This window comes from Nisaea sp. (assembly GCF_039990255.1).
GTDB lineage: Bacteria > Pseudomonadota > Alphaproteobacteria > Thalassobaculales > Thalassobaculaceae > Nisaea.
In genome coordinates this window covers 1-114,511 of the sequence record NZ_JBDXGG010000023.1, presented here as the reverse complement: position 1 = coordinate 114,511, position 114,511 = coordinate 1, and the positions used below count along the sequence as shown (strand labels likewise).

Below are 114,511 nucleotides of genomic sequence, written 5' to 3'. Positions count from 1 at the left end.
GGCGATTCAAGGCGCGGGAGACGGATCCACTCAAGCAGTGGAAGCTCTCACCGATTGATATGGCATCGCTCGACAAATGGTCCGACTACACCGAGGCCAAAGAGGCCATGTTCTTCTATACGGACACCGCTGATGCGCCATGGACCGTTATCAAGTCGGATGACAAGAAACGGGCGCGGCTGGCCTGTATGCAGCATTTCCTGTCCAGCCTGCCCTACGACAACAAGGACCGGCGGATCGTGCGCGGGCCGGACCCGTTGATTGTCGGCTCCGGCGCGCATGTTGTCGGCGACGGCCACCACATCCTCGGAAAATCGCTGCACCCGGACCTGAAGCGCAGCCGGGACAATATTGTATCAGACGAAACGAAATAGCGGCAGCAAGCCGTATCGGGGCAACAGGGACGAGACATGGCATCTACGTTGAAGCCGGAAGACGCGAAGCAGGTTGAGGAGGCGGTCGCCTGGGCGCTCTCCAATGGCGAGCCGCTGGAGATTGTCGGGCGTGCCAGCAAGCGTGCCCTCGGTCGGCCGTTTCAGGCCGAGACCATGCTGGACCTGTCCGGCCTTTCCGGTGTGATCGATTACGAGCCTGCTGAACTTGTGCTCACTGCCTATCCTTCGACGCCGATGGCTGAGGTGGAAAAGCTGCTGGCCGAGAATAACCAGATGCTTGCTTTCGAGCCGATGGACCTGACCGCACTTCTCGGTGGCGCGTCCGCCGGAGGCAGTCTCGCCGGCGCGCTGATGATCAATAGCGGTGGGCCGCGCCGCATCAAGGCGGGCTCGGCCCGGGATCATCTGCTCGGGTTCGAGGCGGTCAGCGGGCGGGCCGAGCAGTTCAAGTCCGGCGCACGGGTGGTGAAGAACGTCACCGGTTACGATCTGCCGAAGGTGATTTGCGGCTCTTACGGCACGCTGGCGGCGTTAACGAAGATCGACGTGAAGGTCCTGCCCTCGCCGGAGAAAATCTATACCGTGCTTGTGATCGGCCTCGATGCCGAGGCGGCGGTAAAAGCCATGAGCGTTGCTATGAACAGCGCTTACGAAGTCTCCGCTGCGGCTCATTTGCCTGTGGGCCTCACGGCCAAGTCTTCTGTCTCTTACATCGAGAGTGCCGGAGCATCTGTGACAGCGTTGCGCATCGAAGGTTTCGGCCCGTCCGTGGAGAAGAGGTGTTCTGATCTCAAATCAGAATTGTCTCTCTTCGGTACTGTCGATGAGCTGCACACGATGAACAGTCATGCTTTCTGGCGTGAGGTGCGCGATGTGCAGTACCTGGCCGCCTCTACGCCAGATCCGGTCTGGCGCATTTCGGTGCCTCCGTCCGCCGGAGCCGGGGTCGCGGCAACGCTCTCCGCGATGGATGGCGCCGCCTGGTTCTCCGACTGGGCCGGAGGCCTGATCTGGCTTCGGCTTCCGGTTTCGAATGACGCAGGTGCCGAGGTTGTGCGCGCCGCCGTTTCTGCTGACGGTGGGCATGCGACGCTGGTGCGCGCCGGGCAGGAGATCCGGGCGGCCGTTCCGGTTTTCCATCCGCAGCCCGAGGCTGTTGCCCGGTTGAGTCAGCGCCTCAAGGAGAGTTTCGATCCGAAACATATTCTCAACCCCGGCCGCATGTATGCGGGCGTCTGAGAGGGCGAGATACAATGCAGACGAATTTTACCCTCGCCCAGCTCGCCGACCCGGCGGTCAAGGAATCTGAGAGCATCCTGCGCAAGTGCGTGCATTGCGGTTTCTGTACCGCGACCTGCCCGACCTTTGTGCTGCTCGGCGACGAACTGGACAGCCCACGCGGCCGGATCTACCTGATCAAGGATATGCTGGAGAATGACAAACCCGCCAATGACGAGGTGGTTCGGCATGTTGATCGGTGCCTTTCCTGCCTCTCCTGCATGACGACCTGCCCGTCCGGTGTGAACTATATGCATCTGGTCGATCATGCCCGCGCCCATATCGAGGAGACCTATACCCGGCCTCTGCTTGATCGGGCTTTGCGTTCCCTGCTGGCCTGGCTTCTGCCGTACCCGAACCGGTTTCGCTTCGCCCTGCTCGGGGCGGCGATGGCGCGACCGTTCGCCGGGCTGTTTGGCGATGCGTTAGGTGGCCGTGTTAAGGCCATGCTGTCCCTTGCGCCGAAACAGCTTCCCGCACGCAGCCCGCTCGAAAAAATCGGCACACATGATGCGGCGGGTCCGCGCAAACTCCGGGTGGCGATGCTCGCCGGGTGCGCCCAGAAAGCACTGGCGCCGTCGATCAACGATGCGACCATTCGCCTGCTGACCCGCCACAATGTCGAGGTAGTGGTGCCGAAAGATGCCGGCTGTTGCGGTGCGCTGACCCATCACATGGGTAAGGAAGAGGCGGCCATGGCCTCGGCCCGCGCGAATATCGATGCCTGGGCGGCGCTGGAAGAGCAGGAAGGCGGTCTTGATGCGGTTGTCATCAATGCGTCCGGCTGCGGCACCACGGTGAAGGATTACGGTTTCCTGCTGCGCGAGGACAAGGCCTATGCAGAGAAGGCGGGGCGGATCGCGGGCAAGGCGAAGGACATCACCGAGCTGCTGACGGATCTCGACCTGCCGGAGAGCAGCGCCGGGGACGGGTTGCGGGTGACCTATCATTCCGCCTGTTCCATGCAGCACGGCCAGAAGATCAAGAGCCTGCCGCAAGCTCTGCTGCGCAAGGCGGGCTTTGCCGTAAAGGATGTGCCAGAAGGGCATCTCTGCTGCGGCTCGGCAGGCACCTACAACATGCTGCAACCGAAAATCGCCACCCGCCTACGGGACCGCAAGCTGGCCAATATTGCCAAGACTGCGCCAGAAGTGATCGCAGCGGGTAATCTCGGCTGCATCACGCAGATTGCGTCGGGCAGCGGCGTAGCGGTCGTGCATACGGTTGAACTGCTCGACTGGGCGACTGGCGGGCCGAAGCCGGAGGCGCTCGATAACGCGTTATCGTAAAACCCTTGGCAGAGTCGGATCGGGATCTATGTCGGTTTTATGCTGAGACTGATCCTCGCGGCCCTGTTCGCCATCTTCCTTTCCCCTCCGGTTTTGGCGGATCAGACAGATACGCGGCTCGATCCGTTATTCGCGGACCTCAAGTCGGCTGCGTCGGCCGCCGAAGCCCGCCCTATCGAACGAGAGATCTGGGCGATCTGGTCCCAGCACGGTTCGGACGCGGAAATCGATCTCCGCTTCCAGCGTGGCGTATTTCTGATGAATGCGGGACGGCTTGAACAAGCTATCGGGATATTCAGGACGATCCTGGAGGTCGATCCCGACTTCGCCGAAGCCTGGAACAAGCGGGCGACATTGCTCTATCTCACGGGCGATCTGGCGGGCTCCGTTCGCGATATCGAGCGAACACTGGCGCTTGAGCCAAGGCATTTCGGCGCGCTCTCGGGGCTTGGCCTGATCTACGAGCAGATAGAGAGCGCCGATGGCGCCATCAAGGCCTTCACCGCCGCACTTGAAATCAACCCGCACATGCCCTGGATCGTGGAACGTCTCGACGCGCTGGAAGAGCTGAAAGCAGGCAAACCTCTCTAGCCCGTCTCGACACAGATCTGTTTCAGGATCAGCCAGTCTCTCGTATCAGAACGAAAAAGATTCGCTTTTCTCCGGCTTGTCTGTGGCCGCATGCAGTTGTATCGCTAGGCGCCCGCTTCCCGTCTCTCCCGAAAGGCCCGCTCCCATGTCCTCCTACGATCTGATTATCAAGAACGGTACTGTCGCCACGCTCGGCGCGATCGAGGCGATGGATATTGCGGTGAAGGACGGCAAGATTGCCGGGCTGGGGAGCTTCGATGCCGGATCGGCGGCGGAAGTGTTCGACGCTTCTGGTCTGCATGTGTTGCCCGGTGTGATCGATACCCAGGTGCATTTCCGCGAGCCGGGCGCGGAGCATAAAGAGGACATCGCGCACGGCACCATGGCGGCGGCCATGGGCGGGGTGACGGCGATCTTCGAGATGCCGAACACCAACCCGCTGACCCTGACGCCGGAAACACACGCGGACAAGATCGCCCGGGGGGAGGCCGGAGGCTGGGTCGATTTCGCCTTCTTCGTTGGTGGTTCGGCAGAGAATGTCGGCAAGCTGCATGAATATGAGAACCTGCCGGGCTGTCCCGGTATCAAGATTTTCATGGGCTCCTCGACCGGCTCCCTGCTGGCCAAGGACGACGAGACCCTGGCGAAGATCCTGGCCGACGGGCGCCGCCGCTTTGCCGTTCACGCCGAGGACGAATACCGGCTGGAAGAGCGGAAGCATATCGCCGATGAAGAGGGGCACCCCCGCGTTCACAATATCTGGCGCGACGAGGAAACCGCCGTGCTCGCGACCAATCGCATTCTGAAACTCGCCCGCGATGCTGGGCGGCCCGTTCATGTCCTGCATGTGACGACGGCGGAGGAGATGGACATTCTTGCCGCCAATAAGGACGTTGCGACGGTCGAAGTGACGCCGAACCATCTGACCCTGGTGGCGCCCGATTGTTATGAGGAGCTGGGTTCTCTCGCCCAGATGAACCCGCCAGTGCGCGAGAAGCATCATCAGGATGCGCTCTGGCGCGCCATCGAGCAGGGCGTGGTCGACGTGATCGGCTCCGACCATGCGCCGCACACGCTGGAGGAAAAGGCGAAGCCCTATCCGCAGACGCCGAGCGGGATGACCGGGGTCCAGACCCTGCTGGTCAACATGCTGAACCATGTGCACGAAGGCCGGCTGTCGCTGCGCCGCCTGGTCGAGCTGACATCGGCCGGCCCGCAGCGGGTCTATAACATTGCCTGCAAAGGCCGGATCGCGCGCGGCTATGACGCCGATTTCGCCATCGTCGATCTGAAGGCGAAACGCACCATCACGAATGACTGGATCGCCAGCAAATGCGGCTGGACGCCCTATGACGGCAAGCAGGTGACTGGCTGGGTGATGGCGACGCTGGTGCGGGGTAACATCGTCATGCGAGAGGACGAATTAATCGGCAAGGCGTCGGGTGCGCCGGTCAGGTTCGTCGAAACCCTGTGAGCTTCCGGATCCGTCCGGCTCGAACTTAATCGTTCACTGAACCCTGTCTATTGCGTCTCTTCGCCAAAGGATGATGCGGAGAGGGACAGAACATGCCGGTTCTAAATCCTGTAAATGATGCAGACAAGGTATGCGAAGCGGTTTCAAATTGCGCGCTCTGCACGATCTGCGGTGTTCTGGACAAGGGAAATTACACCTCTTGTACCAAAGCTCTCCGGTCCAATTTTCCCAAGAATTGGGCGCCTCCTTCAACCGTCGATGAGATGTTAGGTGCTTATTGGGAAGGGGAACAGCAACGGCCACCGGCGTCGAACGGCCGGGAAACTCTTGACCATCAGGTGAACGGATTGCTTCTCGTCCTTAGCCGGATCAAGACCGGTGGCGCTGAAGTGATCGTAGACCTAATGGGATCGTCCGATCAGCCTTTGGCTCTGGATGACGCCAGGACGTTAATGGAGGCCTGCCCGTCGGGGACACGGTTCGCTTATATGATTGGCCGATGGGAAGTATTGCTTGGGCCGGGCCAGATCACCGCCGCGCACTGGCTCACAGCCGAGTTGAATGACGATGGTCTTAAATTCATCGATTACCAGATGGATGTTATGGAGAAAAATCGTTGTAAAGTTTCTCGTCTTCAGCATGTGAGGCCTTCGCGTCTGAACGCGCCACAAATCACTGACGGGCCAATGCGTGCTTTCGGTGAGCCACCGGACCCTGAGACCGACGTAGCGGTGGTTATCTCCTACACCCGCGTTGATGGTTAAGAGCTTTGCAGCACGTGAAGAGCTGCAACGCGTTTATTCACCGGATTTCGTGATCACAGCGACAGCGCCTACCGGCAGAAATAAAACTCTTGTGGCGCCAAAACGGGCGCCTATCTGATCAGCTTGGCCCCGCTTACATTCCGCAGTGCAGCATTGAAGTGTGGGACTCCTCCCGGATTTCTGCTAGGGAGAATCCAAGCCGTATACGGACGGCGCAGAAAATCAGGGAGTAGGTCTTATGACCGGATGTATCGTCGGTTGGTCCCATATGCCGTTTGGCAGGCATGAGGACGAAGATGTTGAGAGCATGATCGTCAAGGTCGCGGCGGAAGCCGTGGCTGATGCCGGCTTCGAGCCGAAAGACGTCGATGCCGTCTATCTCGGCCATTTCAATGGCGGTTTCTCGCCCCAGGACTTTACTGCGAGCCTGGTGTTTCAGAGCTCCGACGCGTTCCGGTTCAAACCGGCGACCCGTGTCGAAAACGCCTGCGCCACGGGCAGTGCGGCGGTGCATCAGGGGCTTAACCTGATTGCCGCAAAGAAAGCGCGCGTCGTGCTCTGCGTTGGTGTCGAGCAGATGACCAAGCTGCCGGGCAAGCAGATCGGCGAGACGCTGCTGAAGGCGAGCTATCTGAAGGAAGAGGCCGGCATCGAGGGCGGTTTCGCCGGTGTCTTCGGTCAGATTGCCCAGGCCTATTACCAGCGCCACGGCGATCAGTCCGATGCGCTCGCCATGATCGCGGCGAAGAACCATGCCAACGGCGTGCATAATCCCTATGCCCAGATGCGCAAGGATCTCGGCTACGAGTTCTGCCGTAACGAGTCCGAGAAAAACCCGTTTGTCGCCGGCCCGCTGAAGCGGACCGATTGCTCGCTGGTCTCCGACGGCGCCGCCGCACTGGTGCTGACCGATGTCGAGACCGCGCTTGGCCGCGACAAGGCCATCGCCTTCCGGGCCGCAGCACAGGTGAACGACTTCCTGCCTCTGTCCAAGCGCGACATCATCCAGTTCGAGGGGTGTGGTGAAGCCTGGAAGCAGGCACTCGGTGTTGCCGGTGTCGGTCTGGACGATCTCAGCTTTGTCGAGACCCATGACTGTTTCACCATTGCCGAGCTGATCGAGTACGAAGCGATGGGCCTGACTGAACCGGGGCAGGGTGCGCGCGCCGTGAAGGAAGGCTGGACCCATAAGGACGGTAAGCTGCCGGTCAACCCGTCCGGCGGCCTGAAGGCCAAGGGACATCCGATCGGCGCCACCGGCGTTTCCATGCATGTCCTGACCTCCATGCAGCTGCGCGGCGATGCCGGAGATATGCAGATCAAGGACGCCAAGATGGGCGGTATCTTTAATATGGGCGGGGCTGCCGTGGCGAACTATGTCTCAATCCTCGAGCCGCTGCGCTAAAAGGCTTGCAATGACGGACAATACCGGCGGCCCGTGCCGGCTGGCGCGCCCGGACGAGATCGAAATCGTCCGGGACATCCAGCGGGCGGCGGGCCGCATGTTTCTTGAAACACCCTATCCAGAAGCAGCCGGTGATCCGGTTGACGACGCGGAGACTTTGGCTGCGGCGCAGGATAACTGGTGGCTCTGGGTTGCGGTCGATGCCGACGACCGGCCGGTTGGGGTGGCACACCTCAAAATATTGGGCGATGGGCTGCATCTGCGTGAACTTGACGTGCATCCGGATCATGCCGGGGCACGCCGAGGGGCTGCAATTTTGGATGCGGTGGAGCGCTTCTTCGCGGGCAGAGGCATTCCAAACATTAGCCTGACAACCTTCATCGATGTGCCGTGGAATGCGCCCTATTATGAGCGCATCGGTTTCAGCATCGTGGCACCGAACGAAATGGACGAGCCACTTCGGCTCGCCTGGCAATCGGAAGTAGCGAATTTTCCGAGTGAAAAACGGGTGGCGATGCGAAAGCCATTCGGAGCAGGGGAGTGAAAAATGAGCGATACATTCAAAGCTGTGCTGTTGCGCGAGGCGGATAAAAAGGTCACAGCGGCGATCGAACAGGTGCCGGTGACGGACCTGCCGGACGGCGATGTCACTGTGCGTGTCGCCTATACCACGCTGAACTACAAGGACGGCATGGTGCTGAACGGGATCGGCCGTCTGGTGCGGAATTATCCGCATGTTCCGGGCGTCGACTTCTCTGGCACCGTCGAGACTTCCGAGAATCCCGATTTCAAGCCGGGCGACAAGGTTGTGCTGACCGGTTGGCGCGTTGGTGAGATGCACTGGGGCGGATATGCCGAACTGGCCCGGGTGAAGGGCGACTGGCTGGTCAAGCTGCCGGAGGGGATAGGGCTCGACGATGCCATGGCTATAGGTACTGCCGGGTTCACCGCGATGCTGGCAGTGGACACGCTGGAACGGCATGGCATGTCGAAGGATCAGGGCGAGGTGCTGGTTACCGGTGCGGCCGGTGGCGTCGGCAGTGTCGCCACCGCGATACTCGCCAACCTTGGCTACAGCGTCGCCGGATCGACCGGACGTCCGGAGCAGGCGGATTATCTCCGCGATCTCGGCGCCTCCGAGGTGATCGACCGGGCGGAGCTGGCAGAGGCGCCATCACGCCCGCTGGCGGCCGAACGGTTTGCCGGATGTATCGATAATGTCGCCGGGGTGACGCTTTCGAACCTGCTGACCCAGATGAAATATGGCAGTGCTGTCGCGGCGGTCGGCCTTGCCGGCGGGAACGATCTGAATACCACCGTGCTGCCTTTTCTGCTGCGCGGTGTCGGCATCCTCGGTATCGACAGCGTGATGTGCCCGAAAGAGCGCAGGCTGCAGGTCTGGCAGCGGATCGCGAAGGAGCTTCCGATGCGGAAGCTGCATCACATGATCGAGCGCCACACGATGGAAGACCTGCCGGAACTTGGAAAGGCAATCCTCAAGGGTGCGGTGCGCGGCCGGACCGTTGTCGAGATTGCGGGCGGTTGAAGATCGGGGCGCTATTTCATCCAATTGTCGGCTTGGCCTGCAAATACTCTTTTCACTAATTTCGCCAGGAGGCGTCTTCCGAAAATAGCATCTGTTTGTTGTCGTAATCTGGCGATACGCAGCACAGATGCTCGGAAACCTATCGGGAAAGGACGAAACTCCATGGCTAAATGGTGCAATGTGACTGTCAGCTATGATCCCACCGGATATCAACAGAAATACAAACGAGATATACGGGTCCATGATGAAGATCTGGCAAAAGCTTTTGTAACTGATGCGAAGCTGGATTCACTCACGAGGATCAATGAAAATCTCCCGAATGGGAACGCACCGGCCACCTTGGACGACCTCGGTACGACCAGTCTGCAAGTCTACCAAGGTAACAATCCGGGGGACAGCTATCGGGAGATTTGATTCTCAGAAGGTCAATTACGCTGTGTCTGGGCACAAAACATTCAGGTGCCTATCAATCTGAGGCAGCTCCCCCCCTTGCGTCTCTCATCCTGTCCGGCGCGAACTTTATCCCTCAAGGGTGCCCAGACAACGAAATGTGGACTCTTCACGGGGTAAAGCTCTCGAATGCATCCTTCCACTCTGGATGCCAGCGGGAGAGCGCCGGGCGATCTTCCGTCATGTCGCCCGCGCCCCAGAGCATACGGCGGCGATCATCTTCCTCTGTGACGTCGTCATCGGGGCAGATGATGTAGAAGGAGTCTTTGTCGATGCCCTGCACCATGCGCTCGATCACCTGATCAGGCAGCCAGGCGCCTGGCCGATGTTCGCTCTTGCCTGTTGTTGTCCAGCCCGGCACCAGCAGGTGCGCCGTCACATGGTCGGCGCCGCTGCTGCGTAACTCGTGGGCCAAGCTTTCCGTGTAGGACTTCACCGCCGCCTTGCTGAGATTGTAGACCGTATGGCCCGGCGGGTTGGTAATGCCTTGCTTGGAGCCGGTATTGACGATGACGGCAGGCGTGCCGCGCTCCCTCATACCGGGCAGGAAGGCGCGCGTGCCGTAGATCACCCCCCAGAGATTGACTTCGATGAGCTGTCGCCAGTCTTCGATATCGGCGTCGAAACCTCGTCCGGCGCGAGAGGCGGCATTGTTCAGCAGGATGTCTGCGCCGCCGAACTTATTCTGCACATTGGCCGCGAGTTCCTGCATTGCGCCGGGATCGGAAACGTCTGTGGCCATGGCGATAACCGAGCCGGGGTTGTCCGAATTTGCCGTCACCGCCGCCGTTGCTTCCTCAAGATCTTTCGAAGGCAAATCCACCAGACAGACCTTCAGGCCCATTTCTGCAAACTTCAGCGCGGCTGCTCGCCCGATTCCCAAGGCCGCTCCTGTGATGACCGCGACGTTTCCTTTGGTGAATGCTGGATGTGTCATGACGTTCTCCCCTTATAGGCATGCCCGTTTTCGGGCCTTTGTTCAATATTGACGTGGATTATGCCCCTGACCCTCCTGTCCGGCAACGCGGGACACTGTTCAATCACGGTCCGGCTTTGCTAGAGTCTTAACAGATCGCAGCACAGTCGGCCGGAGAGCGGGCATGCGCGAGGGAGGAAATACATGCTGCCAGGCAATATGATGGACCGTCCCCTGACGGTTCCGAGCATTCTTGATTTTGCTGCTGAGATTCACGGTGATGCGCGCGTGATATCGGCGCGCGTCGAGGGCGACGTGCATCGATACAGTTATGCAGACGCGCATAAACGGGTATCTCGTCTTGCCCATGCACTCCGGCAACTCGGTATCAAGGATGGCGACCGGGTCGCGACACTGGCCTGGAACGGGTACCGGCACTTCGAGCTTTATTATGCCATTTCAGGCATCGGCGCGGTTTGCCATACGATCAACCCGCGGCTGTTCGAGGATCAGATTCTCTATATCGTCAGCCATGCAGAAGACCGGATTCTGTTTCTGGAGACCAGTTTCCTGCCGCAGGTTGAAAAGCTGGCGGACAGGCTTCCCACCGACCTGCGTTATGTCGTGATGTGCGCGGCGGAAGACCTGCCTGAAACCGCACTGGACGTTCTGGCATTCGAGGATCTGCTTAAAGGACAGCTGGACACCATCATCTGGCCTGACCTTGATGAACGGCAGGCGTCCGCACTCTGCTATACGTCGGGCACGACCGGCAATCCGAAGGGCGTGCTCTATTCCCATCGCTCTACGTTGATCCATACCATGGGGCTTCTCGCTGTCGGACAAAGCATAGGCCTCAGCCCGGAGCGTTCGCTTCTGCCGGTTGTGCCCTTGTTTCATGTTAATGCCTGGGGTTTGCCTTTCGCCGCGCCTCTGGTCGGCACCGATTTCATTCTTCCCGGCGCGCGTCTCGATGGGGCGGGGCTTTTCGCTTTTATGGATGAGGAGAAGGTCAATACGAGCTGGGGCGTGCCGACGGTATGGTTCGGCCTGCTCGCGGAAATGCGGAAACATGGACGAAAACCTGAAGGCTTCGAGTGCGTGCTTGTCGGTGGTTCGGCTGCGCCGAAACCGATGATCGAGGAGTTTGAAAAGGATTTCGGAGTCACGGTGGTTCAGGCTTGGGGGATGAGCGAAATGAGCCCGGTCGGCTCGGTCAATTCGTTCTATGCCCGGCAGCGCGCCCTGCCTGAAGACGACAGGATGGAGCTCAAGACTTCACAGGGGCGTCGTGCTTTTGGGGTCGATTTCAAGATCGTCGACGGAGATGGGGGCAGGCTGCCCCATGATGGCGTCGCTTTTGGAGAGCTGCTTGTGCGGGGCGGCGCTGTTATGAGCGCCTATTACAATGACGAGACTGCTACGGCCAGTGCGTTCGATGAAGAGGGCTGGCTGAAGACCGGCGATGTGGCCCGGATAGACCCTGAGGGCTTCCTGTTCCTTGTCGACCGGACCAAGGATGTCATCAAGTCCGGCGGGGAATGGATAAGTTCGATTGACCTGGAAAGTGCGGCGCTGGCGCATCCGGACGTTGCCGAATGTGCAGTGATTGCAGTGCCGCATCCAAAATGGGTGGAGCGGCCGCTTTTGATCGCGGTACTGGAGGGTGGCGCGAACGTTACCACTGAAGAGCTGAAAGCGTTCCTTGGCGACAGGGTCGCGAAATGGTGGTTGCCGGACGATGTCGTCTTTGTAGACGCGCTTCCGCATACAGCGACGGGAAAACTGTCCAAGATGGCATTGCGCGAGCAGTTCAGCGACTACACGCTACCCGGCATATGACGGTGTGAAGTCATTCGGCTGAATGACAGACAGCTGTTTGTTAAGGCCGTTGGTTTTCCAACAGTCCGTACATGCGCGTCGCGGCGCCGCTTCCAGCCTCTTCGTAGATGTTGAAAACCTCGTCGATGCCGTTTTCCAGGAGTTCCTGTTCCTGGTCCGGAAAAAGCGATGTGGAGACGATGGGGCCTTTATACCCGCGCTCACGCATCTGCTTTGCGGCATCGATATTGGATTGGTGTTTCGACATCGAGAGCAGGATCATTTCGATGTCCGCATGAGGGGTCACGAGACGAGACCAGAATTCGGAATTTGTGGCGTCGCCGAGGACAACGTTGCGCCCCTCATCGCAGTTTCGCTCAACCTGTGTTTCATCCAGATCGATCCCGACGATTTTGTCTTCCGCATGGGTGCGCATTTCATCATATGCGGCTCGTCCGACACGCCCCATTCCAAAGATCAGAATGCGGTGCCCGCCGAGATCGATATCTTCGTCACCGATTAAGCGTTTTCGAGTTTCCCATCGTGCCACGGTCTCGCTGAGACGTCTGTAAATCTCCAGCGCGTAAACATTCATGGTCGAGGAGATAATCAAGGAAATGGACAGTGCCAGAGCGATGACTGTCAACCAGTCGCCTGCTAGCCAGTCCGCGCCAATGGCGATGACGATAACGATCAGGCCGAATTCGGAATAGTTGCCCAGGACCAGCCCGCCAAACGTCGAACCCCGGCCGCGCATCCGAAACTTCGTCAAAAGCCAAGTGAACAGGAGTGTTTTAATCGGAATGAGAATCAGCAAAACCATAGCAGTCGCTGCGGTTTCCCATGTTGGCAGACCGGTGAGCCCGATGGTCAGGAAGAAACAGACCAAAAACACATCTTTGAAGTTCATCAGTATATTGGCGAGGTGTTTGGTCTTGGTGTGACCCGCCAGAAGCACCCCCATTGCCAGTGCGCCAAGATCGCCCTTCATGCCCACAGATTCGAATAGTGCAGCGCCGCCGAGTGCCACGCTGAATCCAAAAACGGTCAGCAGTTCTCCATAACCGCTCCGCTCCATCAGGTAACCCAACATATGACGCGCGGGAATAAGGGCGAGGAGAGATAACGCCCAGATAGAAGGCAGTTTTCCTGCGGAGAAGGCGAGGAAAACTACGGCGGCGATATCTTGCATGATCAGGATGCCGATCGCGGCTTGACCATAGCGCGACATCAGTGAGCCCCGCTCTTCCAGGGTTTTGACGGCGAAGACGGTGCTCGAAAAAGACAGGGCGAACGCGATGATCAGCGCTGTCTGATAATCCATACCCTCGAATAGAAGAAAACCGGCCCAGCCCAGCGTCGCGATAAATGCGGCGGCTATGATAATCGTCGCGCCCATATGCAGGCTTGTGGTCGCCCAGATCTCCGGGCGCAGCAAGGTGTTCAATCTCAGCTTCAAGCCAATGGTGAAAAGCAGCAGGGTGATACCCATATCCGCTATGGAAATAAGGAACGGACCGCTTTCAGCGCCGAAAAGGTGCAATACGAAGCCGGCGATTAAGAACCCGACCATTGGCGGCAGGCTGATCTGGCGGAATAGCAATCCGGATAAAAATGCTATCCCGATCCATGCCGGATCTCGGTAATCGATTGCAATGATGGAAGAGTCCAACCGTCTATGCTCACCTACAAGACATCGGATATGCGCTGAACAATCAGCCGAATTACCGAGGAATTTTCAAGCCGCTCCAGATGATTGTAAGAGATTGCGAGCCTGACACCTCGATAAATCTCACTTGGACATTCTGAATGCTGTTACTGGACCGCGCGGGCTATGAAGAGCAGCCCCGCTCTGCTGGCTTCAAACCTAATGTGCCAGATCTATCGCGGAGCCTTGTCAGACTCCGCGATAATGGCGAGCGGACGTGTGTTAGCCAATATGCGCGTTGAAAAGCGCGATTGTGCGCTCGCGGGCGACCTTCGCGCTGGTGGCATCGAAGCTTCCCCGGTGGTCGCAATTGAAGCCGTGGCCGGCCGGGTACATGTTGACGGTCAGTTCCGGATGGGCCGCTTTCACTTTGTCGACATCCTCGATGGGGATGGCGTGATCCTGCTCACCGAAATGGAAGATTACCGGGCATTTCGGCTTCTCTTCTGCAACTGAGCCGATGCCGCCTCCGTAATAACTCGCGCCAGCGGCAAAGCCGTCGATCCGGGTCGTGGCCAGCCAGGCGAGGAACCCGCCCCAGCAATAGCCGACCACGCCGACCTTGCCCGCTGCGGCGACCGTGTCCCGTGCCGCGGCGATATCCAGCAATGCAGGGTCGGTTTCGCTACGGCCTTTCAAGTCGATGCCTCTTTCGATGTCATCGGCTTCATAACCGAGTTCGAGCTTCGGCTCGATCCGGTCGAACAGGGCCGGCGCGATCGCCAGGTATCCCTCGGCCGCATAATCGTCCACCACGCTCTGAATATGTGCGTTGATGCCGAAAATCTCCTGCACCACAACGACGCCGCCGCGAGGCTTGCCGCTCGGCTGCGCCAGATATGCGTCGAATTTGTGCCCATCCGACGCCGTCAATTGCATGAATTCGCCCATCAGTCCCTCCCGTGGCTTGGCTCCGTGCGGCGGACTCTAGAGACAGCGTCCGCAGATAGCAAAGTGGTTTCTGCGTGACGGAGCGCGCGTGATGCGCTAGTCAAAAGGCATGAACGCGCTTGTGAACAAGGTGGCGACCCTCGTGGTGCGCCGAGTTATTACCGACCCGGTCTGACCAACAGGCCGGGTCATCGTAAACCCTTGTTCCAAAACCCGCGGGTACGCCCGCAGCCGGGATTCCCGACCCGGAAACGGTAAAGCGCCATGTCCACCATATTGCATCTGTTCTGCGGCAAGATCGCCGCTGGTAAATCGACTTTCGCCAAACGCCTGTCTGGTCAATCCGACGCGTTGCTGATCAGCGAGGATGACTGGATGAGCACCCTCTATGGGCCAGAGCTGCACTGCTTCGACGATTACGTCCGCTTTTCGGCCCGGCTGCGGGCAGTCATGGAGCCGCACCTAGTCTCCCTGCTGCGTGACGGTACGTCAGTGGTGTTGGATTTTCCGGCCAATACTCGGGGATTGCGAGCCTGGATGCGGGGCGTAGCCGAAGAGGCGGAGGTCCTGCCGATCCTGCATTATCTCGACCTGCCCGATGCGCGATGCAGGGAGCGTCTCCGTAAGCGTAATGCGAGCGGGACACATGCTTTCGCGCCGAGCGATGACGATTTCGACCTGGTCTCCCGATACTTCGAGACGCCGGAGCCGGATGAGGGGATTGCCGTCATTGTGCATGGCGGACTCTGAGCGGATACCGGATCTGGCCCGTCGTCACCGCGACCCCAAGCAGGATGAGGACGAAGCCGAGCATCTGTGCACCGGAGAGCGCTTCTCCGAGGAGGAATGCCCCGAGCAGCATGCTGAAGCCAGCCCTGAGATAGCTGCCGGTCGTGACGCCGAGCGGACCAAGCGTGCGGACCAGCCGGAAATAGATTGCCATGGCGATGGCGGTTGAGAAACACCCGAGGCCAAGGATTGCCGCGAGGCCCTCGGTGCTGGGGGAGAGGGTATGGGGCTGGTCGGTCAGGAACGCCGCCGGGACCATAATTGCCGCTGCCATGCTCATGGAACAGGCTGCGGTCAGGATAGGAGGCTGGCCGGAGAAGCGTCGGGCGAAGAGAGCGGCCAGGGCATAGCTGAGACTGGCGCCGGTGATTGCAAGCTGCCCGAGGACGGAGCCCTGATCGTCGGCGAAGGCGGCGGGGCCAAGCGTTGCCGCAACACCGGCAAAGCCGATTACTGTGCCGGTGAAGCGTCTGCCGAGATTGGCACGGTCGCCGAGCAGGATCAGACTGATCAGAAAGACGAAGAGCGGCGGCGTAATGTTCAGCAAACCTGCCAGACCGCTGTCGATTCGGGTCTGTCCCCAGCTGATCAATGTGAAAGGCAAGGCACTTTGCAGGATGCCCTGCATCAGCAAGGCGGACCAGGAGGCTATCGTGTTCGGGAATTTCAACCGTATCCAAAGTGCGTTCAGGACGAGAAGACCCGCGCCGATGGTGAGACGCGCGGCGACGATGCTGGCGGGTGGCACGGTATCGAGCGCCACTTCGGTCAGGGTGAAAGAGCCACCCCAGAGAAAGGACAGCAGTACGAGCAGGCTGGTTTCGGCAGCGATATTCGGGGTTTTGTGCAACATGGGAGACCTCCGGTTAACCTTTTGTCGCACCCGCGTTGTGGTCTTGCTGGCTGTATTCGGCTGTCATCCCGGGATCGAGTCCGATTCCGGCTAGCGTTGCGAGGATCTCCGGAGGATCATGTCGCTATGCAATCCGACGAGACAGACTTCCCCGATCCCGAGACATGCGACAGGGCGCGTCTGGCGCGGGACCGGGCATTTGACGGCCTGTTCTTTTCCGGTGTGCGATCCACGAAGATCTATTGCAGGCCGGTCTGCCCGGTTCGTCCAGCAAAGTCCGCCAATGTCAGCTTCTACCCGACCGCAGCGGCTGCGGAGAATGCCGGGTTCAGGCCATGCCTGCGATGCCGACCCGAGGCCGCGCCGGGAAGCCCGGCATGGCGCGGCACCGCTGCCACTGTCGGCAGGGCGATGCGGATGATCGAAGCGGGTTATCTCGATGACAAACAGGTCACGGCATTGGCGGACAGCCTCGGGATTGGTGCGCGGCACCTGTGCCGGCTTTTTGCCCGGCATGCCGGGGCAAGCCCGGCCCAGGTCGCGGCCACGGTCAGAGTGCAGCGGGCGAAACGGCTGATCGATTTCGGAGAAATGCCGATGTCGGAGATTGCCTTCGCCGCCGGCTTTCAGAGCATCCGGCGGTTCAACGATGTGTTCCGGGCGTTGTACGGCAGGGCGCCATCTTCGCTACGGAAAACGATCAAGCGTTGATGCTGTCTATCCTTTTGAAGCCTTCATGAAGCCTTTGTGATATTGGGGAAATTCCCGGCACGCCGAGCGGCGGTCAAAATCGAAAATGAGGTTCGAAATGGGGATCGTCACTGACATCGTCCTGCCTTTGGTCCTGGCCTTCATGATGTTCACCTTGGGGTTGGGGCTCCGGATTTCCGATTTCGGCCGATTACTGACGCAGCCGCGTGACATGCTGGTTGGGCTGGGCTTCCAGATGCTGCTGTTGCCGCTTGTTGGTTGTCTTCTGGTCTCCATTTGGCCTTTGGCGCCGGAAATCGCGATGGGCGTGATGTTGATCGCCGTGGCGCCGGGCGGCGTGACATCGAATTTTCTGACCTCGCTTGCAAGAGGAGACGTTGCGCTTTCGGTGTCGCTGACTGCCGTCGCGAGTTTGCTCAGCGTGGTGACCATCCCGCTGATTCTTGGCATGGCCTATCAACAGATTGTCGGTGAGGCACTGGACGGGGAAGTCTCGATCGGTAAAACCGCCGTCAGCATTTTCCTGATCGTGACAGTACCGGTCTTGCTTGGCATGGCAGTGCGTCGCTTTGTGCCCGGTTTGACGGACCGAGGCGCGCCTTATGCCACCAAGCTCTCGACCTTGTTCTTCGTGCTCGTCCTTGCGGGCGCAATTCTTCAGGAGCGGGAAAACGTGGTGGCGTATTTCGCCGAAGCGGGACTGGTCACGCTTGCGCTGAACGTTGTCATGATGCTGCTCGCCTTCCTTGGTGCCCGGGCCCTTGGCAGCGGGCCGGAGCAGCGTATTTCGATCTGTATCGAATGCGGGCTTCAGAACGGCACCCTCGCCATCGCGGTGGGTGTTCTGATCTTTGGCGGCGGCGTTTACGTCATTCCAGCGGCAACATACAGCCTGATCATGTTCGCGACCGGGCTGCTGTTTCTTACGCTGGCCCGGCGGAAGCTGACACCCACCGTTGATGCTGAGTGAAGGCCGCCGAAGTCAGACGTTAAAGCGGAAGTGGAAGACGTCGCCGTCCTTCACCAGGTATTCCGAACCTTCAACCCGCATTTTGCCGGCTTCCTTGGCGCCGCTCTCGCCGCTGCAGGCAACGAAATCGTCATACGCGATGGTTTCCGCCCGGATGAAGCCGCGCTCGAAGTCGGTATGGATGACGCCTGCCGCGTTCGGCGCCTTAGCGCCCCGGCCAACGGTCCAGGCGCGGGCTTCTTTTGGGCCGACCGTGAAGAAGGTCAGCAGGTCGAGCAGGCTGTAACCGGCGCGGATCACGCGGGCAAGCCCGGTCTCTTCGAGGCCAAGGGTTTCCAGGAATTCGGCTTTCTCTTCCGCGGTGCCGAGTTGTGCAATCTCCGACTCGATTGCGGCCGAGATCACAACGGCGACGGCGCCTTCGGCTTTCGCCATCTCGAACACCTTGGCGGAGTATTCGTTGCCTTCGGCCGAGCTTTCCTCGTCGACATTGCAGACATAAAGCACCGGCTTGGTGGTCAGAAGCTGCAGGGTAGCGACGATTTTCTGCTCTTCCGGGCTCCAGTCATCGATAGAGCGGCCGGGTTTCCCGTCGCGCAGGGCTTCCAGAAGTTTGGTCATGATGGCGACCTGGATCTTCGCGTCCTTGTCTCCGGACTTTGCCTTCTTCTCCAGCGGAGAGACCCGGCGTTCGAGGCTGTCGAGATCGCAAAGCATCAACTCCGTCTCGATGGTTTCGGCATCGCGGAGCGGGTCGACGGATCCTTCGACATGGGTGATGTCGTCCGAAGCGAAGCAGCGCAGTACGTGCACGATGGCGTCGACTTCGCGGATGTTGGCGAGGAACTGGTTGCCGAGGCCTTCACCCTTGCTAGCGCCGCGCACGAGACCGGCAATGTCGACGAATTCAAGCTGTGTCGGCAGGATGGTCTTTGAGCTGGCGAGCGCGGCCAGTTTTTCGAGACGTGGGTCCGGCACCGCAACGCGGCCCGTGTTTGGCTCGATCGTGCAGAACGGATAATTCGCCGCTTCCGCCGCTGCCGTTTCGGTGAGCGCGTTGAAGAGTGTGGATTTGCCGACATTCGGCAGGCCAACGATGCCGCACTTGAAGCCCATGATCTAGTTTTCCTGACTGTTATCGCTGGCGCCGTCAGCTTTGGCTGCGTCCGGCTTGTTGTTCGGTTTCGGCGGCTTCGGACGCTGCGGGAACACGGCCTGGCTGACACGGCTCATGAAACCACTATCATCACCGCGGACCAGAAGGTCCGCCTCGTCGGCAACTGCGGGAACGAGTTTCGAAAGCCAGCCGGTGCGCTCCGCTTTGGCGAAATCTTGCAGTACGTAGTCCTTCACCCGATCCTTGTCGCCCGGATGGCCGACACCGAGCCGGACGCGCCAGTATTCCTTGCCTATATGGGCGTCGAGACTGCGGATACCGTTGTGCCCGCCAGACCCGCCGCCGCGCTTCACGCGCAGTTTTCCGGGAGCAAGGTCGATCTCGTCATAGAAGACGATGATGTTCTCGAGAGGGATCTTGAAAAACCGGACCGCTTCGCCGACCGCGCGGCCGGAATCGTTCATGAAGGTGGTCGGCTTCATCAGCAAGACCTTCTCACCGCCGACATGACCGTCGGCGGTGAGGGCCTGAAAACGTGAACGAAAGGGACCGAAGCCATAGCTCGCGGCAATTTCGTCAGCGACGAGAAAGCCGATATTATGGCGCGTCAGCTCGTATTTCGCCCCGGGATTGCCAAGGCCGACGAACAGAAACATCGCTCGGTCCCCTCCCGCCGGACCGCCTCACGAGGAGGCGGGCACGGCGCGGCCGATTAGTCTTCGGACTCGGTGTTGGCTTCGTCAGCCGTATCTTCGGCATCACCCTCGGCGTCGCTGGCTTCGCTCTTCATCGAGGACGGCGCAGCAATAGTGGCCACAGTGAAATCTCGATCGGTGATCGTCGGGGTGACACCTTCCGGCAGGTTGATGGCGCTGATGTGGATGCTGTCGCCGACATTCCAACCGGACAGATCAAGCGTCAGTGAGGACGGCATCTGGTCCGGACGGCAGCTGACTTCGACTTCGTGCCGCACAATGTTAAGAACGCCACCGACCTTGAGGCCCGGGCATTCTGCTTCGTTGATGAACTCAACCGGCACTTCGACGGTGATGGTCGAAGTGGCGCTGACCCGAAGGAAATCAACATGCTCCGGACGATCAGTGACCGGGTGCAGCTGCACGTCACGGGCGAGCACGCTGTGCTTCTTGCCGTCGACGTCGAGGTCGATCAGGGTCGAAAAGAAGCCGGACTGATGAAGCAGCTTCGTCAGTGCGCGTTCTTCCACGGTCACGGAAACCGGCTCTTTCTTGTCACCGTAGATTACGGCCGGGATGAGCCCCGCGCGACGGGCGGCACGGGCGGACCCCTTACCGACCCGGTCACGCGTCTGGGCGCTCAGTGCGATCACATCAGACATTTTATTCTCCAATAAAAATGTTCCGCGTACGGCTGACCTCCAGGGGTGCCAGCCCGCAAGGCGGAACGGATGAGCGGGGCGTTTTAGTGGCTTTCGCCGGAAAAAGCTAGCCCAAAGCAACCCGGACCGGGATACCGGTCCGGCGCGGAAGGTCTAGAAATTGAAGAGACTGGAAACCGAGCGCTCTTCGCTGATTCGCCGGATCGACTCGCCGAGCAGCGGAGCAACTGAAATCTGGCGTATATTGCGCGCGACGCGAACAGCTTCAGTGGTCGCGATGCTATCGGTTGTGACCAGCGATTGCAGCGGCGAGGATGTGACACGGGCTACCGCGCCACCGGACAAGACGCCATGTGTGATATACGCATCAACAGAAACCGCGCCTGATGCCATCAGAGCTTCGGCTGCATTGCAGAGTGTGCCACCACTGTCGACGATATCGTCGACCAGAATGCAACGCCGGTCCTTCACGTCGCCGATGATGTTCATTACCTCGGAGACACCGGCACGCTCGCGGCGCTTATCGATAATAGCAAGGTCGGCGTTCAATGGCTTTGCCAGGGCGCGGGCACGCACCACGCCGCCGACATCGGGCGAGACAATGGTGATTGCCTCATCGCCATAGCGTTCGGTGATATCCTTGTGGAATACCGGGGCGGCGAAAAGGTTGTCGGTCGGGATATCGAAGAAACCCTGGATCTGACCCGCATGGAGATCCATTGTCACTACCCGGTCGGCCCCTGCTGAGGTGATCAGATTGGCGACGAGCTTCGCGGAGATAGGCGTCCGGGAGCCTGATTTGCGATCCTGACGGGCATAGCCGTAATAGGGAATAACTGCCGTGATCCGCCGGGCCGAACTGCGCTTCAGCGCGTCGAGCGTCACCAGCAGTTCCATAAGGTTGTCGTTCGCCGGATAGGAGGTTGGCTGGATGACAAATACGTCTTCCCCCCGCACATTCTCCTGTATTTCGACGAACACTTCCATGTCCGAGAATCGCCGAACGTCGGCTTTCGTCAACGGCATGTTGAGGTAGGCGGCTATTGCTTCCGCCAGTGGCCTGTTACTGTTACAGGCTAGGATCTTCATACGAACGTCTGACATTCGTGCCCTATTATTTCGGTTGGGAAAGAAGTGGCGAAATCCATATCTTGCTGCGCCGAGTCTCGAAGAAACCAGCATCAGTAGAAGCGGGCGGAACATATCAGCGCGTGTTGAAATCGCGCAAGAGTTATTGCCGCTTTGTGACAGGTTTCTCGCCTATTCTTTGGCGCTGGTAGGCGCGCAACAGCGGAAGCAAGCCCTGCAAGGCGCCGTCAGCAATAATCGGCGAAGCAGCCACCCAATTGTCTTCCATGCTGCCGGACGCTACCGCGTTCTGTTGGTCGATCACGCCTATCTCGCGGGAGTCGGGGTCGATCAGGCGCCACGATATGGCGACGATATCCGTGTCCGCATTGATCGGCTTGATGTCGATCTGTCCTTCCAGAGAAAGAGTTCCTTCCGGGGGCTTGCTTCTCCCCTCGATCGTCACGCCTCGGGCGCGGAGCTTGCGCAACAGGGCCTGACGCAGAATGGCGTTCCCGCTGCCGGCGTCGCCCTCTACCAAATCGACATAGAGGCCAGGAAGATCGGCGGCTGTGACGGTTTCAAGTTGCGGGATCAACCACGCTGCGATGCCCGGAGCATTCTGGTTGGAGATATCTTTGAAATGGGCGGCGACGGGCGTCTCCCAAAACGCGGAGGGCGGAATTGAGGAGACACGTTTCTCCCCGATGACTTTGCCCGATGGATCGCTTAGCTCCCAATCGAGAATGAGTTCGGCAGGCCCGTCGACATGAAGCTGCTGATAGCCCTGACCTTTCAGTACATAGCTGCGCTTGTTCCGGGCATTGGCGCTCGCAATAACATTATGCTCGACCAGTGATTTCGAGAGCGCCGCCGCCATGGCTTCTCCGACCCACCCCACAGGTCCCTCGACCGATTCGACAAATATGCCGGCAGCTTCGGGGGCGAGAAGAAACGCTATGTTGGGTTTGTTGAAAGGCTCCTGGCCGAACGGGCGCGGTATTTCTCCGCAGCCTGTCAGGAGGAGCATCAGGAGCGCCGGCAGGATGAGATGGCGCGCGGAAATACTCCGGCGCGGGAGGCTGTCTTTCATTGTCGGGGACTTAAATCACCAGGACGCAGCTGACAAGCAGCCCGATGACTGCCGCGGCGAAAAGGATCTGGAGGTGAGGCATCCTTCGACTTCTTTCCCGTCTGCTAACGGCGGAACAGATCGAGCGGCAGCTTCGAAAGGCGTTCGTTTCCGCTTTCCGTGACAATGAATGTTTCGCCGAGGGTCATGGCGAGGTCCTTGTCGCTGTCCATCAGGATCATGTGCGCGAAGAACACCATACCCGGACGGATTTCAACAGGGTTGCCATGATAGAACATTGGATAGTCCATCCAGATCGGGGCGAAAACAGCTCCGAGCGAGTAGCCGCAGGCATTCATACGGGCATGGTTGTAACCGCGCCGGTCCATGACACCGGCATGGGCATCGAACACCGAGCCGACGATATTGCCGGGACGTAGTGCCTCGCGGCAGGCTTCCAGCGCTTCGACGCAGGCGCTGTGCATGTCGTCATGCTCCGGCTTCGGCGTTCCGATCGGGAGCGTGCGCATCATGCAGGCATGGTAGTGCCGATATGCCCCGGCAAACTCCAATGTCAGTTGATCCTCGGTGTCCAGCGTCCTGCGGCCGGTAAAATAGCGGCAGAGCAGAGCGTCGGACCCGGAGCCGATGATGAATTCGTTGCCGGCATAATCTCCGCCGCCCTTGAAGACAGCCCCCTGCATGGCGGCGAGTATGTCTCCCTCGAAGGCGCCGGGCGCGGTCAGGTTCTGTCCGGCGACGAGAGCATCGTCCGCCAGTGTGGCTGCGCGGCGGACATAGGCGAGTTCGGCTGGCGATTTAACCACGCGCAACTCGGAGACTAACGCGGAGCTGTCGATCAATTCGCAGAAGCTGTCCAACTCCGCGTTGATCGCCATGCCGTTCCGTGCGGTTAGCCCGTAAGCGTCGTATTCGATGCCGAGCGTCTTTCCGGTGCAGCCAAAGTCGCTCAGCATGGCTTTCAGCTCGCTCGCCGGTGTCGCGCCGTCTCGGTCCACCCAGATCCGGATATCCTGGATCATGCTGGTGTTCTGTGCCTGCCGGAGATCCGGCGCCCGGGTCATCAGGGCAAGCCGCCCATCGGCGCCGAGATAGAGGCACTGGAAGAAGCAGAAGCCGAACGTGTCATATCCGGTCAGATAGAACATGCTCTCCTGACGGAACATGAGCAGGCCGTCGAGGCCACGCTGCTGCATGAGGTCGATGGTACGCGCGCGGCGGTCCGCGAGCTCCTGTTCGGCAAAATGCAGCATAATGCTACTCCGATATGACGATGGTTGAGAGCTGCCGTCCGTAATCCGGCTCGTTGCGCAGGCGGGAACGGCGGTAACTGAAGAAATTCGGCTCGTCCTTGCAGGTATCGCAATCGAGCCGGTAGACCTCGCCCAGTCCGAGACGCGATAGGCGCGAGGTGCAGTAGTTTGAGAGGTCGAACTGAAAATGGCCGTCGCGATCACTGGCACTGAAGAAGGCGGCGTTGTTCTTGTCCTGCTCAAGGAAAGGCTGCGGGAACTCCGGGCCTACTTCGTAGGATTCCCGGCCGATGCAAGGGCCGACGGCAGCCTGGATATTGTCCGCACGCGCTCCAAGTTCGATCATCGCATCGACCGTCGCTTCCATGACGCCGTTCAGCGCCCCGCGCCAGCCTGCATGGCAGGCGCCGATAATGCCGTCTCCCGGGTCTGAAAACAGGACCGGCGTGCAATCCGCCGTCAGAACGCCGAGGGCGAGATTCTTGAGTGTCGTTACCATACCGTCGGCACGGGGCGGCTCGTCGGGCCGCTCGTAACTGTCGATGACATGGACCGTCGCGGAATGGATCTGGTTGCAGGTGAAGAGGCTCTCAGCATCGCAATCAAGCGCTGCCATCGTGCGGGCTCTGTTAGCTGCAACGGACTTGCGTGTGTCGCCTGATCCGAAACCGCAATTCAGCGAGCGATAAATGCCCTGGCTGACCCCGCCGCGCCTTGTATAGAAGGCGTGTCGGATCTTATCCGTGTTCATCTCGTCAAGTTGGATCACCCTGAGAAGACTCCCGTTTCACGCAACGACCTATCCCGTGGCGGACCAAAACCGGGAAGTGCATCCACTCCGGGTGCGGCGATTGCCACTGCCTTGAACAGCGTGCCCATTTCGGCGGGTTCGATCAAGCGCCGCGCGCCGCTTCGGATCGTTGCCTTCTGGGCGGGGGAGGCTTTTCCGACAAGGGTTTCGACCCGGGCCTCTATGCCAAGCGCGGAGAGGAATTGTCCCTGTGTCACGGTGCCGAAGCAGATGCACCCGCCGGATGCGGCGCTATCGAGCAGTGCATTGAAGTCGACATGGGCGGTCAGATCCGCAGTTCCCGGATTGTCCAGCAGGTCCGCATACTGGTGACTGCGCAATGCCTGGAAGGTATCGCCGAAAGCACTTTTGCCATGACCGTAATCGAGGAATAGTCCGGCGCCGCCACAATGAGCAATATGTCGGGCGATCTGCTCAGCGACCGTGCGGCCGTCCTCGCAGATCTCGAATGTGTCGCCCTCGACCGGAGCCAGGGCGGAAGGTATCAGCCGAATCAGTTCTGCTGGTGCAGGTATTTCCGACCAGCTAAGGGCGCCGCTTTCATTGTCCCAGGCGATGCATCTCTCCCGCCACACGCCATCACGGTGGATCAGTTGCCGGATCGGCAGGGCATCGAAGAATTCATTGCCGAGGATCAGCGACGGATGGTTCGGGAGAGTTTCCGCTGTGTCATGCCAACTGACTTCGATATCGGGCAGCGTCTCGCGCTGAAGCGCGCGGAGCCTCGGGCTGGCTTCGACGAGATGAACCTCAATGGCATCGCGGAAGCCCGGCACGATGCGGGCGGCGCGAAGGGCGTCGGCCATCAATGTGCCGCGGCCAGGGCCGAATTCGACCAGCGCGATTTTGGACGGGCTGCCGGTCTGCTGCCAGACGGCGGCGCACCAGAGGCCAATCAACTCACCAAAAACCTGGCTGATTTCCGGCGCGGTAATGAAGTCGCCCGCGACTCCGAATGGCTCGCGCGTTGCATAATAGCCATGTTCGGGGTGCAATAGGGCTTCCTGCATGTAGCGTGCGACGGTGAGCGGGCCGTCTGCCTCGATCAAGGCCTTCAAACGTGTGGAAAGCGGGCTTGCCGTCATGTGCTATCAGGCCGTCATGCGCTATCAGAGAGTGGTGGGCGGCGGAGGGCCCAGATCATGACCGCGCTTCCGACCAGGATCATCGGTATTGAAAGAAGTTGCCCCATTGTCGCGCCGGCGAACAGGAAGCCGAGTTGCGCATCCGGCTCCCGGAAAAACTCAACGGTGAAGCGGGCGATGCCATATCCGGCAAAGAACAGGCCGCCGATGGCACCCGGATAGCGCCTGATATCGGTGCGGGCGATCAGCAGCACGATAACAGTGAACAGAAGCAGGCCTTCGAGCGCGGCTTCATAAAGCTGGCTCGGATGTCTCGGCATCGGGCCGCCATTCGGAAACACCATCGACCAGGGCACATCGGTGGCGCGGCCAAAGAGCTCGCCGTTGATGAAGTTCGCGATGCGGCCGAAGAACAGGCCGATCGGTGCAGCCGCCGCCACGATGTCGCCAACCAGGAGCGGATTAATGCCGCGCCTCCGGGCGAACAGAAACAACCCGACGAGCGTGCCGAGCATACCGCCATGGAACGCCATCCCGCCTTGCCAGACCATCAGGATCTGGGCCGGATTTTCGAGGTAGTAGGGGAGATTGTAGAACAGCACGTAGCCGAGACGGCCGCCGAGCACCACGCCAAGCGTGGCATAGACCAGCAGGTCATCCAGCGAGGACGGATCCATGAAACGCGGAGCGCGGCGGCAGAGATGGACGCAATAACGCCAACCGAGCATCAGGCCAGCAATATAGGCCAGCGCATACCAGCGGACGGCAAACGGACCGATGGAGAAGATCACCGGATCGATATTCGGGAAAGGCAGGCCAGCCTGCTCCATCAGTGTCGCTCCCGCGCTTAGCGATAAGGATCTTCGGTGTCGAGATAGTCCTGGACGTAACGCCGTACACCTTCTTCAAGCGGGGTGAACTGGCCCGGATATCCGGCGTCTCGAAGCTTTTCCATACGCGCTTCGGTGAAGTACTGGTAGCGGCCCCGGATTTCCACCGGCGTATCGACGAAATCGATTCGCGGGTCCTTCTCAAGCGCGACATAAACTGCGCGGGCGAGATCGGCGAAAGAACGGGCCTGGCCGGTGCCAAGATTGAACAGGCCTGAGACATCCCGGTTGTCGTGCAGCCAGATCATCACGTCCACACAATCGCCGACCCAGACAAAATCGCGAAGCTGGCCGCCATCCTCGTAATCCGGGTTGTGAGAGCGGAACAGGGTCGCCGGCAGGTTGGCTGCGGCACGAGGGTAGATCTGCGCCACCACACTCTGCTGGCCGCCCTTATGGGTTTCGTTGGGTCCATAGACATTGAAGAATTTGAGTCCGGCCCACTGTTTCGGTGTCTTGCGACCCTCGGCAACCAGCCGTGCGATCCGGCGATCGAACAGATGCTTGCTCCAGCCATAAGGGTTGAGCGGCTGCAGACCGGCGAGGCCATCGATGCTTGCATCGTCCTCGAAGCCTTCACCGCCGTCGCCGTAGGTGGCGGCGGAGGAGGCATAGATCAGCCGTGCGTCATTGTCCGCGCACCATTTCCAGAGATCGACGGAAGTCCGGAAGTTCTGCTTCACGATGAAATCGGCATCGCGTTCGGTGGTTGAGGAGCTGGCGCCAAGATGAAACACGGTCTCGACCATGTCCTTGTGCCTGTCGAGAAAGCTGAACAGGTCCTCAGGCGGGATGATGTCGGCAAGCTCGCGCTTGGCGATGTTGCGCCACTTCTCGTCGGAGCCGAGGGTGTCGCAAACAACGATGTCCCGCGCGAGGTCTTCGCGTTCGCTGAGAGCGGCGACCAGATTCGATCCGATAAAACCGGCGCCGCCTGTAACGACAATCATGCTCGTCCCTCCACTGCTGCGACAAACAGATCGTCGATCTGTTGTTCGCGCTTCCTGGCTCTATATGGGTGTTTCTCGCCCGACGTGGATTGCTTTCGCAAGCTCGAAAGTAGTAGGTCTGGGGACGGACGCTGCTTGTGCCCCGTGCTTCTGCCGATTATCCGGCAGTCGTGGCCAGATAGGAGGAGCCGACGATGCAGACGAATAACAGGTTTTTCGATGACGTCGCCAAGATGGCGAATGGCGCAATGTCCGCCGCCGCCGGCGTTCGCGAAGAGATGGAACAGCTGATTCGGCAGCAGTTCGAGCGCTATCTCGGCGAGCATGACCTTGTGACCTACGAAGAGTTCGCGGCCGTGCGTGAGCAGGCGACCAAGGCACTTTCCGAGCAGGAAGCGCTTGCACAACGGGTTGAGATGCTCGAAAAGCAGCTCGCAAGCCTTACGGAGGCCAAGGCGAAGACAACGCGCCGGGCGCCAAAGCAGGCAAAAACAACGGCTTCCGCCAAATCTGCATCGACGGATACGGCAAAGGACAAATAAGCCTCTGTTTTCTAAAGAAAACTAAATGTACCAATATTTCGGACGCGACCCACGAAATATAGGTTGATCGCGGGTTTCGCATTTGAGAGGCTATTCCTCGTGGTACTTGGCGATTGGTACCACGCTAGATCTAGCCGGGCTGTTAATCGCGGTTCGGCGGACCGAGCTTCCCTGTCTACGATCGTCCCGGAGCGCCGGACAGCGCACCTCTCAGAGGGGGTTTGATAGTATGTCTCTGACTTACGTCGAAACGGTTGAAGTTCCCCGTAATCCGTTAGACCTGATGGAGGAAATTGTCGGAGCCAATGATTGGGCTCACGAGCGTGCAAGCACAGACGAGCTTGCCGTCGAAATCCAAGGCCGCTGGGCTGACTACCGGCTCTTTTTCCTCTGGCAGGAGGATATGGGAGCACTTCACTTCTCGTGCATTTTTGAAAGCCGGGTTCCGGTCGAGAAACGGCGCGAGGTCCATTCCCTGCTTGCAATGATCAACGAGAAACTCTGGCTCGGACATTTCGACCTCTCTACCGAGGACGGAACGCCGATGTTCCGCCAGACGTGTCTGCTGCGTGGCGCACAATCCGCGAGCGTCGAGCAGCTTGAGGATCTGGTGGATGTTGCCCTGACCGAATGCGAACGCTTCTTCCCAGCGTTCCAGTTCGTGATTTGGGGCGGCAAATCGGCCGAAGAAGCCATGCAGGCCTCGTTGCTGGATGTTGTCGGAGAAGCTTGATCTTCCAATGAATAAATCTCTCCTGCTGCTCGGATGCGGCAAAATGGGCGGCGCCCTTCTTCAAGGCTGGCTTGAAAAAGGCTACGCCGCTCATGGCATCTGCGTGATCGAACATTCCGAGGCCGCGACCGCCCAATTCGAAGGCATCGACGGTGTGACGCTCGTCCGCGATATCCCGGACGTCCCGGCGGATTTTCGTCCGGGCATGATCATGCTGGCGCTCAAGCCACAGATGATGGACGCGGCGGCACCGCTTGCCCGCTATGCAGGCCCGGAAACGGCTTTTCTCTCCATCGCCGCGGGCAAGACCATCCGCTATTTCGAAAACCTGCTCGGCTCTGAGGCCGCGATCATCCGCTCCATGCCGAATACACCGGCTGCAGTCGGACGCGGGATTACCGCCTATGTCGGCAACGAGGCGGCAAGCCAGACGCAGATGGATCTGGCTGGTGACTTGCTGTCTGCTGTCGGCGAGGCGCTCGAGGTGCCCGAAGAAGGAATGCTTGATGCGGTCACGGCCGTTTCCGGCAGTGGCCCCGCCTATGTTTTCCTCGTGATTGAGGCTATGGCGGCGGCGGGCGAGAAACTTGGCCTTTCCGCCGACCTCGCCATGCGATTGGCTTCGGCCACTGTTTCCGGAGCCGGAGAGCTCGCCCGGCAATCCTCCGAACCAGCGGCACAGCTTCGGCAGAACGTGACCAGTCCGGGCGGGACAACTGCGGAAGCCCTCAAGGTCCTGATGGCCGATGACGGTATCGGCCCGGTTTTCGAGAAAGCGCTGAAAGCGGCGGCGGACCGCTCGCGGGAGCTCGCCGTTTAGCTAAACGCTGCCGTGCTGCTCAATAACCAGAATTCTGGCTTCGCCTATCGGCTCGGCAACATGTTCATCTCCGACCTCGGCATGGAAGATGTCCCCCGGCATCAGGCGGATGGACCGTATTTCAGTTCCATCCAGGTATTTCATGTCAACTTGGCCGTCGAGTACGACGAATACCTCCGGGCCATCGTTCACGTGCCATTTGTAGGCCCGGTCAGTCCAATGCAGCCGCACACTGGCATTCTCGATAATCTCGATATCCAGCGCTTGCCAGGCCTTTGACGGTCGGAAGTCTCGCGCGTTGTAGTGCTTCATTATGCGGGCCATCATCAGGGTTTCAGAACGCTCTATTCGTCGCAGGAAGTCGCAAGGCTGGCAATTTGCGGACTGACGTATCTGCCTTGCGAAAGGGCGTGAATTGGGGAGGAAGGTATGCGAAATGATGGAAAGTTGGATCCAACTAATCGGCGTTTGCTGACTCTGTTGAAGGAGCATGGCCGTACTGGCGCGTCCGAATTGGGCCGCCAGCTCGGCCTCTCGAGAACAGCGGTGCAGGATCGTATGCGGCGCCTGGAAGAGGCGGGTGTCATCCTCGGCTATACAGCGGTTGTTTCGGTTACCGAAGACCGGCCGCCTTTCGCAGCATTGGTCTCCATAAACATTGCGGAGCGGCCTTGCGCACCTGTCCTTGCGCACCTTCAGGCACTGCCGGAAGTCGAGCGATTGTTTTCCGTGGCCGGGCCGACGGACGCGGTGATCCTCGTTCGGGTTGCCGACACACAAGCGCTGTCTGCGCTGGTCGACCGCATCTCGGCAATTGAGCATGTCTCGAAAGCGACGGCAGCTGTGGTGCTGGAGGAGTATCAGGGATGACAGGTGCCAGTGGTTGTTTTGGCTCGGGACCGGGACATATGTGAAAGGGATGGCAACAGGAGCGGATCATGGCAGTGGACGATAGCGATAAGATCCTCGATGCGGTTCTGCTGGTCGCGGGCGAACAGGGTTGGAACGATCTGACTATTGAGGCGGCGGCTGAGCGTGCTGGTGTCTCTGCGCCCGAAGCGATCAGTGTTTTTCCTGACAAACGCAGAATACTGAATGCCCTGGCGGACAGGTTTGAACGGCTGGCCGCCACGACGGTTGATGCAGAAGCTGGGGATCCTTCGCTTCCGGTGCCGGAGCGGCTTTTTGACGCAATCATGACCCGGTTCGAGCTGCTGCAGGAGCATCGGGACGGCTACGCGGCTGTCCTTGCTGCGGCGCGGACGGATCCGGGAATGGCGCTTGCCGGCCTCGCTCGCCTTACCCCTGCAATGGGGTTGGTCCTGCGGCAGACCGGTCTCGGCGATCGTGGGCCGATTGGATGCTTGAGCCGTAAAGTGCTTGCCGGACTCTATCTTTCGGTTCTTCAGGTTTGGCTCAGCGATACCAGTGAGGATCTGGGACCGACCATGGCCGCGCTCGACAAGCGGTTGAGGCAGCTTGACGAGATCGTTGCGTCCACGCCTATCGGGCGAAAAAGGCGCAGCAGGAAAAAGGGTTTTGGAGGAAGATGAGGGTTTTGTTGCGGTGCAACATAAAACTTGACATTTTCACGAAATACGCCCAATTTAGCGGTGATGATGCAATGCAGCATGAAGCTGTGGTGTGAAAAATAGCTACCGTATCCCGAGTCATGGAGACACGCGTAATACGGGGTGAGAAGATATGGAGACGTTCAGTGGCACAGCAGGAAAACCCTTTTCTCAATCTTGATTTCCAGAAGATGATGATGGACTTCAAGATGCCCGGCATCGATGCAGACGCGCTGATGAACGCGCAGCAGAAGAATATTGAAGCCATTACCAACGCCAATCAGCTGGCTGTGGAAGGTCTTCAGGCTATTGGCAAGCGTCAGGCCGAACTCTTCCAGCAGGCTGTCGAGGAATCCCAGAAAACTCTTGGCGACCTGATGACGCAGGGCGCCCCGGAAGAGCGGATCGCGAAGCAGACCGAGACTGTAAAAACCACGATCGAGCGCACTGTTACGAATCTGCGTGAAATCTCTGAGATGCTCGCGAAATCGAATCAGGAAGCTTTCGACGTGATCAACAAGCGGATCAACGAAAGTCTCGAAGAAGTCCAGTCCCTCGCCGGCAAAAAATAAGCTTTCCCCGAGAGAGTGCGAAGAGCCGTCGGAACCTCTGGTTCCGGCGGCTTTTTGTTTTCAGGGAGGGTAAGTCGCTCTTCCAGACCGATGGGTGAGCGCATACAGTCCAGTTCCAAACATGGAGCTGCTTATGACCATCGAATTCTCAGACTTCGAGAGAGTTGAGATCCGCGTCGGTACCGTAACCGATGCCCAGCCATATCCTGAGGCCCGCAAGCCGGCGATCAAACTCTGGATCGATTTCGGGCCCGAGATTGGCGAGCGAAAGACATCGGCGCAAATAACCAAGCACTACACGCCGGAAAGCATGAAGGGAAAACAGGTGGTTGCCGTCGTGAATTTCCCGCCCAAACAGATCGGCAAGTTCATGAGTGAGTGCCTGGTTGTCGGCTTCCCCGACGAAGATGGCGAAGTGGTGCTGATAAGCCCGACACTCAATGTTCCGAATGGTGGACGGCTTTACTAGACCGGCATTCTGATCCGGACACGGAGGCCACCGAGAGGCGATTCTTCCAGGCCGATCTCGCCGCCATGGCTGTGCACGATATCGCGGGCGATGGTCAAGCCAAGGCCGGTTCCGCCGGTTTCCGGATTACGGGACGGATCGCCGCGATAGAACGGCTTGAAAACGCGGCCTCGTTCGGCCTCCGGGATGCCCGGGCCGTCGTCATCGACGAAAATCTCATAAGCATCTTCGATCGCGTCGAGCGTGATCCGAACCGTTTTCGCGTGTCGCCGGGCATTGGACACCAGATTGGTCAGTGCCCGTTTCATCGATTGCGGTTTCATTTCGATCGGCTGTATGGCCCGGTCGGTCGTCTCGAGTTCGAGCGGGATGCCACCTCTTCGCTCACCGATGGCGAAATCCTTAACGAGAGCCTTCACGTCTGTTGTGATGCTGGCCTCTGTTCCCTCACCACGGGCAAAGGCGAGATAGCCTTCGACCATTCGCTCCATGTCCTGCACGTCTGCCTGAAGTTCCTGCACAGCCTTGTCCTCACCAAGCATGGCGAGTTGCAGTTTCATTCGAGTGAGGGGAGTGCGCAGATCGTGCGAGACGCCGCTCAGCATGTCTGTGCGTTGTTTGATCTGACGGCGGATACGGGCCCGCATTTGTTGAAAGGCTTCTGCGGCTTGACGAACTTCGTGCGCTCCCTCTGGTTTGAAGTTGGCAACCTCGCGGCCTAATCCGAAGGCGCGTGCGGCGATAGCAAGCCTTCTTATCGGCCTGATCTGATTGCGCATGAAAATCAGCGCGATGGCAAACAGGATCAGAGCGCTGCCCACCATCCACATGACGAAAATATAGGTGGTCGAGGTGTAGAGGCGTTTTTCATGTGCGAGTACTTCAAGCACGCCATCGGAAAGCTGCACCGTAATGGCGATCTGCCGATCGGCCGCTTCGGTATCGATCATGTAGGGGCGGCGCACCTGCTCGGTCATTGAGCGTCGCATCTGGCGCAGGGTCGGATCAAACAAAGTTGCCGTGCTGCGATTTTCCAGGATAGCGCCGGATCGGTACGTCAAAACCAGTCCGAGATGGTTCCGCGCAAGCCGGTCAATCCGGGCCAGTGCGGCCGGGCTCGAATCTGTTTCGACTTCCGTGACGATCAGGGCGATATCCCCTGCAAGCGACGTCGATAGCCGGCGCACCATCGTGTCCCAGTGCCGGTCATAGAAAACATAGGTCGAGATCGCTTGCATCAGGATCAGTGGCGTCAGGAAGATTACTAGCGCCCGCCCGAACAGAGTCTTCGGCATCCGGCGCTTCAGCCATGACCGGCGCTTGGTCTGGCGGGCATTTTCGGCAAGTGTGGCCATCGTCTGGATGCCGCTCTCTCTGTTGGCGCTCGGGCCCGCTGGATTCGTGCGCCGGAAAAATCTGGAAGATGTTAAAATAAATCAGCTTGGACCGATAGCGGGGCGCGCCAGGGAATTCTCAGGCGTCGCTCGTGCTTGCCTTTAGAACATAGCCTTTGCCGCGCACGGTCTGCAGGAAGCGGGGAAATTTGGGATCTTTCTCGATCTTCCGGCGCAATCGGTTGATCTGTACGTCGACAGTGCGCTCGTGGCCGTTCACGGCATTGCGGGCGACCAGGTCTTCGCGGCTGAGCGTCCGGCCCGGTGTCTGGGCAAAGCACCCGAGTAGCAGTGCTTCAGACTCGGTCAGGTGAACCGCGCTGCCTTCTTTGGTCAACTCGGCATCTGTCCGGTTGTAGACATAGGGGCCAAAGGTGACGCGCGATGGCGCTTCCGGCATGCCCGGGGCGATACGGGTGCGGCGCATGATGGTGCGGATGCGCAATAACAGTTCACGTGGCTCGAACGGCTTTGTCAGATAGTCGTCCGCTCCGGTCTCCAATCCCTCAATGCGGTTTTCCATCTCGCCCATCGCGGTGAGCAGCAGGATTGGCAAATCGCGTGTCTGGCGCATGGACCGGGTCAGCTCGAAGCCGGTCTCCCCTGGCATCATGACGTCCAGAACCATAAGGTCGTAATCGATCGCTGCCAGCTTGCGCCGTGCATCGGCGGCATCGCCTGCGGCGGTAATGCGGAAACCGTTCTCGCTGAGGAACCGGGTCAGCAGGTCACGCAGCCGACTGTCATCGTCGACGACAAGAATATGGGGCTGGTCTTCGCCATCCATCAGAGCATTCATCCTTTGCCGCGACGCGGAACGGGCATGGTCGGGGTGACGATTTCAAAACGTTCCTGATCGCTCGGGTCGATAATGCCGCGAAGTACCTCGCGGAACCCCTGCACTGCTTCCGCACCGGCAGCACGGTAGGCGCGAGCGATCCGCTTGCGTTGGTTTTCCGTCAAGCGATGCTCCAGATCGACGCCCTTTTCGGTCAGGGTCAGCAGCTTTTTGCGCCTGTCTCCCTGGTCGGTGGTCTGCTCGATATAGCCTTCATTGACAAGCTGACTGAGGACCCGGGAAAGGCTCTGCTTGGTGATCTTGAGGATCTTCAGCAGGTCCGTCACGGTGATCCTGGGATTGCGCCCGACGAAATAAATGACCCGGTGATGAGCCCGGCCCAGATCGATCTCCGAAAGGATGGCATCCGGCTCACCTGTGAAGTCGCGATAGGCAAAAAACAGCATCTCGATGCCTTGCCTCAATTCCTCCTCTCGCAGGAACAGCGGATTGGCCATGCTTTTTACGTCAACCATGTTGACTTAATTCCTTTTGAATGTTAGCTGTTGGCTCGAGTTTGGGTAACAATCTAACCAAGGCGCCCGTCAAGTTGAATAATTCGAACGGGTTAGGCTTTGGAGCTTGCTGGGATGAAACTTCATGAGCCTGCTTCCTTTCGATGATCGCGACGGTGCCATCTGGATGGACGGTACCTTGTTGAACTGGCGTGATGCCAAATTGCATGTACTTAGCCATGGACTGCACTATGCCAGTTCAGTGTTCGAGGGCGAACGGGTTTATAGCGGACAGATCTTCAAGTCCCGTGAGCATACCGAGCGCCTGCACCGTTCCGCCGCAATTCTCGGTTTCGAGATACCTTACGATGTCGACGCCATCGAGTCCGCAAAGCAGGCGGTGATCGACTCCATGGGGATCGTCGACGGCTATGTCCGACCGGTTGCCTGGCGCGGTAGCGAAATGATGGGCGTGTCCGCACAGCAGAACACCATCCATCTGGCTGTGGCCGCCTGGGAATGGCCGTCCTATTTCGATCCGGAAGCGAAGATGAAGGGCATCGACCTTGATCTCGCCAAGTGGCGCCGTCCTGCTCCTGACACTGCGCCGACGAACAGTAAGGCCGCCGGTCTCTATATGATCGCGACCATGTCCAAGCACGATGCGGAGGCACGCGGTTTCCACGATGCGCTGATGCTGGACTATCGCGGCTATGTCGCGGAGGCGACCGGCGCCAACATTTTCTTCCTGATGGATGACGGCCGTTTGCATACACCGACGCCTGACTGCTTCCTCGATGGCATCACCCGCCGCACGGTGAAGCAGCTTGCGATCGATCTCGGCTACGAGATCGTCGAGCGGCATATCCGGCCGGAAGAGATGACGCGGGCAACCGAATGCTTCCTGACCGGCACGGCAGCGGAAGTCACTCCCGTTGGTACCATCGGCACCTACAAGTTCACGCCGGGCGAGGTTACCCGCAAGCTGGTCGACGCCTATGACGTGGCGGTGCGTGCTCACGCGACCGGTGTGGCAGTCGCGGCCGAGTAATATGCAGGTCACCGGATAAGGGAACGATCCCGTTCCCTCCGGGCACTGGACATATCTTTCGTATACGGGGGAAGCTGACATATGACAGCTTCCCCCGTTTGCACATTCGACGGTACTCACTGGGTGCCGGGACCGCTCGCCAATGGACCTTTCCCGGGCCTGCATGGCGGCATTGTTGGCGGGCTGCTTGCCGCCGAGATGGAGAAGACCTCCCGCGAAAGCGGGGGAGGGATAGGGCTTCAGATGTCCCTGTCACTGCTGCGCCCGACACCTATGGCGCCCGTCGCGGTGTCCGTCCGGACATTGCGTCAGGGCCGCCGTTCCCTTCAACTCTCATCGGAACTCGTCGCCGGCGGCAAGGTTTGCGCGGTGGCGAGCGCCCTGTTTCTGACCCCCGAGGCTTTACCGTTTCTGGAGGAAGTGCCGGTGGAACGGATTCCGGTTGCGGGTAAGGACTTCCATATCGGCCGGTCTATGGACCAGCCCTGGTTTGCGGATGCCTGTGAGATGCGCCGGGAAGAGGGGGGCCGGGTCTGGATGCGGCATCTCGCTCCGGTCGTGGAAGACATGGGGCCGCTGACCCGCGTCTTGTCTCTGGCGGATTGGGCGACAGGCCTTTCGCGCCCCAGCTGGGTTGACAGTGAAAAGGTGGTCTTTCCGAATCCGGAGATCAGCATCCACCTGCACCGCCCGCCTACCGGGGCCTGGCTCGGGGTGGATTCGCATCCGTTCTGGAATGCCAGCGGCCTCGGGATCACAGCGAGCGATCTCTATGACCAGGACGGCTATCTTGGCCGAGCAACGCAGCCGGTTGTGCTTGCTGTGATGGGGTAGTGTGATTGCCGATTCCTGGCTCTGTCCGATCTCTCTGAAACACAGTTATCCTGTTCAAAGACGAGGCTCAGAGATGACGTATAAGGCGACGGAAAAGCCTGCGTGTTTAGATACAGACGCTGGCGAGCGGCGGCAGGCCGTTGAAGGCGACCGAGGAATAGGTCGTCGTATAGGCGCCGGTGCCGAGGATCCAGACCTTGTCGCCGACCTTGAGGTCGATTGGCAGCGGATACGGGTTGTTCTCGTACAGGACATCGACGCTGTCGCAGGTCGGCCCGGCCAGAACGGCGGGAATAGCGGTTCCGGTGCGGATGGTCTCGATTTGATAGCGAATGGCTTCGTCCATGGTCTCGGCAAGGCCATTGAACTTGCCGATATCGAGATAGACCCAGCGCGGCGCATCGCTGTCGTCCTTCTTGGACACCAGCACGACTTCGGCCTGGATGATGCCGGCATCGGCAACCAGACCACGGCCCGGCTCGATGATCAGATCGAGCGTGCGGTCGCCGAACTGTTCGCGCACTGCTGCCATTACCACCGCGCCGTATTCCAGCAAATCGGTTTCACCGTTGTCGTAGGTCGCCGGCATACCGCCACCTAGATTGATCATGCGCAGGCCTACGCCGGAGCTGTCCAGCCGCTTCATCAGCTTGGCGACATCGGCGAGAGCCTCCCGCCAGGCCCGGGGGTTCTTCTGCTGCGAGCCGACATGGAAGGAAACGCCGTAGGCGTCCAGGCCGAGGCGATCGGCCTCTTCAAGCAAATCGCCGGCCATTTTGACGGAGCAGCCGAACTTGCGGGACAATGGCCAGTCGGCGCCATCGTTCTCCGCCAGGATGCGGCAGAACACGGACGCGCCCGGTGCTGACCGGGCCAACTTCTCAAGCTCGCCTTCGCTGTCGAAGGAAAACAGGCGGACACCGCAATCGAAGGCTTTGCGAATCGCGCTTTCTTTTTTGATGGTATTGCCGAAGCTGATCCGGCTCGGGCTGACGCCGCGGCTCAGAACAAGATCAATCTCGCCCATGCTGGCGCAATCGAAATAACCGCCGAGCGCGGCGACCCGGTCGAGGATCTCTACCGAGGGGTTGGCCTTGATGGCATAGAAAATATCGGCGCCACGGAAACCGTTTGCCAGTGTGTTGTAGCGGGCTTCAACCAGCTCAAGATCGACCGCGAGCTGGGGGCCGTCGATCACCTCGGTGGCAAAGTAATGCGCCAACCGATCGGATACAGATGCAACTGCACGCGCTACTGGTTCCTGATCCAGCTCGACGAGCTGGATGGAGGCGTTTTGATTATCGGAATTCGGAATAGCGGCAATCATGCCACGTTTTGGCTCAAGCATCGGTGCTTCCCTCTCGGAACCGGTCCGTACGGACCTGAGTTTCAAAAAGGACGCCTCGTCGTTGCTTAACCTGCTTGGCTCTCTCGCCTGGGCCAGTGGCACGTGCGCGCGTCGTGCGGACCATATGAACGTGTTGCTGAGTTTATGCAAGTAGAAAAGGGGCGCAATAAGTGCGCTTAGGAATGAATTACTTCTGTATGCACGTCGCGAATCCGCGCTTTGGTCTCGGGTGTCAGTGCACCGGTCAGGGCGCTTGGAAGCCAGCGGCGTTGAAAGGCAAGCAGAACGCTGCGTGCGGAGTTGTTCATTACAGGATCTTCAGAAGCAGCGTATCCGATTTCGGAAAGCAGCTTCATCGCCTCCGAAAGACCCATCTCTCTGGCGGGGGCAGACGTATGGGAAGGCCAGAGGCCGGTGCCGCTGAGAGCAAGCCTCTCCCAATCGAACAATTCTCCAGGATCTTCCTTCCGGTCCGGAGCGACATCGGAATGTGCGAGGACACGGGATGCCGCGATTGCGTGGCGCGCAAGGATGGCTTTGGAGAGATGTGCAAGGCGCTCCATCTGCTGGTCCGGAAAGGGTCTGTATCCAAACTGGTGGCCCGGATTTACCAACTCAATGCCGATCGAGCGGGCGTTGATGTCTGTTGCTCCCTGCCATGAGGCTACACCGGCATGCCAGGCCCGCCGGTCTTCATCGACCATCCGGTAGCAGCGGCCATCCTCATCAATCAGGTAATGGGCGCTGACGGTGGCATCCGGGTCGGCCAGCCGGTTGAGTGCGGCTTCTGCCGACTGCATCCCGGTATAGTGCAGCAGCAGAATGTCGACTGTTGTTCCGTCCGGTCGTGCGTCGTGGTTCGGGGATGGGCGGTCGATGATGCTGTCCATTCCCATCCAGCGCTTACCCCTCGGCTTTTGCTGCGGCTTGCATGTCCGCTTCTATTTTTGGTGTGGTCTTCGCCCGGCCGGTGGCTACAGCACCTACTCCGACGATGGTCAGGGCCGCACCCGCTATCTGGATGGCGTCCATATGCTCGCCGAGAAAGACGATGCCGGAGGCCGCGCCTACCAGCGGGGCCAGAATTGTCAGCGGCATGGTCTGGGAGACATCGTATTTCTGCAAGATCTTGTACCAGATCCCGTACCCGAAGATGGTTACGCCGAGAGCCATGTAGATGACGCCGCCCCACCCGGCGGCTCCGGCCGTCTGCAGCGATTCCCATTGCCCGTCCTCGAAGATCAACGATGTGCCGATGATCATGGGGGCGGCCAGTACGGACATCCAGGCATTCAGTACGAAGGGGTTTATTGCCCCCATCCATTTCACCTGGATATGGGCAAGGCCCCAGAGCAGCGCGGCGATGATGACAAGGCCGAGATCGAACAGGCTGCTGGAGGTCTTCGGCGCCCCGGCCAGCATTGCTACACCGGCGAAGGCGATGGCGATGCCCAGAATTTGCCGCCGGTTCGGGCGCTCGCGAAAGAACATGACCGCGAGGATCACCGCAAACGGAACCTGGATCTGCGCCGCGATGGCCGCGAGTGAGGCGTCGGTGCCCTTGAGACCGGTAAACATAAAGGCGAAGTGCAGGACACCAAGGGTGACCGAGAGGCCGAATATGTGCAGGAACTTTATGCCGCTCAATCTCAGGAAAGGTACCAGCAAGACGGCTGTCAGCAGATAGCGCAGGGCGACAAGCATCATCGGCGAGAATTCCGTCATGGCAATCTTGACGAAGGCGAAATTCATGCCCCAGACCACCATGACAACGACGCCGAGCAGGATATCCTGTGGCTTCATGAAGCGCGGGCTTTCTCTATGGTCTCGCGCAGTTCTTCTAGTTCAAGCCAGCGATTTTCCGCCTCGTCCAGTTCCGTCTGAGCCGCTTCAAGTCTTGCACTTGCGGTCTTGAAACGTTTCGGGTCGCTGGTGAACAGCGCGGGATTGGCAAGTTCGTTCCCGAGGGTTTCGATTTCCGTGCCGAGTTTGTCGATCGTGTCCGGGAGATTGTCGAGTGCGCGTTGATCCTTGTAGCTGAGTTTGGCCCGCGGCTGCGCCGGTTTCTCAGATGTCGGTGCCGATGGCTTGCTCTCGCGCTTCTTCGGCGCCGCAGCTTCTTCGGCTTCCGATCTCCGGAAGGCCGCGTAGTCACTGAAACCGCCGACGAACTCCTCAATTTTACCGTCGCCCTCGACGGCGATGATGGAAGTCACCACCCGGTCGAGAAAGTCACGATCGTGGCTGACCAGGATGATCGTGCCCTCGTACTCGCCGAGAACTTCCTGCAGCAGGTCGAGGGTTTCGATATCGAGATCGTTGGTCGGCTCGTCGAGCACCAGCAGGTTGTGCGGCCCGGCGAACAGCTTCGCCAGTAGCAAACGGTTTCGCTCACCGCCGGAGAGGTTCTTCACATGTGCCCGTGCCTGGCGCTCCTCGAACAGGAAGTCGCGCAGATAGGAGACGACGTGCTTCGGCTTGCCGTGGACGAACACGGTATCGCCACCGCCGGGACAAAGCGTCGACCAGAGAGTTGCATCGCCGTCCAGCGTCTCGCGGTATTGGTCAAAATAGACGGTCTCGACGCCGAAACCGACACGGACGCGGCCCTTGTCGGGCTTCTCTTGGTCGATCAGCATTTTTAGTAGGGTGGTTTTACCGGCGCCGTTAGCGCCAACGAGGCCAATCCGGTCGCCGCGCTTGATAATGGTGGAGAAGTCCGTCGCCAGAACTTTCTCGCTGCCATCAGGCTGCGGGTAGGCCTTGGAAATGTGGTTGGCTTCGATGACGAGCTGGCCGCCGGACTCGGCGTCGCCGACACTGAGATTGACGAGGCCGGTCCGCTTGATCCTTTCGGCACGCTCCCGGCGCATGCCGAGCAGCGTTCGGACACGGCCCATATTGCGTTTGCGCCGGGCAGTCAGCCCCTCGCGCAACCAGCGGGTTTCTTCGGCGATCTGTTTATCGACACGCCGCCTTGTCGCTTCCTCGTCCGCCAGCACTTTGTCCGCCCAATCGGCGAATGCGGAGAAGCCGTCAGAATTGCGACGCACCTCGCCACGGTCGATCCAGTATGTCCGGTTCGACAGCCGGCTGAGGAATGCCCGGTCATGGCTTATAAGCAGGATGCCGCCCTTGAAGGCTTCCAGTTCCTCTTCCAGCCACTCAATGGTCGGTAGATCGAGATGGTTCGTTGGCTCGTCCAGCAGCAGCACGTCGGGCTCGGACACCATAGCCCGCGCCAGCGCCACTCGGCGGGATTCGCCTCCCGAAAGGGCATCGGTCAGACGGTCCCCGTCGAGAGAAAGATGGAGCAGCATGGAATCGACCAGATATTCAGCCGGGTGTTCGCCCGGATGCACTGAAAGGCCACCCCGTACATGCTCACGGATGGTAATGCCTTTCGGCAATGGCGGGTCCTGCGGCAAGTAGGCGATTTTCGCGCCAGGCTGCACGAACCGCTCGCCCTGGTCGAGATCGACTTGCCCGGCAAGGCATTTCAGCAGCGTCGATTTGCCGGAGCCGTTGCGGCCGACGAGGCAGATGCGTTCGCCTTTGGCCACGGTGACATCTACATCATCGAACAGAATGCGTTCACTGAGGGTGAGCCGGGCGTTGCGAAGGGCGACGATCGGCGGCGCAGAAGAGGCTCGGGCCATGCTCAGTTCATACCGCGCTGTTTGGCAATACGGTCATAGGCGGCGTTGATGGCAGCCATCTTTGCCGTCGCGGCAGCGACGAACTCCTCCGGCAGACCTTCGGCGATCAGCCGGTCCGGATGGTGTTCTCGGATCAGGGTGCGATAGATTTTTTTGACCTCAGCGTCGTCGGCGCCATGTGCGATTCCAAGCACGCTATAGGGATCTTCCGCGTCCTTGTCGCCGGCGACGGCGCGCATGCGCTGGAAGGCAAGGGCATCGAAGCCGAAGATCTCGGAGAGGCGTTCAAGATAAGCGATCTCATTCTGGTGGATGACGCCATCCGCCTTGGCGATATGGAAGAGGCTGAGCAGCAGCTCTTCGAGAACGGGTGAGCCCGGATTGAATAGCCGGGCGATCTGCTGGGCATAGACCTCGAAGCCTTCGACATCGTGTCGCGCCAGATCCCAGACCCGGCCGACATTGCGGACTTCTTCGGGGGGGATATGGAAAACTTCCCGAAAGGCGGCGATCTCGTCGCGGGTGACCACACCATCTGCCTTCGCCATCTTGGCGCTGAGTACGACCACGCCGATGGTGAAGGCGATTTTCTTGGTCGCGGCCTCCTCGTCTTTAGGCGTATCGGAACTGGCGAGGCGGTCTACGGCGTGGCCGGCGGTCGCGCCAAGCAACGCACCGATTGGTCCGCCGAGCGCAAGGCCAGCCGCGCCGCCAATGATTTTACCCCAGATACTCACGTTTCAAGTACTGCCGCGATGGTGGAACATTTGTAGAATATCATCGGAACATGTCGGCTGCCGAGATTTCCGTCAACAGGGCGTGTCGCTGCAAGTGTAACAGGGTTGCCCTCTTGCTGGAGTTAAGGGGCGGGAGTAGTTTGCCAGCCATACATTTTCGAACGGAGATCCCAAAAATGGACGTAGAGGCGAAGCCCGTCGATTCCGCCACCCGTGACGAAGCGCTGGACGCTCTGAAGCAGATATTCGGGGACCGATTCACCACTGCGGAAGCAGTACGTCACCAGCATGGCAAGGACGAGAGCTATCACACACCGATGGCGCCAGACGCTGTCGTCTTCGCGGAAAGCGAAGAGGAGATCGCCCGCGCCATCACGGTTTGCAACCGGCTGAAATATCCGGTCATCCCGTTCGGTACCGGAACTTCGCTCGAAGGCCATATCGCGGCGCTCAGAGGCGGTGTCTCCATTGATACCTCGTTGATGAACCGGGTGCTTGCGGTTCATGCCGAGGATCTGGATGTCACCGTTCAACCAGGTGTGACCCGCAAGCAGCTGAACGAGCATCTGCGTGATACCGGCCTGTTCTTTCCGATTGATCCAGGGGCCGATGCCTCCATCGGTGGCATGACGGCAACCCGCGCCTCCGGCACTAACGCGGTGCGCTACGGCACCATGCGTGAGAATGTTCTGTCACTGAGGATTGTCACGCCGAGCGGGGAAATTATTCGGACGTCGCGGCGTGCCAGGAAGTCTTCCGCCGGGTATGACTTGACGCGACTCCTCGTCGGCTCCGAGGGTACGCTCGGTGTGATCACCGAGATTACGCTGAAGGTTTATGGCATCCCTGAGGCCATCTCGTCGGCGGTATGCCAGTTCGACACTCTCGAGGGGGCGGTCGATTCGGTCATCACGACGATCCATGCCGGCGTTCCCGTCGCCCGGATGGAGTTGCTGGATGATGTCCAGATGGGCGCCTGTATCAATTACTCAAAGCTTGAAGGATACGAATCCAAGCCAACTATTTTCTTCGAGTTTCACGGCAGCGAAGCAGGGGTGAAGGAACAAGCCGAGACGGTTGAGATGATCACCGCCGATTTCGGCGGCAGCTCCTTCGAATGGGCGACCAGGACAGAGGACCGGAACGTTCTCTGGCAGGCGCGGCACGATGCATACTATGCGGGACTTGCGCTGCGCCTTGGCTCACTGGGCTGGCCGACGGATGTTTGCGTGCCGGTTTCCCGTCTGGCGGAGTGCATTCGGGAGACGAAAAAGGATATCGTCGAATCGGGGCTTTGCGCACCGTTGGTCGGCCATGTTGGCGACGGTAATTTCCATCTCGTCTATGTGATCGATCCCGACGATGCGGACGAAATGGCTCGTGCGAAGGCGCATAGTCAGCGGATGGTCTATAGGGCGCTCGAAATGGATGGCACCTGCACGGGCGAACACGGGGTAGGGTACGGCAAGATGCCTTACTTGGAGGAAGAGCACGGTCCAGCGTTGGGCATGATGCGCGCTATCAAACAGGCGCTCGACCCGAACAACATAATGAACCCCGGAAAGATCGTTGAGATCTGACTGGGCCACTAGCGCGAAGCCGGATTGAGGGACGTGATCTGGCCCGGTGACGTTTAATCGCCTTAGGTTGGATAGGTGCGCACGCGGTCAGCCGGTAGATACACACGCGCTAAAGCTCCGATGCCCGGCTCGCTTTCCAGATTGATTGTGCCATCGTGAAGTTCAGTCAGGTTTCTGGCGAGGGACAGTCCGAGACCCACGCCACCATAGCGCCTGGAAAGATCCTGCTCGGCCTGCTGGAAGGGCTCCATAACACGTTCAAGATCCTGTGCGGCTATCCCGACACCGGTATCCTTGACCGTGATTTCGAAGCCTCCGTCGTCGGCAATATTGGCGCTGACCCAGATCGTTCCGCTTTCGGGAGTGAATTTCACAGCGTTTGTCAGCAAGTTGATCACAACCTGGCGAAGGCGTGTTTCGTCTCCGAGAAGGGCCGGCAGATCCGGTGGAATATCCAGGTTCAAGGTGAGGTTAGCAGCCGAGATTTTTTCATTCAGCATGCGTGCGCAGGACCGCAACATCCTCCGCGGATCGATCACGTTCTCGTCCAGTGTCAAAAAGCCCGCCTCGATACGGGAAATATCGAGCAGGTCGTTCAGAACGGTTAGCAGATGCTGGCCGGTATCGTTGATGTCTTTCGCATATTCAAGATAGCGGTCGTTCTGCATTTTCCCGAAGAGCTGACCGGTCAGGATTTCAGAAAAACCGATGATCGCATTCAGGGGCGTCCGCAGCTCGTGGCTCATATTCGCGAGGAAAGCGCTCTTCGCCCGGTTCGCATGATCCGCTTCGTATATTGTTCTCAGTAATTGAGCCTGACGCGCCCGTTCTTCGGTAATGTCCGAGCCGGTCCCGCGATAGCCTCTGAACACATCATCCACAAAGATCGGCGTGCCGCTTATACGCCGGTAGCAGAGCTCTCCGTCCGCCCCAGAAGCTGCATATTCGAAATTGCGGAACGGTTTTCGGGCCTTGAGCGTATCGCGATGATCCTTCCACGCGTCAGCCCTGTCACTGTCCCAGTTTAGTGACTCAAACTGTAAATAAGAAGTGCCGCGCTGAGACGCGACCGTTTGTCCGGTGACTTTCTCATACCGGTCCGACAAATGAGTTAATTTATGTTCTGCGTCGAGTTCCCAGAACCAGTCGGATGAGATGGAAGCGATATCCTGATAACGCTTCTCGCTGGCTCTTAGAGCTTCTTTCAGCCGGCGGTGGCGTAAATGGCTGAAAACCAGGAGGACGATCAGGGCGCTTTGCAGCAGGATAAAGGTTACCCCGCACCAGATCAGTGTCTCACTCAGCAATGGAAGTGCGGAATTTTCAGCCGGCGCCGGTTCAGTGATCGCACCTGTCGATGATATCTGCACTGCTGCATTCGTGGCATTGGACAATCCTGCGCTGACTGAGGTGCCATACAGCGTCAGGATTGAGATAAAAACTGCGATCAGAACCGCAACATGCAGGAGATTAATGCGCATTCCGTCAGACTCAGCATCCGCTGTTATGGAATTCTGCCAGTTAAGGTGGGCACCTAACCGAATACTCCACAATCTCCAGTTCAGATTAACAAATTCTTACATCTTTTGAATTGCATCCATCACGGCGGCGCAGAATCCGTCAAACGCATCGCGCTCGATCCAGCGGACTACGGCGACCATGTCGAGTTCCGGGTCAATCCAGATGACGTTCGAGCCTTTGCCCTTGGCGAAGTAGCTGGTGCGTGGCGCCGAAGGTGCTGAGCCGCCTGCGCCGTTGAGCCACCAGAGATAGCCGTAATCCGTATTGATCGGGCAGGGAGAGGTCGCCTGACCGATATAGTTCCCCGAGATCAACTGCTTGCCGTTCCAGGTGCCGCCGCGGGACATGAGCAGGCCAGTGCGGGCCTGGTCGCGGGAGCTGATGAACATGCCGCCGCCCCAATGCGAGCCGCCAGAGACAGACTGGATCTTCTTGTCATCGATATCGACCCAGGAATTTTCGTAGCCATGCCATTCCCAATCGGTGGATGCGCCGATCGGGTCCATGATCCGCTCTTTGATGACTTCCGGTAGCGGCCGCTTCCAGACCCGGAGCAGGGCAAGTGCCAGCCGGTTCACGCGGACATCGTTATATTCCCAGAATGTGCCGGGGGGCTGCATGTCGCGGGTCTTGCCCTTGAGCGAGCCTTCGCCGGTCTGGGCGTCGAGATCGCGGTTATGATCGATCCAGTCCGGCTTGCTCCATAGCGTGCCCTGCCACTCGCTGGTCTGCTGCAAAAGCTGCGCCCAGGTGACCGGTTTGTTCTGCGGGTCGTCGAAGCCGCCATCGTCGACCAGCTCGGCGACCGGACGGTCGAAGCTGGGGATAAGACCGTCATCCAGCGCCAGGCCTGCGCAGATCGACAAGTAGCTTTTCGCGATGCTGAAGGTGATGTCCGGGCGCGTGGTGTCGCCCCATTCATGAACAATACGGCCGCCCTTCAGGATCATACCGTGCGGGTCGGCGCGCGGCCGGGTGATGCCGATGACGTCGCGCAGACCCTCCGGCTCGCCGAACAGATCGTTGTCGAGGGCGCGGCGGATATCCCGGTCCATCGTGGATTCGTTAGCGATGGCGAAGTCGCTGGCAGCGTTCAGACCGGCTGCGTCGAATCCGGCGTCGCGCGGGTCGATGCGCTCCCAAGTTTCGCTTGAGGCAGGAAAATACTGTGTCATGTCGATCTCTTGATATCTCGGCGGAGCCAAACAGTGCGCTCATTCGCCGGGAGGGTCCAGACTTGCAATCCGCTCTGCCCCAATCGCAAACTGGAACGAAAGCAGCTGGGGGACAGGCGATGACGATGTCGAATCGGGAAATCAAGGCGATGGGGCTGCCGCGCTACACCGGCATTCCGACTTTCATGCGCAGCCCCTACAGAGAGAGTGCGGCTGGCCTCGATATTGCGCTGGTTGGTGTGCCCTATGATGGCGGTGTTACCAACCGGCCCGGTGCCCGGCATGGCCCTCGGGAGGTGCGCAATCAAAGCAGCCTGATGCGCACGATTAATCAAGCGACCGGGATCTGTCCCTATGAGTTGTGCAACGTCGGCGATGTGGGTGACGCGGTCGTTGAGCGGCCGTTCCAGCTTGAGAACGCACATGAAGAAATTGAAAATCACTACAAAGAATTGACGGCCACGGGTGCTGTTCCGCTCAGCGTTGGCGGGGATCACTCTATCTCCTTGCCGATCCTCCGTGTTCTGGCCCGCGAGCGACCGGTCGGTTTGATCCAGATCGATGCTCATTGCGATACCGGGGACGATTATCTCGGCTCTCGTTTTCACCATGGCTCTCCGTTTTCCCGGGCGGTCGAGGAAGGGCTGCTTGATGCGAAAAGGTGTGTGCAGATTGGTATCCGCGGCGGCATCAATTCACGGGACCAGTGGGCTTTCAGCTACGAGCACGGCATGCGCGTGATTCAGATACACGAAGCATACGAGATGGGGCTGGATGCCGTGATCGCCGAGGCGCGCCGTGTGATCGGCGACGGGCCGACCTATTTCACTTTCGATATCGATGCCATCGATCCGGCCTACGCTCCAGGCACCGGTACGCCGGAAATCGGCGGGTTCACGGCCCTCGAAGCGCAACTGCTTGTGCGCGGGATGAGCGGGGCGAACCTGATCGGCGGGGACGTGGTCGAGGTTTCGCCACCGTTCGATCCAAGTGGGATCACCGCTCTGACCGGCGCCACGATCATGTTCGAGATGCTCTGTGTGCTTGCCGAGGCCGTCGCGGCACGCAAGAGCTGATCCTGTGAGACTATATCTGCTCGCAGGTGTCATTTATTCGTTCTTCCTGATGGTGTCTCTGAATGTCGTCGCGGCAGAGCACGAGGTCCGGCTCGATCTGGCGGAACTTCGTGGCGGTGCCGTGCCACGTGTTCGTATTGCCGCATCTCCGTACATGCGCAGCGCTGCGTTCTATGCCCGGACGGCGGATGGATTGGTCCAGCCTGTCTACTTTACCGGTCGGCTGACGGTGGATGGGGCTGGGCCCGTGCTTCAGATCCCGGCGGGTGAGGAGCACCTCATCCCGATTGGCGGTACGCCCGGACTTTTCGTCGCTGCGCGGACCGGGCTGAAGCAGGATCGGGAAGCCATCTTCGTTCTGCTGGCTGAAGGCCTTCCCGCTGTATTTACGAACGCAGCGCCCATCTCCGCGGATGTTTTTTTCAGGCAGTTAGCGGTGGTCACGCGGCAGCAAAAGAGTGCGCTTCACATTCTTCCCTATACGATCGCAGCGGCGGGACTTCCGGCGGGTATTTCCCGGGAGGAAGAGACCGTGACGTTCGAGGTCGCTTTCGAGGGAATTGCCCCGGAAACGATTTTCACAATTGCCGATATCCTTACGGTCGAGGGCGACGGGCCGTTGGCACCTGTTGTCATTAAACTGCCGGAGGCGGAAGGCGGCATTGGCTTCAGCTACAGCAGCGTGGCATCCGAAACAGAATTCCGTGAGCTTTTGGGAAAGATCGTGAAGGGGGCAGGATTATCTGGCGCCCGAATCGTCGATCATGGAGCCGGCACCCATCTGACTGTCGTCGCCTCAGAGCTTTAATGTGACTTGTTCTGCCAAGGATAAGCTATTGCCGGTAATGGAAAAATCGACAAATATAAACACGTAAAAAACGAATAAATAAGATTATATTCACCATATTGGGTAAGTTCAGTGCCGATTTTGGATTTCGGTAGCAGCACATCTGGTCTCAGGACCGAGATCAGCAATGAGCTGGCCTCCGCTCTTGCCGCCGTGCTCGATGCCTCTAGTGACGATGGCGGGCGTTACGATACGCGGACCCGCCGCTCTCTGGTTCAGACAATCGCAGCCAGGGCCTATGGCAAACCTCTTCTTGAACTCGCTTATCTGATAGCGGCTGCGGATCAGCTTTCGGGCCGTCACGGATATGTCGGTTTCTTCTGGGGTGTCCGGGCGGCGACGTCTGGCGCCTACAGGGCGGCTGCTTTCGCGTTGGCGGGGAGGAGTGCCGCGCCTAAGGAGATCGAGGCGGGAGCGGATGAACTGATCATCAGCTATCCGGGGCCGGTGTTCAGGGTGAACTATGGGCGCATGCCTTTTCTGGCGGCACTTCTGGATTTTTGCGTCACCGCGCTCGGGTTTGCCGAGCTGGATGATGAAATATCCGCTTTCCTGTCCGGCCCGAAAGACCGGGAAGACATGCAGTCCTTTGCCAATGGACTGTCCCGGCGGCTCTATGACTTCCTGAAGGATCACCTCCCGTCGCAGCAGTATGAGCGGAAATTCAACGCGATGTGCAGCTTCATCGCGGACAGAACGGACCGGCGGGTCAGTGCCGATGCAATCGATGACCGAACGGTGCTCGCCTTCTGGGAGGAATGCTGTTCCGACCGGCGTGCGGGGAGCGATTTCAAGGGGTTCCGGACGGTTGTGATCAACTTTCTCCATCTGAGATTGGCACTGAAGACGGCTGCCGACCGGCTCGCCATTGATGCGGCGGCGCCGATCGGCTCATCACGGGATGCCGGTGAGGTCGACCCGGGGGATATTTGTAGTGCCCTCGAGGTGGTCGAGGGGAGGCGGTCCGTGCTCGCCGAATTGGCCCTGCCACCGGCTGACCGGTTGAAGGCCATCAACAAGCGTGAGGGCGCGCGTCTGGAATTGTTGATGGAGGCGGGCGATGCGGCCGCCGTCCTGCCTTTGACTATATTGAGGGCAGAATGTTTCGGCGCGCATCAGGCCCGGATCGTTCAGGCTGTTCGGAAAAGACAGGCGACGGAGCCTCATGGCACGGTTGAAGCCTTGATCGATCAGAAGCCGGTCGAGGATTACGGGGCCGCAGCGGTCGACTTCGAGGAGTTGACAGTGCAGATCAGGAAAGTCCGGCTGGCCTTGATGTTTATCCTGTTCCGGAATGTGCGCCCCGAAGCATTCGAAATTGGTTTTGATCTCTTCCCGGAGGTTGCACGGGCATTGCGAAACCGGATCAACGAGCCGGAAGCTGTTTTTGCTGACAACGTGGTGCCATTGCGTCCGGGCGGGGCGATTGGCCGTTTGCTTCATGGGGCGGTTGAAGGCGATCCGGAGACGATGCCGGAAGCCGGGCTATTCAAGGCGTCCCGTTTGGCTTTTGCCAAGGTGAACCGGCGCGGTTTCGAAGAGGAACGGGTGTGTGAGCCCGAGATCATGGAGGCCGCCGCGGCATGTGAGCCGCTTATGCGGGCGTGCGGGGAAGATCTGCGGGCGTTTCTTGCGGCGCTGGAGCGGCATTTCAGCCTGATTCCCGCAGAGCAGGTGTTCGAAGAGGATTGCCGCCGCTTCCATACCGCACTCTCCGCGCTTTATCGGGAGACGGCATGACTCAACCAAAATTGCCCGAGGATGATGACGGGTTTGCCAAAGCCTTGTTTGTCGCCAGTTCCGCAGACCGGGATATCAATCTCTGGCTTTCAGAGGCGGCAGAGGCGGAGGACAAACCGGTTCCGTTCGCCGCGTTCGTTCAATGTCTTGCGGACCCGGATAGCGCTACAGGGTTGCGCGTCATGGAATTGGCAGCGCGCCGTTCAGACGTCAGGACCACTCTAATGGCGTTGGCCCGCCGGTTTGCCCTTGGACATCTCCCTGCAGTCGCCGCCGCGAGTGACGGGAGCTTGGCTGTACGTGAAACGGATGCATTCCGGATGCGTTTGGAAGCTGCCTATGGCGCTGGCGGTTTGGCATATTTCATCGTGGAGCGTCTCGATGACGGTAGTGACATGCCGCGTATCGCGATTGGCATGCCCGAAGCGGGCGAGCCGGTGATGCGGTCTTTGCCTGAAAGTGCCGATGGCGGTGTTCAACTCATGTTGCCGTCCGATGATCCATTCCTTCACGTGTTTCGCGACCCGGATAGCCGGTTTCTGCTGGCCTGATGGCGACTATGCGGCTGATCAGGGTGCTGATCGCAACAACGCGCGGGCCGGTGGAGGTTCAGAACATCGCGCGTGAAAACCCGGCGGTTCGCTCCGTTATCTGTGTGGGGGGGGCTTTTACTGCCTTGCCCGTCAGTCCGGCTTACGATGCTTTCGTACGCGAGCCGACAGGTGTGGTGGAGCGCATGACGGGACATCCTGTCTACCGGACCGATGTTGCCGCACCGATAGAAGCGGGAGAGAGTTGGCAGTTGGGAATGTTCCTTGCCCACGCCTTCCAGCTTTCGGGTGTCTTGGCGAAGCCGGACGATGTGGCAGGGAAAACCATTCTGGTTACGGGTGGCCTGGACCGGGAATTGAACGTGACACCCGTCTCGCATGTCGCTGAAAAACTGGCCCGGGCCGATGTTCCGGAACAGAGCGAGTGCATGTTCTTCTACCCGCATGGAGCGGAAACGATCGCGGATACGGATGGCTGGAAGTCTTTGCCGGTCGCGGGAGCTCTGGAGGCGTTGGAGATCTGCCTCGGACCGCGGGCAGCAGAGCGTTTCGTACCGCACCAGCGGCCATTGTTTTGGAAGGAAATAGTTTCAAGACAGCGTCGTTTAACGGCGATTATCTTGGCTGGTATTACTATCTTCGCTCTGTTTTTCGCTGCATTCGAGGGCATTGTCAGGTGGTCGTCTTCGACAGATAACAATACGCAAGACTCCGCTAGAAATGGCGCTGGTTTAATCAGCCTTTCTATTGCATCCCGGGACCCCGATAGTGGTGAGTGCGGTGCTCCGGTTCCCATCTCTGCTGATGTTAAAACCTTTTCAGGGCCAGTTTGTTTCAGCCGGATGAGCGTTGCAGAGAGAGGCGAATATCGTATTCGCATGTCTGTTACCGGTGCGTTTTCCAATTATGTCGACCAAAGCCGCTATAGTCGTGAAATTCAGCGAACGACAGACGGTGGCGACCGCTTGGTTCTCCAAATAGATTTCCCTTATTGGGTGAGCAAGCCTGTCCGCCTCGACGCCGAGGCGGACCTTTTGGCGATGGACGGGTTGCCTATTCGCTCTAGAAGTCGAACGCTAGAAGTGATACCCGGCGGGGACGCCAATTATTGAACAGAGGTATTGTAAAGAAATGTGGCGTGACAGTTCTTGCCGGTCATTTCGCCGGAGAGTCTCTTGTGCCTTGAAAACCCCGCAACCCGATCTCTCTGGACCTCATCTATTTGAGGTTTCGAAAAAACAAAAGGACCAGTATATTTGCTTCGGTCTGCGGTGCGTGTATCAGTTTCTAAGGTGAAGTTCACTCGCCGCCAATACATTCGAAATGCCAAGCTGTGTATGGCTTGTGAATAATATTAACCTTTTCCAATTTAAACCAATACCCTGAATTGACTTTTAGATCTTATTGTTAAGAGGCGGGTAACTATGGGGCAAGATCGATCTCTCATATCTAAAGCTTCTATCTCTCTTGCACGGTCAAAAAAGTTATCCACAGGAAAGTTCTGTTATTTTTCAAATAAGTTAAGCCTCCGTGACCGTTTTGTGCGCTGCTCTCTGTCGTTTGTGCTCGGGCTGTTGGGGTTAGCATTTTGGGTTCCTTCTGGTTTCGCTAAGCCGGTAGATCTCGAGTTGGTTTTTGCCGCTGACGGATCCGGCTCGATTGATGATGAGGAGTTGCAATTGCAGCGGCAGGGGTATGCCGAGGCACTCCTTGATCAGCGTGTCCTGGGAGCGATCGCATCTGGCCGCTGGGGCAAGATCGCTGTCAGTTATATAGAATGGGGAGATGAAGCCTCCCAGCACACGATTGTCGATTGGCGCGAGATTGCGGACGGAGAAGATGCTCGCGCATTCGGAGAGGCGCTGCTCTCCGCTCCGCGGGCAGCATGGGGGTATAATTCCATCAGCGAGGCCATCGTTTATTCGACGGACATGATCCTGACGAACGGCTATGAGGGCGCGCGGATGGTTATCGATGTTTCCGGCGACGGCCCCCAGATTGGTGGTCGGCCAATTGACTGGGCGCGTGACCGGGCGGTTGATGCAGGGATTACTGTCAATGCGCTGGTGGTAAAGAGCCGTGGCGGCGGTTATCGGGGGCCGGGCAACATTCCGCTGGAAATGCATTACCGGCTGGATGTGATCGGCGGATTGGGTGCGTTCGTCATGGTGGCCGATGAGCAGACACCGTTTGCGGAGGTGCTGCTGGCCAAGATCATCCGCGAGATCGCCGATGCACGCCCCACCGGTCGCGATCGTGCTGTCACAGGGATTGGCAATACCGGCCGTGAGGCCCAATATGCAGCAAATGTGATAACCTGCGGGACTAAGGCTTATGAACGAACCGGCACTGAATCTGGATGCAAGCGGCCTGAAATGTCCGCTGCCGGTGCTGAAAACGCGCAAGGCCATCAAAGGCCTTGAGACGGGGCAACTGATCTCCGTGCAATCGACGGACCCTGCCTCCCCGCTGGACTTCAAGCATTTCTGCAACAGCGGCGGTCATGAACTGGTTAGCGAGGCCGAGGCGGAAGGCACCTTCACCTTTGTTATCCGCAAGGGCGCCTGATATAGCGCCCTTGTTGGAGGCAACGGTCCCTGGGTTCTTAGGCGGCCGTTAGTCCGTCCGTTCCTGCGCCGCAGACGATGACTGCGACGGTACTGCCCGCCGGAACGTAGACCTTCCCGGTCATCAGAGCGGCCTGGGCCGCTGCGCCGCTTAGTTCGGCGGACAGGCCGGTTTCTTCCCACAGCCATTCCGCGGCCGTTTTCATCTCCGCATCGCTGACCAGCACCAACTCATCTACGTTCTTTGAGATCAGTTCGAAATTGAGCGCGGCGGAGCTGCGCGGCGCCAGCGTCCCTGCCGCCGTTTCAATCTTGTCCAGTGTGACCAGATGGCCTACCGCACGGGCAGTGTGATGAGTAGGCGCGCCGGTGGGCTCCACGCCGATGACCTTGATGCCGGGTTTCAGCAGCTTGGCCGCGGTTGCGACACCGGAGATCAGCCCGCCGCCACCAATGGCGACGATGAGCGTGTCGATTTCCGGCGCGTCGTCGAGCAGCTCAAGCGCGATGGTGCCCTGTCCGGCGATGACGCGCGGATCGGCGAATGGATGAATATAGGTCACGCCATCCGATTCTGCACGGGCAAGGGCTGCTTTGTTCGCATCATCCCACACGGCGCCTTCGATGACGGTTTCGGCTCCCAGGGATTTCAGCTTCTCCACCTTCGAAGGGGGCGTGCTCGAGGGCAGATAGATCACCGCCGGGCTGCCTGTCATACGGGCGCCGAAAGCGACGCCAAGGCCGTGATTGCCGCCGGAGGCCGTGATCAATCCTCGGGCACGCTCTTCCTCCGTCAGCGACATCACGGTGTTCGTTGCGCCGCGCACCTTGAAGGAGCCGGTCGGTTGCAGGTTTTCGAGCTTCAGCAGCAGCCTGGCGCCTGGCACCGGATCGCTTTTGAGGGCGATGGCGTCCAGCAGCGGGGTGCGGCGGACCTTGCCGCGAATCCGATCCGCGGCAGCCTTGAAGTCGGCTAGGTTGGTCAATTGACGATGCCTCCATCGATTACGAATGCTTGGCCGGTTGTATAGGCGCTTTCATCTCCGGCAAGGTAGAGCACGAGTGATGCTATCTCTTCGGCTGTGCCAAGGCGGCCGAGAGGCTGGCGCGCTATGAAGTCCTTTCGGGCCTGCACCGGGTCGTCGAAAGCATTGATCCGTCCGTCGAGAGACGGGGACTGGACCGTGCCCGGGCAGACCGCGTTGCATCGGATGCCCTGCTTCATGAAATCGGCGGAGATCGATTTTGTCAGGCCTATCACTGCCGCTTTGCTTGCTCCATAAACGCAGCGGGTTGGAATACCCTTCAGGCTGGAGCTTACAGAAGACATGTTGATCACAGAGCCGCCGCCGGTCTGGATCATCGCCGGCAGGAAGGCGCGGCACATACGAAACATCGCCTTAACGTTCAGATTGAATGAAAAATCCCAATCATCGTCCGATACATCGAGGATGGTGCCATGATGCACGAAGCCGGCACAGTTGAACAGTATATCAACAGCGCCGATCTCTGCCGCCGCAGCTTTCACCGCATCGCCATCGAGGACGTCGAGCAAGCGCGTGCTGACGCCCGAGAGTCCATCGAGTTCGGCGAGCTTTTCGCTGTTGATATCGGTTGCGATAATCGTCGCGCCCTCGCGGCTAAAAGCCTCTACGGTCGCGCGTCCGATACCCTGCGCGGATGCTGTTATAAGTGCGGTCTTCCCCGCCAAACGTCCTGACATGATGTTTCCCCCGATTTTGATTTTCTTGATCCTCATGAGTACGGCATCGGGTTTCCATGCGGCAAGCATTTGCGTGGCACATTTGGTGGGCTATCATCGCCACAATTAAATAAGAGGGAGTGCTGTTGATGGCTGAAGCGGGTGGGGCGCAGGACGCGCAAAAACTGACGGTCCGATTGAACCCGGCGGATAATGTCGTCACCTCGCGTTCCGAGATTGGCGCCAACGTCAAGATCCCGGAAGAGATGGTCGCAACGCTCGCGCCAATTCCGCAAGGACATAAGATTGCGACGCGCCGTATCGGTGTCGGCGAGCCGGTGAAGAAATATAATCAGGTCATCGGATTTGCGACCGAGGACATTCGTCCCGGCGGGCATGTGCATACCCACAATGTCGCCATGCAGGAATTCGAGCGTGACTACGCCTTCTGCATGGACCGGACCGAAACGGATTTGATTCCGGAGGCAGAGCGCGCGACCTTTCAGGGCTTCCGGCGCAAAAACGGCAAGGTCGGAACGCGGAATTATATCGGTGTGCTCACCAGCGTGAACTGCTCCGCTTCGGCTGCCAAATACCTGGCCGACGCGGTGACCCCGGCAATGCTGGAGAAATATCCGAATGTGGATGGCGTGGTCGCGCTGAGCCATGCGACGGGCTGCGGCATGGCGGATACGGGTGAAGGGTACGAGAACCTGCAACGCACTCTCTGGGGCTTCGCAGGACATCCGAACTTTGCCGGTATTATTCTGGTTGGGCTCGGTTGCGAGGTGAACCAGATCGATTTTCTGTTGGAAGCCCATCAGCTTGAGCGCGGCCCGCGCCTGCGCACCATGACGCTGCAGGAAACCGGCGGCACCAGGAAGACGATTGAAAAGGGCCTCGCCCTGATTGAGGAGATGCTGCCACTGGCCAACCAGAGCCGGCGCGAGACATGTCCCGCTTCGGAGCTGACGCTGGCTCTACAATGTGGCGGCTCGGACGCCTATTCCGGCATGACCGCTAACCCGTCGCTCGGCTATGCGGCGGACCTGCTGGTGCGCCATGGCGGCACGGCCGTGTTGGCTGAGACGCCGGAGATTTATGGGGCGGAGCATCTTTTGACCCGCCGGGCCGTGAGCAAGGAAGTCGGCGAAAAGTTGGTCGAGCGGATCAAGTGGTGGGAAGCCTATTGCGCGCGCAACGGCGGCGAGATGAACAACAATCCGTCTCCCGGCAACAAGGCCGGTGGTCTCACTACCATTCTCGAAAAATCGCTTGGCGCGACGGCAAAGGGCGGCACCACGAATCTGACCGGCGTTTATAAATATGCTGAACGGATAGACACCAAAGGATTTGTCTTCATGGATAGCCCCGGTTTCGACCCATGCTCGATCACCGGGCAGGTGGCAAGCGGCAGCAACGTGGTCGCCTTTACCACCGGACGTGGCTCCTGTTACGGCTGCAAACCGGCACCTTCAATGAAACTTGCAACCAATACGCCGATGTACCGCCGCATGGTCGAGGATATGGACATCAATTGCGGGGCCGTGCTGGACGAAGGCATGACGATTGAGCAAATGGGTGAACAGATCTTCAACCATGTGCTGGCGGTCGCGTCCGGAGAGAAGACCAAGAGCGAGCGGCTTGGCATTGGCGATCATGAGTTTATCCCCTGGCAGGTCGGCGCGGTTATGTGACGGCGCCTGGAGAGACCTTTATGGGCGATGATTTCGCCGACAGTTATCTCGGTCAGCTCCGGAAGCTGATCGGAAGCCGTATGGTGCTGATGCCGGGCGCGCGTTGCGTCATTCTTGATAGCGATGAGAAAGTGCTGCTGCAGCTCCGTGGTGACTTCCATGTCTGGGGGTTGCCTGCGGGGTTGTCTGAGCCGGGCGAGAGCGTGCTCGGGACCCTTGTCCGGGAAGTGCGGGAAGAAACAGGTCTCACGGTGCTCGATCCCACGCCCTGGGGCCATGCTTCGTCCCCGGAGGAGACCACAAGGGTCTTTCCGAATGGTGATACGGTCCAGGGATTCGGTGTGGATTTCGTTGTCCGCAAATGGAGTGGGGAACTCACGGTGGACGGGTCCGAGACGTTGGCGCTTGATTGGTTTCCGCTCGATGACTTGCCGGAGATGATGCTGTCCCATAGAAGTGCGCTCGGTCATTTCGCCCGGTATCGGGAAACCGGAACGTTCCAGCTCTTCTAACCACCGGAAAAAGTATGTCGTTCGAAGCCTTTCTTGGTGAACTTCGCGCGGATGCGAACGAGCGCCGTGTCCCGCTGCCGCCGGGCACTGTTGACTGCGATGTTCGTATCACAAGTATTTCTGGCAAGGCATCGCCGAAGGACCTGCCAGAGCATCCACCGGAAGCATATCGTGAAACTCAGGACGAACTCGGCCTGTCGCGTGTTGTCCTGATCCAACCGGACGAGCTTGGATTCGATAACAGCACGCTGCTTTCTTCTCTCGGAGCACTTGCTGGTGCGCCGGACGGACTCGTCGAGGATTGCGCGCGCGCCTTCTGCATGGTGCGGCCGGGCGTCGACGCGGCGGAGCTTGAGGATCTTGCGGCGGAGGGCGTCACGGGGATGCGTGTCGGCATGTTGCGCCATCGCGAGAGCTGTCCCTGGGATGAGATCGACCGTCATGTCCGGCGCGTGCACGATTTGACGGGCTGGGATGTGGAGCTGGCAATGGACGGCTCGGACCTGCACGAAATCGCGCAAACCATTCGTGCCTGGCCTTGCAACATCATCCTTCCCGAGCTTGGCGGCTTCCGCTTTTCCCGTAGCCTTATGCAGCCGGGGTTTCGTGCGCTTCGCCATCTGATCGACAGAGGGCGTGTCTGGGTGAAGTTGGCCGCTCCCTATGCGATAGCGAAAGAAGGTCAGCTGGATGATCCGGAAGTGATCGAGCTTGCTGATGCGCTGGTCGACTGGGCGCCGGAGCGCATGGTCTGGGGCAGTGCCTGGCCGCATCTGAACTGGCCTCGGGAAGCTGATTCCTTGCCTGAGAATTTGGGCTTAATGGAATCCTTCGGCGCCTGGGTTTCCGACGGGGAAGTGCGGGATCGCATTTTCTGCGAAAATCCGGAAGTTTTGTACGGTTTTAAGGCATGGCTGGTCGCAAAATAAAATTACGAATTTGGTGCGGAGATTGTCGATGTCGTCCGCAAGTCGAACGGCTTTCTGGCCCGTTATGCGGCGTCGTACGGCCAGCGGCGAGTGATGGATAGCTCCTGTGCGTCGACAGATCAAATAGCATAAGTCATGCCCATGTGACGCATCTTATGTCATCGTGCGTATAGTCTTATCTTTGTTTGACATAAACTGCTGAGTGTTTGTTTGAGGGCGTTTGATACACGGTATTTGTACTTTTAATATCGTCTGATTCTAGGTGCTGGTAAGTCATGGTAAGTTTTGGTTAAGGAAGATTGCCTAATCTACGCGCAAAGCGGTGATTAATTCCGCAATGAGATATGCTTGTAGAATGGGTGAGATACATGATTGCCTCCAGCATCAGCGTGCGGAACAAAGTCACCTTGGTGACCGTTGCACTTGTAGCCATTGCAATGCTTGCAACGGCCTATTCAGCGATTTTTCTGATCGCGAGTTATGTCGAGAAACAGGCATCCACGGCTCAGGATCGTAATCTGCGGACAGCGGCCATGATGTTGTCTGACAGTTACGAAAATCTCGTCGTCACAAAGAAAGGCGACGGACTTTCAGTTTCCTGGAAAGGGCAGATCCCTGCGTTCGAAGAGCATGCCGCTATTGACGATGTTGGCTTCGCGACCGGCGAGACGGCAACGATCTTTGCCTGGGACCAGGAAAGCGGCGATTTCTGGCGCCGGACCACGAACATCAAAAAGAATGACGGAAGCCGGGCCATTGGCACGCCGCTTGGCAAGCAAGGCAAGGTCTACCCCATCATCACCAAGGGGCAGACCTTCCGAGGTCTGGCGACAATCCTCGGCAAGGAGTATTTTACCCTCTACGAGCCGATTTTCTCAGCCTCTGACGCCAGCAAGGTTATCGGCATCCTCTATGTCGGTGTCGGTCGCACTGCGATCGCAGAGATCAAGGACGAGCTGACCTATAGCTTGCTTAGCGTGATGGGCGTGCTGTCCATTATCGCCGTGGCGATCTCAGCTCTTGTCGTAGGCCGTCTGCTGAACCCGTTCCCGGTCCTGCGTGGGGTCATTCATCGGTTGTCCGCCAACGATCTTGATGTCGCCGTGCCTTATCTCGATCGTAAAGACGATGTTGGCGATCTCGCCAAGGCCGTGAACATGTTCAAGACCGCGTCGCGGGAAAGCCAGGAACTCGCGGATCAGCGCATCGAGGCCGAGAATCGGAGCGATGCGGAAAAACAGCAGATGATGGTCCGAACCGCAGATGATTTCGAAACGACGGTCGGTACTATGGTCGACCATGTTTCCACCTCGCTGCACCAATTCAACACATCCGCCAAGGATATGTCCGGGACGGCCGAGGAAACCAAGGCAAAGGCCAGGTTGGTCGTGACTGCGTCCGAGGATGCGGCCCGGAACATCCAGACCGTGGCCGCCGCCACCGAGGAGCTCAGCGCTTCGATTACCGAAATCGGCCAACAGGTCTCTCAGGCTTCCAGCATCGCCTCCAGCGCTGTGAGCGAGGCGGCCGACACGAACAGCAAAGTTCAGGGGTTGGCGGAGGCAGCGCAGAAAATCGGCGAAGTGGTGGGCCTCATCACGGACATCGCCGAGCAAACCAACCTGCTCGCCCTGAACGCCACCATTGAAGCGGCCCGGGCCGGCGAGGCAGGCAAGGGCTTCGCGGTCGTCGCGTCCGAGGTGAAGAACCTGGCCAGTCAGACCGGTAAGGCGACCGAGGAAATCTCAGCTCAGATCCAGGGCATCCAGGCTTCCACGGATGAATCCGTGACGGCGATCGGTGCCATCACGAAAACCATCGAGCAGGTGGACCAGATCGCTGCTGCCATTTCCGCAGCTGTCGAGGAGCAGACAGCTGCAACTCAGGAAATTGCCCGCAACGTAGAAGAGGCTTCTACCGGCACGAACCAGGTGAACAGCAATATCTCGGAGGTTTCCGCCGCTACCCAGATCACGGGAGAGGTCGCTCAGACGATTCAGAGCGAATCTCTCAGCTTGTCGCAAGACGCGGAGAAGCTGAAAGCCGAAATCCAGCGTTTCCTCGCCGGTATCCGCTCCTGACGAAACCCGCCGGCCTCCACAACAGGACCGCCGGCGGGACGTCGAAACCTCTTTCGAGTTAGCCATTCATCATCAACCGCCTTCGCGCACCTGCGAGGCGGTTTTTGTTTGCGTTGCAGCATAAATTCGCCGCGCCTGGACCCGCTAAGTGCAATCCCTGTCAGTAAAACCCCGCTCGTTTTGCAGCTTTTGTCGATTTCAGATAAGTTATGTCGCAAGAACGATAAAAGAACAGGGGTATGACGATGACGCTACTGACCAACGCAGAAGAGATTTCCGATATTGCGTTCGGATTCATGGGATCAAAGGCGTTATTCGCTGCGCTGCATCATGGGGTTTTCACCTGTTTGGCGGACGGTCCACTCTCCGTCGAAGAGCTTGGTGAGGCGACCGGGCTGCATCCGGATCGGGTTCAGACCCTGTTGACCGCGCTGGCCGCTCTTGGCGTTGTCTCTGCAATGGACGGACGTTTCGCCAATTCGCCCGCCGCGGAGAGTTTTCTGGTTAAGGGTGCCAAGTATGATTTCGGTGACTATCTCCGCCTGCAGGTAGACCGGCAGATGTATGGTCTGCTCGACCAGATCGAGGACGCCATCGCCAACAACCTGCCGGAGGACGCCACCAGTTCCTACGCCGACTGGTTTTCCGACCCGGAGCAGGCCACGCTCTATTCCCGTAGCCAACATGCAGGCTCCCTCGGCCCGGCGCGCGGTCTGGCGAAACTGATTGACTTGTCTGGCGGCAAAAAATTGCTGGATGTCGGTGGTGGCACCGGCGCCTTTGCTATTACACTCGCAAAAGCCTTTCCTGACCTAACCGCGACCATAGTCGACTTCCCGAATGTCGCCGTGCTCGGCAAGACCTATGTCGAAAAAGCCGCGCTGAGCGACCGGATTGAATACATCATCGGCGACGCTCTGCGCACCGAATGGCCGCGCGAACGGGACGCTATTCTGATGTCCTACCTGTTCTCCGGCGTGCCAGGCGACGAGCATGATAGCCTGCTGGCCCGCGCGTTTGACCATCTCGTCCCGGGCGGCCGTCTGCTGATCCACGATTTCGTCGTCAGTGCCGACCGCACCGGACCTAAACTCGCCGCCCTCTGGCAACTCCAACACACCGCATTCACCCCGGAAGCGCGCTCGCTCGACGATGAATGGCTGGCGGAGCAACTAACGAAGACAGGGTTCACGGACGTGAAAGTCGGCCCGATGATCCCTGGCATGACAATGTTGGCTGAGGCGGCCCGGCCCTGATAAGAGAGTGCAGGATCGAAGCGTGAGACCGTTCGATCCGCATTCACTGACCATGTCCGCTCTCTCAGTGGACCTTCAGCACCCGGGTGGCGACAAGGGGCTGACAGTCTGCTGGTGGCAAGACCCGGGCGGGTGTTGGCGCCGGGCATGGAATGCTGCACTTATAGGTCCGGCGTCACAACACCCGATACACATTATAAACCGGCCCGCTTGGTGTCCGGTCACCTGATCCGACGCAGACGGCCTTGTTCAGCCAGAGATACTTGTCCGCCGATGTCTCGAAGCTGGGCGTGATCCGAAAGTAATAGTCTTCGCGGTTCACCGGCTGTCCGGCATTCAGGCGCGTCATGACTTCTTCGGGGCCGTGGCGCAGGCCCTTGTAGGTCATGTAGATCAGCGCGCCGTCATCGGCTTCCAGGACCAGGCGGACGTCGAGTTGCGTCACGCCGTCATTGCGGACCAGAATCCAGTCTCCGCCGCCGCCGCGCACGGTGCCTTTCAGGCTCGGGCCTTCGAAGCTGCCGCCGGTGACCTTGGCGATCTTGCGTTCGCCGAACGGTGTGTGGCCGAGCAATTGCAGTGGGGCTTCCACCTTGAGACTTATGTCGAAGAGATGTTCTGTCTGAATGTGGCTCATTGTCCCATCCTCCCCCTGAGGCATTTCACGTTTTATCGTTAACGGGGAGTATGACCGGGTTTCAAGCGCTTGAAAATCTTCGCTCTGCTGGCTCCCGCGGAAGGAGCGTTTGTTCAGGGAGTGACGATGATCTCCGCCCGCATGCGTGGGTGAATCCGGCAACGCAGACCGAAGCGGCCGGAATTTTCGAAGACTACAGACGTTTTCGCCCCGCCGGGTTGCAGGCCGATATCAAACTCACCGCCGTCGCTGTCCGAATAGACGTTATGGCCGAACACATCGGAATTGAGGAACGTCACCGTGCTGCCTGCTTTCACTGAGACGGTTTTCGGCAGAAAGGCGATGCCGGATTGCTCGATGATCACTGGCGTTGCCGCATAGAGGCCGCCGACGGTCAGCCATCCGGTAATTGTCGTGAGGGTCAGAAGAGCAACGAGACGACGCTTCCAGTTCCAGCGGGCCTGATCCAGGTTTGTCATGATCAGCGGTTCACCACAGGTGTGGCGATATCGATCACATCCGCGCCGGCGGGCGAGTCAATCTTGCCGACGCGAGCCATCCTGCCCTTGGCCACAGGGAAAGTATAAAGTGCGCCACCGGCGACAGCGAAGCCGTGATACTCGTCCTTTGTGTCGGTGAAAATATCGATGGCTTCGATCTTCGTTCCGGCGGCAAGCCCGGTAGGGCCGACGGTTTTCAGAATGCCGTCATTCGGCGGATTCTGAACGACATACACGCCGTTCATGCTGTCCACATCGAAAAGCTGGGTGAATTTCGTGCCCTTGTAGGAGTTTATATAGGCGCCGGCCAATACGCTTGGCACGTCGCCTACATGCGCATCACCCTTGCCATAAGAGAGGCGACCGTCGATCACGGTGACGCCGGTATCCACATTGACGCGCAGGTTCTGGCCGTTTGAGGCCATGACCCGCAGCCGGTCGGCCTTGGGATTGAAATCCACTACGAGATTATCGACGGCTTCGAGCGGTTCGGAGATTTTCGCCTTTCGGGTAGCGGCGCCAGTGTTTGTGTCGATGGTGTAGATCGTGCCGGACGCGGTAACGGCGTAGAGTGCGAGATCAGCCGGGCGGATATCAATTCCAAGGACTTTGGTGTCAACCCCCGTGATGCCGAGCGACCGCGCGGCACCGGGCTGAGTGTCGGTCATGAGGAGTAATTGATTGTTGGCCGTCAGGCCGATCAGATCGAGGGCGGATGCGGGTACCGCCCATAAGATACTGGTTGCCAGTGTGACCGCTGCCAGGGCTCTTAATACGGACATTGCTCATCCCGATCGTTGGACAGAATGCGATAGCGCACGATCCTAGTCGTCGAGAAAGGCGCATGTAGTTCTATACGCGGAATCCGGGAAATTGTAACTAATGGAGTGTGTTCAGAGTCTAAAAATTGCCTCGACCTTCTGCTTGAGTTGGTCTGGCGTGAAAGGCTTCGCGATGTAGGCGTCAACGCCATATTTGCGTGCGGCCATCACGAATTCCCTGTTGGCATTTCCGGTCAGCATGACGAAGCGCATTTTCGGAAAGATCTTGCGCACGGCTTTCAGGAATTCGAGTCCGTTAATAGCCGGCATGTTCCAATCTGAAATGATAAGTTGCACGTCACCGTCCAGCTCTTTCAGCAGCTTCAACGCCTTCAGCCCGTCTGTCGCGTGGAAGATCCGGCGGAATCCCATCAGCTTCAGCGCGCCCTGGGCCAGCTTGGCTGCCATCGGCTCGTCCTCGGCCACAATTACCTGAAATTCGGCGAAGTTTGGGCGGAGGGGGGTGGTTTGATCCGTCGTGAAGCTCATTAATCGTTCCGGTTGTCGAAGAGAGTGCGGCTGCGTTCAAGCGCCGCGAGCAAGGTTTCGGCGGATTCAGAACACTCTTTCAAATTATCTCGTTCCGCCTCGGTTTCAACCGAAAGGGCGGCGCGGTAGACGTCACGCAATCCGACAGAGGCCGCAGCGCTCTTCAACGCATGCGCGGAATCGCTGAGCCCGGAGGTACTCCGGCCGGCGAGTTGCTTCTTGATGCCGGCGACATGAGAATCGACCGCGCCGAGAAAGTCGGTAACCATTTCGTCTGCGAACTCCTGGCCGAGTTGATCCCGGTAGGTGGCGAGAATTGCCGGCTCCAAAGACGGGCCGTCCTGCACCAGTTTCTCGGCGACGGGGGAGGCGGGGGCCGGATCATCTTCAGGGAAAAGGTTCTCGTTCTCGGCGATTTCCGGATGGGTTGGGCCGAGTACGCGAGCAAGGGCATCGAACAGCAGGCCCGGATGGATCGGTTTGGCGACGTAGGAGTCCATGCCGGCTTCCAGGCAGCGTTTGATTTCATCTGCCGTGGCGGCGGCTGTTGCGGCGACGATTGGGATCTCCGACAGCGGTGGGGCGAGGGCACGGATCCGGCGGGTCGCCTCGAGCCCGTCCATGAGCGGCATGTTCATATCCATAAGGATGGCATCGAAAGTTCCGGACGGGTTATCCTGGACCGCAGCAAGAGCGCCGCCGCCGTCATTTACGATCCGGACAGAGTGTCCCTCGGCTTCAAGCAGGCCGCGGGCGACTTGCTGGTTTACCAGATTGTCCTCGGCAACCAGTAGCGACAATGGTGGCAGGGCCGCCGTTGACGTTACCGCATTATCGTCCGGCAGTTCGCCTTCGGGGAGCGGGAGTTCGAACCAGAAGGTGCTGCCTTCGCCGATCCGACTCTCGACCCCAACATGCCCATCCATCAGCTCGACAAGCTGCTTGCAGATCGCCAGCCCGAGCCCGCTTCCGCCGTATTGCCGAGCGGTAGAGCTGTCCGCCTGGCTGAATTCTCTGAACAGACGGTCGAGTTTGTCTTCTGGAATGCCGATACCGGTATCGGTAATGCTGAACCGGTAGCTATCCGAGGCTGCCCCTGGCTCGACTGAGATTGTCACGCATCCACGCTCGGTGAATTTCAGCGCGTTGCCGACCAGGTTCAGCAGAATCTGGCGCAACCTCGCGGAGTCGCCTTTGAGGTGGGGCGGGCAGGCCGGATCGACGTTGCAGCGGAAATCGAGCCCCTTTTCCTCAGCGCGGCCCTGCATAAGGGCAAGCGAGCCTTCGATGAGCCGCCGCAGATCGAAATCGAGGATCTCCAGATCAAGCTTGCCTGCTTCCAGCTTGGAGAAGTCGAGTATGCCGTTCAGCAGATGCATCAGGCCTTCGGCGCTTTCAAGCACGGTCTCGGCGAAATGCTTTTCCTCATTACCGAGCGGGCGGCGCAGCAGCAGCCGGGTCATCCCGATGACGCCATTCATCGGAGTGCGGATCTCATGGCTCATCATGGCCAGGAAGTCCGACTTTGCCTTGGCCGCCGCCTCGGCGCTATCCCTGGCCTCGCGGACCTCATGCATGACATCGCGGAACACGATCAGAGAGCGGGCCATGCCGCCGATCTCGTCGCCGCGCGTCATATCGTGTCGGTTGATTTCAATCGTACGGTCACCCGAGGCAAGGTTGATGGTGGCTCGGCCGAGCCGGTTGAGCGGGCGGATGATGTCCCGTGCGAGGAGGGCTGCGATGAGGAGGGACGCCAAGAGCACTCCGACAAGTATCCAGATGGTCAACTGCTTGGTTTGATCGACTTCTTCCTCGGCAGCCAGCCAGAAGCGGTAACCGTCCTCGGCTGCTGTCTGAACCAGGATGTCGAGATCGGTTTTTATCCGTTCAGCGATCCGGTCTCTTTCAGCCATCCGTTCAGGATCGCTGCGCGCCTTCTCAGAAGCGTCCCTCCAGATGTTAAACTCGCGCTCGATTTTTGCCGCAAGCTCCTTTGTGCGCTCGGACATGCGCCGCTCAAGTGCCACGCCGAGATCAAGGAAGAAGTCCTCACGGAGCCGCTCCAGATTCTCGTTGCTATCGTTAATCGACAGCCGTTCTTCCAGCTCCAAGATTAGGAAGTCCGACTGCGCCGCGCGGGCGAAATTGATCGCCTGGAACGGGCGCTCGTACATCGCCTTTGCGATGTCGCCGAGTGACCAGGTTGCAAAAAGGCTGGTTCCCGCCAGCGCGCCGGCGGACAGCACAGCCACCAGGAACGCACCAATCAGTTTGAGGCGGAGGGACATCGCTCGCCGATTATTCTGTGATGGTAATCTTCAGGCGCATCCGTGGATGGATCCGGCAGCGGACATCGACGATGCCAAGTTTCTCCAGTACCACGTCCCGTTCTTCGCCCGGTGGCTGGAGCCCGATATCGAAGCTGGCACCGGGTGTCTCTGAATAGACATTATGTCCGTAGAAATCGTCATTCACGAAGCGCACCATATCGCCCTTCGTGACCGTGATGTCGGCGGGCGTGAACTTGCGGCCCTCCTGGCTGATCGTGGCGACGGGATCCGCCGCCAGGGCGACGGCGATGAGAGATGCACTGAGGAGAATGGCCCCGGGGAGCATCATGCCGAGAGATCTTGCAAAAGACATTTGGCCGTCCGCTTCAGTTTCAGAGTATCCGAGTATATCGGAAGTAAGGCTGATAAATCAGCTTTCATCGCCGTTTTTACCAGTGAAACCTTGATCTCCCGCTTTCACAAATAGGCGATTCAGCTCCAGCCGATGAAAGATTTCGGCTTGCGGGCCGTGGTCTGGACCAAAATAGAGGCCGAGCGCAGCGCAGTGCTCGAAGAAACCGGGACCGGGCAGGCCGTCCCGTGCTTTCGAGATCGCGATCGCTGCACGGATAGGGCCGCCGGACCGGTGATCCCGTGTCGTCAAATCCTCCAAAGCTTCTGTCAGACGATGGATACGATAGGGGCCGGCAATGTTTGTTGATTCCGCGAGTTCCGCATAGGTGATCGTCCGCTTCACCCGAGCCTGTTCCTCAAGCACTTCGATCATGAGCGCGAACCAGGGCTCATGGTCATGGCGTCCGAAGCCTTTTGCATCGCTCATCGGGACTTCTCGCTCCGGTGGACTGGGATCGAGCGGTCAGTTTTGCCCTGACAGGCCCGGCTTTCTTCAGTAAAGGATGTCCCATAAATCAAGGGAATCCAAAATGAAAGCCTTTCGGGCAACGCTCTTCAACGTCCTCTTCTACACGCTCACGCCGATTGTTGGGCTGTTGCTGCTGCCCGCCTGTCTCGGGCCGCGAGACTGGGTCTGTGCTGTCAGGGATGCATGGTCGCGGAGTGTTATAGCGGTGCTCGGCCTTGCGGTGGGGTTGCGCTGGCGGCTGACTGGTGCTGAGTCCATGCCTGATGGCCCAGTGTTGATCGCATGCAAACACCAGTCCGCGTGGGAGACTATTGCCCTGCAGCTTTTTTGTCGGGATCCGGCGATCGTACTGAAGCAGGAACTGCTGAAGCTGCCAGTGTTCGGCTGGTATCTCCGCCGGGTTGGCATGGTGCCTATCGACCGTTCTGCCGGCGCCGGCGCGTTGAAGATGATGGTCAAAGCTGCAGAGGAAAGGGTTGCTGAAGGGCGCCCAGTGGTCATCTTTCCGCAGGGAACGCGCGTGGCTCCGGGAGCGGAGCAGGCCTATCATCCAGGGGTCTATGCGCTTTATCGCGCGCTGAACCTTCCGGTGGTGCCCATTGCTCTCAATTCCGGTCAGTTCTGGGCCCGTGAGAGCTTCATGAAATATCCGGGCGTGGTCGACGTCCACATACTGGCGCCGATCCCGGCGGGGCTCGACCGGAAAAGCTTCATGGCCAAGCTCGAAGAGGTCATTGAAACCGAGACAGGCAAGCTGGAAAAAGCTGCCGCTATTTGATCGTCATCTTCAGGATCTGCAGGTTGAGCAGATCCTCCTTTTCGATGATTTCGCGCAGCCGGACCCAGAGCCCGTCGCGGATCCTGTTAATACCGCTGAACCCGTTCAGCTCCTGCTCGCTCAGGCTGCTCGCGAAGATGATCACCTTGTCCCGGATTCGCGGCTCAAGCGTCGTCACCCGAATCTGCGCTGCCTCGTCTTTCAGTTCCAGCGCAACGCTGAGCAACATGAACACGGGATAATGGCGTTCGGTCTGCAGGTTGATAACGAATTCTTCAAGCTGAAATGTAACGGCGTCAGGCGGCGGAGCGGCGAAGGTCGGTGGCGCTTCGTTGAGAAAAGGCTCTTCTTTCGGCTCGCTGTTTGCGCTTTCCATGCCGTGTTTTTTCTGAGTTCCGAGCGGGTCGAACCCTGGAATTAGCCCGAACATCACTGCCCCCATTCCGGCGCCGACGATGAGCATCAGCGGCAGGGTGACGAAGATGATGAGTTTTTTCACGGGGCTCGCTCCATTCTGGCCGGGACCGTTATTGCTTATGCACTAGCAGCTATCCTATTTGAATGAACAGTATTTCCGCTGCAATCCTCTGGAGTTTCGATCCTATGATACTGTTGCGGGCCGAAGGAGTGGGGGGATAATGCAGGATAAGGAAGCGCGCGAGTGGCTGGACTTTTTCGCAAAACAGCCCCACGATCGGCTGACGCAAGAGTCAGCGGGCGATGTTCCGAAGGTCGCATCGTTCGTGATCGATCTCGTCGATGAGCGGTTCGTCATTACCTTCCGGTTCGAGGACGGACGGGAGCGTGCGATATCGCTCAATGACGATCTCGCACTTTACCTCCGGGAATATCTTACGACAGGTCTGATGGAACACGCCGCGCGCGGCCGGCCGCTCTAACGGCCGACTGCATAGCCCTGCATGCCACGTGGATTGGCGGCGGCCCGCAACATGTCGCCATCCTTGGCGGCAGCTGTCAGACGCCCTTCGGACCAAGGGTCGCCGAGTTCCAGATCGTGCCCCCGGCGGCGCAGTTCCGTATAAGTTTCCGCAGGGAACCGGTCCTCGAGCACCAGGCGTTTGTTGATCCGGCCGCGCGGCCAGAACGAGCTTGGGAAATGCTCGTTGTGGAAGGCTGGGCAGTCGATGGCTTCCTGCAGGTTCATGCCGTGGTCCGCATGATGCAGGAACAACAGCAGGGACCACTGATCCTGCTGGTCGCCGCCAGGCGTGCCGAACGGCATGTAGGCCTCGCCGTCACGCAGGGCGAAGGACGGCGAAAGCGTCGTGCGTGGTCGCTTTCCGGGAGCCAGCGTAGAGGGAGAGCCTTCCTCGAGCCAGAACATCTGCGCCCGGTTACCGAGGCAGAAGCCGAGTTCCGGAATGATGGGCGAGCTTTGCAGCCAGCCACCGCTCGGCGTGGCCGAGACCATGTTGCCGTCCTTGTCGATAATGTCGATATGGACCGTGTCGCCCCGGGCTTCTCCCATCTTGCCGACGGTCGGCTCGCCAACGCCCATGCCTGCGCCGGAAATATCCTGTGCATGCGGCAGCAGTGAATGGGAGATGTTGTTGCTGTAGCCTGCGATGGTGCCGGCAATGAAGGCGTCGGAAGCATCTTTGCCCAGAAGTGCCCGGCGGCTCTCCGCATAGGCGTCGCTGAGCAGCGTTTCCATGGGCACGTCAACGAAATCCGGATCGCCGTAATAGGCTTCGCGGTCGGCGTAGGAAAGCTTCGAAGTCTCTGTTACGGCATGCACGAAGTCCGGGCTGGTTGGGTCCATGTCGGCGATGCCCATGGCTTTCAGCAGTGAGAGTTGCTGCAGCATCACCGGGCCCTGGCTCCAGGCGCCGCACTTCGCGACGGTGAAGCGGCCATAGTCGTAGGTCAGCGGGTCTTCGTAGGTGGCGGACCAATCCGCAAGATCGTCACCGGTCAGCAGGGCTTTATGGCGCCGTCCGGTCGCGTCCATGTAGGCGTCCTGGCAGAACCGGTCGATGGTTTCCGCGATCCACCCGCGATACCAGATATCCCGTGCCCGGTCGATCTGGGCCTCACGGCTGCCGCCGCCCGTTTCCGCTTCGCGCACGATCCGCTCGTAGGTATCTGCCAACTTCGGGTTGGAGAACAGCGTGCCCGGATTTGGTGCCTTGCCGTCTTTCAGATAGATCGCAGCCGAGGTCGTCCATTCGGTTTCGAAAAGCTCGCGCACCGTTTCGACCGTGTCGGTAATCTTCGAGACCACGGGGTAGCCGTTGCGGGCATAGCCGATAGCATATTCCAAGACCTCGCCGAGCCCCATGGTACCGTGGTCGCGCAACATCAGCATCCAGGTGTCGAAAGCGCCCGGTGTCACGGCGGCAAGCAGGCCGCTGCCTGGGATCAGATCGAGGCCGAGATCGCGGATCGCCGGGATCGTTGCGGCTTTCGGCGCCGGTCCTTGGCCGCAGATCACCCGTGTGCGGCCTTCTTGGGCGCTGTGCATGATCAGCGGCAGATCGCCGCCCGGGCCGTTCAGGTGTGGCTCGACGATCTGCAGCACGAAGCCTGCGGCAACGGCCGCATCGAATGCATTTCCGCCGCGCTCAAGGATCGCCATGCCGGCCGAGGAGGCCAACCAGTGCGTGGAGGCAACGACACCGAAGGTGCCGCGAATTTCAGGTCTGGTTGTAAACATGATTGGTCCGCAAGGGTCGATTGGAGTGGGCGGCAACTATAGGCCGGGTATGCCCACGCGTGCAATTGCGCCAGACTCTATCTTGCATTGTCGTTCTCAGAAAAAAATGCTATACGTGACGTTGTCTCAGAAGAGATGGCCCGCTTTGTGCATGTTAATTTTCGTTAATATATTTGCGCAAAGCAAGCAGAAGCAGAGGGTTCGATGACTAACGCAGCCGCCGCATTGAGCATTCTAGGTGGGTCCTTCAACGCCGGTAGCGGCGGAACGACCACTGGCGTCGCCGCGTTTGCGAAATACAAACGGGACCCTGAAGGCGCGCGTCGTGAATTCTACGAAAGCGCTGCTGTTCAGAAAAACATCAAGAATTTTCAGTCGAGCGCGAGTGAGATTAACTCGCTTGATGATTTTCTTGCCGACAGAAAATCCCTCGAATTTGTTCTGACGGCCTTTGGTCTGGAAGCGGAGCTGAACAATCCGGGCAAGCTGAAAGCGATCATCAACAGTGACCCGGACGATGTGAATTCTTATGCCAACAGGCTGGCTGACTCACGGTATGGCGAACTTGCGAAGTTTCTGAACGTCAAGAATGAAGGCTTCACAAAGCTGCAATCTGCTGAAGCGCAGACAGAGGTTATCGATGATTACCTCACTAATGCGTTTGAAGTGTCGATCGGTCTTGAGAACCCGGCTGCGCGTGAGGCGGTGTTTTTCCTGCGGCGCATTAATGAGATTGACAGCTCGCTTGAGATCCTCGGCGATTTGCCGCTGCGAAATATCGTTACGACAGCTCTTAGTTTACCGACTCAGATTGCAAACCAGTCTGTTCTGAAGCAGCAGTCTTTGCTTGATGCGAAGCTTGATTTCGACAAGCTGAACACGCTGGATCGTGACGAGGAAAATGCGTCCAAAACCGAGCTCGACCGGGTCAATGACGATCTGGGTGCCATAAAGACGGGGCTTACCGCTGTCACGAATGCGAGTCTTGAGTTGTCGACCGTGCAGAGCCAGCTCGAAGATCTTCGCATTCGTTTGCAAGATATCGATAACGTCACTGACCCGGCCGGGGTTCTTGCGGATGAAATCCCTGTTCAGCAAGCAGCCATCCCGGAGCTGATCCGCCAGCAGGGACTGATCGCGGCAGCCGAAAAAGCGCTTATCGGCGCCGACCCGAACCTGACCCGGATAGACGCGATTTTCAAAGAAGCGGCTGAGGTGGAGACCCAGGAAGAACTCGACGCCCTGAAGAGCGAGTTCGATAGTTTGGTGACCGAAATCACTGCCGCAGACGGCTTTATCAAAGGATCGAATTACAGCGACAGCACTGCCGGTACAACGGAGAACTTGTTGTTGCCTTTAGGCGATGCGGGGATCGATGCTCTGCCGTCTGCCAAGGTGACGACGGCAGTGAAGTCGGATAGTACAGCGGTTGTGACCAGCTCGCTTGATCTATCTGGGTTTCTTACCAATCTTGATAGTACCAACTCAGCGTTTCAGGCAATCACCCTTGGCTCTCTGTCTGCAGGTATCGCTGGCGCCGAGGCGAATTTTGATTCTGTCGAAAGCGATTTCAAATCCGCGCAAGTGCAAAATGGTGTCAACGCATCCAGTTTTAACAACAGCGTGAGTGGCGTGAATTTCGGCTACTCCCTGAATACCCAGACACTGTCTCAGGGAATTTCGGCAGTAGATGATGGACTTACGCGCCTAGCGAAGGCTGCGGCCGTAATCACTGAAATTCGGACTCTGGCATTCAATGCCCAAGCGGACGGTGCCGATATCGGCGAGTTGAACACGGCTTACGGTGCTAAGCTTGATGAGCTGACTTCCTTGATCAACGACGCTGGGACGGCGACCGACGGGGCCAATACGTTCACGTTTGACAATGTGCTGACTGGCGGTACGACCAGTTATCAAGCCGATGCAGCGTCAGGGAAGAATATTGATGCGCGAGGTGGTTCCCTGGATACGGTGATCCTCGGAGCCCTTCCGACCACTCTTAGCGCGGCAAATGCAAACGGGATTCTGAGCGATATCGACACAACGGTGACGGACTCTCTTACTGAGTTGAAAGACAATCTTGTCACTGATCGTAAAGTCTTTGATTTTGCGGCGAACGTCGCGGACCCTCTGGGGTCTATCGATGCTGAAATCCGCCAAATCCGGGGCGATCTTGATGCGATTATCGAACGCGCTGGTGATAGCGGGGACAACCTGCTCAAAGAATTTGGCAGCGATCTGAAAGTTGTTTTAGGCACGCTCAGCACAACGATCACTGTCGACGCGCAAGGCGGATTCAGGGAAGATTTCGAAAACTCGTTGAGTTCGCTTCAATACACTGCTGTCAGTGGTGGGGCGGCCGCTTCGCGGGAGAGCATTCTCAACGACGCTTTGTTCTCAGTCGGCTCAACGCTCAGCCGGCTCAATGCCGAGAAGTTCACGCTGAACATCCAGAATTCGATTTTGAGCGAAAAACAATCCTCACTCACCAATACGAGCGGGTCAGCGGAGTCACTCGATTTTCTGAAGCCGCTTGAGAACACCAACTATGCGATCAAGTTTATCGAGCAATATCTGGTGAAGAAGGATCTCGAGGCGATCGGCGGCAGCACCACGGTGCAGCCTAAGAATGCGTCACTGGTCGGCTTGTTCCAGGATATTAGCGGCGGCGGCGGTCTGCTCAATCTGCTCAGTTAGACCGCCAGTTCAGGCGACCGGGATCAGGTTCCAGCAGTCAGAGGCGCTTTCAAGCGACGCAGGGTTGCAATCACGCTGAGAGCCGTGATTTTGCCGGTCTTCGGGTTTTCTTCCGTCGGAATGTTTTCAATCGTCATGGAGAAGCGCGCGCTGTCCGCCTCGACCCTGATTGTGTGCGTGTTGCGGGTCACAGACGGATCGGCCCAGATTTCCACGCTGGTTTGGTCCGGACCAATGCCGGCAAGGCTGAGTGCTGCCGCGACATTGACATTGGCCGGGAAGCCTTTCGCGGCGGCTCGGGCATTTCCCTCGAAAACCTTTTTGGCCTCGGTCAGCCCTTCGACTGAGATGTCATTCTCCACAAGATAGGGGGCGCCACCGAGCCCGCGCGGCGGTTTGCGGGTCTCCAGCGTTACGGATTCGATCATGCCTTCTGCAGCCGCGCGCACGGCATCCAGCCCGATCAGGGCGCCTGTTGGCAGAACAAGGCGGGCGCCGGTCTCTTGCGCTTTTTCAACAAGCTCCATGTGGTTCAGCAGGGCACCGATGCTGACTGGGACGAAGATCCGCCCTTTGGAGATTGCCGCTTCTGCGACTGTCTGGAACGCGGAGGCCGGGGCGCATTCGACGACGACATCGCAAATCTCTGCCAAGGCTTCCAGCGACACGACAGGAGCGCTGACGCCTAATGCTGCCAGGTTGTCCTGGGCCTTTTCCACGTTGCGGGCGGAGACGGCGCCGAGTTCCAGGCCGGGTAGGCGACCGTCGGTGATCGCGCGGGCAAGTGTCAGGCCGATTGCACCCAGTCCACCAATGCCGACTTTCATATTTCCAGCCATTTCTATTTCCTTCGTTCCCTGAATGCGCGATGAGTCCGTCACCCTTCTGTAGCGGAAAACTTCGTCGGGTCAAACGGCAGCGCTAATCTGCTCTGCCGCTGGACGGCGATACATGGCCGGGTATAGTGGGGCGCCAGTCGAATGGGAGCACAATGAGACCGTTTCAATTCCTGATGCTTGTGGTCTTGGCCGTCTTGGCGCAGCTCGTGCGTCCAATCGATGTCCGGGCGCAAGAGCTTTCCTGTATTACAGTTTCCATAATCGTACCCACTGCGGTGGGCTCAGCCGGAGACTTGGTCGGCCGCGCTGTCGCGGACGCTGCGACAAAGCTTGGCGGGCCCGCCTTCCGCGTTCGCAACCGGCCCCGGGATATTGCGCGTCAGCTGATCGAGGATGCGGCGCCTAACGGCTGCACTCTGATGCTCGACACGCAAATTCAGGTCGCGTTCGAAGTTCTGGGAAAAGGCACGACCGATTGGCGCGAATTCAAGCCGATAGCCCTTTTGACCCGGACCCCGATGGCAATCGTATTGTCGGCTGGAGGGCCGCCACCGGCCGCTCCTAAAGGCGAGGAACCTGAGCCGCCAAGTCTTTTCGGTATCGTTGCCGGACTTCGCGATAAACCGGAGAGCGTTACGTTTGCCCTTGTTGATGATCCGCTTGAGCAATTGCTGTTTCTGAGGATGGAAGAGGCGCTCGGCGCTCGGTTCCGGATCCGGAGCTATGCAAACGGTATAGCGCGCTATAGGGAGTTGGTGAGGGGCCCTGCGGGTGTTGCTGGGTTTGTTTCTTTCAAGGGAGCGGCGTCGCGGATCAAGGGGAAACAGTTGAATGTGCTCGCGGTCAGCGGAGCATTCGAGCCGGGTATGCTGCCGGGGGTGCCGACGATTGGATCAGAGGCAGACGGGCTGACATTTGGCATCGATCACGGGCTCTTTGGGCCACGTGACATGCCGAATGATATCGTCAAAACCCTTGCTGAAACTATGCGGAGTGTCATGGAGACCCGAGGCGTTTTGGCAGATTTGCACAATGAATATGGTACTGAGGCTGCCCTAATCACTGGTGACGGATTTGCGCGATATCTTGAAAATCTCTCAGCTGACTGGGGGGAGATGCTTCAACGTCAAGATAATGGCGGACGTTTGGGTCAAAAAAGCTGACGTGCAAAGACTTCGTTGAAACAATATGTTCCTTTATTGGGTGCATGTTTTGTTTTCATGCACGCTGCAATGGAATACTCGTGGAGATGATCGCGAAGAGTTGACAGACGGCGGAGTATTCATAGGGTATCAGCCACAATACGGGCGCGCTTCAAACGCACCCGGAAGGTTTCGAGCGCCGTCCGTCCGGTCGGTGTATCCAAAGGGAGACTAATATGAAGCTCAAGACAGCACTCTTCGCCGCTCTTGCGACAGCGTCAGTTGCTTTTGCCGGTGCGCCGTCCGTCCAGGCTGCGGATCTGTCCTGCCGTACCGCCAAACTGATTGTTCCGTGGGGCGCTGGCGGTGGCACTGATGTCATCTTCCGCCAGTTCGTCGAAGCAGCGAATGAAGCTGGTGCAAAGCCGAAGCTGCAGGTCGTTAATATTGGTGGCCAGGGTGGCAACAAGGGCGCCAAGGAAGCCCGCAAGGCTAAGCCGGACGGCTGCACACTTTTCGCCATTCACCAGAGCGCGATTACCAGCTTCTTCAATGGCCGGGTAGATTTCACCTGGGACGCGTTCGAGCCGGTCGCATTGCTGACCCGCACGCCGGCGATCATCGGCGCCAATGCCGACGTGCCGTATAACAACATCAAGGAACTTGTCGCGGCCGCGAAGAAAGCGCCGGGCACGATCACTGCTGGTGGCACACTCGGCTCCACCAGCCACTTTATTTTCCTGCTGGTCGAAGATGCGGCCGGTGTGAAGTTCAAGCACGTTTCCTATGACGGTACCCGTCAGCGGATGACCGCGCTTCTGGCGAAGAACATCGATATTGGCGAGATCAACCTTGCCTCCGCCAAAAAGTACATCCAGACCAATGAGCTCAAGGCGCTTGGTATCACCACTCCGGTTCGGAACAATGAGATCCCGGACGTCATGACGCTGGAAGAGCAGGGCTATAATCTGATCTATGGCACGGACCGTGGTGTTGTTCTGCCGAAAGGCACCAGCCAGGACGTGATCAACCACTACGGCGCAATCTTCAAGAAGGCTGCTGCCGACCCGAAAGTAGTTGAAGCGATGGCTGCCAAGGGCACCGCGGTCAACTATCTCGGCCCGAAAGAGTATACCGCCTACTTCGAGAAGACCTTCGCGGACTGGAAGCGGATCGCGATTGAAGTTGGACTTTACAAGGGCGACTGATTAAACAGCCCAGCATGCGGCGGCTCCCGTTCTCCGGGGGCCGCCGTTTGCATTTTACGATTATGGATGGAGGAAAGCCGGTGGCGCGTCTAAATCGCGATACGTTGATAGCTCTGCTGCTTCTGGTCTTTTGCGGCGTCATGATTTCCGCAAGCCTGGATATCAGGGACACGAACTACGGGACCATGCAGTCGAGCGTCTGGCCTCAGGCTGTGCTTGGCGTCCTGACTGTTTTCTGTCTCGCGATGCTTGGGCAGAGTGTGCTGAAACCCTCCGCTCCCAAACAGGAAACCGTCGAAAAGAGCGCTGGCATTGGTCGATACCGGAACGCCATAACCGTCTATATCCTGTTCTTCCTTTTTCTCTGGACCATGCCGTACCTGGGGATGTTACTCGGCGGTATTGGCTTCGTCTTTCTCGCTCTGACATGTCTGGGTGAGCCAGAGTTGAAACGCGTTCCTGTTCATCTCGCCATCTCTGTTGGGACGGTCGGGCTGATGTGGGGTATTTTTACGTTCGGTCTCGGCGTTCTGCTGCCGGACGGCGAACTCTTGCAGCTGAATTAGGACGAGCGCGATGATCGAGACTCTTCTGTACGCGTTCGCCGACGTCTTCGCGCCCTGGAATCTGGTGCTGATGACGATTGGCGTCACTGCGGGGCTGATCGCCGGTGCGATCCCTGGTTTCACCATTGCGATGGCGGTGGTTCTGACGCTCCCCTTCACTTTCGGGCTGAGCCCCGTCGAGGGTCTGTCGACCATGATCGGCGTTTTTGTCGGAGGTTTGTCCGGCGGCCTCATGTCGGGGATGTTGACCGGCATACCCGGAACCCCGTCTTCCATCGCGACGACCTTCGACGGTTTCCCCATGGCGCGGAATGGCAAACCGGGACTGGCTCTCGGCTTGGGTGTCTGGTCGTCCTTCTTCGGCGGTCTCTTCAGTGCTGTGCTGCTGGTGTCTTTGGCGCCGCGTCTGGCTCTGATCGGCCTTGAGTTTGGGCCTTGGGACTATTTTTCGCTTGTGCTTTTCGCATTGACGATCACTGCCAGCCTCTCCGGCGAGAATTTGATCAAGGGCATGATTGCAAGTGCACTGGGTCTTTTCATTGCCACGGTTGGCGAGGATGAAGTGAACGGCGTAGCCCGGTTTAGCTTCGGCATTGACGATCTGGAGTCAGGTTTTACGTTTTTGCCGGTTCTGATCGGCCTCTTCGCGTTTAGTCAGCTGTTGTCCGATCTTCAGGACCGGGTCAAAGCCCGTCAGCCCCTGATGGATACCCGTGGTGCCGATGCGCGGGTGCGTATCGAGCACTTAAATGCGATCAAGATGGTGTTCGCCCGCTGGGCAAACCTTCTGAGATCCTCTTTGATCGGTGTTTTCACTGGTGTGCTTCCGGCCGCCGGAGGGTCGATCTCGAATATTCTGGCTTACGATCAGGCCAAGAAGGCTTCCAAGACGCCTGAGAAGTTCGGAACTGGGTTTCCGGACGGGATCATAGCACCGGAATCTTCGAACAACGCCACGGCTGGCGGTGCGCTGATTACCATGATGGCACTGGGCATTCCCGGCGACATCGTGACAGCTGTGATGCTCGGTGCTTTGCTGATCCACAACGTCCAGCCGAGCCCGACATTTATCTCCGACAATCCGGATCTGGCCTACGCGATCTTCGTGGCTTTCTTCGTGGCCCACTTCATCATGATCGCAATGCAGTCCGTGACGCTTCGCCTGTTCGTCATGGTGACGCGGATTCCAATGTATGTGCTGGCCTCAGTCATTCTGGCTTATTGTGCCATCGGTGTCTTTGCCCTGAACAATATCACTTATGATATCTGGGTTCTGTTCGCCTTCGGGATCGTCGGCTATGTCATGCGGCAACTCGGGTTTCCGCTGGCCCCAGTGATTCTCGGTGTGGTTTTGGGACATGTCGCGGAGCTCAACCTGTCCCGTTCCCTGGCGACCGACAGCGACTTGATGCTGTTCATTACCCGGCCCTGGTCGCTCTTCTTCCTGATCGTATCGATTTTTTCAATCGGCTTCCCTTGGTATCAGAAGGCCCGAAATACCAAAGCCTGGACGCTTGCCTATGTACCGGTTCTGCTCGCTGCGGTTTCAGTTCCGCTCTTCATGATGGAAGGCTTCGTACGTCCGATTATCGCAGTAGCGTTACTGGCACTTTCCGCCTATCTTCTCTGGCGAAGTGCTGCATCCGGATGGAAAGTGACACCTGAAGGTGATCACGAAGTCCATCTAAAGGAGACCTGATCACGGTCTGCGCCACCCCAACGGTGGCGGTACCAAAGATCCATAGAGTTCCCCGGGCGCGAGCATCGATCAATTCGTGCCTCGTCCGGGGTAATGAGCAACCACATTTTTGCTAAGGTGACGTCGTGGAAATCCGCAATCCTTATCTTATGTTTCTGGGCGATGCGCCCGACCAGCTCGCAGCCAAAACCGCCAATGGCGTGAAAGTCTGGCGCGAAGACTGGTGTGTTGGTCAGTTCCGTCTGCCGGGCTGCAACGCGGACCTGAAGCTTCCGGATATGACCATCGAAGAAGCTGCCGAAGCCGGTGTGAAAACCGTCATCCTCGGCGTTGCCAACCGCGGCGGTTTCATGCCGGATACCTGGTTGGTGGAGCTGGAAAAGGCGCTCGATCTCGGCATGGAGATCGCCAGTGGCCTGCATACCCGTATCAGCACCATTCCGTCGCTGGCGGCAAAGGCGAAGGAAAAGGGCCTCGGCCTTTATGATGTGCGCCATCCGACTGGCAATTTCTCGGTTGCTAATGGCAAGAAGCGCACCGGCAAGCGTCTGCTTCCGGTGGGCACGGACTGCTCCGTTGGCAAGATGTTTACTGCCCTCGCCATCGAGCGGGAACTGCACAGCCGTAATGTGAAGGCGAGTTTCCGGGCAACCGGCCAGACCGGTATCTTCATCGCTGGCTCTGGTGTGTCCGTCGATGCCGTCGTCGCCGACTTTATCTCCGGAGCTGTTGAAGAGCTGGCACCGGCCAACGATGCGGATCACTGGGATCTGGTCGAAGGTCAGGGCTCCCTGTTCCATGCTTCCTATGCGGGCGTGACAATGGGGCTGATCCATGGCGCCCAGCCGGATGCGCTGGTGCTCTGCCATGAAGCCAATCGCCCGCACATGCGTGGCCTGCCGGAATATCCGGTTCCTAGTCTGACTGACTGCATTCCCTACTATCTGCAGGCTGCCCGCCTGACGAACCCGGATGCGCAGTTCGTCGGCGTCTGCGTGAACACCTCCAGCCTGGATGACAAGGCTGCCGAGGAGTTTTTGAAGAAGGCAAGCGATGAGACAGGCCTGCCCGCTGTCGATCCGATCCGCAACGGTGTCGGTGCCATCGTCGACAACATGCCGCTCTAGGCCTATCTGAACTCAGAGGAGCAATCGATGTACAGGTCGGTTACCGTCCGTCGCGAAAGCTGGCCGTTGCAGAGCGTCTTCCGGATCTCCCGGGGCGCGCGGACAGAGTCGGAAGTCGTTGTCGTGGAAATTGCCGGCGACGATGTCGCCGGCATGGGCGAGTGCTTTCCTTACAAGCGCTATGGCGAGACGCTGGATAGCGTAGCGGCCCAGATTGAGTCCGTTGCCGGTGAACTTGCCAACGGCATGGACCGTGCCGGTCTGGCGGTGGCGCTCGCACCGGGTGCTGCACGCAATGCCATCGATTGCGCCCTTTGGGATATTGAGGCGAAACAGACCGGGAAGCGGGTCTGGGAACTTGCCAGTTTGCCCGAGCCGAAACCGGTGACGACTGTCTTCACGCTCGGCGTTGATGATCCGGAAGTCATGGGCGCGAAAGCTGCCGAGAACGCTGCACGTCCGGTTTTGAAGCTCAAGATGACCGGTGACGAGAAGGATCTGGAGCGGGTTGCCCTGATTCACAAGAACGCGCCGAATGCGAAGCTTGTGGTTGATGCCAACGAAGGCTGGAGCGTCGCGCAGTATCAGGAATACGCGCCGAAATTTGCCGCTCTCGGCGTGACCATGATCGAACAGCCGCTTCCAGCTGGTGATGATGAAGGTCTCAAGGGACTGAATCGTGTCGTGCCGGTTTGCGCCGACGAGAGCTGCCACGATAGCAAGACCCTCGATGCTTTGGCCGGCAAGTACGACATGATCAATATCAAGCTCGACAAAACCGGCGGTCTGACCGAAGCGCTGCTGTTGCGTGACAGGGCGCTTGAGATGGGCTTCGAGGTGATGGTCGGCTGTATGGTCGGAACGTCGCTTGCCATGGCACCGGGCGTGCTCGTGGCGCAAGGGTGCGCCGTCGTTGATCTCGACGGGCCACTTCTGCTGGCGAAAGACCGGGAGCCGGGACTGTCCTATCAGGGCAGCATCATCCAGCCTCCCGAATTCGGGACCTGGGGGTAGTCTGCCCCAGTGAACGATTTACCGGATGTCACCTCTCACTACAGCTCGGACGGGTTGGCGGACCGGCTGATCGCAATTCTTGAAGCTTCCGGCATCGACCGAGACAGCATCACCGAAGCGGATCTGCATTCCGTCGATCAAATGCACTTGCGTGGCCGCATGGCAGCACGTGAGTTTCTCGACAGCCTCGATATCCGAGCCGGAGACAAGGTGCTTGATGTCGGCTGCGGTCTGGGCGGCCCGGCCCGGATGGCCGCGACGCGCTATGGTGCGGATGTTACGGGCATCGATCTGACCGAAGCTTTATGTGATGGCGCCAGGCAGCTCAATGCACTGGTTGGGCTGGACCGGATCCATATCGAGCAAGGCGATGCGCTCGCCATGCCGTTCACAGACAACAGCTTCGATGTCATCTACACGCTGCATGTGTCGATGAATATCGCAGATAAGGCAGGGCTCTACCGCGAAGTTGCCCGCGTTCTGAAGCCTGGGGGCCGGTTTGGACTTTATGATGTGGTTGCCGGGTCGGGCGAGCCGATCCATATGCCGGTCCCCTGGGCGACTCACTCTGAGCACAGCCATCTGATCCCATCCGATGCTGTTGAGGCGGCGGCGAATGCCGCCGGACTCGCAACCGAACGGTCTGAGGATCAGTCTGCCCTGGTCGAGACCTATCTCGACAATCAACGCGCGGCGCGGCAGCTGCGCGTCGAAAAGGGCGAGCCGGAGCCGCCGACAGGTGCGCCGGTCATCATGGGCGAGTCCTTCGTCCAGAAGCAGAAACACATCTATCGCAATTTGAAGGAGGGTCGGATTGCGGTCCGACTTGCTATCTTCAAACTGAAAGAAGACTAAAAACCAGATTGTGGCCTCTACAACAGCTGCAACGGGAGGAAATATGAGTTCGGACAGCGATGTGATCGCCGAGATCAGGCGTGCCGTTCAGGCATTGTGCGCGGACTTCCCTGGCGATTACTGGCAGGAGAAAGACCGGGAGCGGGCTTATCCGACGGAATTCGTCCAGGCGCTGACCCAATCCGGTTATCTCGCGGTTCTGATCCCCGAGGAATATGGTGGCAGTGGGCTTTCCATCAGCGCCGCCGCGGCAATCCTTGAGGAAATCCACAAATCCGGCTGCAATGGCGGCGCCTGTCATGCCCAGATGTACATCATGGGGAGTTTGCTCCGGCATGGCAGCGCGGAACAGAAACAGAAATATCTGCCCAAGATTGCCAGCGGAGAGTTGCGCCTGCAGGCCTTTGGCGTGACCGAACCGACCAGCGGTACCGATACGCTCTCCCTCGCCACCACGGCGGTCAAGAAGGGCAACGACAAGTATGTCGTAAACGGCCAGAAAGTCTGGACCTCCCGTGCGGAGCATTCGGACTTGATGCTGTTGCTCGCGCGGACCACGCCGAAGGACGAGGTGAAGAAGCGTACGGACGGCCTGTCCGTTTTCATCGTCGATATGCGCGAAGCCAAGGGGAATGGTCTGGAAATCCGGCCGATCCGCGCGATGGTCAATCATGCGACGACTGAAGTGTTTTTCGACAATCTGGAAGTGCCCGCGGAAAACCTGATCGGTGAGGAAGGAAAAGGCTTCCGCTATATCCTCGACGGTATGAATGCGGAGCGCATTCTGATCTCGCACGAGAGTATCGGCGATGCCCGCTGGTTCATCGAGAAGGCGACCAGCTACGCTAACGACCGGAAAGTGTTCGGCCGTCCAATTGGTCAGAACCAGGGCGTTCAGTTCCCTATAGCAAAAGCTTTTGCTGCGACTGAGGCTGCGGCGCTGATGGCGGAAAAAGCCGCCAGGTTGTTCGAAGCCGGTGAACCGTGTGGTGCCGAGTCCAATATGGCGAAACTGCTGACGGCGGAAGCTGCCTGGGACGCGGCCGATACCTGTCTGCAAACTCATGGCGGTTTCGGCTTCGCTGAGGAATATGACGTAGAGCGCAAGTTCCGGGAGGCCCGGCTATACCGGACAGCGCCGATCTCCACCAACATGATCCTGTCCTTCATCGCCGAGCATGTGCTCGGCCTGCCGCGCTCTTACTGAGCGGCGGAGAGGAGTATGGCAAAGCCGCTCGACGGTATGCTCGTGCTTTCCATCGATCAGGCGGTGGCAGCTCCCTACTGCGCCTCCCGTCTGGCCGATGCCGGTGCCCGTGTGATCAAGATCGAACGCGCCGAAGGAGACTTCGCAAGAGGTTATGACCACGAGATAAAGGGCGAGAGCGCCTTTTTCATGTGGCTCAACCGGGGCAAGGAAAGTCTGGTGGCTGACCTGAAGAATCCGGACGATCTGGCCTTGCTGCACAGGATCATGAGTAAGGCGGACGTCTTCCTGCAGAACCTGGCGCCGGGCGCGACTGACCGGCTCGGCCTGGGCTCCGATGCGCTCCGGAAGCGCTACCCGCGGCTGACCACGGTCGATGTCAGCGGCTATGGGGACGAGGGTCCCTATGCCGAGATGAAGGCCTATGACTTCTTGGTTCAGGCAGAGAGCGGGTTGATTTCGGTCACCGGGTCGAAAGAGCAAATGGGGCGGGTCGGTGTGTCGATCTGCGATATCGCCTGCGGCATGTTTGCCCGGACGGCCGTGCTTGAAGCCCTGTTGCTGCGCGCGCGAACCGGCGAAGGAAGCCAGATCAAGCTGTCGCTCTTCGGCGGCATGACCGAATGGATGTCACCCTGGCTGTTACACGAAGCCTATGGCGTGTTGAAGGAGCAGCGTATTGGCCTCAGTCACCCGGCCATTGCGCCATATGGTGCCTACGCCTGCGCTGGCGGGGATATGATCATGATCGCAGTGCAGAACGACCGGGAGTGGCGTCATCTATGTGCGTCAGTACTCGGGGATGAAGCGATCGCGGATGACGAGCGGTTCCGCACGAACACCGACCGGGTGGCTAATCGTGAAGCGATGAATGCACTGATCGATGGTGTGTTCGGGATGCTTACTCGCGACCAGATACGGGAAAGGCTGACGGCGGCTGGTATCGCCTTCGGGGCAATTAACAGCGTTGCCGATGTGCTTCAGCACCCGGCGCTGCGGAGGGTCCCGATCGAGACACCTGTGGGTGCCATCGACGTTGTGGCGCCTCCGGCTCAGTTCGTTGGGGCTGATACGTCCTTCGGGCCGGTTCCGGCGCTCGGCCAGCATAGCGATGCGATCCGGGCTGAGTTTTTCGTCTGAAGCCGATCTAAACGGTTCTCAATGCAAAAGCGCCCGGCATTGCCGGGCGCTTTTTTGTTTGATGGATGCCAGCTTATTTCAGCAAGACACTGGGCAGCCAGAGTGTGATTTCAGGCCACATGACAACAATGGAGAGACCAATCAGCTGCAGGATCACGAAGGGGATGATGCCTTTGTAGATCTGCTGCATCGAGACCATCTCCTTGGCGACGCCCTTCATATAGAAGAGTGCGAACCCAAAAGGCGGCGTCAGGAAGGATGTCTGCAGGTTGATCGCCACGATGATGGCGAACCAATAGATGACCTGCTGTTGAACGAACTCCAATTGAGCATTGTTGGTTGGCACTTCGAGCCCGAGATGGGGCGCGAATGCCGGTGCCAGAGTCTGGATCACAGGTGCGAAGACCGGAAGGATGATCAGGGTGATCTCGAGCCAGTCGAAGAAGAAGCCGAGAATAAAGACCACGAACATCAGCATGAAGAGCAGCGGCCAGGGACCGAGCTGGAGCCATTCAATGAACTCGATGATCAGGTCTTCACCATAGACGTTCCGGAAGATCGTCGAGAAAGCTGTCGCGCCGACGAAGATCAGGAAGATCATCGCCGTGGTGAGGCCTGTCCTGTGGACCACGTCACGGAGAACGTCCCGGGTCAGTGTTCCATTCGCGACCGCCAGGATCAGTGAGCCGAATGCACCGACGCCTGCGGCCTCGGTCGGAGTTGCCCAGCCGGCAAAGATTGAACCGAGCACCAGCGTAATCAGGAAGATCGGCGGCACGAAGCCTTTCAGAACCCCACCCAGATAGCTGTCACCTTCCATCCGGCCGATGACCATCGATATAGCGAAGACGGCAAGGAAACCGATCAGGCCCCAGTTAAAGATATCCGCAAGGTGGCTCTGCTCCATGAAATAGCAAAACCCGATTGCAACCACACTAAAGCCGAAAAACTTGGCGATGTTCGCTTTGTTGCTCGGTTGCATCTGGATTGCATCATCGGCGATCGCGGGTGCTTTCTCCGGCGAGATTATGCCCATGCTCACAATATAGATTACATACAGACCGGAGAGCACGAGGCCAGGGAAAATGGCTCCGATGAAGAGGTTGCCGACGGAAACCGCCAGCAAGCTACCCATCAGCACCAGCATGATCGACGGCGGAATGAGGATGCCGAGGGTTGCGCTTGCAGCCAGGGTTCCGGTTGCGAGCGAGCGATCGTATTTTTGCGAGATCATGGTTGGCAATGCCATCAGCGTCATCATGACGACGGAGGCGCCGATGATGCCTGTGGTTGCGGCCATGATTGTTCCCATGACGGTCACGGCAAGCGCCAGCGCTCCGGGAACCCGCCGGAAAAGGACCTGCAGGATATGCAACAGGTCCTCGGCCACGCGGGATCGCTCCAGCATGGTCCCCATGAAGACAAAACAGGGAATGGCGACCAGGATCGGATTCTGGATGGCCCCGGAAGCGCCGTCTCCACCCCAGATCCGCTGAATGACCTGGAAAAAGACCGCGAAATCGAGCACATCCAGCCAGATCCCGAGAATGCCGAAGCCGACAGCGACGCCGCCGAGCGCGAAGGCGACAGGAAGCCCTGTGAACAGCATCAGAGCCAGGGCCAGAAACATGTACGCCCCTATGAATTCGTACATGTGGTCGTAAAGAGCTTCAAACATAGTTTACCCCGATGCCCCCCAGGAGATTGCCGGATTTTTCTTGTTCATTTTTATTCCGGCCGATGGTGTTCGTAATTGAAGATCTCGAGCGAATCCCGTGCTTCTTCATGTTCTTCGCGGGATCCGAACAGATAGGCAATCAGTCGGCATAGCGTGGCAACTACAGCCATGCTCAACACGACGATACCGATGATCATGAAAGACTTGATGACATAGCGCCACGGAATGCCCGTGAGGGATTCCGAGCCTTCGCCCTGATGAAAAGAGACTGCCATAAGAATCCAGGATTGCCATCCCATCAGGAAGAGGAAGGGCACGGCCATAACCAGCAGGCCGATCAGCTCAAGCCATGCCTGTTTGCGAGGAGGAATATGTTCCCGGAACACGTCGACCCGGACATGAGCGTTGGCGAGATAGCCGAAACCGAAGGTCATCAGCAGAATGACACCGTGTATGTGCCACTCAAGATCCTGCAGGATGGTCGACACCGAATACCCGTACTCGATGGAGAATTCGGAGAAATACAGTCGAATGAAGTCGACCTTGCGGGTGACCACATCGAACATGATGATGAACACCAGTGGCACGATAAGCCAGGCCATGGCTTGACCCGCGTTGCGGGACCAGCGGGCCAGAACGCTCGCAATACTCAGTGCGGCTTTCATTTCTGAAACCTCGATTTCCTAAAGAGAACCGGAAACATCGGCTACCGCTGATCTGCTGAAAGCGTTAAGCCGGAAATCCGTCGCGCCAAATTGCGGGGCGCAAAGAAAAAGAAAAAAGACGAGAGCCTCCGCAAAGGAGGCTCTCGCATCATTCTGTCTTACTTCAGGTAACCGCGGTCACCCCAGACTTTGTAGCCTTCGTGGAACGTCGTGTAGCTGTCCCAAAGCTTCTTCACGTCGGGATTGCTTGCGAGTTCCTCAGCCAGAACCTCTTCCCAGGCACCACGCAGCTGGTCGAGCACAGACTGCGGCCAGGTCATGTTCTTCACGCCGTCTTTTTCGTTGGCGATCATGGCTGCGAACTGTGAGGCTTCACCGTCGGCGATCATTGTAATGGTGGACTGGTCGCAGGCGACTTCCATCATGGCCTGATACTCTTCCGGCAAGCTGTTCCACTTATCCATGTTTACAAGGACTTCGTTGGAGGTGGACTGCTGGTGCCAACCGGGGAAGTAGTTATATTTGGCGATCTGATAGAAACCGTAAGACCGGTCAATCGCCGGCATGGAGAATTCCGTGGCGTCAATCGTGCCACGCTCCAGAGCCGGATAGATGTCGCCGCCTGCAAGCTGCTGGGTGGAAACGCCGAATTTCTGCATGACTTTCGCGCCAACGCCGAAGAAGCGCATTTTCAGGCCCTTCAGCTGGTCGAGACTCTTGATCTCTTCGCGGAACCAGCCGGAGGTTTCAGGCGGAATCATGCCGCAGAGCAGGTACTTGATGTTGTCACGGGCATAAAGCTCGCTGCCGATTTCGACACCGCCGCCATATTTGAACCATGAAACAAATTCCGGGGCGGCCGGGCCGAAGGGCCAGGTCGACAGGAATGCGTAAGCTGAGTTCTTGCCCTGGTTGGCGCCCGGTGTACCGAACGCGGAATCGATAGCGCCCTGGCTGATTGGATCGTAATAGGCATAACCGCCGGCAAGTGCGCCCGGCTCGAACACCTTGATATCGAAGTCGCCGCCGGACATGCGTCCTACCGCTTCGGAAATGCGGTGTGGCGGCGGGCCGATCACTTTGACGTTCTGGCCAAATGCGGCATGCATTTTCCAGCGTACCTTCTTGGCTTCGGCATCATTTGAGCCGAGACCGATGGCGATCGTCGAGGCGATCGCAAGCACACCGAATGATTTCAGAAAACCCGATTTCATGAACTACCTCCCTTGTTCAATCCGCTTTTGGACCCGGTTATCCGAGCCTCTTTAGATTCATTCCACAGCGATTTATTGCGTCCCCGGACGATATCCGAAGCGTTTTGGTCCCGTGGTGCACGAAGTATTGCCGTGATTTGACACGTCGTCAAAGCCTTCAATTCCGCAGGGCGCTTGCCGGGGGAGTTTTTCCGTCAGGAGGAAATACGTTTGCGTATACGTTATTATGCTTGAAATTCTTGTGTTTTCAGGTCAGCGCGCTTGAAAGAAGCAAGTTCGGAAGATGCCCTGCATCGGGAATGATAAAGTCCGCAAGAGGGGTCAGTTGCGGCTCCGGAGTGGCGCCTGTCAGGACGCCGATTGCGGCGCGGCACCCCGCAGCCCGTCCGGCTTCCATGTCCGCTCTGCTATCGCCGACCATAACAGTTTCGTGCGCCGCCAGGCCTTCGGCGCGCAGGAAGGCCTGAAGCATATCCGGTGCGGGTTTCGGTGTGTGTCCGCTGTCGTAACCGGCAACAAAGTCTATCGAATCCCCCAGGCCTAGCGCCTCGACCATGTCCCATGCACCGCGCTCTGCATCATTTGTGACAATCGCGATCCTCATGTCCTGTGCGCGAAGGGTGAGGAACAGCTGCTTGAGGTCGCAGGCGGGTGCCAGATTGTGTTCGGCGTGATCAAGCCAATAGCTGTCAAGCCATGCGGCTGTCTCATTGATGGTCGGCAAAGCAGGGACCAACCCGCACCAGAGCTCTGCCACTTCGATGGCCGTGCCCTGTGCCAGCAGCGTTCCGGGAGCGACGGTGCCTTTTTTCGGATCACCCCCTGCGGCCCGGGTCAGGCTGTCGACATCGGTCTCTATGTTATGGGTCTCGACAAGCTGCCGTGCCGCAGAGAGCAGCCCTGGGAGCCAGGTCTTTTCGAAGTCGATCAGAGTACCGTCCTTATCGAACAGTACCCCGCGGACAGGCCCGGGCATTGGTGGCTCCTTGGAACTGGATGATCAGCGAGAGCTAAGCTCGCTCGGCCGGCACGGATCTGCAAGAGTTGTTTATTGGAGCGCAGGGAACTCTGTGCGACGGATTAATCCGCTAAGGCGATAATGCCGGAGTTGGCCCGTCGCTCGGCCTTTCGTTGTTTCCAGGCGGCCAGCAAGCGGGCCTTACGATCTTCGAATTCCTGACGCAATTCCAAGGCACGCTCCTTGGCGATCTCCCGCTGACGCTCCGCCCGTTCGTCGCGCCGGGCTTGTTCAAGGGCTTGCTGTTCCTTGCGGGTCAGCGCTTTTGCGGTCAGATCGTCGGCACGGTCTGCTGCGGCCAATGCGAGTGTCAGATTGTCGGTGGAGGGATCAGCCATTGTCACCGCTTCGCCTCTGTAGGCTTTCTGCTGCAGCTTGGACACGGCGTCCCGGTAGTTTTTGCCGCGCACGCTATTGCCGGAATGATAATGCTCTGTGGCATCCCGCCAGGATCCGTGCCGTTCCTTGAGCTCGGTCAGGAACCGGGCTGCGTAATCGGCGTTCTTCAGGGGATCGAAAGCCTCTGCAAGATCTTCGAAGGCGGTGCCGTGATAGCGCAGGTTGATCTGCATGCAGCCGACATCGATGTTGGTGGTGCCCGTTGCAAGGAGACGGCGGACTTCAGCCATGGCCGCGAGAACCGTAGGATAATGGCGGCCTTTGCCTCCGGACGTCACCGTCCAGGGCCACGTGTAGCTTTCCTTGCGCGTATTATTCCAGCGTCCGGTTTCTTTCAAAGAAATCGCGAACAGCAGGTGTTTTGGCAGCCGATATTCTTCCTCTGCGTGACGGGTCGCGTTGGCACATATTTTTTCCGATGGCGCGAGCGCATGCGCACGGGGCGCGGCTAGCAGGCCGATTGTGGCAATTGCAAACGCGGCAAAAATGATCGGTCTCGAAACATACTGCATGGTCTGACTCCTGTGTCCGGAATACAGAAGCAAGGACCGTGCCGCTTGTTCGGCTTATTGGTTATTCCGCTGCCGCGCGGATTGAGGTCGTTCCGTCCTCGGCCATACGCCGGGCGGTATCCGATAGCGCACAGAGGAGAGCCGCGATGTCCTTTTTCAGTGGTTCTATGCCCGCCCGTGGCTCGATCCGCCGCTCGTCCATGTAAAGAGCACGGTTTATCTCTATCTGCAGAACATGAACGCCAACCTCTGGCCGGCCATAATGCCGGGTGACAAAACCGCCAGCATACGGGCTGTTGCGCCGCACTGTGTAGTGCCGCTCCTTGAAGAAAGCCTCGGCCTGTTCGGTGATGGTCTGAGCGGCGGTCACCCCGTGACAATCGCCCAGAACGATATCGATGGGGCGGCGTTCACTTCGGACATGGCGCACGGCACTGGACGGCATGGAATGCCCGTCTACCAGAAGGCAGAAGCCGAATTGCTCAAGCGCTTCGGCGATCAGCCGTTGCAGAGCCCGATGATAGGGCCCGTAGTAATTACCGATGCGGTGTGCGGCATCTTCAAAGGCGAGCTTTTGATCGTATACCGGCTCGGAATTGGCGACCACGCGGGCAATGGTTCCGAGCCCGGCCGAAATCCGGATGCTATCGGTTACGGCGCCGTCGGGCAGCGGATCGGCGAACATGCCTGGGTCGAGTTCGAATGGCTCCCGGTTCACATCCACATAGACACGGGGGAACTGGGCAGTCAGCAAAGCTGCGCCAGCCATTGTGGCGCCCGCCAATACCTGTTCCATGAAACTGTCTTCAGACGATCGCAGATCCAGCAGGTCGAGCCGTGTGGCGTCGAGCAGATCTGGTGGATAGAGACGGCCGCTATGCGGGGAGGCAACTACAAGGGGGCTGCTGGTATGCGCGGGACGCTCGATCCGGTAAACGCCGACAATCTCGTCCGGCACCATCTCGACCGGATTGCTTGTCACGTCTCCAGAGCTGAGGAATCCTGGCTCTATCAGCGTCGCGGCGATGTCTTCGAGCTTGTCCGCAGCCGCAGTTCCTCCGACGGCATTCCCTGTCGATTTATCCGCACTCAAACGCAGTCTCCCGGACCGGCAAATTTCATTTCACCCTAATATGGAATTCGGCACGGGCAAACCAAGAAGAGGTCAGTACCGTCCGCTTGTTGCGCGGACAATGGCGCGCGTTGGATTGGTGATCCGAAAGCCTGGAGAAAAACCGTCAAATCAGGTCTTGCAAAACCGAAAGCCGCTGGCTATACACACGCCTCCTTCGCGGCGCACTTTTCCCGATGCCGCGACATATAGGGCGCGTAGCTCAGCGGGAGAGCACTACGTTGACATCGTAGGGGTCACTGGTTCAATCCCAGTCGCGCCCACCATTCCAAATAACTATTCTTTATCTTGTTGTTTGCGCTAATCTGCTTGTGTGGTGAGCTTCTTGGGGAATGTTTTTCCCAGGAGGAAATAGGCCGGGAAAAAAGGACACGTCGTTCGCGCCGGATCGGATAGATCTAGAGAACGGCTATTGACCTCGGCATGCTCCGATTGAAATGATTTCGGGCATTGGAGAGCAACTTAGGCAAAAGAGGTGCTGCGTGGGGACGTTCGCCAGGGTTTTGACATTCGGCCTTGGGCTGGTGGCACTTGCCGCGTGCAGTGACGATGAGGCGACGCGTCAGAATGCGGAAGCGCAGGTGCCGCCAAGTGTGGTCTTTGCGACCGTTGATATGAGGGACGTATCCGCGACAATCGAATATGTCGGGCGCACCGATGCATCGCAGCAAGTCGATGTGCGCGCCCGGGTCGGCGGAACCCTTCTGGAAAGGTCCTTCCGCCAAGGCGCGAACGTAACGGATGGACAGCTGCTGTTTTCGATCGATCCTGCCGAGTTCGATGCAAACCTTGCACTGGCGGAGGCCGATGTTGCGAAGGCTGAGGCGAGCGTTGAGGAGACAAGCAACAATCGCGAACGCTATCGTGTTCTGGTGAAGCGCCAGGCGGCGAGCGCGGCCAAGCTGGATGAGGCCGAGGCAGCCTATCTGAGTGCTGTTGCAGAGCTTTCCGGCGCGAAGGCGCAATCGCGAAAGGCGCGTCTTGATCTGGATTACACGCGGATCACCTCACCGCTGAACGGGCGCGCCGGACGTGCCAGCGTTGATGAAGGCAACTTGATAGGGCCAGAGTCCGGTGTTTTGCTGACGATTGTCGCGCTGGATCCCATCCACGTGCTGTTTGCTGTCAGCGAACGGGATTATCTCGAATTCGCGCGGCGCCGACAGAGCGGAACAGAGACCATCTTCACGCCGCAGATTCGTCTGGCTGACAATACACTTTATCCGCTCGATGGGAGGATCGACCTGATCGATAATAAAGTCGACTCTGCTACCGGCACGATCAATATCCGTGTGTCTTTCCCCAATCCCGACGAACTGTTGTTCCCCGGTCAGTTCGTCAATGTCATTCTCGTATCCAGCGACCCGATCCGAAAGGTCGTGGTGCCGCAAGCCGCAGTGCAAGAGAACCAGTCCGGCTCCTTTATCCTCGTGATTGATGAAGAAAACAGGGTGATCTCCCGTCCGATCCGCACAGGGCAGGTCTTTGGCACCAATCTGGTCGTCGAGGAAGGGCTTGCGGCTGGAGAACGGATCATCGTTGAAGGAATTCAGAAAGTTCGGCCAGGCGGACTGGTGACGCCTGTCGAGGCGTCTGCGTCCGGCTCTGCCGGCGGCTAGGCGGCAGCGGAAATGTTCAGCGCATTCTTCATCGACCGGCCGAAATTCGCTTTTGTTATTGCGATCGTGACGCTCATTGCCGGCGTACTGGCTCTAATGGCGCTGCCTGTGGCGGAGTTTCCCGAGCTCGCTCCGCCTCAAGTCCAGGTATCGGCGAGTTATCCCGGCGCCAATGCGGAGGTCGTCGAGCAGACTGTCGCGGCGGTGATCGAAGCAGAAGTAAACGGTGTTGAGGGCATGAGTTACATGTCCTCCAAGAGTGTGAATGACGGGTCCTATACGCTCACCGTCACGTTCGAGACGGGCTATGACAGCGATACCGCCCAGGTGAACGTGCAGAACAGGGTCGCTCAGGCCACTTCCAGACTGCCGGAGGATGTGATCCGTCAGGGCGTCACTACCAAGAAGCAGTCTTCCAGCATGTTGATGGTCGCGGCCGTGGTCTCACCTGGCGAGACCTACAGCGATATCTTTCTGAGCAATTACACATCGATCAATATCAGGGATAATATTGCACGCGTTCCCGGCGTCGCCAGCGTGGAGATACTTGGCGAGCGCGCGTACAGCATGCGTATCTGGCTTCGTCCGGACCGGTTGACCGGGTTAGGCATCACGGCTGCGGACGTGGTCGCCGCCGTGCGTGAGCAGAATATCCAGGTCTCTCCCGGAAGTATCGGCGCCCCGCCATCGTCCGCGGCTCAACAATTCCAGTACACATTGCGCGCAAGGGGAAGATTGGAGAGCCCGGAGGAGTTTGGCGATGTTGTTCTCCGGGCCGGTTCCGATGGCTCTTTTGTCCGGCTCAGGGATGTGGCCCGTATCGAGCTTGGCGCCGAGACCTATGACTGGCTCGGCAAGCTCAACGGAAAGCCGGCCGCTTTGCTTACCGTCTATCAATTGCCCGACGCCAATGCACTTGATGTCGCCTCGGCGGTAAAGGCGGAGCTTGAGACCCTCTCGGAACGGTTCCCGGACGATATTGCTTCGGAAGTGGTCTACGACACGACGCTCTTCGTTTCGACCTCTATGAAGGAGGTGCTGGTCACGCTTCTCCAGGCACTCGTTCTGGTCGTTCTCGTTGTGTATGTCTTTCTGCAGGATTGGCGATCCACGCTGATCCCGGCCATAGCTATCCCCGTCTCCCTAATCGGCACTTTCGCATGCCTTCTGGTGATGGGATTCACCATCAACACGGTGTCGCTTTTCGGGCTCATCCTGGCTATCGGCATTGTTGTTGATGATGCGATTGTCGTGGTCGAAAATGTTCAACGGCATATGACAGACGGCCTGTCGCCTCGCGATGCGACGCGGAAGGCGATGGTCGAGGTCAGCGGCCCGGTCGTTGCAACCACGCTCGTCCTACTTGCGGTGTTCGTTCCGGTCGCCTTTACCCCTGGTCTGACCGGTCGCCTGTTTCAACAGTTTGCGGCGACGATTGCCTTTGCCGTCTCGATTTCCTCAATCACCGCACTGACCCTCAGTCCAGCACTCTGTGCGAGCATTCTCAAACCGGCGGATGGAACACCTTCTGGCCCGCTTGCCTGGTTTGAGCGCGGGATCACAGGGGCGCGGACAGCCTATGTGGGGGTGGTCCGTCGACTGGTGCGCATGCTTATCTTCACGGCGGTTTCTGTGGCAGCTATTGGAGCGCTGACCGGATGGATGTTCGCCGGTACCCCGACTGGCTTCATCCCCAATGAGGACCGTGGTGCGTTTTTCATTGATGTGCGTCTGCCGGATGGTGCCGCACTTCCCCGTACCGAAGCCGTCATGCAGCGTGTTCAGACTATTCTTGACGACACGCCTGGGGTGGCGAACAGCATATCGATCGGCGGCTATTCTCTGTTACAGGGGGCCGTGGTCCCCAACTCGGCGCTTTTCATTGCTGTGCTGGACCCCTGGGATGCGCGCGACGGAGCGGATTTGTCGTTGCAAGGAATCCTCGGCCGGGTCGCTCCGCAACTCGTCGCCATTCCATCTGCGACCATCATCCCCTTCACGCCACCTCCAATCTCTGGGTTGGGGAGTACAGGAGGGTTTGAGTTTGTCCTGCAGGATACCGAAGCCCGCTCGCCGCAAGATCTTGCGGCGACCTTGGGCGGACTGATCGTTGCGGCAAATGGCGAGCCGGAACTGGAGCGGGTTTTCAGCGCGTTCCGGGCGAGTTCGCCTCAATACGAGATCGAGGTGAACCGCGATCTGGCGAAATCGAAGGGTGTGTCGATCTCAGATCTTTTCTTGGTCTTGAACGCGAACTTCTCGTCTTATTATGTGAATGATTTCAATAAATTCGGGCGTGTTTACCGGGTCATGTTGGAGGCCGAGGCGGATCGCCGGGCAACGCCGGAGGATATATACGGGCTATATGTTCGAAGTTCAGGCGGCGAGATGGTCCCGTTGCGGACCCTGGTCACAGTTCGCCAAGCCTTTGGTCCGGAAGCGATCGAGCGTTACAATATGTTCCGTTCCACTGTTGTGAACGGGCAACCGGCCGCCGGCAACTCCTCGGGGCAGGCTCTGCAAGCAATGCAGAATGTCGCGGATCTGACACTGCCGGATGGCTACCGTTATGAATGGACCGGTCAGGCGCGCGAGGAGATCGTGGCGGGGCAGGCAGGTTCGTTGATTTTCCTGCTTTCGATCGCGTTCGCCTATCTCTTTCTCGTTGCCCAATATGAGAGCTGGACGACGCCGCTTTCGGTCATGGTCTCCGTCGTTTTTGCGGCGCTTGGAGCCATCGCCGCTTTGCGCTGGGCGAGTATTCCTATCAATAGCTATGCGCAGATCGGCCTTGTTCTGCTCATCGGCCTTGCTGCGAAGAACGCGATTCTGATCGTCGAATTCGCCAAGGAACTCCGCGAAAAGGGCAAGAGTATCCAGGAGGCGGCGGAAGAAGCCGCGTCCCTGCGTTATCGCGCGGTTCTGATGACGGCATTCTCTTTTGTGCTGGGGGTGTTGCCGCTCGTTTTCGCTACTGGTGCCGGGGCGGCAAGCCGTGTATCTGTCGGAATGACGGTATTCGGCGGGATGCTCATGGCGAGCATTGTCGGCGTGATCATGATTCCGCCACTCTATGTACTGTTCCAGACCATGCGCGAAAAATTCAAGAGAGCGCCGGATCGGCATCAGGCGGGCGAAGTGGACAGGTAAGCTTTTCTATCACTCCATATAACCGACGAATTTGGTCGGGTGAGGGTAGATTTCTCGCGGCCTCAGTTTGGTAGACGTCATTATTGTGCTGGTTTTGGTGTCATTTCGACCTTTTGACATTTCAGGAAACGCAGAAAGAAGCGTGTCACTGTCACTGCCGGGATTGTCGTAACCACCATGGCCCTCTTTTAAACGCTTCTGCGATATTCCCTCAGGATCCGGTGACAGCGAACGGCGAGGTGCGCGATTATGAGGTGCGGTTTTTTGCCCCCAAAGAGGCTCGTCCGTCTTCTTGCGGAGCGCGGAAAAAAATCGAAGTGAGCTTTGGGACTCTGGATGAACCCGAGCAGTTGAAGCCTCACTACGCGCTCTGTTTTATCCGTCGGGAGTTGTCGCTCCCGCGGTTCCCAAGCACTAATCTATAGGACCGTGGTCGTTATCCCACGACCGGGCGCACTGAATGACACGCCTGGTCGTGGTGAGCTTCGTCGTGACGCCCTGGGTGGCGGCGACCTATACTTCTTTTGCCTGTTCCGCATCCTCGTCATTGGTGCGGATATGCGCGATGAACTTGGTCGTCTCGTTCGTCAGCAGGTTGCAGTTACGGGATAGTTCGTCCGCTGAAGCCTGCATTTCCTCTGTTGCGGCTCCGGTGCCCATCGCGTCGTCGGCGACGGCACTGATTTCGTCTACGACGGACTGGATCTTAGCCAGCGCATTTCTTGCTGACATGGCGACCGCGCTGGTGGTGGAGGCTTGCTGATCGACGGCTGCGGCGATCTCGGTCATGGTCGAGTTGGTTTCGTTCGCGGCGTCGGTGATGATCGAGACGGCCTTGGTAGAGGAGTCGATTTCAGACAGCATGCCGGAGACTTGCTGCCGGATTTCCTCGGTTGCGTTCTGGGTCTGCGAGGCGAGCGATTTCACTTCGCTGGCAACCACCGCAAAGCCCTTGCCGGCATCGCCGGCGCGGGCTGCCTCGATGGTCGCGTTGAGGGCGAGCAGGTTGGTCTGTTCGGCGATGTCGGCGATGAGCGAGACGATGTCATTGATCTTCGAACTGGCTGCGTTGAGGGCGTTGACTTTCTCCGCTGCGTCCGCTGCCTGTGCCGCCGCCTTGTTTGTCAGCTCAGAGGTTGAGGTAACTTTAGCGGCGACTTCCGTCACCGCGTGATTGACCTCATCAACTGAATTCGTCACGGACTCGATATCCTGACCTGCTTCGTTCGCGGCTTCCCGCACGCTGGAAGATCGGGAGGCGGTCCGGTTGGCCGTGTCGCTGACTCCATTTGACGTGGAGGAGAGCTCTGTAGCGGAAGAAGAAAGAGCGTCGATTACACCGCCAACGGCAGTCTCGAAATTATCCGCAAGTCCAAGAATAGCTGTCCTTTGTTTCTCGCGGGTTTCAACACGGAACTGTTCTTGCTCGTCGCGATAGCGGCTAGCTGCACGACTTTCCTGTTTCAAGCGATAGAGTGCGCTGCAGAGGTCGGCGACTTCTCGTGGGCTTTTGTAATCCGGCACCCAGGCATCGAGGTTACCTTTGGCCAACTCGACCTGCGTTTGGGTGAGCTCCGTGATCGGGTTTGTCAGACGCTTTCCGAAATAGTAACCGGTCGCCGCCACGATTGAGCCAATGACGATGATCTCGATAAGGATGTGCGTCAGAATGTCATAGATCGGCCCGAAGATCTCCGATTCAGCCTCTGTGGCCAGGAAAGCGTATCGCGTGCCGAGAAAGTCGACAGAACTGAAGTGAGTTTCGTACGGTGCCCCGTTAATTTCGATGCTGTCGAAACCTGTCTTTCCGTCCAACGCTGCTTGAACAGCCGTGTTATCGACAGAACGCTTCAGGATGGCGTCCTTGACCAGGGCGGTGTCATTGCGCGCAAGGAAATCACTGCCGACGAGAATTGTTTCACCTGTTTTACCAAGACCTTCCTGACGTGACATTGCCGCGTTGATCTCGTCGACGGGCATCTGGAAAACGAGAACGCCCTTCGTTTGGCCTTCGATGACGACCGGTGCAGAGATGAAGCTGGCGGGAGCATCGTAACTCGGGCCGTAGGGACGAAAATCGAAGAAGCTGTGATCTGCGGTGTCAGATTTTTGCATTCCGGCGCGGAACGCGTTGGCCAGATCCGTATCTTTCCATTCACCCGTATTCATGTTGGTGGCGTAATCGAGCTCTTTGTAGACGCTGTAAATCAGGTCGCCATTCGGGTTGAACAGAAAAATATCGTAATATCCGCGCTTGCGCAGAAGCTCCCGGAAAACGTCATGAAACCGCCGATGCACATCGGAATAAGTTGACCCGTCTCCTGCATCGTCGAGGTTTTCTTTCTGGCCGGTAGGATGCGGGTTGTCGGTTATGTAGAGCCTTTGCAGGACTGCCTCTGGATTACTTTCAATGGCATCCCAGGCAGTGCCGAATTGTTCCAGGGCCTCGTGAGTCGTTGGGTTGTTCGCATAGAGACTGAGGTCGTCGCGGATGCTCTGAAGATAGTTCTCAAATTGGTCGCGGCGGATCGTGTCGATCGCTTCCAGGCGCATCTTGGCTTCGTGCTGCAGTGTTCTGCTGGAATCATATGCCGTCACTCCGCCTTCAATGGCGAGAGCGATGACTGCAGGCAAGAGCGCCAACAGAAGAATTTGACGGGCAAGCGACATCTATACGGTCCTCTCACTGGTACTGGCGAGAAGTAAAAGAACGGATAAACCTTAAAACTTTCCTACCGACGCCGGTCTCTACTCGAAAAACAATAAATCAATTGTGGAAAGCATGAAATATTGCGTGACGCCGAACAAAATTCGCGTGAGACCTGAGTCTTATCCAGCCAAATGAGATTGGCTGAGAGGTCTTGTCTGGCAATGTAACCATTTCGGCCTTTTGACTTCAGAGGAGATACATCATGGACCGTTTCACCGGCGGCTGCTCGTGCGGAAGAGTTCGGATTGTGGCGTCGGGGCATCCGTACCGGGTCGGCCTCTGTCACTGTCTGGAGTGCCGCAAGCATCATGGCGCCCTTTTTCATGCTTCCGCGATATTTCCTCAGGATGCGGTGACGGTCGAAGGAGAGGTCCGTGATTATGAGGGGCGGTTTTTCTGTCCTCATTGCGGCTCGCCTGTTTTCGGACGCAGCGGTGACGAAATCGAAGTGAACCTGGGATCGCTGGACGAACCCAACCAACTGAAGCCAACCTATGAGCTTTGGTGTGTCCGCCGGGAGTCCTGGCTGCCGTCGTTTTCTGGCATGAAGCAGTATGACCGTGATCGCGATAGCACGGGGCGCTCCGAGACGTAGGCCGCATGCGGGCGCATGGTGTGAAACGCTGCTCGATCCTTAAAACTCGTAAGCCCGGCCAGAGTTTTCCGACCTCACAATGGTTGCTCTGCGCCGGGTGCTCTTCACAAGAATATATGTTACAGAAAATTTAAGACTTCGCGGCGCGGCGGGGGCCGCATCGAAGCTCCAAGAGTGATGCTCCAAGAGTGAACAAGCGAAGTGACGGGAAACGCCCGTCTTGTGAACAGCAGGAGTGCACACATGACTGACAATTCAATCGGGACGCCGGAACAGCTTCGCGACCCGGATTTCACGCCGCCGCCGTTGACGGCTATTCCGCTTGGCATCCAGCATGTCCTGGCGATGTTCGTCTCGAACGTTACTCCGGCGATCATCGTTGCCGGTGCCGCCGGCTTCGGGTTCGGCTCCAACTCGCCTGATTTTCCCGAGTTGCTCTACATGATCCAGATGTCGATGGTGTTCGCCGGGTTGGCGACATTGTTGCAGACATTCGCTGTTGGCCCGGTCGGTGCGAAATTGCCGGTGGTGCAGGGGACGTCATTTGCCTTTCTGCCGATCATGATCCCGCTGGTTGCGGGTAAAGGCGTGGACGGGCTCGCGGCGCTCTTCACCGGTGTCATCGTCGGCGGCATTTTTCATGCGCTGCTTGGCACCGTGATCGGCCGCATTCGCTTCGCTCTGCCGCCGCTTGTGACCGGGCTTGTGGTCACGCTGATCGGTCTGTCGCTGGTCAAGGTGGGTATTCAGTACGCGGCGGGTGGCGTTCCGGCTGTGAACCAGCCTGAATACGGATCGCTGTTGAACTGGTCCGCTGCCGTGATTGTCATTCTGGTGACGCTCGGCCTGAAGTTCTTCGCCCGGGGCATGCTTTCTGTGTCGGCTGTGCTGATCGGTCTGATCGTCGGATATATCTATGCCATTGCTATCGGTATGTTGCCGCTCGGGGCCATCGGCACCTCGTGGGAGCGCGCGGCTGTCTTCGCTCTGCCGCAGCCCTTCAAATACGGCATCGAGTTTTCCGGAGCGGCGATCATCGGCTTTTGCCTGATGGCCTTCGTTTCCGCTGTGGAGACGGTGGGTGATGTCTCCGGCATTACCAAGGGTGGTGCCGGGCGTGAGGCGACGGACAAGGAAATACGGGGCGCCACATTCGCTGACGGCCTCGGCACGACCCTGGCCGGTTTCTTTGGTGGTTTACCGAACACCTCGTTCAGTCAGAATGTCGGGCTGGTGGCCATGACCGGTTTGATGAGCCGCCATGTGGTGACTTACGGTGCTATCTTCCTGATTATCTGCGGTCTTGTACCCAAGGTCGGCGCGATTATCCGCACCATCCCGATTGAGGTGTTGGGCGGCGGCGTGATCGTCATGTTCGGCATGGTCGTTGCGGCCGGTATCTCGATGCTGAGCGATGTGCACTGGAACCGCCGTAATATGGTGATCTTCGCTATTGCTCTCGGCATTGGGCTTGGTCTGCAGATGGAGCCGAAAGCAGTTCAGTACTTGCCGGATACGTTGCGCATCCTGATGACGTCCGGCCTGCTGCCCGCGGCTTTCATCGCCATCGTCCTGAACCTGGTGCTTCCAAAGGAGCTTTCGGCTGAGTCGACCGAAGAGGTCGCAGGCGGTCTGTCCGGAAAGGGCAACGGATCGCTCCCGGGGGAGTGAGATCCGGGTTTTTCTTGAAGCTTTTGTGAACGGGGCCGAGGCCTCAAACACGAGGCGAATATCATCTTACCAAACGGGAATCCTGACATTGTTCAGGGTTCCCGTTTCCTTTGTGGGGACACTTCTGCTGCTGCTGTCCTGTTTTGTCTAGACGAATTCTGCAAGTCGTCTGCAAACAGAGTCATTCAGGTGTCAAAGAGCTTTGATAGTGATCGCTCCGGTTCATTTTCGCCGGGGCAGGGCTTATGGCGCGTATCACTCTTTCGGGTATCGAGAAAAGCTACGGCACGACGCCGGTTCTCAACGGGCTCGATATCGACATTGCAGACGGGGAGTTTCTGACCCTCGTCGGCCCGTCCGGTTGCGGCAAGTCGACCTTGCTGCGGATCATCGCCGGACTTGAGCATCAAAGCGCGGGAGACGTCGCCATCGGCGGAACGGTGGTCAACCAGGTGCGGCCAAGTCGCCGGGATCTGGCGATGGTGTTCCAGTCCTACGCACTCTATCCGCATCTGACAGTGCTGCAGAACATGGAGACGCCACTCCGGCTGCGGGACCTGAACGGATGGGAGCGGATGCCGCTGGTCGGTGCCGCCATGCCGGGACGCCAGGAAAAGCTGGAGACCTTACGTGGTCTGGTCCGGGAGACCGCTGACACGCTTAAGATCGGTCATCTACTGCACCGTAAGCCGGGGCAACTCTCCGGCGGCCAGCGCCAGCGCGTTGCGCTCGGCCGCGCCATGGTGCGCAAACCGGTTGCTTTCCTGATGGACGAGCCCCTGTCTAACCTCGATGCAGCGCTGCGCGTGCATATGCGCTCCGAGCTGGCGGAACTGCATCACGCCCTGAAGACTACCTTCATCTATGTCACCCATGATCAGGCCGAAGCACTCACCATGTCGGACCGGATGGCGGTGATGATGGAGGGCGACATCCTGCAGCTTGGTACGCCGGACGAGATCTATCTCGACCCGGCCGACCGGCGCGTGGCGGAGTTCATCGGCAGCCCCCGGATCAATATGGTCGAGGGTGAGGCCGACGGTGAGGGGCGCGTCATCGCGCACGGCATTCATCTGAAGCGGACGCTCGGCGGTGCGCACAAGGCGCTCTCCATTGGTGTTCGTCCGGAGCATCTCGACGTGCTGACATCTGGTGAGGATGCGGAATCCTGGCCGTTCAAGATCAGTCACAAGGAAAATCTCGGCTCCGACTATTTCCTGCATGGTCATGTCAATGGTAGCGGTCAGCGGGTGATTGCCCGCGCAGTACCGGAACTGGCGGCGCAAGTGTCTCTCGGGCAGGAGATTCATGTGCGGCCGAGGCCCGGTAAAGCCATGGCATTTGGCGCGAACAACAGTCGCCTGCGCTTCGCGGAGGCCTGAGATGGCGGTGGATGTTGCAGCGGCGGCTATCCCGGCGCGGGCGCAACCAGCCCGGAGTCGGACTCTCGCTCCCGCCAGCCTCGCCGGTTACGCTTTCGTCGCGCCGGCAATCCTGTTGATGCTGGTCATACTGGTGGCCCCGGTACTGATCGCCGCCGCGCTCTCCTTTACCGATTACAGTCTCGGTAATCCCGGCTTCGAGTGGGTGGGGACCGAGAATTACGAGAAGATGTTCTCGCGCTCGACCTACACGAAGATGCTGACTGCATCGGCGACCTATGTGCTGGTGGTGGTGCCCGCCTCCATCGGTCTCGGCCTTGGCGCGGCGCTGCTGATCAACTCCCTGAAACGCTTCGGAGACTTCTACAAGACAGTCTATTTCCTGCCCGTCATGGCTGCCCTGTTGGCTATGGCAATCGTCTGGGAATTCGCGCTCCACCCGACGGTCGGCATCGTCAACATGACCCTTGAGGCCGGATGCGGCACGTTCCTGGAGCAGATATCGAGCTGGTACGCCGCCGGGTGCGCGCGGAACTTCCCGCTCTGGTTCGGCGACCGGGACTACGCCATCTGGACCATCTGCTTCATCGGCATCTGGCAGGGCTTCGGCTTCAACATGGTGCTTTATCTGGCCGGCCTGACCGGTGTGCCTCGGGAGCTTTACCAGGCAGCCGCCATCGACGGCGCCGACAGTGCTTGGGACCGGTTCCGGCTGGTGACTTGGCCGATGCTGGGGCCGACCACGGTCTTCGTGCTGACCATCACCACGATCCGCTCTTTCCAGGTGTTCGACACGGTGGAGGCGATCACCGGGGGCGGCCCTTCCAAGACCACTTACGTGATGATGTTCGCGATCTATGAAAAGGCGATCAAACACAATCTGATCGGGATTGGCGCCGCGATCACAATCGTCTTCCTCGCCTTCGTGCTGTTCCTGACTTTCCTGCAGCGCTGGCTCGTCGAAAGAAGGGTGCACTACACATGAACGGGCATGCCTCGCCTTTCTCGGAAGCGCTGAAACACGCGGTTCTGATCGTCGGCGCTTTGATCGTCATCCTGCCGTTCTATGTGATGGTCAGCTACTCGCTGAAAGCGCCACACGAGATCGAAACTAATACCGGCGGATTTTTCGGCGCCCAGGAACAGATGGTCGACGAATATTGCGTCAAACTGGGCAATGCCCGGGAAGACTGCCTCGAGACGCCTGCGATCTTCAATTACAGCCAGGCCTTCAAGAAGGCGCCGCTGCTCCGCTATCTGGCGAACGGTGTGATCGTGACCGCGTCGATCTTCCTGATCCAGGCACTGGTGGCGCTGCCCTGCGCCTACGCGCTGGCGAAGCTCAAGTTCTGGGGGCGCGGCATGGTCTTCGGGATGGTGCTGGTCTGCCTGCTGATCCCGGTGCATGCGATTGCGCTGCCGCTCTACATCATGCTGGCCAAGCTCGGGCTGACCAATACCTACGCGTCCCTTGTCGTGCCCTGGACGATTTCCGTTTTCGGCATCTTCCTGATGCGCCAGTTCTTCAAAACCGTACCGGACGATTTGATCGATGCGGCCCGGATGGACGGCATGAACGAGTTTTCCATCGTCTGGAAAGTGATGCTGCCGACCGCGATCCCGGCCCTGCTGGCCTTCGCGATCTTCTCCGTGGTGGCGCACTGGAACGACTTTTTCTGGCCCCGCGTGGTGATTACCGGGGACCGGGATCTCTATACGCCGCCGCTCGGTCTGCGGGAATTCAGAGGCGGCAGCGACGGGTCTGACTGGGGCGCGATGATGGCGACGGCAACGATCATCGTCACGCCACTGATCGTTGCGTTCCTGATGGCCCAGAAGCGCTTCATCGAAGGGATCACACTCACCGGCATGAAGTGAGGCCCGGCATGAAGTGAAGCGAAGAATGAAATTAGCGGCCTCCACTGCAATGGAGGCCGCCGCAATGCCCCGTTACGGGGCGTGCCAGGCGGGCCGCCGCAAGCATTTGGAGCATCACGGCAGCACGCAGCAACAATGAGGAGCTACGATATGAAACGCCTTTTTGCAATGGCCGCTGCCGCGGCTTTCTACGCGGCGCCCGCCGGCGCGGTGGAGATTGAGGTCGGCTATCCCTACAGCCACCTGTTCGACGTCACCTATGAGAAGATCATGGAGAGCTTTAAAAAGGAGCATCCGGAGATCCAGGTGAAGTTCCGCGCCACTTATGAAGGCTACGAGGATGCGACCAACATCATCCTGCGCGAAGCTGTGTCCGGTAATCTGCCGGACGTGACCATGCAGGGCCTCAACCGTCAGGCCATTCTGGTGGAAAAGGGCATCGCCCGTTCGCTCGAACCGTTCATCGCCAAGGAAGCCAATTTCGAAAAGGAAGGCTACCATCAGGCAATGCTTGATCTGTCGACCTTCAATGGCGACGTGCATGGTCTTCCGTTCTCGATCTCACTGCCTGTCGGCTATTACAATATGGATCTGGTCCGCAAATCCGGTTCCGACAAGCTGCCGCAGACCTGGGACGAAGTGGTCACGCTCTGCAAGGACATGCGCGCCAATGGCGTGAAGAACCCGGTTTTCTGGGGGTGGAACATCACCGGCAACTGGTTCATGCAGGCGCTGATGTGGAGCCAGGACGAGCCGATCGTCAAAGGCAACAAGGTGAATTTCGACGGCGACGCCGGTCTCACCTCCTTCGAGACCATGAAGAAGATCTTCCGGGGCTGCGAGATGCAGAACCTGTCCTGGAAAGACGCGCTGGCTGCTTTCGCTTCCGGTGATGTCGGCATGATGTTCTGGTCCACCTCCGCACTCGGCGCAGTAGAGCGCTCGAAAGGCGATTTCGAGATGAAAACGGCCGAATTCCCGGGCATCGGCGGCAAGCCGCAGGGCCTGCCTGCTGGTGGTAACGCAGCTCTGCTGGTCTCCACATCGAAGGACCCGGAGCGGCTGCAGGCTGCCTGGACCTTCCTGAAGTACATCACCTCCGGCACCGGCGCGGCTGCTGTCGCCGAGACCACTGGCTACATGCCGCCGAACAAGGCCGCGAACGAAATCATCCTGAAGGATTTCTACAAGCGGAACCCGAACAAGGAGACCGCCGTGCGTCAGCTCCCGCTGCTGCGCGACTGGCTTGCCTATCCGGGCGACAAGGGCCTCGCGGTTACTCAGGTGATCTATGACGGCATCGAAAGCATCGTTACCGGCGAGGAAGACGACATGAAGGCCCTGCAGAGCGATCTGGTGGCCGAAGTCGGCGACATGCTGCCGAAATAAAACCTTCATCGGGCCGATGGGGTTCCGCCCTGTCGGCCCGGTCCTCTAAATGCTAATTGCGTTCATTCGCTTACCTTGCTGTCGTCGGCTTTCATCCGGCGGAAAGAAATCGGTGTCATGAGCTTTATCCAGATCACAGACCTACACTTCGTCCCCGGCGACAAGCCGCTCTACGGAACCAGCCCGAAACAGCGTCTCGCCGACGGTGTGTCCCTGATCCGCCGCGATCACAGTGATGTCGATTGCGTGATCGCCACCGGCGATCTGACGCATTACGGTGAGAAGGAAGCCTACGAGACTCTGAAGGAGGTGCTGGCGCCTCTGGAGATGCCCGTGCATCTGATGATGGGCAATCATGACAGCCGGGCACCGTTCCGGGAGGTCTTCCCCGACGCGCCGGAAATCGAGGGCGGATTTGTCCAGTTCACCGTTAATACCGGTGATGCCAATGTGGTCTGTCTCGACAGCCTGGTCGATATTCCGGGCGATCATGCCGGTCGCCTGTGCGAGACCCGTCTGGAGTGGCTGGACAAGGAACTGGATGCGCTGCCGTCGGACGTGCCGTTCGTGCTCGCGGTCCATCACCCGCCTTTCGATCTCGGCATCCCGCATATGGACGAGATCCGTCTGTTGGACGGAGAGGCGCTTTACGAGGTGTTGCAGAAGCGCCTGCCAGACCAGATGATTTTCGGCCATGTGCACCGGCCGATCTCAGGCCACTGGCGCGGCATTCCGTTCTATCTCCAGCGCGGCTTCAACCATCAGGTCTATCTGGATTTCACCAGTGTAGAGGATGTCCGCTTCGTGGACGAGGCACCGGAATTCTCGATTATCAAATCGACCCCGGAGAGTGTCTTTATCTTCGCTCGTTCAGCCGGTGGCGAGGGTGAACCCTACGTTCCACGCGATATTTAGGTTCCGCGTGTTTCATCGCCATCCCTGACCGGGGGTGGCGATGATAGAAGAGGACTAACGTCCGGTTCCCCGTGCTTTGTGCAGAGCGTCGAGCAAAATGTCTTTGTCTCCGACATGGTTCGCCAGCAGCAGGATCAGCCGCGCGTTCAGCGCAATGCTCTGCTCCGGTGTGAGGCCTTGGTGGGCGGCGATCAGGGCTTCGTAAAAGCCGTCGGCATCCGTCAGATTGGGCGCCGTGGTCAGATCCGTCATGATGGCCCTCCGGTCGCTGCGGTCAGAGCGGAGGTTACGGCCTCTCTGTCATAGATGGGCCAGCGCGCTGCGATGTGCTGGTCCGGACGGATCAAGTATACCGCCTGTTCGTTCTTGCCGAGATAGCGTTCTCTCACGGCGCCCAGCTTGTCCTCTCCGGCCTTGATTGTCAGTGTCGTCACGGGGACGGCATCGCTGCTGGAAATGTCGGGCAGCGGCGTATCGATGCCGAGCAAGATGAAACCCGAGGCCAGACGACCCAGCAGCCAGCCGTCGCCGACCGGGGCGTCGACGGCGGTTGCGCCCGGACGAGTACGATCCGGCCCGCCTGGCAATGCATCCTCGCCGTTCAGGGTCGAGCCTGCATAGGTCGTCGGCAGGCTGAGCCGCCCGGAATTCACCAGGGGCCGGGCGAAGGGATGCACTTCTGCAAGGTCGAGTACCGCGTCTCGGAACACCCGGGAGATATCGGACTTGGGCGTGATGAAATCGGTCGACCGGGTGGAGTTCAGGATGTTCTCGTCCGCTGCCGGCACCCGTTCCCGGTTATAGCTCTCCATCAGGCTTTCCGGTGCTGTGCCGTCCAGCACCAGTTTCAGCTTCCAGGCAAGATTGTCTGTGTCCTGGATGCCGCTGTTGGCACCGCGGGCGCCAAAGGGTGAGACCTGATGCGCGCTATCCCCCGCGAACAACACCCTTCCATGGGCGAAGCGCTCCATCCGGCGGCACTGGAACGTGTAGATCGAGACCCATTCGAGGCTGAATTCAACCTCTTCGCCGAGCATGGCCCTCAGGCGCGGGATGACGTTTTCTTCCCGCATTTCAACGTCCCGGTCGATATCCCAGCCGAGTTGCAGGTCGATGCGCCAGACACCATCCGGTTGCTTGTGCAGCAGTGCCGACTGCCCGCGATTGAAGGGCGGGTCGAACCAGAACCAGCGCTCGGTCGGGAAGGCCGCGTCCATTTTAACATCGGCGATCAGGAAATTGTCCTCGAAGACCCGGCCATGGAAGTCGAGCCCGAGCAAAGAGCGAACCGGCGATTTTGCGCCGTCGCAGGCAATCAGCCAGTCGGCTTCAAGAGTGTAGGGGCCGTCCGGCGTCTCGACTGTCAGCCGGACGCCACCATCGTCCCGTTCGACACCGGTGACCTTGTTGCGTCCCCGAATTTCGATTTGGCGGCCTTCCGCTTCCAATTCGCGCAGCCGTTCAAGCAGGGCTGCCTCGAAATAGAATTGCTGGAGATTGATGAAGGCCGGGCGGCGGTGCCCGGCCTCTGCCAGCAGATTGAACTCATAGACCTTCCGCTCGTCGAAGAAGACCTTGCCTTTGTTCCAGGTGACGCCCTTGTCGACCAGCGGCTGACCGCAGCCCAACCGGTCCATGATCTCCAGCGTCCGTTTGGCGAAGCAAATGGCACGGGAGCCGGTGCTGACCCGATCATTGTCGTCCAGGACCAGAACCGGCACGTCTTTCAGCGCCAGGTCCAGCGCGGCGGCGAGCCCGACCGGACCGGCACCGACGACGATAACCGGATGGCGCACAGGCGCCGCCGCGTCCTGGTCCGGCGAACGCCGATAAGAATAAAGCGCCTGCTCGAAGATCTCGGCCATGGGACGGCTCCCGCCTTAGCCCTGTAGGGCTTCCCACATCTGCCGGTCGCGTTCGGCGGTCCAGATCCGAGGCGTGTCCATGCCGAGCGCCTCGTCATAAGCGCGGGTCACGTTGAACGGCAGGCAGTGCTCATAGATCGGCACGTCGCTGAATTTCGGGTCGCACGCGGCGCGGACGGCGTCCCAGGCTTCCTTCAGAGATCCGCCCCGGGCAGCGACGGCGGCAGCCGGACGGTAGGTGTTCGTCAGGAAGTCGCGGGTGAATTCGAGCGCGGCATCGACCATCTCCGTGCCGACCAGTGCGTCGCCACGGCCCGGTGCGATGGCGGTCGGATCATAACTCTTGATAGCGTCGAGCGTGTTTCCCCAGTCGCTGAAATGACCGTCGCCGCAATAGCAGGCGGCTTTGTACTCGACGATATCCCCGGTCAGCATGACGCGCTCGTCGGGTACCCAGGCGACGATATCGCCTGCGGTGTGGGCGCGGCCGAGATGCATCAGATCGACCCGGCGCTTGCCAAGATAGACCGTCATCCTGTCGGTGAAGGTCATTGTCGGCCAGGTTAGGCCGGGGATCGATTCATGGCCCTGGAAGAGGCGCGGGAAGCGGCCGAACTCGCTGTCCCAGTCTTCCTGGCCGCGTTCCGAAACCATGGCCCGGCATTTCTCGGAGGCGAGGATCTGCTCCGCTCCGTAGGCCGAGGCGCCGAGCACGCGGACGGCGTGGTAATGCGAGAGCACGACATATTTGATCGGCTTGTCGGTGACGCCGCGGATCTTCTCCACCACTTTGTTCGCCAACCGGGGCGTGGCCTGGGCATCGACGATCATCACGCTGTCGTCGCCGATGACGACGCCGGTATTCGGATCACCCTCGGCAGTGAAGGCCCAGATGTCTCGGCCGATCTCGCTGAAGGTAATCTTCTTTTCCGCCATGTCGCCCATGGATGCGAATTGCTTGGCCATTTGGCCTCCCTCCCGTTTGATTTTTTATCAGTCTTTTTTAATCGCGGGCAGTACCGTGCCCGTGCAGTCTCCAAACCCGATCCTGTAGCCATCCCCCGCCGCATGGCCGCGCAGGGTCACACGGTCACCATCCTCGAGGAAGCTGCGTGTCTCGCCGTTCGGCAGGGTGATGGGTGTCTTGCCGCCCCAGCTCATCTCCAGCAGCGAGCCGTAGCTGTCGGGCGTATCGCCGGAAATCGTGCCCGAGCCGAGCAGGTCACCGGCGCGCATCGGGCAGCCGCTGCTGGTGTGATGGGCTAGCTGCTGGGCGGCGGAGTAATACATCGAGCTGTAATTGGTCCGCGACAGCACCGCTTCCTCGTTGGAGTCGGCAGGAGTCAGGCCGACCTCGAGCGCAATGTCGTAGAGCATTGGGGTGGGTTCCGCGAGATAGGGCAGAAGCGGTTTTTCCCGTTCCGGCGTCGTTGTCCGGAATGGCTCCAGCGCTGCCCGTGTCACCACCCAGGGCGAGATCGTCGTGCAGAAGGCCTTGCCCTGGAACGGGCCGAGCGGCTGGTACTCCCACGCCTGGATGTCCCGCGCTGACCAGTCGTTCAGCAGGACATAGCCGAAGATCATCCGGTCCGCTTCGGCTACCGTCACGGGCGTGCCCATCGGGTTTCCTGTGCCGACCACGGCGCCCATTTCCAGCTCGATATCGAGCCGGCGACTTGGCCCGAAAGTGGGAGCATCCGCATCGGGCGCTTTCAGCTGTCCGTTCGGACGGTGGAAATCCGTACCGCTGACAACGACGGAAGACGCCCGGCCGTTATAGCCGATGGGGATATGCAGCCAGTTCGGCGGCAATGCGTTTTCGGGGCCGCGGAACATGGTGCCGACATTGAAGGCATGCTGCTTGCCTGCGTAGAAATCGGTATATTCGCTAACCTTGAAAGGTAGGTGCAGCGTGACGTCCGTTAGCGGGATCAGATAGCGATCCGCAGTTTTCTGCAGCGCTGTATCGCCGCTGTCGCGCAGCAGGTTCGTCAGCCGGGCGCGTACCCGCTCCCACACATCGGGGCCGCGCTCCATGAACGGTTTCAGGGCGTCTGCCTCGAAAACAGATGTGCCGCCGGTCTCGATCAGCCGGTCCCGTTCGAGGGCGGCAAGATCCAGCACCCGATCCCCGATGGCAACACCACAACGCGGGTCTTCTCCGTCCTGCGAGAAGACGCCAAAGGGCAGGTTCTGGACCGGAAAATCGCAACCCGTCGCATTGGCGGAGGAGAGCCAGCTTTTCATCGTCACTTGATACCCGGCGTTCCGTCGAACTTCTTCTCAAGCCCGGTCCAACAGGCCGCGTAATCATCCTGCAAGGGAGCCTTGTCGGCGGCGAATTCCGTTAAATGCTGGGGGAACCGGGTCTCGAACATGAAAGCCATGGTCTCCGTCAGTTTGTGTGGTTTCAATTCGGCATTGGAGGCGCCCTCGAAGGCCTGTGTGTCCGGTCCGTGCGGCAGCATGCAATTATGCAGGCTCATGCCGCCGGGCACGAAGCCTTCGGGCTTGGCGTCGTAGGCGCCGTAAATATTACCCATGAACTCGGACATGATATTCCGGTGATACCAGGGCGGCCGGAAGCTGTGCTCGGCAACCAGCCAGCGCTCAGGGAAGATGACGAAATCGATGTTGGCTGTGCCGGGAGTCTCGGATGGGGCCGTCAGCACGGTGAAGATCGACGGGTCCGGATGATCGAACAGGATGGCACCGACCGGCGAGAAGGTGGTCAGATCGTATTTGAAGGGCGCGTAATTGCCGTGCCAGGCGACGACATCAAGCGGCGAATGGCCGATCTCCGTCACGTTGAATGTGCCGCACCATTTGATGATCAGTCGGCAGGGCGTCTCCTTCTCCTCATAGGCCGCAACGGGTGTCTTGAAGTCGCGCGGGTTGGCGAGGCAGTTGGCGCCGATCGGGCCGCGCCCGGGCAGGGTGAACTTGGCGCCATAATTCTCGCAGATATAGCCGCGCGCTTCTGTGTCCAGAAGCGTCACCTTGAAGATCATGCCTCGCGGGACGATGGCAATCTCGCGCGGGCCGAGACTCATGCGGCCGAGTTCCGTGAAGATCTCGATCCGGCCGAGCTGGGGGACGACCAGCAGCTCCGCATCGGCGTTCATCAGATAGTCGTCTACCATGTCCGCATTGCACGCATAGACGTGGGCTGCCATACCGGCTTGTGTGTTCACGTCGCCAGCGGTGGTCATGGTGTGGACGCCCGATACGAAATCGGTCGGCGCTTCCGGCAAGGGCACCGGATTCCAGCGGTACTGGCCGAGGGCGAGGCCATGTTCCGGCTGATGCGGTGCGGTTTTCCAGCCATCGACGGCGATACGCGCGAAGCGTCCGCTATGCTTCACCGAGGGGCGCATGCGGTAGAGCCAGCTGCGCTCATTCTCGCCGCGCGGGGCCGTGAAGGGGCTGCCGGAGAGCTGTTCGGCATAAAGGCCGTAATTGCATTTCTGCGGGCTGTTCTGACCTTGCGGCAAGGCACCCGGCAAAGCCTCGGTCTCGAAATCGTTGCCGAAACCCGGCATATAGCCAGTGTCTGTGCCAGACAGTGGATTGCTCTGCACGGATGCGGACTCTGGAGCCTTGTTCATCTCAATCCTCCCTCCGGCAGCCTCTGACGAGGCGCGTTTTCTGATTGGTTTTAAGAGCCTGTTTGCCGTAGGATCATCATGATCGTTACAAATGAAATGATTGTCAATTGCCGATGGAAGATCACAAGGACCTGCTCGACCTGGACCGTTTCCTGCCCTACCGGTTGGCGGTGATTGCCGCTCGCGTCAGTAAATCCATGTCGGTGCTCTATGCAGAGAAATTCGGGATCTCAATCGCCGAATGGCGGGTGATCGCCCATCTCGCCCGGTCGGAGCGTGTGTCGGTTCGTGATATTCATGCCCGCGTCAATCTGGACAAGGTCAAGGTCAGCCGGGCAGTCAGCCGTCTGGAAGAGGCGGGGCTGGTTCTGAAGGCGAGCAACGCGTCAGATAACCGGTTGCTGGATATCACGCTGTCGGACCGGGGCTGGTCCGTCTACCGGCAGATCGTGCCGCTGGCGAGAGGTTTCGAGGCGGACCTGCTCTCGGTACTCGATGATGCCGAGTGCGCCGCGCTCGAACGGCTGTTCGAGAAGTTGCACGCCCGTCTTGACGAAAATCGGGATGCTCCCGGGCACCTGCCTTCGGAAGTCTAGCCGCTCGGATCAGAAGGCAGAAGGTTCCGTGCCGGGAGGCGTTGGGCGCCATTCGCCGGGGATCTGGCCGACAAGCAACCTCGTGATCTCGTCGTTCTCGTCTTTCAGCGGCAGAATGAGACGCGTCCAGCTCGCGGTTTCCGATGTGTGTTTCGGGTAGTGAACGGTCAGCAGCGGCTGACGCCGGTCCGTCACGGCCTGATAGGAGCCGAGGAAAAAGCTGATGATAAATTCCCTGTCGCCGAACTGACGGAGCGTCGAGCCGGTAACGTCTCTGCCGAACCGTTCGGAAATCATTGTACCGTATAGCCGGTACCGGAAATCGAAACCGTCCTCGATGACATCGAGCAGCATGAGATAGCCCAGGACAAACCGCATTTCAGTCGGGTCGATGGACGCGATCGAAGCTCCAGTCCGGCCGTCCGCTTTCTCGCGCCAGTAAGACAAGAGGCGCTGCAGACGTTCGTCCTCAAGCTGGTTGTGCTCTGGATTCCAGACGACAGCCGGATTGCGAGCGCCAAACTGCAGAAAATAGCGATCGACCGTGTTCAGATCGTCTTTGACGAGGGCGTCCCTGATTTCTGCTGCGGATTGAAATTCACTTATCAATGATCAGGTCTCTCAATCAAGGGGTGCTGTTGCTAGGGAAAAAGCGACAAAACCACGAATTGTGACTGACTGACAGGACGCCAGTTGTTTCAACTCAATATTAAAAAGAGGTGAAATTATGGAGCTGCAAGTCACATTTCGGGCTGGAACCTGCGTTCGCAGCGGTTCCGAACTCTGATTAGGAGACCCTGGTGCGGGTAATTCTGTCGCCGCCGGAAAGACGCTCAACGCAGTCGCATCGGTAAAGTGCCAAGTCAGTGAGGGGGGCGAAAGAGACCCGGCCTTCACCTTCGTGATCTCGGCATCATTTGAAGTATTCCGGCAGCTCTGAGACCAAGGCATCTCTAATACGCGAGCGAACGGGCACCGCTGGGTCGTGTCTCTCGAAATCCAGACCGGTCAGTTGCTCATACAGGCTGACATATTTGTCGCTGAATGTGATCAGGGTCTCGGCGGGTATCTCCGGGATCGGGTCGTTGTAGGGGTCGCATTGGCTGGCGATCCAGAGCCGCAGGAATTCCTTGTCCAGACTGTCCGGCTCTTCACCGGCCGCGAATTTCTGCTCGTAGGTGTCGGCGCGCCAGTAGCGGCTTGAATCCGGGGTGTGGATCTCGTCGGCGATGGTGATCGTGCCGTCCTCGTCGATGCCGAATTCGTATTTGGTATCGACCAGAATAAGTCCCTGTTTGGCGGCAAGTTCCTGCCCGCGCGCGAAGAGCGCCAGACTTTTCTCCGCCAGCTCGTGCCACTGCTCATTCGTCACGAGCTGGCTTTCGAGGATCTCCGCTTCCGTGATCGGCGCGTCATGCCCGCCGTCCGCGGGTTTTGTCGTCGGCGTGATAATGGTCTTGGCGAGTTTCTGGTTCTTCTTCATGCCCTCGGGGAGCTGATGGCCGTAAATGACCCGTTCGCCCCGTTCATACATGGTCCAGGCGCTGGTATTGGTGGAGCCTGTGAGATAGGCCCGTACCACGATCTCGATTGGCACCATGTCGAGATCCTTGCACAGCACCACATTCGGGTCCGGGTAGGAAATCACATGGTTCGGGCAGATATCACCGGTGTGATCGAACCAGTAGCGCGCCGTCTGGGTCAGCACCTGACCCTTGTATGGCACGGCCGCCAGAACCTGGTCGAACGCGGATTGCCGGTCGGTCGCGATCAGCAGCCGTCGCCGGCCCGGCAATTTGTAGGCATCCCGGACCTTTCCCCTGACGAAACCCGGCAATTCCGGGTATTCCGCGTCGGTGAGGCAATTGTCGAGGAGCTGTGAGGTGGCCGTCTGCGGCGCCATGGAGAAGTCCTGTGAACAGTAATCGGATTGCGGCGGCACGATAGCGTCTTTGCGCGTCTGTGCAATGGCGGGGTTGGGGATTGGGACCGCTCACCATAGTCGCCGTGTCACAGAACAGGAGGGGGACCGGCCGCAATGACGGCCATGTCCCCTGAGTCGTTTCCGAGTTTCTTCTTTGATGTCCGGGGTTCGGTTAGCCCAGTTCCCATCCTGTTGCAGAGGTAATCTCAGCCTTTGAGACGCCCATTACGGTGAGGGTGCCGCCGTCGGAGAAGGTGATGGTTGTGTTGCCGTCCGTCTCCGTGCCGTCGCTGACGCCGAGGCCGTC

109 protein-coding genes and 1 tRNA gene (1 of these 110 cut by a window edge) are annotated in these 114,511 nt (G+C 58.8%); 59 read left to right on the top strand and 51 right to left on the bottom strand.

Annotation, left to right across the window (positions count from 1 at the left end; genetic code table 11):
* The 10 genes from ppk2 to ABJ076_RS21640 all read left to right on the top strand — a co-directional run.
* On the top strand, positions 1–374 hold the final stretch of the coding sequence (gene ppk2 / locus ABJ076_RS21685; protein ID WP_348194964.1) for a polyphosphate kinase 2. Its footprint begins 673 nt before the window's first position; only the last 374 of its 1,047 coding nucleotides appear in the window; the start codon falls outside the window, past its left edge; its stop codon occupies positions 372–374.
* A 36-nt stretch (positions 375–410) separates the two neighbouring features.
* On the top strand, positions 411–1,634 hold the full coding sequence (locus ABJ076_RS21680; protein WP_348194962.1) for an FAD-binding protein: 1,224 nt from the start codon (positions 411–413) through the stop codon (positions 1,632–1,634).
* Positions 1,635–1,648: 14 nt separating this feature from the next.
* On the top strand, positions 1,649–2,962 hold the full coding sequence (gene glcF, locus ABJ076_RS21675) for a glycolate oxidase subunit GlcF (RefSeq protein WP_348194960.1): 1,314 nt from the start codon (positions 1,649–1,651) through the stop codon (positions 2,960–2,962).
* 39 nt (positions 2,963–3,001) lie between these two features.
* Positions 3,002–3,553: a tetratricopeptide repeat protein gene (locus tag ABJ076_RS21670; protein ID WP_348194957.1), complete on the top strand. Its 552-nt coding sequence runs from the start codon at positions 3,002–3,004 to the stop codon at positions 3,551–3,553.
* 145 nt (positions 3,554–3,698) lie between these two features.
* Complete coding sequence (locus tag ABJ076_RS21665; RefSeq protein ID WP_348194956.1) at positions 3,699–5,027, top strand: dihydroorotase; 1,329 nt, start codon at positions 3,699–3,701, stop codon at positions 5,025–5,027.
* Positions 5,028–5,374: 347 nt separating this feature from the next.
* Positions 5,375–5,791, top strand: coding sequence for a hypothetical protein (locus tag ABJ076_RS21660; RefSeq protein ID WP_348202596.1), 417 nt, complete (start codon positions 5,375–5,377; stop codon positions 5,789–5,791).
* A 238-nt stretch (positions 5,792–6,029) separates the two neighbouring features.
* The gene (locus ABJ076_RS21655; protein ID WP_348194952.1) at positions 6,030–7,196 is read left to right on the top strand and encodes an acetyl-CoA acetyltransferase; all 1,167 of its coding nucleotides are present in this window, start codon (positions 6,030–6,032) and stop codon (positions 7,194–7,196) included.
* Between the two features lie 10 nt (positions 7,197–7,206).
* Positions 7,207–7,740 (top strand): GNAT family N-acetyltransferase, encoded by a 534-nt coding sequence (locus ABJ076_RS21650; RefSeq protein WP_348194949.1) that lies wholly within the window; start codon positions 7,207–7,209, stop codon positions 7,738–7,740.
* Positions 7,741–7,743: 3 nt separating this feature from the next.
* Positions 7,744–8,742, top strand: coding sequence for an MDR family oxidoreductase (locus tag ABJ076_RS21645; protein ID WP_348194947.1), 999 nt, complete (start codon positions 7,744–7,746; stop codon positions 8,740–8,742).
* Positions 8,743–8,904: 162 nt separating this feature from the next.
* Complete coding sequence (locus ABJ076_RS21640; protein ID WP_348194945.1) at positions 8,905–9,156, top strand: hypothetical protein; 252 nt, start codon at positions 8,905–8,907, stop codon at positions 9,154–9,156.
* A gap of 145 nt (positions 9,157–9,301) precedes the next feature.
* Here ABJ076_RS21640 and ABJ076_RS21635 read toward each other — a convergent pair whose 3' ends face one another.
* Positions 9,302–10,129, bottom strand: a complete 828-nt coding sequence (locus ABJ076_RS21635; RefSeq protein WP_348194943.1) for an SDR family NAD(P)-dependent oxidoreductase — start codon at positions 10,127–10,129, stop codon at positions 9,302–9,304.
* Positions 10,130–10,312: 183 nt separating this feature from the next.
* On the opposite strand from ABJ076_RS21635, the gene ABJ076_RS21630 reads away from it, so the two are divergent.
* Positions 10,313–11,950, top strand: a complete 1,638-nt coding sequence (locus ABJ076_RS21630) for a long-chain-fatty-acid--CoA ligase (protein ID WP_348194942.1) — start codon at positions 10,313–10,315, stop codon at positions 11,948–11,950.
* Positions 11,951–11,990: 40 nt separating this feature from the next.
* Here the strand turns inward: ABJ076_RS21630 and ABJ076_RS21625 are convergent, their stop codons facing one another.
* The gene (locus ABJ076_RS21625) at positions 11,991–13,601 is read right to left on the bottom strand and encodes a cation:proton antiporter family protein (RefSeq protein ID WP_348194941.1); all 1,611 of its coding nucleotides are present in this window, start codon (positions 13,599–13,601) and stop codon (positions 11,991–11,993) included.
* 258 nt (positions 13,602–13,859) lie between these two features.
* Positions 13,860–14,528 (bottom strand): dienelactone hydrolase family protein, encoded by a 669-nt coding sequence (locus ABJ076_RS21620; RefSeq protein ID WP_348194939.1) that lies wholly within the window; start codon positions 14,526–14,528, stop codon positions 13,860–13,862.
* Positions 14,529–14,792: 264 nt separating this feature from the next.
* Between ABJ076_RS21620 and ABJ076_RS21615 the strand changes: the two genes are divergently transcribed.
* Positions 14,793–15,278 carry an ATP-binding protein gene (locus ABJ076_RS21615; protein WP_348194937.1) on the top strand — a complete coding sequence of 162 codons (486 nt, stop codon included), beginning with the start codon at positions 14,793–14,795 and terminating at the stop codon, positions 15,276–15,278.
* Here ABJ076_RS21615 and ABJ076_RS21610 read toward each other — a convergent pair.
* A complete protein-coding gene (locus ABJ076_RS21610; RefSeq protein ID WP_348194935.1) occupies positions 15,256–16,170 on the bottom strand; it encodes a DMT family transporter in 915 nt (304 codons plus the stop codon). The two genes, ABJ076_RS21615 and ABJ076_RS21610, sit on opposite strands and share 23 nt — an antisense overlap.
* A gap of 126 nt (positions 16,171–16,296) precedes the next feature.
* Here ABJ076_RS21610 and ABJ076_RS21605 point away from each other — a divergent pair, with 126 nt between their 5' ends.
* Complete coding sequence (locus tag ABJ076_RS21605; RefSeq protein ID WP_348194933.1) at positions 16,297–16,881, top strand: Ada metal-binding domain-containing protein; 585 nt, start codon at positions 16,297–16,299, stop codon at positions 16,879–16,881.
* Positions 16,882–16,978: 97 nt separating this feature from the next.
* Entirely contained in the window at positions 16,979–17,851 is an 873-nt protein-coding gene (locus tag ABJ076_RS21600) for a bile acid:sodium symporter family protein (protein ID WP_348194931.1), read from the top strand.
* 12 nt (positions 17,852–17,863) lie between these two features.
* On the opposite strand, the gene ychF is transcribed toward ABJ076_RS21600, so the two are convergent.
* The 10 genes from ychF to rfaD all read right to left on the bottom strand — a co-directional run bounded on the left by ychF (position 17,864) and on the right by rfaD (position 27,475).
* Positions 17,864–18,967 (bottom strand): redox-regulated ATPase YchF, encoded by a 1,104-nt coding sequence (gene ychF / locus ABJ076_RS21595; RefSeq protein WP_348194930.1) that lies wholly within the window; start codon positions 18,965–18,967, stop codon positions 17,864–17,866.
* Positions 18,968–18,970: 3 nt separating this feature from the next.
* Positions 18,971–19,624, bottom strand: a complete 654-nt coding sequence (pth, locus tag ABJ076_RS21590; RefSeq protein ID WP_348194928.1) for an aminoacyl-tRNA hydrolase — start codon at positions 19,622–19,624, stop codon at positions 18,971–18,973.
* A 56-nt stretch (positions 19,625–19,680) separates the two neighbouring features.
* A complete protein-coding gene (locus ABJ076_RS21585; protein WP_348194927.1) occupies positions 19,681–20,325 on the bottom strand; it encodes a 50S ribosomal protein L25/general stress protein Ctc in 645 nt (214 codons plus the stop codon).
* A 153-nt stretch (positions 20,326–20,478) separates the two neighbouring features.
* Complete coding sequence (locus tag ABJ076_RS21580) at positions 20,479–21,414, bottom strand: ribose-phosphate pyrophosphokinase (protein WP_348195073.1); 936 nt, start codon at positions 21,412–21,414, stop codon at positions 20,479–20,481.
* A 142-nt stretch (positions 21,415–21,556) separates the two neighbouring features.
* A complete protein-coding gene (locus ABJ076_RS21575; protein ID WP_348194925.1) occupies positions 21,557–22,423 on the bottom strand; it encodes a hypothetical protein in 867 nt (288 codons plus the stop codon).
* 167 nt (positions 22,424–22,590) lie between these two features.
* On the bottom strand, positions 22,591–23,739 hold the full coding sequence (locus ABJ076_RS21570) for a Xaa-Pro peptidase family protein (protein ID WP_348194923.1): 1,149 nt from the start codon (positions 23,737–23,739) through the stop codon (positions 22,591–22,593).
* A gap of 4 nt (positions 23,740–23,743) precedes the next feature.
* The gene (gene pgeF / locus ABJ076_RS21565) at positions 23,744–24,508 is read right to left on the bottom strand and encodes a peptidoglycan editing factor PgeF (RefSeq protein ID WP_348194922.1); all 765 of its coding nucleotides are present in this window, start codon (positions 24,506–24,508) and stop codon (positions 23,744–23,746) included.
* Positions 24,505–25,635 carry a class I SAM-dependent methyltransferase gene (locus ABJ076_RS21560; RefSeq protein ID WP_348198698.1) on the bottom strand — a complete coding sequence of 377 codons (1,131 nt, stop codon included), beginning with the start codon at positions 25,633–25,635 and terminating at the stop codon, positions 24,505–24,507. The genes pgeF and ABJ076_RS21560 overlap by 4 nt, the downstream gene beginning before the upstream one ends.
* A gap of 14 nt (positions 25,636–25,649) precedes the next feature.
* Entirely contained in the window at positions 25,650–26,465 is an 816-nt protein-coding gene (gene lgt, locus ABJ076_RS21555; protein ID WP_348194918.1) for a prolipoprotein diacylglyceryl transferase, read from the bottom strand.
* Between the two features lie 17 nt (positions 26,466–26,482).
* Positions 26,483–27,475, bottom strand: coding sequence for an ADP-glyceromanno-heptose 6-epimerase (gene rfaD / locus ABJ076_RS21550; protein WP_348194916.1), 993 nt, complete (start codon positions 27,473–27,475; stop codon positions 26,483–26,485).
* A 194-nt stretch (positions 27,476–27,669) separates the two neighbouring features.
* On the opposite strand from rfaD, the gene ABJ076_RS21545 reads away from it, so the two are divergent.
* From ABJ076_RS21545 to proC, 3 genes are all read left to right on the top strand, one after another.
* Positions 27,670–28,017, top strand: a complete 348-nt coding sequence (locus ABJ076_RS21545) for an accessory factor UbiK family protein (RefSeq protein ID WP_348194915.1) — start codon at positions 27,670–27,672, stop codon at positions 28,015–28,017.
* 229 nt (positions 28,018–28,246) lie between these two features.
* Positions 28,247–28,750, top strand: a complete 504-nt coding sequence (locus tag ABJ076_RS21540) for a YbjN domain-containing protein (RefSeq protein ID WP_028467172.1) — start codon at positions 28,247–28,249, stop codon at positions 28,748–28,750.
* Positions 28,751–28,757: 7 nt separating this feature from the next.
* A complete protein-coding gene (gene proC / locus ABJ076_RS21535) occupies positions 28,758–29,570 on the top strand; it encodes a pyrroline-5-carboxylate reductase (protein ID WP_348194913.1) in 813 nt (270 codons plus the stop codon).
* Here the strand turns inward: proC and ABJ076_RS21530 are convergent, their stop codons facing one another.
* Positions 29,571–29,897, bottom strand: coding sequence for a cupin (locus tag ABJ076_RS21530; protein WP_348194911.1), 327 nt, complete (start codon positions 29,895–29,897; stop codon positions 29,571–29,573).
* Positions 29,898–29,999: 102 nt separating this feature from the next.
* On the opposite strand from ABJ076_RS21530, the gene ABJ076_RS21525 reads away from it, so the two are divergent.
* From ABJ076_RS21525 to ABJ076_RS21510, 4 genes are all read left to right on the top strand, one after another.
* Positions 30,000–30,440: an Lrp/AsnC family transcriptional regulator gene (locus ABJ076_RS21525; RefSeq protein WP_348194909.1), complete on the top strand. Its 441-nt coding sequence runs from the start codon at positions 30,000–30,002 to the stop codon at positions 30,438–30,440.
* Positions 30,441–30,508: 68 nt separating this feature from the next.
* Entirely contained in the window at positions 30,509–31,123 is a 615-nt protein-coding gene (locus ABJ076_RS21520) for a TetR/AcrR family transcriptional regulator (RefSeq protein WP_348194907.1), read from the top strand.
* Between the two features lie 164 nt (positions 31,124–31,287).
* Complete coding sequence (gene phaP, locus ABJ076_RS21515; protein WP_348194905.1) at positions 31,288–31,713, top strand: TIGR01841 family phasin; 426 nt, start codon at positions 31,288–31,290, stop codon at positions 31,711–31,713.
* A 133-nt stretch (positions 31,714–31,846) separates the two neighbouring features.
* Positions 31,847–32,182 carry a tRNA-binding protein gene (locus ABJ076_RS21510; RefSeq protein WP_348194903.1) on the top strand — a complete coding sequence of 112 codons (336 nt, stop codon included), beginning with the start codon at positions 31,847–31,849 and terminating at the stop codon, positions 32,180–32,182.
* Here ABJ076_RS21510 and ABJ076_RS21505 read toward each other — a convergent pair.
* The 3 genes from ABJ076_RS21505 to ABJ076_RS21495 all read right to left on the bottom strand — a co-directional run bounded on the left by ABJ076_RS21505 (position 32,179) and on the right by ABJ076_RS21495 (position 34,890).
* On the bottom strand, positions 32,179–33,537 hold the full coding sequence (locus ABJ076_RS21505; RefSeq protein ID WP_348194901.1) for an ATP-binding protein: 1,359 nt from the start codon (positions 33,535–33,537) through the stop codon (positions 32,179–32,181). The genes ABJ076_RS21510 and ABJ076_RS21505 overlap by 4 nt on opposite strands.
* Positions 33,538–33,655: 118 nt before the next feature.
* The gene (locus tag ABJ076_RS21500; RefSeq protein ID WP_348194899.1) at positions 33,656–34,363 is read right to left on the bottom strand and encodes a response regulator transcription factor; all 708 of its coding nucleotides are present in this window, start codon (positions 34,361–34,363) and stop codon (positions 33,656–33,658) included.
* A gap of 8 nt (positions 34,364–34,371) precedes the next feature.
* Complete coding sequence (locus ABJ076_RS21495) at positions 34,372–34,890, bottom strand: MarR family transcriptional regulator (RefSeq protein ID WP_348194897.1); 519 nt, start codon at positions 34,888–34,890, stop codon at positions 34,372–34,374.
* Positions 34,891–35,014: 124 nt separating this feature from the next.
* On the opposite strand from ABJ076_RS21495, the gene ABJ076_RS21490 reads away from it, so the two are divergent.
* Together ABJ076_RS21490 and ABJ076_RS21485 are read left to right on the top strand one after the other, a co-directional pair.
* Positions 35,015–35,920, top strand: coding sequence for a branched-chain amino acid aminotransferase (locus ABJ076_RS21490; protein ID WP_348194895.1), 906 nt, complete (start codon positions 35,015–35,017; stop codon positions 35,918–35,920).
* A gap of 81 nt (positions 35,921–36,001) precedes the next feature.
* Entirely contained in the window at positions 36,002–36,754 is a 753-nt protein-coding gene (locus tag ABJ076_RS21485) for a thioesterase family protein (RefSeq protein WP_348194894.1), read from the top strand.
* 106 nt (positions 36,755–36,860) lie between these two features.
* Here the strand turns inward: ABJ076_RS21485 and ABJ076_RS21480 are convergent, their stop codons facing one another.
* From ABJ076_RS21480 to ABJ076_RS21460, 5 genes are all read right to left on the bottom strand, one after another.
* Positions 36,861–38,102, bottom strand: a complete 1,242-nt coding sequence (locus tag ABJ076_RS21480) for a type III PLP-dependent enzyme (protein ID WP_348194892.1) — start codon at positions 38,100–38,102, stop codon at positions 36,861–36,863.
* A gap of 176 nt (positions 38,103–38,278) precedes the next feature.
* Complete coding sequence (locus tag ABJ076_RS21475) at positions 38,279–38,998, bottom strand: N-acetylmuramoyl-L-alanine amidase (protein WP_348194891.1); 720 nt, start codon at positions 38,996–38,998, stop codon at positions 38,279–38,281.
* Between the two features lie 7 nt (positions 38,999–39,005).
* The gene (locus ABJ076_RS21470; RefSeq protein WP_348194889.1) at positions 39,006–39,905 is read right to left on the bottom strand and encodes an EamA family transporter; all 900 of its coding nucleotides are present in this window, start codon (positions 39,903–39,905) and stop codon (positions 39,006–39,008) included.
* Positions 39,902–41,761, bottom strand: a complete 1,860-nt coding sequence (locus ABJ076_RS21465; RefSeq protein ID WP_348194887.1) for an ATP-binding cassette domain-containing protein — start codon at positions 41,759–41,761, stop codon at positions 39,902–39,904. Before ABJ076_RS21465 ends, ABJ076_RS21470 begins: the two co-directional genes overlap by 4 nt.
* A gap of 2 nt (positions 41,762–41,763) precedes the next feature.
* On the bottom strand, positions 41,764–42,498 hold the full coding sequence (locus ABJ076_RS21460) for a TerB family tellurite resistance protein (RefSeq protein ID WP_348194885.1): 735 nt from the start codon (positions 42,496–42,498) through the stop codon (positions 41,764–41,766).
* Positions 42,499–42,674: 176 nt separating this feature from the next.
* Between ABJ076_RS21460 and ABJ076_RS21455 the strand changes: the two genes are divergently transcribed.
* A complete protein-coding gene (locus tag ABJ076_RS21455; RefSeq protein WP_348194884.1) occupies positions 42,675–44,078 on the top strand; it encodes an FAD-linked oxidase C-terminal domain-containing protein in 1,404 nt (467 codons plus the stop codon).
* 62 nt (positions 44,079–44,140) lie between these two features.
* On the opposite strand, the gene ABJ076_RS21450 is transcribed toward ABJ076_RS21455, so the two are convergent.
* Positions 44,141–45,559, bottom strand: a complete 1,419-nt coding sequence (locus ABJ076_RS21450) for an ATP-binding protein (RefSeq protein WP_348194882.1) — start codon at positions 45,557–45,559, stop codon at positions 44,141–44,143.
* Between the two features lie 96 nt (positions 45,560–45,655).
* On the bottom strand, positions 45,656–46,774 hold the full coding sequence (locus ABJ076_RS21445; protein WP_348194880.1) for a serine hydrolase: 1,119 nt from the start codon (positions 46,772–46,774) through the stop codon (positions 45,656–45,658).
* A gap of 119 nt (positions 46,775–46,893) precedes the next feature.
* Here ABJ076_RS21445 and speB point away from each other — a divergent pair, with 119 nt between their 5' ends.
* From speB to ABJ076_RS21410, 7 genes are all read left to right on the top strand, one after another.
* Positions 46,894–47,850: an agmatinase gene (gene speB / locus ABJ076_RS21440; RefSeq protein WP_348194878.1), complete on the top strand. Its 957-nt coding sequence runs from the start codon at positions 46,894–46,896 to the stop codon at positions 47,848–47,850.
* Between the two features lie 4 nt (positions 47,851–47,854).
* A complete protein-coding gene (locus tag ABJ076_RS21435; RefSeq protein WP_348194876.1) occupies positions 47,855–48,658 on the top strand; it encodes a hypothetical protein in 804 nt (267 codons plus the stop codon).
* Between the two features lie 111 nt (positions 48,659–48,769).
* Positions 48,770–50,437, top strand: a complete 1,668-nt coding sequence (locus ABJ076_RS21430) for a hypothetical protein (RefSeq protein ID WP_348194874.1) — start codon at positions 48,770–48,772, stop codon at positions 50,435–50,437.
* On the top strand, positions 50,434–50,988 hold the full coding sequence (locus ABJ076_RS21425) for a hypothetical protein (protein ID WP_348194873.1): 555 nt from the start codon (positions 50,434–50,436) through the stop codon (positions 50,986–50,988). The genes ABJ076_RS21430 and ABJ076_RS21425 overlap by 4 nt, the downstream gene beginning before the upstream one ends.
* 23 nt (positions 50,989–51,011) lie before the next feature.
* A complete protein-coding gene (locus tag ABJ076_RS21420; RefSeq protein WP_348199009.1) occupies positions 51,012–52,100 on the top strand; it encodes a hypothetical protein in 1,089 nt (362 codons plus the stop codon).
* Positions 52,101–52,412: 312 nt separating this feature from the next.
* Complete coding sequence (locus tag ABJ076_RS21415; protein WP_348194869.1) at positions 52,413–53,411, top strand: DUF1194 domain-containing protein; 999 nt, start codon at positions 52,413–52,415, stop codon at positions 53,409–53,411.
* Complete coding sequence (locus ABJ076_RS21410) at positions 53,377–53,556, top strand: sulfurtransferase TusA family protein (RefSeq protein WP_348199010.1); 180 nt, start codon at positions 53,377–53,379, stop codon at positions 53,554–53,556. The genes ABJ076_RS21415 and ABJ076_RS21410 overlap by 35 nt, the downstream gene beginning before the upstream one ends.
* 37 nt (positions 53,557–53,593) lie before the next feature.
* On the opposite strand, the gene ABJ076_RS21405 is transcribed toward ABJ076_RS21410, so the two are convergent.
* Together ABJ076_RS21405 and ABJ076_RS21400 are read right to left on the bottom strand one after the other, a co-directional pair.
* Positions 53,594–54,541 carry a threonine/serine dehydratase gene (locus ABJ076_RS21405; protein WP_348194866.1) on the bottom strand — a complete coding sequence of 316 codons (948 nt, stop codon included), beginning with the start codon at positions 54,539–54,541 and terminating at the stop codon, positions 53,594–53,596.
* Positions 54,538–55,278 carry an SDR family oxidoreductase gene (locus tag ABJ076_RS21400; RefSeq protein ID WP_348194865.1) on the bottom strand — a complete coding sequence of 247 codons (741 nt, stop codon included), beginning with the start codon at positions 55,276–55,278 and terminating at the stop codon, positions 54,538–54,540. The genes ABJ076_RS21405 and ABJ076_RS21400 overlap by 4 nt, the downstream gene beginning before the upstream one ends.
* A 128-nt stretch (positions 55,279–55,406) precedes the next feature.
* On the opposite strand from ABJ076_RS21400, the gene ABJ076_RS21395 reads away from it, so the two are divergent.
* The 5 genes from ABJ076_RS21395 (at position 55,407) to ABJ076_RS21375 (ending at position 61,732) form a co-directional block, all read left to right on the top strand.
* A complete protein-coding gene (locus ABJ076_RS21395) occupies positions 55,407–56,954 on the top strand; it encodes an altronate dehydratase family protein (RefSeq protein ID WP_348194863.1) in 1,548 nt (515 codons plus the stop codon).
* Between the two features lie 20 nt (positions 56,955–56,974).
* The gene (locus ABJ076_RS21390; RefSeq protein ID WP_348194862.1) at positions 56,975–57,466 is read left to right on the top strand and encodes an NUDIX domain-containing protein; all 492 of its coding nucleotides are present in this window, start codon (positions 56,975–56,977) and stop codon (positions 57,464–57,466) included.
* A 14-nt stretch (positions 57,467–57,480) separates the two neighbouring features.
* Entirely contained in the window at positions 57,481–58,395 is a 915-nt protein-coding gene (locus ABJ076_RS21385; protein WP_348194860.1) for an amidohydrolase family protein, read from the top strand.
* 368 nt (positions 58,396–58,763) lie between these two features.
* Entirely contained in the window at positions 58,764–60,476 is a 1,713-nt protein-coding gene (locus ABJ076_RS21380; RefSeq protein WP_348194858.1) for a methyl-accepting chemotaxis protein, read from the top strand.
* A 239-nt stretch (positions 60,477–60,715) separates the two neighbouring features.
* Positions 60,716–61,732 (top strand): methyltransferase, encoded by a 1,017-nt coding sequence (locus ABJ076_RS21375; RefSeq protein ID WP_348194857.1) that lies wholly within the window; start codon positions 60,716–60,718, stop codon positions 61,730–61,732.
* A 175-nt stretch (positions 61,733–61,907) separates the two neighbouring features.
* Here the strand turns inward: ABJ076_RS21375 and ABJ076_RS21370 are convergent, their stop codons facing one another.
* The 7 genes from ABJ076_RS21370 to ABJ076_RS21340 form a co-directional block, all read right to left on the bottom strand.
* Entirely contained in the window at positions 61,908–62,369 is a 462-nt protein-coding gene (locus ABJ076_RS21370; RefSeq protein WP_348194855.1) for a DUF3237 domain-containing protein, read from the bottom strand.
* Positions 62,370–62,482: 113 nt separating this feature from the next.
* Positions 62,483–62,848, bottom strand: a complete 366-nt coding sequence (locus tag ABJ076_RS21365) for a plastocyanin/azurin family copper-binding protein (RefSeq protein WP_348194853.1) — start codon at positions 62,846–62,848, stop codon at positions 62,483–62,485.
* Between the two features lie 2 nt (positions 62,849–62,850).
* Positions 62,851–63,651 (bottom strand): DUF4394 domain-containing protein, encoded by an 801-nt coding sequence (locus tag ABJ076_RS21360; protein ID WP_348194852.1) that lies wholly within the window; start codon positions 63,649–63,651, stop codon positions 62,851–62,853.
* 111 nt (positions 63,652–63,762) lie between these two features.
* Complete coding sequence (locus ABJ076_RS21355) at positions 63,763–64,179, bottom strand: response regulator (RefSeq protein WP_348194850.1); 417 nt, start codon at positions 64,177–64,179, stop codon at positions 63,763–63,765.
* Positions 64,179–66,470 (bottom strand): ATP-binding protein, encoded by a 2,292-nt coding sequence (locus ABJ076_RS21350; RefSeq protein ID WP_348194848.1) that lies wholly within the window; start codon positions 66,468–66,470, stop codon positions 64,179–64,181. Before ABJ076_RS21350 ends, ABJ076_RS21355 begins: the two co-directional genes overlap by 1 nt.
* A gap of 10 nt (positions 66,471–66,480) precedes the next feature.
* Entirely contained in the window at positions 66,481–66,825 is a 345-nt protein-coding gene (locus ABJ076_RS21345; protein ID WP_348194846.1) for a plastocyanin/azurin family copper-binding protein, read from the bottom strand.
* Between the two features lie 57 nt (positions 66,826–66,882).
* Entirely contained in the window at positions 66,883–67,293 is a 411-nt protein-coding gene (locus ABJ076_RS21340; RefSeq protein WP_348194844.1) for a hypothetical protein, read from the bottom strand.
* A 103-nt stretch (positions 67,294–67,396) separates the two neighbouring features.
* Here ABJ076_RS21340 and ABJ076_RS21335 point away from each other — a divergent pair, with 103 nt between their 5' ends.
* On the top strand, positions 67,397–68,113 hold the full coding sequence (locus ABJ076_RS21335; RefSeq protein ID WP_348194842.1) for a lysophospholipid acyltransferase family protein: 717 nt from the start codon (positions 67,397–67,399) through the stop codon (positions 68,111–68,113).
* Here the strand turns inward: ABJ076_RS21335 and ABJ076_RS21330 are convergent.
* Positions 68,106–68,612 carry a flagellar basal body-associated FliL family protein gene (locus ABJ076_RS21330; protein WP_348194840.1) on the bottom strand — a complete coding sequence of 169 codons (507 nt, stop codon included), beginning with the start codon at positions 68,610–68,612 and terminating at the stop codon, positions 68,106–68,108. The genes ABJ076_RS21335 and ABJ076_RS21330 overlap by 8 nt on opposite strands.
* Positions 68,613–68,751: 139 nt before the next feature.
* Between ABJ076_RS21330 and ABJ076_RS21325 the strand changes: the two genes are divergently transcribed.
* Positions 68,752–69,012 (top strand): hypothetical protein, encoded by a 261-nt coding sequence (locus tag ABJ076_RS21325; protein ID WP_348194838.1) that lies wholly within the window; start codon positions 68,752–68,754, stop codon positions 69,010–69,012.
* Here the strand turns inward: ABJ076_RS21325 and ABJ076_RS21320 are convergent.
* Positions 69,009–70,790: a gamma-glutamyltransferase family protein gene (locus ABJ076_RS21320; RefSeq protein WP_348194836.1), complete on the bottom strand. Its 1,782-nt coding sequence runs from the start codon at positions 70,788–70,790 to the stop codon at positions 69,009–69,011. The genes ABJ076_RS21325 and ABJ076_RS21320 overlap by 4 nt on opposite strands.
* 204 nt (positions 70,791–70,994) lie before the next feature.
* Between ABJ076_RS21320 and ABJ076_RS21315 the strand changes: the two genes are divergently transcribed.
* The gene (locus tag ABJ076_RS21315; protein ID WP_348194834.1) at positions 70,995–73,487 is read left to right on the top strand and encodes a DUF1217 domain-containing protein; all 2,493 of its coding nucleotides are present in this window, start codon (positions 70,995–70,997) and stop codon (positions 73,485–73,487) included.
* Between the two features lie 23 nt (positions 73,488–73,510).
* Here ABJ076_RS21315 and ABJ076_RS21310 read toward each other — a convergent pair whose 3' ends face one another.
* Entirely contained in the window at positions 73,511–74,326 is an 816-nt protein-coding gene (locus ABJ076_RS21310; RefSeq protein ID WP_348194832.1) for an aspartate dehydrogenase, read from the bottom strand.
* Positions 74,327–74,478: 152 nt separating this feature from the next.
* Here ABJ076_RS21310 and ABJ076_RS21305 point away from each other — a divergent pair, with 152 nt between their 5' ends.
* The 9 genes from ABJ076_RS21305 to ABJ076_RS21265 all read left to right on the top strand — a co-directional run bounded on the left by ABJ076_RS21305 (position 74,479) and on the right by ABJ076_RS21265 (position 84,284).
* A complete protein-coding gene (locus ABJ076_RS21305; RefSeq protein WP_348194831.1) occupies positions 74,479–75,489 on the top strand; it encodes a tripartite tricarboxylate transporter substrate-binding protein in 1,011 nt (336 codons plus the stop codon).
* Positions 75,490–75,704: 215 nt separating this feature from the next.
* Positions 75,705–76,676: a tripartite tricarboxylate transporter substrate binding protein gene (locus ABJ076_RS21300; protein WP_348194829.1), complete on the top strand. Its 972-nt coding sequence runs from the start codon at positions 75,705–75,707 to the stop codon at positions 76,674–76,676.
* An 80-nt stretch (positions 76,677–76,756) separates the two neighbouring features.
* Complete coding sequence (locus ABJ076_RS21295; protein WP_348194827.1) at positions 76,757–77,242, top strand: tripartite tricarboxylate transporter TctB family protein; 486 nt, start codon at positions 76,757–76,759, stop codon at positions 77,240–77,242.
* 10 nt (positions 77,243–77,252) lie between these two features.
* Positions 77,253–78,941, top strand: a complete 1,689-nt coding sequence (locus ABJ076_RS21290) for a tripartite tricarboxylate transporter permease (RefSeq protein ID WP_348194825.1) — start codon at positions 77,253–77,255, stop codon at positions 78,939–78,941.
* Between the two features lie 125 nt (positions 78,942–79,066).
* On the top strand, positions 79,067–80,068 hold the full coding sequence (dgcN, locus tag ABJ076_RS21285; RefSeq protein WP_348194824.1) for an N-acetyltransferase DgcN: 1,002 nt from the start codon (positions 79,067–79,069) through the stop codon (positions 80,066–80,068).
* A 27-nt stretch (positions 80,069–80,095) separates the two neighbouring features.
* Positions 80,096–81,082 carry an N-acetyl-D-Glu racemase DgcA gene (gene dgcA, locus ABJ076_RS21280; RefSeq protein ID WP_348194822.1) on the top strand — a complete coding sequence of 329 codons (987 nt, stop codon included), beginning with the start codon at positions 80,096–80,098 and terminating at the stop codon, positions 81,080–81,082.
* A gap of 9 nt (positions 81,083–81,091) precedes the next feature.
* Positions 81,092–81,937, top strand: a complete 846-nt coding sequence (locus ABJ076_RS21275) for a class I SAM-dependent methyltransferase (protein ID WP_348194820.1) — start codon at positions 81,092–81,094, stop codon at positions 81,935–81,937.
* 43 nt (positions 81,938–81,980) lie between these two features.
* Complete coding sequence (locus ABJ076_RS21270; protein WP_348194818.1) at positions 81,981–83,144, top strand: acyl-CoA dehydrogenase family protein; 1,164 nt, start codon at positions 81,981–81,983, stop codon at positions 83,142–83,144.
* 15 nt (positions 83,145–83,159) lie between these two features.
* Positions 83,160–84,284: a CaiB/BaiF CoA-transferase family protein gene (locus tag ABJ076_RS21265; protein ID WP_348194816.1), complete on the top strand. Its 1,125-nt coding sequence runs from the start codon at positions 83,160–83,162 to the stop codon at positions 84,282–84,284.
* A gap of 73 nt (positions 84,285–84,357) precedes the next feature.
* Here ABJ076_RS21265 and ABJ076_RS21260 read toward each other — a convergent pair whose 3' ends face one another.
* The 6 genes from ABJ076_RS21260 to ABJ076_RS21235 all read right to left on the bottom strand — a co-directional run bounded on the left by ABJ076_RS21260 (position 84,358) and on the right by ABJ076_RS21235 (position 90,863).
* Complete coding sequence (locus ABJ076_RS21260; RefSeq protein WP_348194814.1) at positions 84,358–85,962, bottom strand: TRAP transporter large permease subunit; 1,605 nt, start codon at positions 85,960–85,962, stop codon at positions 84,358–84,360.
* Positions 85,963–86,012: 50 nt separating this feature from the next.
* The gene (locus tag ABJ076_RS21255; RefSeq protein ID WP_348194812.1) at positions 86,013–86,627 is read right to left on the bottom strand and encodes a TRAP transporter small permease subunit; all 615 of its coding nucleotides are present in this window, start codon (positions 86,625–86,627) and stop codon (positions 86,013–86,015) included.
* Between the two features lie 158 nt (positions 86,628–86,785).
* A complete protein-coding gene (locus ABJ076_RS21250; RefSeq protein ID WP_348194810.1) occupies positions 86,786–87,841 on the bottom strand; it encodes a TRAP transporter substrate-binding protein in 1,056 nt (351 codons plus the stop codon).
* Positions 87,842–88,088: 247 nt separating this feature from the next.
* Complete coding sequence (locus ABJ076_RS21245; RefSeq protein ID WP_348194808.1) at positions 88,089–88,817, bottom strand: HAD family hydrolase; 729 nt, start codon at positions 88,815–88,817, stop codon at positions 88,089–88,091.
* 104 nt (positions 88,818–88,921) lie between these two features.
* Positions 88,922–89,770 (bottom strand): transglycosylase SLT domain-containing protein, encoded by an 849-nt coding sequence (locus ABJ076_RS21240; protein ID WP_348194806.1) that lies wholly within the window; start codon positions 89,768–89,770, stop codon positions 88,922–88,924.
* Positions 89,771–89,831: 61 nt separating this feature from the next.
* Complete coding sequence (locus ABJ076_RS21235) at positions 89,832–90,863, bottom strand: N-formylglutamate amidohydrolase (RefSeq protein WP_348194805.1); 1,032 nt, start codon at positions 90,861–90,863, stop codon at positions 89,832–89,834.
* A gap of 230 nt (positions 90,864–91,093) precedes the next feature.
* Between ABJ076_RS21235 and ABJ076_RS21230 the strand changes: the two genes are divergently transcribed.
* The 3 genes from ABJ076_RS21230 to ABJ076_RS21220 all read left to right on the top strand — a co-directional run bounded on the left by ABJ076_RS21230 (position 91,094) and on the right by ABJ076_RS21220 (position 95,671).
* Positions 91,094–91,168: transfer RNA gene (locus tag ABJ076_RS21230), tRNA-Val, on the top strand.
* 216 nt (positions 91,169–91,384) lie between these two features.
* On the top strand, positions 91,385–92,521 hold the full coding sequence (locus ABJ076_RS21225) for an efflux RND transporter periplasmic adaptor subunit (protein ID WP_348194803.1): 1,137 nt from the start codon (positions 91,385–91,387) through the stop codon (positions 92,519–92,521).
* 12 nt (positions 92,522–92,533) lie between these two features.
* Positions 92,534–95,671 (top strand): multidrug efflux RND transporter permease subunit, encoded by a 3,138-nt coding sequence (locus ABJ076_RS21220; RefSeq protein WP_348194801.1) that lies wholly within the window; start codon positions 92,534–92,536, stop codon positions 95,669–95,671.
* A gap of 513 nt (positions 95,672–96,184) precedes the next feature.
* Here ABJ076_RS21220 and ABJ076_RS21215 read toward each other — a convergent pair.
* Positions 96,185–98,341, bottom strand: a complete 2,157-nt coding sequence (locus ABJ076_RS21215) for a methyl-accepting chemotaxis protein (RefSeq protein ID WP_348194800.1) — start codon at positions 98,339–98,341, stop codon at positions 96,185–96,187.
* Between the two features lie 242 nt (positions 98,342–98,583).
* Here ABJ076_RS21215 and ABJ076_RS21210 point away from each other — a divergent pair, with 242 nt between their 5' ends.
* The 7 genes from ABJ076_RS21210 to ABJ076_RS21180 all read left to right on the top strand — a co-directional run bounded on the left by ABJ076_RS21210 (position 98,584) and on the right by ABJ076_RS21180 (position 106,211).
* Positions 98,584–98,976, top strand: a complete 393-nt coding sequence (locus ABJ076_RS21210; protein WP_348194799.1) for a GFA family protein — start codon at positions 98,584–98,586, stop codon at positions 98,974–98,976.
* 243 nt (positions 98,977–99,219) lie between these two features.
* Positions 99,220–100,647: a nucleobase:cation symporter-2 family protein gene (locus tag ABJ076_RS21205; protein WP_348194798.1), complete on the top strand. Its 1,428-nt coding sequence runs from the start codon at positions 99,220–99,222 to the stop codon at positions 100,645–100,647.
* A 245-nt stretch (positions 100,648–100,892) separates the two neighbouring features.
* Positions 100,893–102,029, top strand: a complete 1,137-nt coding sequence (locus ABJ076_RS21200; RefSeq protein WP_348194796.1) for an ABC transporter ATP-binding protein — start codon at positions 100,893–100,895, stop codon at positions 102,027–102,029.
* 1 nt (position 102,030) lies between these two features.
* Positions 102,031–103,014 (top strand): sugar ABC transporter permease, encoded by a 984-nt coding sequence (locus ABJ076_RS21195; protein WP_348194794.1) that lies wholly within the window; start codon positions 102,031–102,033, stop codon positions 103,012–103,014.
* Positions 103,011–103,907 (top strand): carbohydrate ABC transporter permease, encoded by an 897-nt coding sequence (locus tag ABJ076_RS21190; protein WP_348194792.1) that lies wholly within the window; start codon positions 103,011–103,013, stop codon positions 103,905–103,907. Before ABJ076_RS21195 ends, ABJ076_RS21190 begins: the two co-directional genes overlap by 4 nt.
* A 150-nt stretch (positions 103,908–104,057) precedes the next feature.
* Entirely contained in the window at positions 104,058–105,296 is a 1,239-nt protein-coding gene (locus ABJ076_RS21185) for an ABC transporter substrate-binding protein (RefSeq protein WP_348194790.1), read from the top strand.
* Positions 105,297–105,413: 117 nt separating this feature from the next.
* Positions 105,414–106,211: a phosphodiesterase gene (locus tag ABJ076_RS21180; protein ID WP_348194788.1), complete on the top strand. Its 798-nt coding sequence runs from the start codon at positions 105,414–105,416 to the stop codon at positions 106,209–106,211.
* A 54-nt stretch (positions 106,212–106,265) separates the two neighbouring features.
* Here ABJ076_RS21180 and ABJ076_RS21175 read toward each other — a convergent pair whose 3' ends face one another.
* Genes ABJ076_RS21175 through hmgA form a run of 5 tightly spaced genes read right to left on the bottom strand, consistent with a single transcriptional unit; the run spans position 106,266 to position 111,684 of the window.
* Positions 106,266–106,463 (bottom strand): DUF2783 domain-containing protein, encoded by a 198-nt coding sequence (locus ABJ076_RS21175; protein WP_348194786.1) that lies wholly within the window; start codon positions 106,461–106,463, stop codon positions 106,266–106,268.
* Complete coding sequence (locus ABJ076_RS21170) at positions 106,460–108,076, bottom strand: FAD-dependent oxidoreductase (RefSeq protein ID WP_348194784.1); 1,617 nt, start codon at positions 108,074–108,076, stop codon at positions 106,460–106,462. Before ABJ076_RS21170 ends, ABJ076_RS21175 begins: the two co-directional genes overlap by 4 nt.
* Before the next feature lie 15 nt (positions 108,077–108,091).
* Complete coding sequence (locus tag ABJ076_RS21165) at positions 108,092–109,042, bottom strand: MBL fold metallo-hydrolase (RefSeq protein ID WP_348194782.1); 951 nt, start codon at positions 109,040–109,042, stop codon at positions 108,092–108,094.
* Positions 109,043–109,069: 27 nt separating this feature from the next.
* A complete protein-coding gene (fahA, locus tag ABJ076_RS21160; protein ID WP_348195071.1) occupies positions 109,070–110,323 on the bottom strand; it encodes a fumarylacetoacetase in 1,254 nt (417 codons plus the stop codon).
* Between the two features lie 2 nt (positions 110,324–110,325).
* Positions 110,326–111,684: a homogentisate 1,2-dioxygenase gene (gene hmgA / locus ABJ076_RS21155; protein ID WP_348194780.1), complete on the bottom strand. Its 1,359-nt coding sequence runs from the start codon at positions 111,682–111,684 to the stop codon at positions 110,326–110,328.
* Positions 111,685–111,797: 113 nt separating this feature from the next.
* On the opposite strand from hmgA, the gene ABJ076_RS21150 reads away from it, so the two are divergent.
* Entirely contained in the window at positions 111,798–112,280 is a 483-nt protein-coding gene (locus ABJ076_RS21150; RefSeq protein WP_348194778.1) for a MarR family transcriptional regulator, read from the top strand.
* Positions 112,281–112,289: 9 nt separating this feature from the next.
* Here the strand turns inward: ABJ076_RS21150 and ABJ076_RS21145 are convergent, their stop codons facing one another.
* Positions 112,290–112,889, bottom strand: a complete 600-nt coding sequence (locus ABJ076_RS21145; protein ID WP_348194776.1) for a PAS domain-containing protein — start codon at positions 112,887–112,889, stop codon at positions 112,290–112,292.
* Between the two features lie 304 nt (positions 112,890–113,193).
* Positions 113,194–114,183, bottom strand: coding sequence for a phosphoribosylaminoimidazolesuccinocarboxamide synthase (locus ABJ076_RS21140; protein ID WP_348194774.1), 990 nt, complete (start codon positions 114,181–114,183; stop codon positions 113,194–113,196).
* Positions 114,184–114,511 lie beyond the last annotated feature (328 nt).

Bases quoted from the DNA above. Each gene is read 5' to 3' on its own strand.
- ABJ076_RS21680 (WP_348194962.1), top strand. From the start codon at position 411: ATGGCATCTACGTTGAAGCCGGAAGACGCGAAGCAGGTTGAGGAGGCG.
- glcF (WP_348194960.1), top strand. From the start codon at position 1,649: ATGCAGACGAATTTTACCCTCGCCCAGCTCGCCGACCCGGCGGTCAAG.
- ABJ076_RS21670 (WP_348194957.1), top strand. From the start codon at position 3,002: ATGCTGAGACTGATCCTCGCGGCCCTGTTCGCCATCTTCCTTTCCCCT.
- ABJ076_RS21665 (WP_348194956.1), top strand. From the start codon at position 3,699: ATGTCCTCCTACGATCTGATTATCAAGAACGGTACTGTCGCCACGCTC.
- ABJ076_RS21655 (WP_348194952.1), top strand. From the start codon at position 6,030: ATGACCGGATGTATCGTCGGTTGGTCCCATATGCCGTTTGGCAGGCAT.
- ABJ076_RS21650 (WP_348194949.1), top strand. From the start codon at position 7,207: ATGACGGACAATACCGGCGGCCCGTGCCGGCTGGCGCGCCCGGACGAG.
- ABJ076_RS21645 (WP_348194947.1), top strand. From the start codon at position 7,744: ATGAGCGATACATTCAAAGCTGTGCTGTTGCGCGAGGCGGATAAAAAG.
- ABJ076_RS21640 (WP_348194945.1), top strand. From the start codon at position 8,905: ATGGCTAAATGGTGCAATGTGACTGTCAGCTATGATCCCACCGGATAT.
- ABJ076_RS21635 (WP_348194943.1), bottom strand. From the start codon at position 10,129: ATGACACATCCAGCATTCACCAAAGGAAACGTCGCGGTCATCACAGGA.
- ABJ076_RS21630 (WP_348194942.1), top strand. From the start codon at position 10,313: ATGCTGCCAGGCAATATGATGGACCGTCCCCTGACGGTTCCGAGCATT.
- ABJ076_RS21620 (WP_348194939.1), bottom strand. From the start codon at position 14,528: ATGGGCGAATTCATGCAATTGACGGCGTCGGATGGGCACAAATTCGAC.
- ABJ076_RS21615 (WP_348194937.1), top strand. From the start codon at position 14,793: ATGTCCACCATATTGCATCTGTTCTGCGGCAAGATCGCCGCTGGTAAA.
- ABJ076_RS21610 (WP_348194935.1), bottom strand. From the start codon at position 16,170: ATGTTGCACAAAACCCCGAATATCGCTGCCGAAACCAGCCTGCTCGTA.
- ABJ076_RS21605 (WP_348194933.1), top strand. From the start codon at position 16,297: ATGCAATCCGACGAGACAGACTTCCCCGATCCCGAGACATGCGACAGG.
- ABJ076_RS21600 (WP_348194931.1), top strand. From the start codon at position 16,979: ATGGGGATCGTCACTGACATCGTCCTGCCTTTGGTCCTGGCCTTCATG.
- ychF (WP_348194930.1), bottom strand. From the start codon at position 18,967: ATGGGCTTCAAGTGCGGCATCGTTGGCCTGCCGAATGTCGGCAAATCC.
- pth (WP_348194928.1), bottom strand. From the start codon at position 19,624: ATGTTTCTGTTCGTCGGCCTTGGCAATCCCGGGGCGAAATACGAGCTG.
- ABJ076_RS21585 (WP_348194927.1), bottom strand. From the start codon at position 20,325: ATGTCTGATGTGATCGCACTGAGCGCCCAGACGCGTGACCGGGTCGGT.
- ABJ076_RS21580 (WP_348195073.1), bottom strand. From the start codon at position 21,414: ATGAAGATCCTAGCCTGTAACAGTAACAGGCCACTGGCGGAAGCAATA.
- ABJ076_RS21575 (WP_348194925.1), bottom strand. From the start codon at position 22,423: ATGCTCCTCCTGACAGGCTGCGGAGAAATACCGCGCCCGTTCGGCCAG.
- ABJ076_RS21570 (WP_348194923.1), bottom strand. From the start codon at position 23,739: ATGCTGCATTTTGCCGAACAGGAGCTCGCGGACCGCCGCGCGCGTACC.
- ABJ076_RS21560 (WP_348198698.1), bottom strand. From the start codon at position 25,635: ATGACGGCAAGCCCGCTTTCCACACGTTTGAAGGCCTTGATCGAGGCA.
- lgt (WP_348194918.1), bottom strand. From the start codon at position 26,465: ATGGAGCAGGCTGGCCTGCCTTTCCCGAATATCGATCCGGTGATCTTC.
- rfaD (WP_348194916.1), bottom strand. From the start codon at position 27,475: ATGATTGTCGTTACAGGCGGCGCCGGTTTTATCGGATCGAATCTGGTC.
- ABJ076_RS21545 (WP_348194915.1), top strand. From the start codon at position 27,670: ATGCAGACGAATAACAGGTTTTTCGATGACGTCGCCAAGATGGCGAAT.
- ABJ076_RS21540 (WP_028467172.1), top strand. From the start codon at position 28,247: ATGTCTCTGACTTACGTCGAAACGGTTGAAGTTCCCCGTAATCCGTTA.
- proC (WP_348194913.1), top strand. From the start codon at position 28,758: ATGAATAAATCTCTCCTGCTGCTCGGATGCGGCAAAATGGGCGGCGCC.
- ABJ076_RS21530 (WP_348194911.1), bottom strand. From the start codon at position 29,897: ATGATGGCCCGCATAATGAAGCACTACAACGCGCGAGACTTCCGACCG.
- ABJ076_RS21525 (WP_348194909.1), top strand. From the start codon at position 30,000: ATGCGAAATGATGGAAAGTTGGATCCAACTAATCGGCGTTTGCTGACT.
- ABJ076_RS21520 (WP_348194907.1), top strand. From the start codon at position 30,509: ATGGCAGTGGACGATAGCGATAAGATCCTCGATGCGGTTCTGCTGGTC.
- ABJ076_RS21510 (WP_348194903.1), top strand. From the start codon at position 31,847: ATGACCATCGAATTCTCAGACTTCGAGAGAGTTGAGATCCGCGTCGGT.
- ABJ076_RS21505 (WP_348194901.1), bottom strand. From the start codon at position 33,537: ATGGCCACACTTGCCGAAAATGCCCGCCAGACCAAGCGCCGGTCATGG.
- ABJ076_RS21500 (WP_348194899.1), bottom strand. From the start codon at position 34,363: ATGGATGGCGAAGACCAGCCCCATATTCTTGTCGTCGACGATGACAGT.
- ABJ076_RS21495 (WP_348194897.1), bottom strand. From the start codon at position 34,890: ATGGTTGACGTAAAAAGCATGGCCAATCCGCTGTTCCTGCGAGAGGAG.
- ABJ076_RS21490 (WP_348194895.1), top strand. From the start codon at position 35,015: ATGAGCCTGCTTCCTTTCGATGATCGCGACGGTGCCATCTGGATGGAC.
- ABJ076_RS21485 (WP_348194894.1), top strand. From the start codon at position 36,002: ATGACAGCTTCCCCCGTTTGCACATTCGACGGTACTCACTGGGTGCCG.
- ABJ076_RS21480 (WP_348194892.1), bottom strand. From the start codon at position 38,102: ATGCTTGAGCCAAAACGTGGCATGATTGCCGCTATTCCGAATTCCGAT.
- ABJ076_RS21475 (WP_348194891.1), bottom strand. From the start codon at position 38,998: ATGGGAATGGACAGCATCATCGACCGCCCATCCCCGAACCACGACGCA.
- ABJ076_RS21470 (WP_348194889.1), bottom strand. From the start codon at position 39,905: ATGAAGCCACAGGATATCCTGCTCGGCGTCGTTGTCATGGTGGTCTGG.
- ABJ076_RS21465 (WP_348194887.1), bottom strand. From the start codon at position 41,761: ATGGCCCGAGCCTCTTCTGCGCCGCCGATCGTCGCCCTTCGCAACGCC.
- ABJ076_RS21455 (WP_348194884.1), top strand. From the start codon at position 42,675: ATGGACGTAGAGGCGAAGCCCGTCGATTCCGCCACCCGTGACGAAGCG.
- ABJ076_RS21450 (WP_348194882.1), bottom strand. From the start codon at position 45,559: ATGCGCATTAATCTCCTGCATGTTGCGGTTCTGATCGCAGTTTTTATC.
- ABJ076_RS21445 (WP_348194880.1), bottom strand. From the start codon at position 46,774: ATGACACAGTATTTTCCTGCCTCAAGCGAAACTTGGGAGCGCATCGAC.
- speB (WP_348194878.1), top strand. From the start codon at position 46,894: ATGACGATGTCGAATCGGGAAATCAAGGCGATGGGGCTGCCGCGCTAC.
- ABJ076_RS21425 (WP_348194873.1), top strand. From the start codon at position 50,434: ATGACTCAACCAAAATTGCCCGAGGATGATGACGGGTTTGCCAAAGCC.
- ABJ076_RS21415 (WP_348194869.1), top strand. From the start codon at position 52,413: ATGGGGCAAGATCGATCTCTCATATCTAAAGCTTCTATCTCTCTTGCA.
- ABJ076_RS21400 (WP_348194865.1), bottom strand. From the start codon at position 55,278: ATGTCAGGACGTTTGGCGGGGAAGACCGCACTTATAACAGCATCCGCG.
- ABJ076_RS21395 (WP_348194863.1), top strand. From the start codon at position 55,407: ATGGCTGAAGCGGGTGGGGCGCAGGACGCGCAAAAACTGACGGTCCGA.
- ABJ076_RS21390 (WP_348194862.1), top strand. From the start codon at position 56,975: ATGGGCGATGATTTCGCCGACAGTTATCTCGGTCAGCTCCGGAAGCTG.
- ABJ076_RS21385 (WP_348194860.1), top strand. From the start codon at position 57,481: ATGTCGTTCGAAGCCTTTCTTGGTGAACTTCGCGCGGATGCGAACGAG.
- ABJ076_RS21380 (WP_348194858.1), top strand. From the start codon at position 58,764: ATGATTGCCTCCAGCATCAGCGTGCGGAACAAAGTCACCTTGGTGACC.
- ABJ076_RS21375 (WP_348194857.1), top strand. From the start codon at position 60,716: ATGACGATGACGCTACTGACCAACGCAGAAGAGATTTCCGATATTGCG.
- ABJ076_RS21370 (WP_348194855.1), bottom strand. From the start codon at position 62,369: ATGAGCCACATTCAGACAGAACATCTCTTCGACATAAGTCTCAAGGTG.
- ABJ076_RS21365 (WP_348194853.1), bottom strand. From the start codon at position 62,848: ATGACAAACCTGGATCAGGCCCGCTGGAACTGGAAGCGTCGTCTCGTT.
- ABJ076_RS21360 (WP_348194852.1), bottom strand. From the start codon at position 63,651: ATGTCCGTATTAAGAGCCCTGGCAGCGGTCACACTGGCAACCAGTATC.
- ABJ076_RS21355 (WP_348194850.1), bottom strand. From the start codon at position 64,179: ATGAGCTTCACGACGGATCAAACCACCCCCCTCCGCCCAAACTTCGCC.
- ABJ076_RS21350 (WP_348194848.1), bottom strand. From the start codon at position 66,470: ATGTCCCTCCGCCTCAAACTGATTGGTGCGTTCCTGGTGGCTGTGCTG.
- ABJ076_RS21345 (WP_348194846.1), bottom strand. From the start codon at position 66,825: ATGTCTTTTGCAAGATCTCTCGGCATGATGCTCCCCGGGGCCATTCTC.
- ABJ076_RS21340 (WP_348194844.1), bottom strand. From the start codon at position 67,293: ATGAGCGATGCAAAAGGCTTCGGACGCCATGACCATGAGCCCTGGTTC.
- ABJ076_RS21335 (WP_348194842.1), top strand. From the start codon at position 67,397: ATGAAAGCCTTTCGGGCAACGCTCTTCAACGTCCTCTTCTACACGCTC.
- ABJ076_RS21325 (WP_348194838.1), top strand. From the start codon at position 68,752: ATGCAGGATAAGGAAGCGCGCGAGTGGCTGGACTTTTTCGCAAAACAG.
- ABJ076_RS21320 (WP_348194836.1), bottom strand. From the start codon at position 70,790: ATGTTTACAACCAGACCTGAAATTCGCGGCACCTTCGGTGTCGTTGCC.
- ABJ076_RS21315 (WP_348194834.1), top strand. From the start codon at position 70,995: ATGACTAACGCAGCCGCCGCATTGAGCATTCTAGGTGGGTCCTTCAAC.
- ABJ076_RS21310 (WP_348194832.1), bottom strand. From the start codon at position 74,326: ATGGCTGGAAATATGAAAGTCGGCATTGGTGGACTGGGTGCAATCGGC.
- ABJ076_RS21305 (WP_348194831.1), top strand. From the start codon at position 74,479: ATGAGACCGTTTCAATTCCTGATGCTTGTGGTCTTGGCCGTCTTGGCG.
- ABJ076_RS21300 (WP_348194829.1), top strand. From the start codon at position 75,705: ATGAAGCTCAAGACAGCACTCTTCGCCGCTCTTGCGACAGCGTCAGTT.
- ABJ076_RS21290 (WP_348194825.1), top strand. From the start codon at position 77,253: ATGATCGAGACTCTTCTGTACGCGTTCGCCGACGTCTTCGCGCCCTGG.
- dgcA (WP_348194822.1), top strand. From the start codon at position 80,096: ATGTACAGGTCGGTTACCGTCCGTCGCGAAAGCTGGCCGTTGCAGAGC.
- ABJ076_RS21270 (WP_348194818.1), top strand. From the start codon at position 81,981: ATGAGTTCGGACAGCGATGTGATCGCCGAGATCAGGCGTGCCGTTCAG.
- ABJ076_RS21265 (WP_348194816.1), top strand. From the start codon at position 83,160: ATGGCAAAGCCGCTCGACGGTATGCTCGTGCTTTCCATCGATCAGGCG.
- ABJ076_RS21260 (WP_348194814.1), bottom strand. From the start codon at position 85,962: ATGTTTGAAGCTCTTTACGACCACATGTACGAATTCATAGGGGCGTAC.
- ABJ076_RS21255 (WP_348194812.1), bottom strand. From the start codon at position 86,627: ATGAAAGCCGCACTGAGTATTGCGAGCGTTCTGGCCCGCTGGTCCCGC.
- ABJ076_RS21250 (WP_348194810.1), bottom strand. From the start codon at position 87,841: ATGAAATCGGGTTTTCTGAAATCATTCGGTGTGCTTGCGATCGCCTCG.
- ABJ076_RS21245 (WP_348194808.1), bottom strand. From the start codon at position 88,817: ATGCCCGGGCCTGTCCGCGGGGTACTGTTCGATAAGGACGGTACTCTG.
- ABJ076_RS21240 (WP_348194806.1), bottom strand. From the start codon at position 89,770: ATGCAGTATGTTTCGAGACCGATCATTTTTGCCGCGTTTGCAATTGCC.
- ABJ076_RS21220 (WP_348194801.1), top strand. From the start codon at position 92,534: ATGTTCAGCGCATTCTTCATCGACCGGCCGAAATTCGCTTTTGTTATT.
- ABJ076_RS21215 (WP_348194800.1), bottom strand. From the start codon at position 98,341: ATGTCGCTTGCCCGTCAAATTCTTCTGTTGGCGCTCTTGCCTGCAGTC.
- ABJ076_RS21210 (WP_348194799.1), top strand. From the start codon at position 98,584: ATGGACCGTTTCACCGGCGGCTGCTCGTGCGGAAGAGTTCGGATTGTG.
- ABJ076_RS21205 (WP_348194798.1), top strand. From the start codon at position 99,220: ATGACTGACAATTCAATCGGGACGCCGGAACAGCTTCGCGACCCGGAT.
- ABJ076_RS21200 (WP_348194796.1), top strand. From the start codon at position 100,893: ATGGCGCGTATCACTCTTTCGGGTATCGAGAAAAGCTACGGCACGACG.
- ABJ076_RS21195 (WP_348194794.1), top strand. From the start codon at position 102,031: ATGGCGGTGGATGTTGCAGCGGCGGCTATCCCGGCGCGGGCGCAACCA.
- ABJ076_RS21190 (WP_348194792.1), top strand. From the start codon at position 103,011: ATGAACGGGCATGCCTCGCCTTTCTCGGAAGCGCTGAAACACGCGGTT.
- ABJ076_RS21185 (WP_348194790.1), top strand. From the start codon at position 104,058: ATGAAACGCCTTTTTGCAATGGCCGCTGCCGCGGCTTTCTACGCGGCG.
- ABJ076_RS21180 (WP_348194788.1), top strand. From the start codon at position 105,414: ATGAGCTTTATCCAGATCACAGACCTACACTTCGTCCCCGGCGACAAG.
- ABJ076_RS21175 (WP_348194786.1), bottom strand. From the start codon at position 106,463: ATGACGGATCTGACCACGGCGCCCAATCTGACGGATGCCGACGGCTTT.
- ABJ076_RS21170 (WP_348194784.1), bottom strand. From the start codon at position 108,076: ATGGCCGAGATCTTCGAGCAGGCGCTTTATTCTTATCGGCGTTCGCCG.
- ABJ076_RS21165 (WP_348194782.1), bottom strand. From the start codon at position 109,042: ATGGCCAAGCAATTCGCATCCATGGGCGACATGGCGGAAAAGAAGATT.
- fahA (WP_348195071.1), bottom strand. From the start codon at position 110,323: ATGAAAAGCTGGCTCTCCTCCGCCAATGCGACGGGTTGCGATTTTCCG.
- hmgA (WP_348194780.1), bottom strand. From the start codon at position 111,684: ATGAACAAGGCTCCAGAGTCCGCATCCGTGCAGAGCAATCCACTGTCT.
- ABJ076_RS21150 (WP_348194778.1), top strand. From the start codon at position 111,798: ATGGAAGATCACAAGGACCTGCTCGACCTGGACCGTTTCCTGCCCTAC.
- ABJ076_RS21140 (WP_348194774.1), bottom strand. From the start codon at position 114,183: ATGGCGCCGCAGACGGCCACCTCACAGCTCCTCGACAATTGCCTCACC.